The 114,789-nt window shown below is 61.9% G+C and carries 107 protein-coding genes and 2 tRNA genes (2 of these 109 cut by a window edge); 22 read left to right on the forward strand and 87 right to left on the reverse strand.

Annotation, left to right across the window (positions count from 1 at the left end; genetic code table 11):
• From NITMOv2_RS16665 to NITMOv2_RS16675, 3 genes are all read right to left on the reverse strand, one after another.
• A protein-coding gene (locus NITMOv2_RS16665) for a TorD/DmsD family molecular chaperone (protein WP_053380939.1) crosses the window boundary here: on the reverse strand, positions 1 to 435 show its beginning. It extends 537 nt beyond the left edge of the window; the window shows 435 of its 972 coding nt (coding positions 1-435); it begins with the start codon at positions 433 to 435; the stop codon falls past the left edge of the window.
• A gap of 213 nt (positions 436 to 648) precedes the next feature.
• On the reverse strand, positions 649 to 1,251 hold the full coding sequence (locus NITMOv2_RS16670; protein WP_053380940.1) for a 4Fe-4S dicluster domain-containing protein: 603 nt from the start codon (positions 1,249 to 1,251) through the stop codon (positions 649 to 651).
• Positions 1,252 to 1,266: 15 nt separating this feature from the next.
• Positions 1,267 to 2,265, reverse strand: a complete 999-nt coding sequence (locus tag NITMOv2_RS16675) for a hypothetical protein (RefSeq protein ID WP_053380941.1) — start codon at positions 2,263 to 2,265, stop codon at positions 1,267 to 1,269.
• A gap of 193 nt (positions 2,266 to 2,458) precedes the next feature.
• On the opposite strand from NITMOv2_RS16675, the gene NITMOv2_RS16680 reads away from it, so the two are divergent.
• On the forward strand, positions 2,459 to 3,559 hold the full coding sequence (locus NITMOv2_RS16680; protein WP_083448137.1) for a WD40 repeat domain-containing protein: 1,101 nt from the start codon (positions 2,459 to 2,461) through the stop codon (positions 3,557 to 3,559).
• Positions 3,560 to 3,646: 87 nt separating this feature from the next.
• On the opposite strand, the gene NITMOv2_RS25150 is transcribed toward NITMOv2_RS16680, so the two are convergent.
• The 31 genes from NITMOv2_RS25150 to NITMOv2_RS16820 all read right to left on the reverse strand — a co-directional run bounded on the left by NITMOv2_RS25150 (position 3,647) and on the right by NITMOv2_RS16820 (position 41,682).
• The gene (locus NITMOv2_RS25150; RefSeq protein ID WP_083448138.1) at positions 3,647 to 3,937 is read right to left on the reverse strand and encodes a JAB domain-containing protein; all 291 of its coding nucleotides are present in this window, start codon (positions 3,935 to 3,937) and stop codon (positions 3,647 to 3,649) included.
• Positions 3,938 to 4,224: 287 nt separating this feature from the next.
• Positions 4,225 to 5,673, reverse strand: coding sequence for a sigma-54-dependent transcriptional regulator (locus NITMOv2_RS16685; RefSeq protein ID WP_053380943.1), 1,449 nt, complete (start codon positions 5,671 to 5,673; stop codon positions 4,225 to 4,227).
• Positions 5,670 to 8,849, reverse strand: coding sequence for a PAS domain S-box protein (locus tag NITMOv2_RS16690; protein WP_053380944.1), 3,180 nt, complete (start codon positions 8,847 to 8,849; stop codon positions 5,670 to 5,672). Before NITMOv2_RS16690 ends, NITMOv2_RS16685 begins: the two co-directional genes overlap by 4 nt.
• 57 nt (positions 8,850 to 8,906) lie before the next feature.
• Positions 8,907 to 9,824 (reverse strand): protein translocase subunit SecF, encoded by a 918-nt coding sequence (gene secF, locus NITMOv2_RS16695; RefSeq protein ID WP_053380945.1) that lies wholly within the window; start codon positions 9,822 to 9,824, stop codon positions 8,907 to 8,909.
• A 77-nt stretch (positions 9,825 to 9,901) separates the two neighbouring features.
• Positions 9,902 to 11,545, reverse strand: coding sequence for a protein translocase subunit SecD (secD, locus tag NITMOv2_RS16700; protein WP_053380946.1), 1,644 nt, complete (start codon positions 11,543 to 11,545; stop codon positions 9,902 to 9,904).
• A gap of 27 nt (positions 11,546 to 11,572) precedes the next feature.
• Positions 11,573 to 11,908, reverse strand: coding sequence for a preprotein translocase subunit YajC (yajC, locus tag NITMOv2_RS16705; protein WP_083448139.1), 336 nt, complete (start codon positions 11,906 to 11,908; stop codon positions 11,573 to 11,575).
• 12 nt (positions 11,909 to 11,920) lie between these two features.
• A complete protein-coding gene (gene tgt / locus NITMOv2_RS16710) occupies positions 11,921 to 13,066 on the reverse strand; it encodes a tRNA guanosine(34) transglycosylase Tgt (RefSeq protein ID WP_053380947.1) in 1,146 nt (381 codons plus the stop codon).
• 37 nt (positions 13,067 to 13,103) lie between these two features.
• Positions 13,104 to 14,825, reverse strand: a complete 1,722-nt coding sequence (gene argS, locus NITMOv2_RS16715; RefSeq protein WP_053382134.1) for an arginine--tRNA ligase — start codon at positions 14,823 to 14,825, stop codon at positions 13,104 to 13,106.
• Positions 14,826 to 14,909: 84 nt separating this feature from the next.
• Positions 14,910 to 15,923: a glycosyltransferase family 9 protein gene (locus tag NITMOv2_RS16720; protein WP_053380948.1), complete on the reverse strand. Its 1,014-nt coding sequence runs from the start codon at positions 15,921 to 15,923 to the stop codon at positions 14,910 to 14,912.
• Positions 15,920 to 16,561 carry a molybdenum cofactor guanylyltransferase gene (mobA, locus tag NITMOv2_RS16725; protein WP_083448141.1) on the reverse strand — a complete coding sequence of 214 codons (642 nt, stop codon included), beginning with the start codon at positions 16,559 to 16,561 and terminating at the stop codon, positions 15,920 to 15,922. Before mobA ends, NITMOv2_RS16720 begins: the two co-directional genes overlap by 4 nt.
• A gap of 73 nt (positions 16,562 to 16,634) precedes the next feature.
• Entirely contained in the window at positions 16,635 to 18,395 is a 1,761-nt protein-coding gene (locus tag NITMOv2_RS16730; RefSeq protein WP_238590377.1) for a c-type cytochrome, read from the reverse strand.
• 65 nt (positions 18,396 to 18,460) lie between these two features.
• Complete coding sequence (locus tag NITMOv2_RS16735) at positions 18,461 to 19,498, reverse strand: c-type cytochrome (RefSeq protein WP_053380951.1); 1,038 nt, start codon at positions 19,496 to 19,498, stop codon at positions 18,461 to 18,463.
• Between the two features lie 40 nt (positions 19,499 to 19,538).
• Positions 19,539 to 20,852, reverse strand: coding sequence for a c-type cytochrome (locus NITMOv2_RS16740; protein ID WP_053380952.1), 1,314 nt, complete (start codon positions 20,850 to 20,852; stop codon positions 19,539 to 19,541).
• Positions 20,853 to 20,930: 78 nt separating this feature from the next.
• Entirely contained in the window at positions 20,931 to 22,835 is a 1,905-nt protein-coding gene (locus NITMOv2_RS16745) for a cytochrome ubiquinol oxidase subunit I (protein ID WP_053380953.1), read from the reverse strand.
• A gap of 69 nt (positions 22,836 to 22,904) precedes the next feature.
• Positions 22,905 to 23,027: a hypothetical protein gene (locus NITMOv2_RS24740; RefSeq protein ID WP_274519476.1), complete on the reverse strand. Its 123-nt coding sequence runs from the start codon at positions 23,025 to 23,027 to the stop codon at positions 22,905 to 22,907.
• Between the two features lie 67 nt (positions 23,028 to 23,094).
• Entirely contained in the window at positions 23,095 to 23,217 is a 123-nt protein-coding gene (locus NITMOv2_RS24745) for a hypothetical protein (RefSeq protein ID WP_274519477.1), read from the reverse strand.
• Between the two features lie 175 nt (positions 23,218 to 23,392).
• Positions 23,393 to 24,334 carry a formylglycine-generating enzyme family protein gene (locus NITMOv2_RS16750; protein WP_053380954.1) on the reverse strand — a complete coding sequence of 314 codons (942 nt, stop codon included), beginning with the start codon at positions 24,332 to 24,334 and terminating at the stop codon, positions 23,393 to 23,395.
• Positions 24,335 to 24,342: 8 nt separating this feature from the next.
• On the reverse strand, positions 24,343 to 25,257 hold the full coding sequence (locus NITMOv2_RS16755) for a formylglycine-generating enzyme family protein (protein WP_053380955.1): 915 nt from the start codon (positions 25,255 to 25,257) through the stop codon (positions 24,343 to 24,345).
• A 33-nt stretch (positions 25,258 to 25,290) separates the two neighbouring features.
• Positions 25,291 to 25,665 (reverse strand): hypothetical protein, encoded by a 375-nt coding sequence (locus NITMOv2_RS24055; RefSeq protein WP_053380956.1) that lies wholly within the window; start codon positions 25,663 to 25,665, stop codon positions 25,291 to 25,293.
• Between the two features lie 39 nt (positions 25,666 to 25,704).
• Positions 25,705 to 26,358, reverse strand: a complete 654-nt coding sequence (locus tag NITMOv2_RS16765; RefSeq protein ID WP_053380957.1) for a DUF3047 domain-containing protein — start codon at positions 26,356 to 26,358, stop codon at positions 25,705 to 25,707.
• A 25-nt stretch (positions 26,359 to 26,383) separates the two neighbouring features.
• Complete coding sequence (locus NITMOv2_RS16770; protein WP_238590378.1) at positions 26,384 to 28,258, reverse strand: cytochrome ubiquinol oxidase subunit I; 1,875 nt, start codon at positions 28,256 to 28,258, stop codon at positions 26,384 to 26,386.
• Between the two features lie 4 nt (positions 28,259 to 28,262).
• Entirely contained in the window at positions 28,263 to 29,333 is a 1,071-nt protein-coding gene (locus tag NITMOv2_RS16775; protein WP_053380959.1) for a hypothetical protein, read from the reverse strand.
• A 90-nt stretch (positions 29,334 to 29,423) separates the two neighbouring features.
• Entirely contained in the window at positions 29,424 to 29,918 is a 495-nt protein-coding gene (locus tag NITMOv2_RS16780) for a PCP reductase family protein (protein WP_053380960.1), read from the reverse strand.
• Between the two features lie 6 nt (positions 29,919 to 29,924).
• On the reverse strand, positions 29,925 to 30,638 hold the full coding sequence (locus NITMOv2_RS16785; RefSeq protein ID WP_053380961.1) for a DUF420 domain-containing protein: 714 nt from the start codon (positions 30,636 to 30,638) through the stop codon (positions 29,925 to 29,927).
• Entirely contained in the window at positions 30,639 to 31,616 is a 978-nt protein-coding gene (locus tag NITMOv2_RS16790) for a methyltransferase (RefSeq protein ID WP_187299251.1), read from the reverse strand.
• A gap of 166 nt (positions 31,617 to 31,782) precedes the next feature.
• Positions 31,783 to 32,580: a peptidase associated/transthyretin-like domain-containing protein gene (locus NITMOv2_RS16795; RefSeq protein WP_053380963.1), complete on the reverse strand. Its 798-nt coding sequence runs from the start codon at positions 32,578 to 32,580 to the stop codon at positions 31,783 to 31,785.
• A 221-nt stretch (positions 32,581 to 32,801) separates the two neighbouring features.
• Entirely contained in the window at positions 32,802 to 34,169 is a 1,368-nt protein-coding gene (locus NITMOv2_RS16800) for a HEAT repeat domain-containing protein (protein WP_053380964.1), read from the reverse strand.
• A gap of 7 nt (positions 34,170 to 34,176) precedes the next feature.
• Positions 34,177 to 34,773 carry a LolA family protein gene (locus NITMOv2_RS16805; protein WP_053380965.1) on the reverse strand — a complete coding sequence of 199 codons (597 nt, stop codon included), beginning with the start codon at positions 34,771 to 34,773 and terminating at the stop codon, positions 34,177 to 34,179.
• 43 nt (positions 34,774 to 34,816) lie between these two features.
• Positions 34,817 to 35,755 carry a carboxypeptidase-like regulatory domain-containing protein gene (locus NITMOv2_RS16810; RefSeq protein WP_238590379.1) on the reverse strand — a complete coding sequence of 313 codons (939 nt, stop codon included), beginning with the start codon at positions 35,753 to 35,755 and terminating at the stop codon, positions 34,817 to 34,819.
• A gap of 31 nt (positions 35,756 to 35,786) precedes the next feature.
• Positions 35,787 to 36,698, reverse strand: coding sequence for a carboxypeptidase-like regulatory domain-containing protein (locus tag NITMOv2_RS16815; protein ID WP_238590380.1), 912 nt, complete (start codon positions 36,696 to 36,698; stop codon positions 35,787 to 35,789).
• Positions 36,699 to 36,837: 139 nt separating this feature from the next.
• Positions 36,838 to 41,682, reverse strand: coding sequence for a multicopper oxidase domain-containing protein (locus tag NITMOv2_RS16820; RefSeq protein WP_053380966.1), 4,845 nt, complete (start codon positions 41,680 to 41,682; stop codon positions 36,838 to 36,840).
• 274 nt (positions 41,683 to 41,956) lie between these two features.
• Here NITMOv2_RS16820 and NITMOv2_RS16825 point away from each other — a divergent pair, with 274 nt between their 5' ends.
• Positions 41,957 to 43,771 (forward strand): APC family permease, encoded by a 1,815-nt coding sequence (locus NITMOv2_RS16825; RefSeq protein WP_053380967.1) that lies wholly within the window; start codon positions 41,957 to 41,959, stop codon positions 43,769 to 43,771.
• A gap of 7 nt (positions 43,772 to 43,778) precedes the next feature.
• Entirely contained in the window at positions 43,779 to 44,894 is a 1,116-nt protein-coding gene (locus NITMOv2_RS16830) for a PKD domain-containing protein (RefSeq protein ID WP_053380968.1), read from the forward strand.
• Positions 44,895 to 45,147: 253 nt separating this feature from the next.
• Here the strand turns inward: NITMOv2_RS16830 and NITMOv2_RS16835 are convergent, their stop codons facing one another.
• Together NITMOv2_RS16835 and NITMOv2_RS16840 are read right to left on the reverse strand one after the other, a co-directional pair.
• Positions 45,148 to 46,710 (reverse strand): aKG-HExxH-type peptide beta-hydroxylase, encoded by a 1,563-nt coding sequence (locus NITMOv2_RS16835; RefSeq protein WP_053380969.1) that lies wholly within the window; start codon positions 46,708 to 46,710, stop codon positions 45,148 to 45,150.
• Positions 46,711 to 46,856: 146 nt separating this feature from the next.
• Positions 46,857 to 47,081, reverse strand: a complete 225-nt coding sequence (locus NITMOv2_RS16840; protein WP_053380970.1) for a hypothetical protein — start codon at positions 47,079 to 47,081, stop codon at positions 46,857 to 46,859.
• A 237-nt stretch (positions 47,082 to 47,318) separates the two neighbouring features.
• Here NITMOv2_RS16840 and NITMOv2_RS16845 point away from each other — a divergent pair, with 237 nt between their 5' ends.
• On the forward strand, positions 47,319 to 48,755 hold the full coding sequence (locus tag NITMOv2_RS16845; protein WP_053380971.1) for an Rqc2 family fibronectin-binding protein: 1,437 nt from the start codon (positions 47,319 to 47,321) through the stop codon (positions 48,753 to 48,755).
• An 80-nt stretch (positions 48,756 to 48,835) separates the two neighbouring features.
• Complete coding sequence (locus tag NITMOv2_RS16850; protein WP_053380972.1) at positions 48,836 to 49,339, forward strand: response regulator; 504 nt, start codon at positions 48,836 to 48,838, stop codon at positions 49,337 to 49,339.
• A gap of 51 nt (positions 49,340 to 49,390) precedes the next feature.
• Here the strand turns inward: NITMOv2_RS16850 and NITMOv2_RS16855 are convergent, their stop codons facing one another.
• The 12 genes from NITMOv2_RS16855 to NITMOv2_RS16910 all read right to left on the reverse strand — a co-directional run bounded on the left by NITMOv2_RS16855 (position 49,391) and on the right by NITMOv2_RS16910 (position 59,722).
• Positions 49,391 to 50,074, reverse strand: coding sequence for a 2OG-Fe(II) oxygenase (locus NITMOv2_RS16855; RefSeq protein ID WP_145976393.1), 684 nt, complete (start codon positions 50,072 to 50,074; stop codon positions 49,391 to 49,393).
• A 102-nt stretch (positions 50,075 to 50,176) separates the two neighbouring features.
• Positions 50,177 to 50,509, reverse strand: a complete 333-nt coding sequence (locus tag NITMOv2_RS16860) for an RNA recognition motif domain-containing protein (protein ID WP_053380974.1) — start codon at positions 50,507 to 50,509, stop codon at positions 50,177 to 50,179.
• Positions 50,510 to 50,729: 220 nt separating this feature from the next.
• A complete protein-coding gene (locus NITMOv2_RS16865) occupies positions 50,730 to 51,521 on the reverse strand; it encodes an ABC transporter permease (protein ID WP_187299252.1) in 792 nt (263 codons plus the stop codon).
• Entirely contained in the window at positions 51,518 to 51,925 is a 408-nt protein-coding gene (locus NITMOv2_RS16870; protein WP_053380976.1) for a hypothetical protein, read from the reverse strand. The genes NITMOv2_RS16865 and NITMOv2_RS16870 overlap by 4 nt, the downstream gene beginning before the upstream one ends.
• Positions 51,925 to 52,656: an ABC transporter ATP-binding protein gene (locus NITMOv2_RS16875; RefSeq protein WP_053380977.1), complete on the reverse strand. Its 732-nt coding sequence runs from the start codon at positions 52,654 to 52,656 to the stop codon at positions 51,925 to 51,927. Before NITMOv2_RS16875 ends, NITMOv2_RS16870 begins: the two co-directional genes overlap by 1 nt.
• A 23-nt stretch (positions 52,657 to 52,679) precedes the next feature.
• Entirely contained in the window at positions 52,680 to 53,390 is a 711-nt protein-coding gene (locus NITMOv2_RS16880) for a cytochrome c3 family protein (RefSeq protein WP_053380978.1), read from the reverse strand.
• Complete coding sequence (gene mobB / locus NITMOv2_RS16885) at positions 53,374 to 53,907, reverse strand: molybdopterin-guanine dinucleotide biosynthesis protein B (protein WP_238590381.1); 534 nt, start codon at positions 53,905 to 53,907, stop codon at positions 53,374 to 53,376. The genes NITMOv2_RS16880 and mobB overlap by 17 nt, the downstream gene beginning before the upstream one ends.
• Positions 53,908 to 53,918: 11 nt before the next feature.
• Positions 53,919 to 55,217 (reverse strand): molybdopterin molybdotransferase MoeA, encoded by a 1,299-nt coding sequence (locus tag NITMOv2_RS16890; protein ID WP_053380979.1) that lies wholly within the window; start codon positions 55,215 to 55,217, stop codon positions 53,919 to 53,921.
• Positions 55,218 to 55,230: 13 nt separating this feature from the next.
• Positions 55,231 to 56,190 carry an Mrp/NBP35 family ATP-binding protein gene (locus tag NITMOv2_RS16895; RefSeq protein WP_145976394.1) on the reverse strand — a complete coding sequence of 320 codons (960 nt, stop codon included), beginning with the start codon at positions 56,188 to 56,190 and terminating at the stop codon, positions 55,231 to 55,233.
• Between the two features lie 41 nt (positions 56,191 to 56,231).
• Complete coding sequence (tatC, locus tag NITMOv2_RS16900; protein ID WP_053380980.1) at positions 56,232 to 57,167, reverse strand: twin-arginine translocase subunit TatC; 936 nt, start codon at positions 57,165 to 57,167, stop codon at positions 56,232 to 56,234.
• A gap of 89 nt (positions 57,168 to 57,256) precedes the next feature.
• The gene (locus NITMOv2_RS16905; protein ID WP_053380981.1) at positions 57,257 to 58,771 is read right to left on the reverse strand and encodes a Do family serine endopeptidase; all 1,515 of its coding nucleotides are present in this window, start codon (positions 58,769 to 58,771) and stop codon (positions 57,257 to 57,259) included.
• A 180-nt stretch (positions 58,772 to 58,951) separates the two neighbouring features.
• On the reverse strand, positions 58,952 to 59,722 hold the full coding sequence (locus NITMOv2_RS16910; RefSeq protein ID WP_053380982.1) for a hypothetical protein: 771 nt from the start codon (positions 59,720 to 59,722) through the stop codon (positions 58,952 to 58,954).
• A gap of 208 nt (positions 59,723 to 59,930) precedes the next feature.
• Here NITMOv2_RS16910 and NITMOv2_RS16915 point away from each other — a divergent pair, with 208 nt between their 5' ends.
• A complete protein-coding gene (locus tag NITMOv2_RS16915) occupies positions 59,931 to 60,737 on the forward strand; it encodes a dolichyl-phosphate beta-glucosyltransferase (RefSeq protein WP_202967255.1) in 807 nt (268 codons plus the stop codon).
• Here NITMOv2_RS16915 and NITMOv2_RS16920 read toward each other — a convergent pair.
• Both NITMOv2_RS16920 and NITMOv2_RS16925 read right to left on the reverse strand, forming a co-directional pair.
• Positions 60,674 to 62,236: a hypothetical protein gene (locus tag NITMOv2_RS16920; protein ID WP_053380983.1), complete on the reverse strand. Its 1,563-nt coding sequence runs from the start codon at positions 62,234 to 62,236 to the stop codon at positions 60,674 to 60,676. The genes NITMOv2_RS16915 and NITMOv2_RS16920 overlap by 64 nt on opposite strands.
• Positions 62,233 to 64,020 carry a carbamoyltransferase C-terminal domain-containing protein gene (locus tag NITMOv2_RS16925; RefSeq protein WP_083448145.1) on the reverse strand — a complete coding sequence of 596 codons (1,788 nt, stop codon included), beginning with the start codon at positions 64,018 to 64,020 and terminating at the stop codon, positions 62,233 to 62,235. Before NITMOv2_RS16925 ends, NITMOv2_RS16920 begins: the two co-directional genes overlap by 4 nt.
• Before the next feature lie 60 nt (positions 64,021 to 64,080).
• On the opposite strand from NITMOv2_RS16925, the gene NITMOv2_RS16930 reads away from it, so the two are divergent.
• Positions 64,081 to 65,964: a caspase family protein gene (locus tag NITMOv2_RS16930; protein WP_053380985.1), complete on the forward strand. Its 1,884-nt coding sequence runs from the start codon at positions 64,081 to 64,083 to the stop codon at positions 65,962 to 65,964.
• Positions 65,965 to 66,076: 112 nt separating this feature from the next.
• Here the strand turns inward: NITMOv2_RS16930 and NITMOv2_RS16935 are convergent, their stop codons facing one another.
• The 17 genes from NITMOv2_RS16935 to xerD form a co-directional block, all read right to left on the reverse strand.
• On the reverse strand, positions 66,077 to 66,526 hold the full coding sequence (locus tag NITMOv2_RS16935; protein WP_053380986.1) for a c-type cytochrome: 450 nt from the start codon (positions 66,524 to 66,526) through the stop codon (positions 66,077 to 66,079).
• A gap of 382 nt (positions 66,527 to 66,908) precedes the next feature.
• Positions 66,909 to 67,826: a helix-turn-helix domain-containing protein gene (locus NITMOv2_RS16940; protein WP_053380987.1), complete on the reverse strand. Its 918-nt coding sequence runs from the start codon at positions 67,824 to 67,826 to the stop codon at positions 66,909 to 66,911.
• A gap of 7 nt (positions 67,827 to 67,833) precedes the next feature.
• Positions 67,834 to 68,538, reverse strand: coding sequence for a tetratricopeptide repeat protein (locus tag NITMOv2_RS16945; RefSeq protein WP_053380988.1), 705 nt, complete (start codon positions 68,536 to 68,538; stop codon positions 67,834 to 67,836).
• Positions 68,535 to 69,449, reverse strand: coding sequence for a PfkB family carbohydrate kinase (locus tag NITMOv2_RS16950; protein ID WP_053380989.1), 915 nt, complete (start codon positions 69,447 to 69,449; stop codon positions 68,535 to 68,537). Before NITMOv2_RS16950 ends, NITMOv2_RS16945 begins: the two co-directional genes overlap by 4 nt.
• A 2-nt stretch (positions 69,450 to 69,451) precedes the next feature.
• Positions 69,452 to 70,351 carry an S-methyl-5'-thioadenosine phosphorylase gene (gene mtnP, locus NITMOv2_RS16955; RefSeq protein ID WP_053380990.1) on the reverse strand — a complete coding sequence of 300 codons (900 nt, stop codon included), beginning with the start codon at positions 70,349 to 70,351 and terminating at the stop codon, positions 69,452 to 69,454.
• Positions 70,348 to 71,367, reverse strand: a complete 1,020-nt coding sequence (gene miaA, locus NITMOv2_RS16960; protein ID WP_053380991.1) for a tRNA (adenosine(37)-N6)-dimethylallyltransferase MiaA — start codon at positions 71,365 to 71,367, stop codon at positions 70,348 to 70,350. Before miaA ends, mtnP begins: the two co-directional genes overlap by 4 nt.
• Before the next feature lie 14 nt (positions 71,368 to 71,381).
• Positions 71,382 to 73,163 carry a DNA mismatch repair endonuclease MutL gene (gene mutL / locus NITMOv2_RS16965; RefSeq protein ID WP_053380992.1) on the reverse strand — a complete coding sequence of 594 codons (1,782 nt, stop codon included), beginning with the start codon at positions 73,161 to 73,163 and terminating at the stop codon, positions 71,382 to 71,384.
• A gap of 65 nt (positions 73,164 to 73,228) precedes the next feature.
• Complete coding sequence (gene ybgF / locus NITMOv2_RS16970) at positions 73,229 to 73,999, reverse strand: tol-pal system protein YbgF (protein ID WP_145976395.1); 771 nt, start codon at positions 73,997 to 73,999, stop codon at positions 73,229 to 73,231.
• Positions 74,000 to 74,004: 5 nt separating this feature from the next.
• Positions 74,005 to 75,570 carry a tol-pal system protein YbgF gene (gene ybgF, locus NITMOv2_RS16975; RefSeq protein ID WP_053380994.1) on the reverse strand — a complete coding sequence of 522 codons (1,566 nt, stop codon included), beginning with the start codon at positions 75,568 to 75,570 and terminating at the stop codon, positions 74,005 to 74,007.
• Between the two features lie 46 nt (positions 75,571 to 75,616).
• Positions 75,617 to 76,357: a peptidoglycan-associated lipoprotein Pal gene (gene pal, locus NITMOv2_RS16980; RefSeq protein WP_053380995.1), complete on the reverse strand. Its 741-nt coding sequence runs from the start codon at positions 76,355 to 76,357 to the stop codon at positions 75,617 to 75,619.
• A gap of 76 nt (positions 76,358 to 76,433) precedes the next feature.
• On the reverse strand, positions 76,434 to 77,762 hold the full coding sequence (gene tolB / locus NITMOv2_RS16985; RefSeq protein ID WP_053380996.1) for a Tol-Pal system beta propeller repeat protein TolB: 1,329 nt from the start codon (positions 77,760 to 77,762) through the stop codon (positions 76,434 to 76,436).
• A 2-nt stretch (positions 77,763 to 77,764) separates the two neighbouring features.
• Positions 77,765 to 78,817, reverse strand: a complete 1,053-nt coding sequence (locus NITMOv2_RS16990) for an energy transducer TonB (protein ID WP_053380997.1) — start codon at positions 78,815 to 78,817, stop codon at positions 77,765 to 77,767.
• Positions 78,818 to 78,830: 13 nt separating this feature from the next.
• Positions 78,831 to 79,274: a biopolymer transporter ExbD gene (locus NITMOv2_RS16995; RefSeq protein WP_053380998.1), complete on the reverse strand. Its 444-nt coding sequence runs from the start codon at positions 79,272 to 79,274 to the stop codon at positions 78,831 to 78,833.
• The gene (locus tag NITMOv2_RS24750; protein WP_274519478.1) at positions 79,271 to 79,948 is read right to left on the reverse strand and encodes a MotA/TolQ/ExbB proton channel family protein; all 678 of its coding nucleotides are present in this window, start codon (positions 79,946 to 79,948) and stop codon (positions 79,271 to 79,273) included. The genes NITMOv2_RS16995 and NITMOv2_RS24750 overlap by 4 nt, the downstream gene beginning before the upstream one ends.
• Before the next feature lie 340 nt (positions 79,949 to 80,288).
• Positions 80,289 to 80,366 (reverse strand) — tRNA-Asp (locus NITMOv2_RS17005).
• Between the two features lie 121 nt (positions 80,367 to 80,487).
• A tRNA-Val gene (locus NITMOv2_RS17010) sits at positions 80,488 to 80,563 on the reverse strand.
• 81 nt (positions 80,564 to 80,644) lie between these two features.
• A complete protein-coding gene (gene xerD / locus NITMOv2_RS17015; protein ID WP_083448147.1) occupies positions 80,645 to 81,616 on the reverse strand; it encodes a site-specific tyrosine recombinase XerD in 972 nt (323 codons plus the stop codon).
• 169 nt (positions 81,617 to 81,785) lie between these two features.
• On the opposite strand from xerD, the gene NITMOv2_RS17020 reads away from it, so the two are divergent.
• The 5 genes from NITMOv2_RS17020 to NITMOv2_RS17040 all read left to right on the forward strand — a co-directional run bounded on the left by NITMOv2_RS17020 (position 81,786) and on the right by NITMOv2_RS17040 (position 86,429).
• Positions 81,786 to 83,741, forward strand: a complete 1,956-nt coding sequence (locus tag NITMOv2_RS17020; RefSeq protein ID WP_053381000.1) for a penicillin-binding protein activator — start codon at positions 81,786 to 81,788, stop codon at positions 83,739 to 83,741.
• 10 nt (positions 83,742 to 83,751) lie between these two features.
• A complete protein-coding gene (locus NITMOv2_RS17025; RefSeq protein ID WP_053381001.1) occupies positions 83,752 to 84,492 on the forward strand; it encodes a site-2 protease family protein in 741 nt (246 codons plus the stop codon).
• Positions 84,489 to 85,481: a tryptophan--tRNA ligase gene (gene trpS, locus NITMOv2_RS17030; RefSeq protein WP_053381002.1), complete on the forward strand. Its 993-nt coding sequence runs from the start codon at positions 84,489 to 84,491 to the stop codon at positions 85,479 to 85,481. Before NITMOv2_RS17025 ends, trpS begins: the two co-directional genes overlap by 4 nt.
• 136 nt (positions 85,482 to 85,617) lie before the next feature.
• Positions 85,618 to 86,043, forward strand: a complete 426-nt coding sequence (locus NITMOv2_RS17035; RefSeq protein WP_053381003.1) for a PEGA domain-containing protein — start codon at positions 85,618 to 85,620, stop codon at positions 86,041 to 86,043.
• A 74-nt stretch (positions 86,044 to 86,117) separates the two neighbouring features.
• Positions 86,118 to 86,429 carry a hypothetical protein gene (locus NITMOv2_RS17040; protein ID WP_145976396.1) on the forward strand — a complete coding sequence of 104 codons (312 nt, stop codon included), beginning with the start codon at positions 86,118 to 86,120 and terminating at the stop codon, positions 86,427 to 86,429.
• 2 nt (positions 86,430 to 86,431) lie between these two features.
• Here NITMOv2_RS17040 and NITMOv2_RS17045 read toward each other — a convergent pair whose 3' ends face one another.
• From NITMOv2_RS17045 to NITMOv2_RS17055, 3 genes are read right to left on the reverse strand one after another with little or no spacing between them, the layout of a single operon-like run.
• Positions 86,432 to 86,941: a bifunctional nuclease family protein gene (locus NITMOv2_RS17045; protein WP_053381005.1), complete on the reverse strand. Its 510-nt coding sequence runs from the start codon at positions 86,939 to 86,941 to the stop codon at positions 86,432 to 86,434.
• 31 nt (positions 86,942 to 86,972) lie between these two features.
• Positions 86,973 to 87,614, reverse strand: a complete 642-nt coding sequence (locus NITMOv2_RS17050) for an MBL fold metallo-hydrolase (protein WP_053381006.1) — start codon at positions 87,612 to 87,614, stop codon at positions 86,973 to 86,975.
• 27 nt (positions 87,615 to 87,641) lie between these two features.
• Positions 87,642 to 88,286, reverse strand: a complete 645-nt coding sequence (locus NITMOv2_RS17055; protein ID WP_145976397.1) for a hypothetical protein — start codon at positions 88,284 to 88,286, stop codon at positions 87,642 to 87,644.
• A gap of 90 nt (positions 88,287 to 88,376) precedes the next feature.
• Here NITMOv2_RS17055 and NITMOv2_RS17060 point away from each other — a divergent pair, with 90 nt between their 5' ends.
• From NITMOv2_RS17060 to NITMOv2_RS17085, 7 genes are all read left to right on the forward strand, one after another.
• Positions 88,377 to 89,135, forward strand: coding sequence for a hypothetical protein (locus tag NITMOv2_RS17060; protein ID WP_145976398.1), 759 nt, complete (start codon positions 88,377 to 88,379; stop codon positions 89,133 to 89,135).
• Positions 89,135 to 90,037 (forward strand): formylglycine-generating enzyme family protein, encoded by a 903-nt coding sequence (locus tag NITMOv2_RS17065; protein ID WP_053381009.1) that lies wholly within the window; start codon positions 89,135 to 89,137, stop codon positions 90,035 to 90,037. Before NITMOv2_RS17060 ends, NITMOv2_RS17065 begins: the two co-directional genes overlap by 1 nt.
• A 54-nt stretch (positions 90,038 to 90,091) precedes the next feature.
• Positions 90,092 to 91,645 (forward strand): AAA family ATPase, encoded by a 1,554-nt coding sequence (locus tag NITMOv2_RS17070; protein WP_053381010.1) that lies wholly within the window; start codon positions 90,092 to 90,094, stop codon positions 91,643 to 91,645.
• A 4-nt stretch (positions 91,646 to 91,649) separates the two neighbouring features.
• Entirely contained in the window at positions 91,650 to 92,318 is a 669-nt protein-coding gene (locus tag NITMOv2_RS17075; protein ID WP_053381011.1) for an NlpC/P60 family protein, read from the forward strand.
• A 128-nt stretch (positions 92,319 to 92,446) separates the two neighbouring features.
• Positions 92,447 to 92,608, forward strand: a complete 162-nt coding sequence (locus NITMOv2_RS24060; RefSeq protein WP_187299253.1) for a hypothetical protein — start codon at positions 92,447 to 92,449, stop codon at positions 92,606 to 92,608.
• Between the two features lie 63 nt (positions 92,609 to 92,671).
• Entirely contained in the window at positions 92,672 to 93,085 is a 414-nt protein-coding gene (locus NITMOv2_RS17080; protein WP_053381012.1) for a hypothetical protein, read from the forward strand.
• Positions 93,086 to 93,211: 126 nt separating this feature from the next.
• Positions 93,212 to 93,637: a hypothetical protein gene (locus NITMOv2_RS17085; protein WP_053381013.1), complete on the forward strand. Its 426-nt coding sequence runs from the start codon at positions 93,212 to 93,214 to the stop codon at positions 93,635 to 93,637.
• 91 nt (positions 93,638 to 93,728) lie between these two features.
• Here NITMOv2_RS17085 and NITMOv2_RS17090 read toward each other — a convergent pair whose 3' ends face one another.
• The 16 genes from NITMOv2_RS17090 to gltB form a co-directional block, all read right to left on the reverse strand.
• On the reverse strand, positions 93,729 to 94,046 hold the full coding sequence (locus NITMOv2_RS17090) for a hypothetical protein (RefSeq protein WP_053381014.1): 318 nt from the start codon (positions 94,044 to 94,046) through the stop codon (positions 93,729 to 93,731).
• Positions 94,047 to 94,222: 176 nt separating this feature from the next.
• A complete protein-coding gene (locus NITMOv2_RS17095) occupies positions 94,223 to 95,938 on the reverse strand; it encodes a GGDEF domain-containing response regulator (protein ID WP_053381015.1) in 1,716 nt (571 codons plus the stop codon).
• Between the two features lie 182 nt (positions 95,939 to 96,120).
• Positions 96,121 to 96,999 carry a substrate-binding domain-containing protein gene (locus NITMOv2_RS17100; protein WP_053381016.1) on the reverse strand — a complete coding sequence of 293 codons (879 nt, stop codon included), beginning with the start codon at positions 96,997 to 96,999 and terminating at the stop codon, positions 96,121 to 96,123.
• Positions 97,000 to 97,082: 83 nt separating this feature from the next.
• Positions 97,083 to 97,376: a hypothetical protein gene (locus NITMOv2_RS17105; RefSeq protein ID WP_145976399.1), complete on the reverse strand. Its 294-nt coding sequence runs from the start codon at positions 97,374 to 97,376 to the stop codon at positions 97,083 to 97,085.
• Positions 97,377 to 97,398: 22 nt separating this feature from the next.
• A complete protein-coding gene (locus NITMOv2_RS17110; RefSeq protein ID WP_053381018.1) occupies positions 97,399 to 97,839 on the reverse strand; it encodes a DUF5069 domain-containing protein in 441 nt (146 codons plus the stop codon).
• Positions 97,840 to 97,851: 12 nt separating this feature from the next.
• On the reverse strand, positions 97,852 to 98,247 hold the full coding sequence (vapC, locus tag NITMOv2_RS17115; protein WP_053381019.1) for a type II toxin-antitoxin system VapC family toxin: 396 nt from the start codon (positions 98,245 to 98,247) through the stop codon (positions 97,852 to 97,854).
• A complete protein-coding gene (locus tag NITMOv2_RS17120; RefSeq protein ID WP_053381020.1) occupies positions 98,244 to 98,453 on the reverse strand; it encodes a type II toxin-antitoxin system VapB family antitoxin in 210 nt (69 codons plus the stop codon). Before NITMOv2_RS17120 ends, vapC begins: the two co-directional genes overlap by 4 nt.
• A gap of 48 nt (positions 98,454 to 98,501) precedes the next feature.
• Positions 98,502 to 99,296, reverse strand: a complete 795-nt coding sequence (locus tag NITMOv2_RS17125) for a DUF72 domain-containing protein (protein ID WP_053381021.1) — start codon at positions 99,294 to 99,296, stop codon at positions 98,502 to 98,504.
• A gap of 134 nt (positions 99,297 to 99,430) precedes the next feature.
• Positions 99,431 to 99,775, reverse strand: coding sequence for a HepT-like ribonuclease domain-containing protein (locus NITMOv2_RS17130; RefSeq protein WP_053381022.1), 345 nt, complete (start codon positions 99,773 to 99,775; stop codon positions 99,431 to 99,433).
• On the reverse strand, positions 99,756 to 100,073 hold the full coding sequence (locus NITMOv2_RS17135; protein WP_053381023.1) for a nucleotidyltransferase family protein: 318 nt from the start codon (positions 100,071 to 100,073) through the stop codon (positions 99,756 to 99,758). The genes NITMOv2_RS17130 and NITMOv2_RS17135 overlap by 20 nt, the downstream gene beginning before the upstream one ends.
• Positions 100,074 to 100,254: 181 nt before the next feature.
• Positions 100,255 to 101,697 carry an argonaute/piwi family protein gene (locus tag NITMOv2_RS17140; protein WP_145976400.1) on the reverse strand — a complete coding sequence of 481 codons (1,443 nt, stop codon included), beginning with the start codon at positions 101,695 to 101,697 and terminating at the stop codon, positions 100,255 to 100,257.
• Positions 101,694 to 103,070 (reverse strand): DUF4365 domain-containing protein, encoded by a 1,377-nt coding sequence (locus NITMOv2_RS17145; protein WP_053381025.1) that lies wholly within the window; start codon positions 103,068 to 103,070, stop codon positions 101,694 to 101,696. The genes NITMOv2_RS17140 and NITMOv2_RS17145 overlap by 4 nt, the downstream gene beginning before the upstream one ends.
• Before the next feature lie 380 nt (positions 103,071 to 103,450).
• A complete protein-coding gene (locus tag NITMOv2_RS17150) occupies positions 103,451 to 103,684 on the reverse strand; it encodes a hypothetical protein (RefSeq protein WP_053381026.1) in 234 nt (77 codons plus the stop codon).
• 82 nt (positions 103,685 to 103,766) lie between these two features.
• The gene (locus NITMOv2_RS17155; protein ID WP_053381027.1) at positions 103,767 to 104,012 is read right to left on the reverse strand and encodes a DUF433 domain-containing protein; all 246 of its coding nucleotides are present in this window, start codon (positions 104,010 to 104,012) and stop codon (positions 103,767 to 103,769) included.
• A gap of 14 nt (positions 104,013 to 104,026) precedes the next feature.
• On the reverse strand, positions 104,027 to 105,463 hold the full coding sequence (locus NITMOv2_RS17160) for a glutamate synthase subunit beta (protein ID WP_053381028.1): 1,437 nt from the start codon (positions 105,461 to 105,463) through the stop codon (positions 104,027 to 104,029).
• Positions 105,463 to 109,980, reverse strand: coding sequence for a glutamate synthase large subunit (gene gltB / locus NITMOv2_RS17165; RefSeq protein ID WP_053382139.1), 4,518 nt, complete (start codon positions 109,978 to 109,980; stop codon positions 105,463 to 105,465). The genes NITMOv2_RS17160 and gltB overlap by 1 nt, the downstream gene beginning before the upstream one ends.
• 266 nt (positions 109,981 to 110,246) lie before the next feature.
• Here gltB and NITMOv2_RS17170 point away from each other — a divergent pair, with 266 nt between their 5' ends.
• The 3 genes from NITMOv2_RS17170 to NITMOv2_RS17180 all read left to right on the forward strand — a co-directional run bounded on the left by NITMOv2_RS17170 (position 110,247) and on the right by NITMOv2_RS17180 (position 114,096).
• Complete coding sequence (locus NITMOv2_RS17170) at positions 110,247 to 111,215, forward strand: polyprenyl synthetase family protein (RefSeq protein ID WP_187299254.1); 969 nt, start codon at positions 110,247 to 110,249, stop codon at positions 111,213 to 111,215.
• A gap of 97 nt (positions 111,216 to 111,312) precedes the next feature.
• The gene (locus NITMOv2_RS17175) at positions 111,313 to 112,635 is read left to right on the forward strand and encodes a DUF1015 domain-containing protein (RefSeq protein WP_053381030.1); all 1,323 of its coding nucleotides are present in this window, start codon (positions 111,313 to 111,315) and stop codon (positions 112,633 to 112,635) included.
• A 75-nt stretch (positions 112,636 to 112,710) separates the two neighbouring features.
• Positions 112,711 to 114,096, forward strand: coding sequence for a sigma-54-dependent transcriptional regulator (locus NITMOv2_RS17180; RefSeq protein WP_053381031.1), 1,386 nt, complete (start codon positions 112,711 to 112,713; stop codon positions 114,094 to 114,096).
• Between the two features lie 72 nt (positions 114,097 to 114,168).
• Here NITMOv2_RS17180 and NITMOv2_RS17185 read toward each other — a convergent pair whose 3' ends face one another.
• Positions 114,169 to 114,789, reverse strand: the 3' portion of a protein-coding gene (locus NITMOv2_RS17185) for a nucleotidyltransferase family protein (RefSeq protein ID WP_083448150.1). It continues 120 nt past the right edge of the window; 621 of the gene's 741 nt are visible here — the last part of the coding sequence; its start codon lies off the right edge, out of view; it ends in the stop codon at positions 114,169 to 114,171.

A 114,789-nucleotide genomic window follows, 5' to 3' on the forward strand; every position in this document is an offset into this window, starting at 1 on the left:
GACGTGGTCGTTGCCGAACAGCGTCTCATAGGGCGGACAGTCGAGGGTGATCACGTTGCTGAACACCCGGCGATGCTCCGCCTGCAAATCGGAGAGTTGCCAGTTCACGCACTCCGAGGCGACCAGCTTCTCCACATGCTCCAACTGCTTTTTCAGCGACGCGATCTTTTGCTTGGCCCGATCTCCGCCTTGACCGTCGAGCGCGGCCTGCAGGGCGTCGAGCGCGGCCCGGCCGTCTTCTACGAACTCTCCGCATTGCAAGTAATCGAGAAATTCTTCATCTTCCGGATACAGCAAGCTCCAAGAAATGAGCAGATAGAGCTTGCTGCGATTGAGGGCCCGTTCAACGGCAGGGGAATCTTTGATGGTTGGAGGATTCGGAATGACGGCGGTAGCGGAGGAAGTTGCGCTCTGCACCGACTGTTTACTCGTCATAACAATGATCTCCTGGATGTCGCGCTCAACCCAGGCCCACACTCATACACATCCCGCGCAGCGCACATTTCTGACCGCGGGCTTGCGTATGATAGGTAAAGGTCCAGGGGATGTCAAGCGCGAACTGGTAAAGGGTTCGCGGTACGTCAACTTGCTGATTTTCCGTTCCAAACATTGTGGATTGGTGCATTTCGGCCAGCTACTGATCCGATACTATTTCATGTCCGTGCCGACAAGCTGCCTTGCGGGTGTCACGCGAATCGCCACGTGATCATTCACGGTGGCGCAGACCGACTCGCAGATGCCGCATCCGACACAGAGTTCCGAAGTCACGGCGAGCCGCAGGGAATCAAAATCCATCGCCAGCGCGTGCATAGGGCACTTCGAGACGCAGGCATGACACCCCTGCCCCGCCGTGCACAGTCGCTGCGCGATCCGCGCGATCCCCATACGCACGTCGGCGCGGCGCTCCACCGGCATCAACGCATCGGTGGCGCAAGCGGCGATGCAGGGCAGATCCTCGCATAAGAGGCAGGGCGACTGATCCGCAAACAACACCGGCGTACCGTCGGTGGCGTGCGCGACAATCGCCCCGGGCGGGCAGGCGTCGATGCAGTCGCTGCACTTCGTGCACCGCTCGAGGAACAGCGCTTCATCCGCGGCGCCCGGCGGGCGCAGCCAATCCGTGCGGGGCGGCGGCGGTGCGACGTCCGGCTTCGCATCCCGCTGCTTCGCAAATTCCTGCGCCGCCTTCGCGACGGAGAGGACGGAGTCCTTCAGAAAATCACGACGCCCGTATGAAGGATTGCTCGCCACCGCGTCTCCTTCGATCTACATCACCCCATCAGCTCGCAATTTATAGACTTCCACGCACCGGTCGCAGGCGCCGAACTCAATATCCCAGCCGGGATGATTTTCCCGGATAAAGTCGAGCACGTAGGGCTCTACTTTATTCGCCATGTCCTCGACCCACGAGTAGGTCGGGAACCGGCAGAGCGGGCACGGGAAGCCCGGCATCAACATGATCTTGTTTTCGGTCTCCGGCAGCTCGCCGCCCTCTACGTCGACCGCGCGGTCCATCACGCGCAACGTGTCGGTCGCCATTTCGATCAGCTCCGAGTGCGTGAAGTAGGACGTCTGCCACAGGCCCTCGAACACCGACTTCAACTGCGGCGGCGGAATCTTGCGATACCACGACCGGAATTCCTTGAAGCGGTCTTCCTTGCTCAGCATCGGCTCCTTGCCCGCCGCCACGAGCCGGCTGTCCACGCTCAGGCTCCAGAGCACGCGATAGCGCTGGAGGATCAGGGTTTCTTCGCCGGGATTCTGCCCGACCTTCGTATCCGGGTCATAGCCAAAAACAGGATCGATCATGTCCGAGATGTGCATGAGCTCGTGACGGCAATAGCGGGTGAGCGCCGGATCGTAGAACCGGCGGGGAATCAGCTTGATGCCGACGCCCTTCATGCCTTTCTCTTCGAACTCCCGCGCCAATTCCTTTTCCACCGAGCCCCACTTGCGCAGGATGTCGACACCCTCCTGGTCTTCCTTCAGCACCCCTTTCACCAGCACGATCCCCACCTTCTCCTTGAGGATCGGATATTCGTTGAAGGAGTCACGGATGATGTCCGAAAACCCCCAGGTGCCGAAGAGGTACTGATACAACTTTTTGAATTCGCCTTCCCGGTCTTCGAGAATGAACTTCTCGTAGATCGGATCGGCGTACTCATGAAACTCCTTATAATAGGTGGGATCGCCTTCCCGCTCCGTCTTTTCGACGAAGGAGTCGATCACTTCCTGAAGCAATGCCGGCTGAAACCTGATTTCCATGTGGCGCCTCGGTCGGTTGAACGATGAACGATTGGAGCGATCTGCGGAGCGCCAAGCCGCTCTCCGGGCCGGCTTGACTTGGGCTCGGACCATCTCTTACGATCCCGGAGCAGCGAATTATACTGAGCGCCAACGCGGATTTGCAAACCGCGGCGCGGACTTTTCCGACCATCAGTCCTGAGGGAAAGAGACTATGCCTGAACACACGATGACTCCGCCGATGCCCGGTGCCATTCCGGGCGCTCAACCCGGCACGGCACCCGCACCACCTATCGATTTTCTGGAGTATTGGAAGACCGATTGCCGGGAAGTGAAGACCTTCCGCGGTCATTCGCACGGCATCTGGGCCGTCGCCTTCTCGCCCGATGGATCGACGCTCGCCAGCGGCGGCGCGGAACGGCTCGTCCGGATGTGGGACATCGAAACCGGCCGTCTGCTGCGGTCGCTGCGCGGCCATACCAACGACATCCGCGCCATCGTCTTCACACCCGACGGCCAAACGATGGCGACCGGCAGCGAGGACCGGACCATCCGCCTCTGGAATCCCAAGACCGGCGAGCCGACGAAGCTGTTGTTCACCCGCTACGATCACAACGTCTGCAGCTTGTCTCTCTCGCCGGACGGCCTCATGCTGGCGCGCGGCAGCCACAACAAAGACATCAAGATTTGGGAGGTCACCACCGGCACGGAGCTCATGACCCTGCTCGGCAAGGACCAGTACGATCACCACTGGTCCGTCTGCGTCGCTTTCTCGCCGGACGGCATTCACCTCGCGAGCGGCACCGACATCGGGAAGATCAAGATCTGGGAAGTGCTTCCGAGCGGCGAGGAAAAAGTGCTGCACGACGGACACTGGCGGCGGGACCAGGAAGACTCCACCGAGACCCGCGGCTACTTCGTCGAAGACGACGGCGGATTCCAAAAGCCGATGGATTACTGGATCGGCGCCATGACTTTCACGCCGGACGGCAAGACGCTGATCACCGGCAGCCGCGACAACACCATCAAATTGTTCGAGATGCCGACCGTCGTGGAGAAGAAAACCTTGACCGGCCATGCCGGCTGGGTCCGAGCCTTCGCCATCTCCCCGGACGGCAAGGTCCTCGTCAGCGGCAGCGACGATCAGACGATCAAGTTCTGGGATTTGGCCACGGGCCGCAACTTCCGGACGCTCAAAGGCCACTCAGGTGGGGTACGTTCGATCGCCTTCTCCCCCGACGGCAAACGCCTCGCCAGCGGCTCCTGGGACCGCACGATCAAGCTGTGGGAAGGTGGGGTGAAGAGTGAGGAGTAATAGTAGTGGAGCGTCAGTCGGCATGCGAGCCGGCTGACGCAATCTTAATCGCCTACTTATCCTGTCCCATCGTTGTTCCTGATCAATCTACCTTGGAGCTACTATCAGATGATCGAGCACCTGTATGCCAATGGGCTGACAGGCGGCGATCAAATCCCTTGTCAACAACCGATCTGATTCGCTGGGTTCCGTCACACCAGATGGATGATTGTGCGCCGCAGTTAACGCTGTAGCATTGGCTTGCAAGGGCATGAGAGATAATAGTCCGGAAGGTGGCCGCAGTCTAGCGAAACGAAAACTGGGGGGCAATGGGTAGGCGTGTAAGGTCGTCCCCAAGAAGGCTCGCTCGCCGGGATGAGACATAGACCGGCTCTTCATTTAGCATCGGCCTGCAATTACCCTTTCTTTTACCTCCTTTTCAGGGTATTACCCCTTTTCCGCCATGTCGCGCCCGGCCCCCGGCCAAGACACTCGACTTGGCCTGTTTGTTGGAGGCCCCGAAGGATCCTCCGCACCATGTCGCGACTGACGCAGGGCCGGCGACGACGCGAAGGATACCGCTTTTTCGAGCAGGAATCACCAGCCCGGCTCGTAGCAGTCTGGTACGAGGCAAACCTGAATGGAGATATCAGGAAGGAAGGGCGAGATGGGCGGGAACCATGAGTCTACTCCGCCGCCTCTTCCCCCTCATCCCGCGCCGACGGGATGCCGTAGCGTTTGCACTTTTCCCAGAGGGCTTTGCGGGAAAGGCCGAGAATTTTCGAGGCGGTGGTGCGGTTGCCCTCTACCCGCTCCAAGACCGACACGATGTAGTCCTTCTCGAACCCTTCGCGGGCGGTGGAGAGGGAGGTGAGCGGGGCGTCTTTCTTTTTGCTGCCGGCCGTCAGCCCTTCGCTGCAGAAGCCGCAGGAGTCTTGCGGCGGTCCGCCGAGATAGGGGCAGGTCTGAAAGCCGCACAGATCCTGCGGCTGGACGGCTTCCCGTTCGCGGCCTAGCGCCACCGCCCGCTCGATCATGTTTTCCAGCTCGCGGACGTTGCCCGGATAAGAATAGCGGAGGAGCAGCTCGCGGGCCGGTTGCGAAAAGCCTTTCAAGTGCTTGTGCAGCTTGCCGGCGCAGCTTTGGAGCACGTGCTCGGCGATGACCATGATGTCTTCCTGCCGCTCGCGCAGCGGCGGGATGACGATCTGCACGACGTTCAGGCGATAAAACAGATCTTCTCGGAAGCGGCCCGCCGCCACTTCTTTCCGCAGATCCTTTTGCGTGGCGCAGACCAGCCGCACATCGACTTCGATGGTCTGGTTGCTCCCGACCCGTTCGAACTTCCGCTCTTGTAAGACGCGCAACAGTTTCACCTGGACGATCGGCGAGATCTCCCCGATTTCGTCCAAAAAGAGCGTGCCGCGGTTGGCCATTTCGAATCGGCCGCGGCGCTGGCGCAATGCGCCGGTGAAGGCGCCTTTTTCGTGGCCGAAGAGCTCGGCCTCCAGTAAGGTTTCCGGCAGGGCCGCGCAACTGACTTTGATGAGCGGATAGTCGCGCCTGGGGCTGTTCTGGTGCACGGCATTCGCCGCCAGCTCTTTCCCGGTCCCGCTCTCGCCGAGGATCAGGACGGTGGAATCCGTCGCCGCGACCAATTTGATCTTGTCGAGCACGGCGCGCATGCGCGTGTTGGCGCCCAGGATGCCGCCGAAGCTGAATTTGTCTTCCAGCGCCTCCTTCAGGTCTTGATTCTCCTTCCGGAGCGTGACGACCGTGCCGGCGCGCTCGACGATCAGGAGCAATTCGTCCATTTGAAACGGCTTGGTGATGTAGTCGAAGGCGCCGAGCTTCATGGCGCCCACGGCCGTTTCCACCGATCCATGCGCGGTGATGACGACCACTTCGGCCTGCGGATGGTGGTCTTTCGTGGCCTTCAGCACGGTCAACCCGTCGGCGCCGGGCAGCCGGAGGTCGGTGATGACCAGGTCGAAGGCCCGCTTGCCGACCAGCTCGACGCCTTCCGTCCCGGTCGCCGCCGCGTGGACGTCGTGTCCGACGGCCTCCAGCGCGTCCGCCATGGAGAGGCGCATCAACGGCTCGTCGTCCACGATCAGAATCTTGAGCGCCGTCATGACACCTTCTCCGCGGGCTGCCGTTCGCGCGACACGGGGAGGCACAGGGTAAAGACCGTCCCTTTCCCGACCTCACTGTCCACCAGGATCTTCCCGCCGTGCCGCTCGACGATGCCCAGGCTCACGGACAGCCCCAACCCCGTCCCTTCTCCTTCGCTCTTGGTCGTGAAAAACGGATCGAAGATTTTCGGCAACACGGACGGAGGAATGCCGTAGCCGGTGTCGCGGATCGTCACGAGGCAAATCCCTTCCTCCACCGAGGTCTGAATGGACAAGACCCCGCCGCCCTTCATCGCCTGCACGGCGTTCAGAATCAAATTCATCAGCACCTGTTCGATCATGTGCCGGTCGATCATCAGCGGCGGCAGCGACGTTCCCAAGCTCGTTTCCAGAACGATCCGATTGGGGGCGAGCAGGTGACGGGTGAGCACCAATACCCGCTCGATCACCTGGTTGATGTCGCTGTGCGAAAACTCCGGCTGGTGTTGCTGCGAGAAATCCAGCAACTGCCGGACGATCTTCTGCACGCGCCGCAGCCCGTCTTCCATCGAGGCCAGATACTCCTCCCGCCTCGCCGGCGACACCGTCCCCTTGCCGAGGTTGTAGAGGCAGTTGAGGATCCCCCCCAGGGGATTGTTGATCTCGTGGGCCACTCCGGCGGCCAGCTTCCCGACCGACGCGAGCTTCTCGGAATTGCGGATCTGCTGTTCCAGCTTCTTGGTCTCGGTCATGTCCCGCGCGATGCCGAGCACGCCCAGAATCTCACCATCGACGCCGTGGAGGGGCGACACGCTGACCATCGCCGTCCTCGCTTCGCCGGTGCGCGTCACCACTTCCACCTCGTACACCTGCTTGGCGCCGATATCGAGGGTGCTCTTGAGGCGCCGGCCTCGATGGCGTTTGGAGAGCAGCGACAGATAGGGCCGGCCGATAAGATCGTCCTTGCGGTAGCCCCAGGCTTCGATCTTGCCGTTCACATAGGTGAAGTTCTGCTCGACGTCCAGCGTGTAGATCACGTCGTTGGCGTTTTCCAGCAGATTTTCGAGATACTGCTTGGTCTGCTCGATCTCACGGGTCCGCTCGCGGACTTTGATCTCCAATTCCTCCCGATAGGATTGTAACTGCCGCTCCAGCCGCTTGCGATCGGTGATGTCCCGCAGCTGCACCATGATCAGCGCCAGGTCGTCGCCGCCGACGCGGATCAGGTCCATTTCCACCGGCAACTCGACGCCGGCCGCATTCCGCACCGCGACTTCCTGGGTCGGAACCTGCCGCTGGCCGCCCGCCAGTTCCTTGAGCAAGCCCCGCAGGTCGTCGGCGAAGCCGGGCAGGATGACGTCGAAAATACTGTGCCCGACCACGTCCGATTCGGAATACCCGAGCGCCTGTTCTTCGCGTTTATTGACCGCGACGATCGTGCCGGCGGGCTCCACCATGAAGACGGAGTCCGCGACGAGGTCGAACAGAGCCTTGTAGCGGGCCTGAGACGCCACCAATTGCTGCGTCCGTTCGGACACCGCCAGCTCCAGCTTGGTGGTGTATTGCTGCAGCTGCTGTTCCAATCGATGGCGTTCCGTCACGTCACGCACGAACGCCCGCGTATGCACCAGCCCGCCGCTTTCCTGATCGAAGAGGGCCGTGGCGTGGATCTCGACGTCGATGCGGCGTCCGTCCTTGGCCAAAAAGACGGTTTCGACGGTGTTGCGGCCCTTGGACATCAGCCGCTCCAAATAGCCCAGCACCTCCGCCGCCCGGTCGTTCGGCACCAGGTCCCAGAGGCGCATCGCCAGCATCTCGTCGCGGCTATAGCCCAGTTTCTCCAGCCCGGTTTGATTCACGTGGACGAACCGACCCGACCGGTCCAGTTGATAGATCATCTCGGGCGAGTTCTCGATCAAATCGCGGTATTTTTCCTCGAGCGCCCGCACTTCGCTCATCCGTTGCTCGATCTGGCCGAACGATTGCTTCAGATTGGCGGCCATCTGGTTGAACGCCAAGGCCAGGTGCTCGATTTCGTCCCCGGTCTTGATGGACAGCCGCTGATCCAGCCGCCCGCCGCCGATGTCCAGCACCCCGTCGTGCAGCGCCTTGATCGGCCGCACAATGCGGCGCGCGACGAGCAGTCCCGTGCCGGTGAGCACCGCCATCACGCCGAGGCCGTAGAACGCCACCTTGCCCACCAGCCGGCTCAAGGCGGCATAGGTCTCTTCGGGATCCTGCCGGACCACCGTAATCCAATGCTTGCCGCCCATGCTGCCGGGAGCCAGAGGTTCGCTGAAGCGGACCGGCGCAAAGCCGATCAAGGCGCCGCGGCTGCCGTGGGTATCGTCCCCCACACTGGCCCACCCCGACTTGTCGCGGGTGATGGTGCTCACGAAGTCCGGCGTCACCACATGTTCTTCAGTCGAGAGAATCGGACAGATCAACGGGGTGCCGTCGCTGCTGAACAGCATGGCATGTCCGGAGGAGCCGATTTCCACCTCGGAGATGGAGTGGAAGAGCGTGTCCCGCCTCAACAGAATCGTGACGGTGCCGATCACCGCGCGCTGCGTGTCGTCGAGAATCGGCGCCGCGACGATGAGGACGTGGGTGCCGAAAGCCGGATCGAAGGCCACGTCGCTCACATAGACCCGCGGCTGTGCGGCCTTGACCACCGCCGCCCACCAGGGCGTCTTGCCGTAGTAGTACTCGACTTGAGGGATCGAACTGACGACCAGCGCGCCCCGTGCGTCGGTGACCAGGATGCCGACGTAGTCCGACTTCCGGATGTCGTGCCACCGAATGAGATAGTTCGTCACGATCCGGTTGATGAACAGCGGAAATTCGCTGCGGCGATCGCGCTCGCGCCAGCGCCGCTGCCAATCTTTGATGATCTCGTCGATGGAGCGCTCGTCCTTGCCTTCGTACGTGCGGTTGGACTCGGTGACGGCGGTCCGCAAGAACGGCGTCGTGGCGAGCTGTTGCGCCTCGTTGATGCCGCGCGTGACGTGCATCTCGATGCGGCGGGAGGCTTCGACGGCGACTTCCCTGAAATTCGCGCCCGTGGTCTCGCGCAGCGCGCGGCGTTCTTCCAGGTAGGTGATCAGCAGCAACAGGCCGAGCGGAACAAGACCGACCATCACGATGGCCGTGATGATCTTACGCTGGAGACTCTGAGACCGACTCCAGAATCGCATGGAGATGTCCCGAGCAGGATTCGGCGTGCCCGGCTCGACCCCTATTTCACCATCCGGTCATGCCCGCTTCAACAGCCGGCCGGGCGAGCCGGGCCACATCAACAACAGCGGGCTCGCCACGAACACCGAGGAATAGGTCCCGAAAATCACGCCCCACAACAGCGCCAGGGAAAAGTCGTGCAAGACTTCGCCGCCGGCGAGCGTCAAGGGAACGAGCACCAGCACGACGGTCAAGCTGGTGACGATGGTGCGGCTGAGCACCTGATTGACGGCGTTGTTGATCGTCGCTTCCTCGGTGTCGCGCCGCCGCAGGCGGAGATTCTCGCGGATCCGGTCGAACACGACCACCGTGTCGGTGAGCGAGTAGCCCGCCAGCGTCAAGAGCGCGGTCACGACCAGCAGGGTGATCTCCTTGTCCAGCACATAGAAGGCACCGAGAACCGCCAGGACGTCATGGAACGTCGCCAGCGCCGCCGCGACGCCGAACCGCAGCTCGAAGCGGGCGGCGATATAGAGGATGATGCCGGCGAAGGAAATGACGATCGCGATGAGCGCGTCTTCCTGGAGCTTCTTCCCAATGGTCGGCCCGATCTCCGTGGTCGAGTCCACGACGAAGCGGTTGTTGGGAAATTCTTTCGCGAAGACCGCCATGACCCGCTCGGCGGTCTTTTCTTCGATCGTCGTCGAGGCCTTCACGCGGATGAGAAGCTTGTTGTCCTGTCCGAATTCCTGGAGCTCGGCATTGCTCAACCCGTTCGCCTCCAGCGCCTTGCGTGCCTCGTCAATCCGGACCGGTTGCTCGAACTTGAGTTGCACCGCCGTCCCGCCGGCGAAATCGATGCCCAGATTCGCCGCCCCGCGCGCGATCTGCACGAGCGCGAGGAGCCCCAGCACGACCATGACGCCGGAAAAGGCGAATGAAATCTTGCGCTTGCCCATGAAGTCGATGTTGGTTTTTCCCAGGATCTCAAGCATGCAGGCTCCCCTTGAACAGGTTGAGGCTAAGGATGAGGTTGAGGCCTACTCGACCTCGACCTGAACCGTAGCTTTCTTTAAATGCTCAACGTCTCCACTTTCGGCCGCTGGTTCAGCAGATCGAAAATCACTTTCGTGCCGACCAGCGCGGTAAATAGATTGATCGCGATGCCGAGACAGAGCGTGACGGCGAAACCCTTGATGGGACCGGTCCCGAACAGGAACAGCGCCACACCGGTGATCAGGGTCGTCACGTGGGAGTCGACGATCGTGAGCAGCGCCTTGTTGTAGCCCCCATCCACCGCCAACCGCACCGCCTTGCCCTGCCGCAACTCTTCCCGGATGCGCTCGAAGATCAGCACGTTCGAATCCACGCCCATGCCGATCGTGAGGACAATGCCCGCGATGCCTGGCAACGTCAGCGTCGCGTTCAAGGCGGATAGCGCGCCGAGCAGGCAGACGAGATTGAGCAGCAACGCGAAGTCCGCGATCGCGCCGGACAGGCGGTAATAGACGACCATGAAGATCACGACCATCGCGCCGGCGATCAGCGTGGCCTGCACGCCCTTGTCGATCGAGTCCTGTCCCAAGGACGGGCCGACGGTCAGGTCTTGAATGATCTTGAGCGGCGCCGGCAGGGCCCCCGCCCGCAGAACGATGGCGAGGTCGTTCGCCTCTTGCGTCGTGAAGGTGCCGGTGATCTGCGCCCGCCCCCCCGAGATCCGCTCCTGAATGACGGGCGCCGAATAGATCGTGTTGTCGAGGACGACCGCCATCCGCTTTTTGACGTTCTCGCCGGTGATCCGCTCGAACTCACGGCCGCCTTTCCCGTCGAACGTGATCGACACATACGGATCATTGAACTGGCCGATCGAGACACGGGCGTCGCTCAGCACGTCGCCGGTGAGCATCACGCGCTTCTTCACGAGGAACGGGATGCGAAATTCCCGCCCGGTGTCCTTGTCGACCACCCGCTCAAACAGGATCTGACTGCCTTCCGGCACTTTGCTCTCGAACTGCTTGAGCACCTCGGCTTCTTGTTCCTTCGGCACGCGCGCCGGGAAGTCCATCTTCATGTGGTTGTCTTCATCCAGCATCTTGAACTCGAGCAGGGCCGTTTCCTTGATCAAGTCCTTGGCCCGCTTCGGCTCTTTCACGCCGGGCAGCTGCACCACGATCTGCTTGAGCCCCTGCCGCTGCACCAGCGGCTCCGCCACGCCGAATTGGTCGATGCGGTTGCGAATGGTCTCCAGCGCCTGGTTGATGGCGGAATCCTTGATGCGCTTGATCTCGGTATCCCGCAGCTCCCACACCAGGCTGTTGGCGGAGCCGGCCGCCTCCACGTCAAAAAACGTGGGGTAGTCGTCGAGCAGCTTCTGAATCGGTGGCTTCAGATCCGCGTTGGCGAATTGGATGGTGATCTGATGCGATCCGGTTCGCTTGACGGACTCGACGGGGATTTTTTTATCCACCAGCAGGTCCTGTAGACTGGTCACGGCCCGATCCACGGCGATTTCCACCGCGCGGTCTTCATCGACCTCCATCACCATGTGAATGCCGCCCTGCAGGTCCAACCCGAGCGTGATGCCCTTGTCCGGAAGCACCTTGCGCGCCCAGTCCGGCAGCGCCTGATAGAGCGGCTTGTACGACGGGAGAAAAAACACCACCGAAAGCACCACGACGAACGCCAGCAGCGCGAACCGACCACCCACTTTTTTCATCCTGCATCCACCCCTTCTCTAGACGGCTTAGTCCTTCTCATCTTCATCGCTGCGGAGTTTGGCGATGTGATCTTTTTGAATCTTGATTTTGGTGTTGTCGGCGATCTGGAGTGTCACGGTTGTTTTGCCGAGATTCGTCACGGTCCCCCAGATGCCCGACGCGGTGACGACCTTGTCGCCCTTTTTCAGCTGGTCCAGCATCGCCTTCTGCTGTTTCTGCCGCTTCTGCTGCGGGAGAATCAGCAAAAAGTAAAAGATGACGAAAATCAGGACGAACGGGATCAGAGACAGCAAGCCGCTGCTCCCAGATCCGCCCCCACCCGTCCCCTGCGCCCACGCTATCGATGCCATCAGTGCCGTCATGCGCCGACTCCTCTACTCAGTGCCCGCTCGCTGATCATGCTCGTCCGCCTCTTCTCCCGCCATCCGCATCCGGTGGAATTCGTCGCGGAATTCAGCGAAAGTCCCCTGCTCGATGGCCCCCCGGACCCGCTGCATGAGGTCGGCGAAAAACCAGAGGTTATGCATGGTATTCAGCCGCGATCCCAGCATCTCCTTCACGTTGTACAGATGGTGCAGATAGGCCCGCGAAAAGCGCTTGCATACGGGGCAGGCGCACGCCGCGTCGATGGGCCGCTCGTCCCGGCGGTACTGCGCCTGCTTGATGACGATCCGGCCGGCGGCCGTGAAGAGGGAGCCGGTCCGGCCATGGCGCGACGGCACCACACAGTCGAACAGATCGATCCCCCGCGCCACCCCCTCGATGAGATCCTCCGGCAGCCCGACACCCATGAGATAGCGGGGTTTGTCGTCCGGCAATTCCGGTACGGTCACCTCCAACATGCGAGCCATGTCGGTCTTGCTTTCACCAACCGAGAGCCCGCCGACCGCGTACCCTTCAAATCCCATGGCGACCAATTGGCGCGCCGACATCACGCGGAGATCCGGCTCCAGCCCGCCCTGCACGATGCCGAACAGCGCTTGATCCGTCCGTCTCCGGCTCGCCTGGCACCGGTCGGCCCACAGCGTCGTCCTCCGTACGCCCTCGTGAACCGCCGCACGGTCCGCCGGCAACGCGACGCACTCGTCGAACGCCATGATGATGTCCGCCCCCAGCGCCTCTTGGATTTCAATCGCGGTCTCCGGCGAAATGAAATGAGAAGATCCGTCGATGTGCGACTGGAAAGTGACGCCTTCGTCGCTCACGGTGCGCAGCTTCGCCAGGCTGAAAATTTGAAAGCCTCCGCTGTCGGTCAGAATGGCGCCGGGCCAGCCGGTGAAGGTGTGCAGCCCGCCGAATTCGGCGACGACCTTGTGGCCGGGACGCAGGGACAGGTGATAGGCGTTGTTCAACATGAGCCGGAACCCGAGCGCGTGCAGGTCGTCCGGTTCCAGGCCCTTCACCGGTCCCAGCGACCCGACGGGCATAAAGGCGGGCGTCTCGATGACGGCGCGGACGGTGCTCAACCGGCCCAGCCGAGCCTTGGTCTGCCGATCGCGCTGCCGAAGCTGATACTGCATCTGATTCCCGCTGCTCTCCTCGGTACCACCCACGCGGCTACATTTTCTCCGGCGCGGAGATGCCCAGGACGGCCAATCCGTTTCGCAAGACCTGTTGCACACTTCGCATCAGAACCAGCCGGGCGGCGGTCTGCTTCGGCGACAACTCTTCGGTAGAAGCCTCGTCGCTCTCCTGATCCACCGCCGGCGGCATGATGCGGTGCTTGTTGTAGAACGTGTGCAGCAGCGCGGCCAATTGCTGCAGATAGTACGTCAGGCGATGGGGTTCGAAGGCCAGCGCGGCGGCTTGAAGCACCTCCGGATAGGAGGACAGTTTCCGGATCAACCCCAGTTCGTCCGGATCCGTCAGCACGGACAGATCGGTGTCCGCGGCAGGCGGACAGGCGATGCCCCGGGCGGCGGCCACCCGCCAGAGGCTGGCGATTCGGGCATGGGCATATTGCACGTAGTACACGGGATTGTCGGCCGACTGTTGCTTGGCCAGATCGAGATCGAATTCGAGATGCGTCGTGGAATCCCGCATGAGGAAATAAAACTTGGCCGCATCCGCGCCGACCTCGTCGATCACTTCCCGCATGGTGATGAATTCGCCGGTTCGCTTGGACATTTTGACTTCGACGCCGCCGCGCAGCAGCTTGACCAATTGCACCAAGACGACGCGCAGCTTGTCTTTCGGATGCCCGTAGGCCTGCATGACCGCCTGCATACGCGGGATGTACCCGTGATGGTCCGCCCCCCACACGTCGATCAGCAGATCGTATCCGCGCTGCAGCTTGTCCCGGTGATACGCAATGTCGGAGGCCAGATAGGTGCACTCGCCGTCCTGTTTGCGGACGACGCGGTCTTTTTCATCACCGAATTGGGAGGACCGGAACCACAGGGCGCCGTCCTCTTCGAACAAGAATTGGCGCCGTTTCAGATCGTCAAACGATTGCTCGATGGCGCCCGCTTCAATCAGCGAGGCCTCGCTGAACCAGGAGTCGAATTCCATCCCGAACGAGGCCAGATCGTGTTTGATCACGCTCAGTAGCTCCCGGTAGGCCAACTCACGGCAGCGCGCCTCCGCGTCGGCCATCGGCAGGGCGGCCAGGCGATCCCCTTCCGCGGCGCGAATGCGTTCCGCCACGTCGGTGATATACCCGCCGTGATAGCCGTCCTCCGGAAACGGCACGGGCCGGCCGAGCAGTTCCCGATAGCGGGCGTAGACGGACGCCCCCAGCAGCTTCATCTGTCGCCCGGCGTCGTTGATGTAGTATTCGCTGACGGCGTCGTATCCGATGGCTTTGAGCATGTTGGCCAACGCTTGGCCGACCGCCGCGCCGCGCCCGTGCCCCACGTGCAGCGGACCGGTCGGATTGGCGCTCACATATTCCACCAGCACCCGCTTCCCCAAACCGATATCCGCGCCTCCATATGCCGCCCCTTGCCGTTCGATGTCCCGGAGGACTTCCATCCACAAAGCGGGTTTGACCGTCATGTTCAGAAAACCGGGCCGCGCGATCTCGACCCGTTCGAACAACTCCTCGCGGGCCGGCAGATTGTCGATAATGATTTGCGCAATATCGTAGGGGGCGCGTTGTTCAGAGGCCGCCAACGCCATCGCGACAGTGGTGGCCAGATCTCCCCATTCCGGCCGCTTGGGGGCGTCTAGGGTCACGGTGGGCCACGATTCCATGCGGAGCTGCCCCCTGTCTTTGGCGGCGGACAGAGCGTCGCGAAGGGCGCTCGCTACTTTCTCTTGCACGATACCTTGGGCCACCGGGAACACCTAAGTCCTTAGAGTAACTGGGGAAAAGCAACTTGGCACTGTAACATACGGTCCGGTGAGTAACAAGGTGAGGAGCTAAGATTTTGTTACCGAACGGTAGCGGCCGAGTAGCGCGGAACAAGTGACCCCGATGGTGTTTGCAGAGACCGAGAGGCATGGCTTCGCAGAACATCTGCACACCTGCTCCCATGTCCGACAAGAGCACGGCGCTCCGGTAATCGCAGACACATGCGCCCCTAAGGGCGCCCATTGCGCCGGATCAGTGGGGCCGAAGATCGCCACCGTGGGAATCCCCAGAGCAGCCGCCAGATGGGTCAAGCCTGAGTCATGGCCCACAAAGAGGCGGGCCCCGGCCAGTACCCCCGCGATGGTCGAAAGGCTCTGTCCTTGTATCACCGGAAGGCGAGCCGAGAGGCGAGCTACCAGTCGAAGTACTGTGGCCTGATCGGCCGGACCGCCGACGATCACCGGCAGGCATCCCTGTTCCGAGAGTCTTTCGATGACGAGAGCCATCGTATCCGACGCCACACACTTATGGCTGCTCCCGCTTCCGGGATGGCAGACGATGTAGCGCTGACCTCTTTCGAGCCCCCTCTGCTGGAGATACGTGAACGCCGCCTCTTGGATCGCCCTGGGAAGGATCAACTGAAACGGCGACTTGGGATCGGCTCCGTTTTCGCCTAAGACTTCCAGGAACCGTCGGCTCTGGTGCACTCCCGAGTGGGGAGTCGCCGCTCCGATCGAAATCCGCTCGACACCGCACTCCCGCAACGTGGCCTGCAAGGCCCCCTCTGCATCTCTCAACCACGCCACGACATGCACACAGTTGCCCAGCAGTTCGCGCAGAGGCGCAGTCACCTGATCGGGACCGGCCAACAGAGAAGCGAGATCGTCTGAATCGATGTTCCGACACCCGTCGACCACGCCGCAAGCGTGGAGCAAGCCGCCGATATCCGCTCGAGCCAGCAGCACGAGCTGATGGTCGCTGTAACGGGTACGCAGAGAGCTGATGGCCGGAAGCGACAGCAGCAGGTCGCCGAGGGCGCCCGGATGGATGATCAACACCGCGCGAGAATGGTCGGACTTCACGGCACCAGCGGAAGACGTGCGGCCTCGGCCCGGGCGGCTTCCAGGTCGGCGGGAGTGTTCACGTTTCGGAAGGACTGAGACTCCGGATCGAGATGCGCCCATTCGGATGCATCCACGATCGTCGTCCTCAGGGAGGGCTCCAAAACCATGTCTTGTATCTTGAGACGGCCGGCCCGCGCCATACGTTCGAGGCATGGCAGCGCGTTTTTGCCGTAGAGGGCATGCATGGGTTGAAGGCGGCCGGCCACTCGGCCCATCACGACATCGGCCTGAGGATCGCGGGTGAGAAACCATCGAATCAGCTCAGGCTTGAGAAACGGCATATCGCACGCCACGACGAAGACGCGCCCATGGGAGGCCATTCGTAAGCCGGTATAGAGACCGCCCAAACTGCCGCACTGTGCAATGAGATCCTGGTAGACCGGACAACCCCGGCCCTCCAAGGGAAGGCTGTCCTGCGCGGTGATAATCAAGACTTCTGAAAACTGCTCCCTCATGGCGACCACACATCGATCCAATAATGCAGCCCCTCCGACCGTGAGGAACCGTTTATCTTCTCCCATCCGGCGGCTCTTGCCTCCGGCCAGGACCACTCCTGTGACATCCGAGCTGCGATGAATCGAGCGTACTGTCATCATCGTCACAAAACACGAAGGGGGTGGGTTTCCCCACCCCCTTCACCGTTGTTACGTTCCTGGCAACGAAAAAGGGTTACAGGGTCTTCCCTTTTCTCTTGTTGGCGCGGCGGGTCAACACCCACGCTTCCAGGATGACGATACCGCCCGCGATCACGAACGGATAGATGTACGTCTCACGCGGGATCGGCGGCTCCAGGAACGTGTAGTAGAAGGCCGACACGGCCATCTTGCGTCCCGCATCACCGTTGTGTCCGTCCCAGGCGAAGAACACCGTCGGGATATATTGTCCCATCTCGAAGAAGGTGTCCTCGTCATAATCGTGATCCTTCTTGTTGCCAAGGGGGCGTTGAATCATGACGTACCAGCGACCGTTCTTCCACTCGGCCTTGAGGACTTTGAGGAATTCCTCGTAGTTGTCACGCTCTTCGAAGTCCTTGTCCCACCCGGTTCCCTTGAAGGCCCGGATCGAACCGTCCGCTTCCCACTTCACGATATCGACCGGGAACTGTTCATTGGTGCCGAACAGATACCGCGGCTTGATCGGAGCGGGCAGTTCCTTCCACTTCACCGGCGTCTCGATGGCGATCGCGTCATTGTAGACGGCGTAGTTGTTCTGCTTCGCCGCAATCGAGCCTTCCTCGCCGGTCTTCGGATCCTGTTCCTTGATGTCGATGTTCACCTCGGTCGGAGCCCAGGGCAGCTTCCCTTCGGCCACGCTCTTGGTCCGGTCGTCCCACTCCAAGAGATACACCACGGAGGTCTCATTGTAGAGCGCCCGCACCCAGATATCGTCGATGCGGTTCACGAAGTTCCGCGGCTTGTGCGTGATCTGTCCGCCCATCGCCACATACCGACGCGGCGCCTTCTGCCACATCTCATTTTCCATATCGGCGGAAATTTCTCCCTCCACCGCCCTGGCCGGAACGACGAAGTTGATCTTTGGCTTGTCGGTCAGCGGATCGATCGGAAGCGGATTGCCGTCCGCGTCACGCTCGCACAGCGAGTTCACAAAGTTCGCGATGTCCCACCGCTCGTCCACCGTCGTGCTATCCGCAAACGACGGCATGGGTGTTCCATTCACGCCGGTCGAGAAGGTCCGGAAGATGTTCTTCACGTTGTACGGATCCTGCCGGCTGCCGCGGAAGTTCCAGCACTTGTGCCAGTCGGCCGGTTGGATCGAAAAGCCCCAGTCGTCCTTCAAATTGAAGGCGTTGCCGTCTCCGCGACCCTCCACACCGTGACATTCGATGCATTTCTTTTCAACGATCAGTTCGGACCCGCGCTTTTTGCTCTCTTCCGTGGCCGGCTTCGGCTTGAGATCGGCCATTTGCAACACTGTCTGGGTTTCGGACTGCTTGTCCGTGAATTTTCGATCCTTGACCAACTGGGTCGTCACGAACGCCAGGACCTGGAGCCGCTGCTCTTCCGTCAAAATACCTTCCCACGACGGCATGGCCGATCCGGGCAATCCGTGGGTGACCGTTTCAAAGAGGTCGTTCTGACCGGGAATCGGCTTTCTGGCGTCGAACAGCGGAAGCTCACCGCTGGCCGTATGGCGAATCTTGAACGTCCCCTGATTGAAGTTGCGGGGACGCGGCCAGAGCCGGTCGGCGCCGGGGCCGTCGCCCGCTCCATCCACACCATGGCACCACACACATTTGGTGAAGTAGACGCGCTTGCCGGCCTCAATCATATCCGCCGGGGGTTCGGGGGCCAATTCTCCCTGTTTGAACCCTTCCGGCAACGCATCAGCATAGGCCACCACTCCGGCGCTGCCCGAAATCAGGACGATTCCGAAGGCCGAAGCAAGGAGCCACCCTGCTTTACTACCCATCGACTGATTCATCATGTTTGTCCTCATCTCGTAAGTCAGATTAAGCCGTCTGCCTGGTAGACGATTTAGTCCCAGGTCCTGGGGTAATAGCCCGTGTGCCAATATTCGAACAGAATGACCTTCCAGATTTCATCGACGGTCAAGTGCTGTTCCCACGGCGGCATCACGGAAGCCCAGGGGAACCCTTCGTTGGGCAGCCCAATTCCGCCCTTAGCCACGCGCCAGAAGATGAATGTTTCCTGGAGCTGCGCGATCGTCCCCGGGTCGGTGAAGTTGGCCGGGATGGGATTGAACGCGAACGCATGGAGTCCGCGTCCATTCAAATTGTCTCCATGGCAGAAGTGACAGTTCTGAAAGAAAATCTCACCGCCTTCGCGCACATACTTGAGGTACCCTTGGGCATTCGGGTCCCAGGGATTGGCATTCGGCTTCATGAGACGCCCCATGCCCTGCTCCACGATATTGGCGTTCGTGTATTCCTGATCGTACTTACCCTCAGGATTGACGCGATATGGGTTCTGCGAGGTCTGCAGGACGTAGGTCTTGCCATGGACCTTGGTGCTGGCCGGCGGAGCGGGGTGGACCGTCCGCAACTCGATCGGCTCTTCCGACTTGGGCTTCATCGCGTTGTAGGAAAACCCGCCGATGAGCACCGGCAACAGAATCAAGTACGCGTACCGCAATACCTTATTCATCCCGGTCTGCGCATCCAACACGTTCAAGATGGGCTGTTTGAACTTTTTCCAATCCTCTTCGTTTGCGGACACCCACATAAAAACAGCAACGAGCGACACGGTGCCGTACATGGCCCGTACGCTGAAGGGGATGGGAGGATACACTCGGAACTTGAGGTACAAAAGGATGAAGGCCCAGAAGGCGATCCCTTGGAAGAACCGCGGGATGCCCATTCCCATGGAGTTCAGGAGGTAGCTCAGTCCTGTGAAGCCAGCCACAAAGAGGGTCAGCTCAAAGAGCATCTGCATCGGCATGTACCCTTCGACCAAGCGCACGGTGTTCGACGGGACGACGTCGAAGATCATCCCGACCAATAGGAGCAGTCCCACCACTCCTATCAGCGCGCCGACGGACATCAATGCTTTCATGGGTGCACTCCCTTTAGTCTAAAAATGATTCACAGCTCGTTTAAGAAATCTTCGGTGGCTCCTTGCCCTCGTAGGTCTGAGAGAGATAGTCCACGATCTTCTTGAGCGCTCCGGCGCTCAGCTTTTGTCCGAAGACTTTGGGCATCGTGTTGTCCGGGAAGGGCTTCACCACGTAGGCGCTTGGAGCCACGATGGATTCCATGATGTATTCAGGAGTGGATTTCGCCGTCCCCTTGTATTCCTTGTCCTTGAGCCTGGTCGGGGCATTGGTCCCTTCCACCAACTTGGGGCCGATGGTGCCCGTGGCACCAGGGATTCCAGGAATCGTGTGGCAGGACACACACTGCGCCTTTGCGAAAATCTGATCAACCGGCTCAGACCCGTCCGCCAGCAGCGCGCTGGCCGGCCCGGCGGGCTTATCTTCCTGCTGCTTCGGGCGGTCAGCCTCGGGGATGAACTTCTCGTATGACTTGACGATTTCTTCGAATGACGGTGCCTCGCGTCCTTCGCGGACATACAGCCAGGTGTCCACGGCGGCCAACTCCGGCAAGCTCAAGGAGATCGGCGGCTTGTGAATCGCCGGCATCGGGCTTTCCTTGTCGTTGGTGCCCTTCACACCATAGCCAGCCACCACGTAGCAGCTCGGACAGGCATGCGATTCGGCGATATACTCCTGGCCGTTCTCAGCGGTTCCGGCACCAGGGAAGGCTTCCTTCTGCGCAAATTCACGGGCCTGGGGCTTCCCCTTACTATACTTCGGATCTTCGAGGCGTTCTTTGCCCGCGCGCTCGGGAAGACCCAATAGGTTGGGGGCGCGCTCACCGAGCATCCCTTGGTGAAACGCATGGCAAAGCGGGCACTGGCCCTTCCCGATGGCCCCCTGTTCCTTATTCTTTCCGATCCCTCCGAAAATAATCTTCTCACCCTCGTCCGCCAGCTGCTGCGGAGTCATGGAGCTGAAGTCCAACTTCTCTTCTTTCGGCGGGAACCCACCTTCCACCTGAGGCAACCAGTTTCCGTACCCGGACAATGCGGCGGCAACGAAAAACATGAATCCGCCGATCTTCAGCAGCGCGGCGAGGTTCGTGAAGTAAATGCCCATCATGAAGGCGAGCGCCGTCACCATGGCCAACGAGACCGGCAGCAACCGCGACTCTCCGTAGAAGTTCACCTTGTAGTTCGCAATGGCCATGAACAACATCAGCGCGGCGATCATTCCGATAAACGTTTTGAAGGTTGCGCGCTTCTTGGCAGCCGGGTCACTGATGGAGACCTGAAAATAAATCATCAGGCCCACCAGCAATGCCAATGCCGGCCACCCTAAGTCGATAGCTTGACTGATCAGATCAACCACGGTTTTAACCTCCTGCGGTTAGAGGGAACGGACGGCGTGCGACTCACGCCGCCCGTTCCCTCACCATTTCTCTGTAAATTAGTGGCTGCCGGCTGGTTGTGGCGCAGCTCCCGGCGCACCCGCTTTCGCTTCGACCGGCACTTTCTTCATACCCAGGCTGCCGAGCCAGAAGACGAACAGGATGCTGATCCAGAAGAACAGCACGTTGAACGAAATCATGTTCGCCGCAAAGCCGACGGTGTGCGTGTAGGCCCAGGGCGAGTTGTCCCGCATGATCTCGTTGACGTGCCAGAACAACCGGACGGATGAGCGGATGTAGCCCATCAGACCCATCATCCAGGTAAAGGCCGTGGCCAACATGATCAACGCATATTGCGATCGAGCGGAGATCTTGCCCCACTCGATAGGACCCATTTGCTTGGCGCCCTTCATCATCGCGCTGTTCAACGCGAACATGAAGAACAGACAGGAGAGCGTGGTTGCCACCTGAGGGACGGACAGTCCGACCCGCACGTTGGCCGGGATGTAGTAGCCGTAGATCGCGAGCCAGATGATGTTCACATAGGCGAAGAAGAAGAAACATCCCATGAAGATGTTCCCGAACTTCGACCAGGACACCGTGGAGACTTTATTGCCCCGCATGTACCAGACGAAGCTCAGCACCGTGGTGGTGATGATGACGTTGATGCCGCCGTTCTTGGCCGACATGACGCCGTAGTTGCCGAGTACCGGATGCTGCTGGCCGCCCATCGCCTTCAACTCCGCCGGAGTCATGACCATCGTATGGGGCGTGATGAAGACGAGGAACCCGCAACAGAGGAGAAACACGAGATACTTGATGTAGCGCTGATACTTTTCGGCGCCGCGCATGCGGCCCAACGCTTGCCACAGGTAATAGTTGGTGCTGAGGAACAGGATGCCGATCATGGTGGCCTGGATGATGAAGAGCCAAGCCAGCAGACCGCCCATCAGCGTGATGCCCATCTGCTGCCGGTAGGCATAGACCTCGCGCATCAGCCAGTATCCGGCGAAGGGCAAGGGGATCAAGAACGCCACGCCGATGGCCATCGCGATGTAGCCCATCCAGTCGTAGTGGGCGCGATCTTCGTCCGTCTTGGACGCGAGGAACTTGTACGCCGCGTACGCCGCGACGACGCCGCCGCCGAACGCCATATTGCCGAGGATCCGGTGTACGTTCAGCGGATTCCACAGCGCGGTGTGCAGGACGTGCCAGATGTTCCCGAGGAACCGGCCCTGCTCATCGACGCCGGCCGGGGACATCATGAACCCGATCCAGCTGTTCGCCAGGAACATGAGGACGGTTCCGATGACGTTCAAAATGACGGACATGCTCAAGTGAATCCACTTGAGGAAGCCCTCCTTCATCTTGTCCCACCCATAGTAGTAGATGTAGAGCGTGCCGCTCTCCGCCACAAACATCAACGCATAGATGTGCATGACGGGGCGGAAGATGCTGGAGAGATACCCGAAGAAGGCCGGATAGAGAGTCAGGAAGGTGAAGATGAGAATACCGCCGAGGATGGCCGTCAGCGAATAGGCCGTCAAGCTGATCTTGATGAAGTCGTAGGCCAACTGATCGTACCGTTTGGCGAGGGCCTTGTCCTTCGTCACCACCCCCATGAACTCGATGATCATGCAGAAGATCGGCACCGCCAGCACGAAGCTCCCATAGTAGAGATGCTGCTGGTTGGCGAACCAGAGGAGCACGCGGCTTTCGAAGTTGTAGCGCGGATAGTCTTTGGGACCGTCCGTCGTCTTGGGAGCCGGCGCACCGGAGACGATGCCTTCGGTCTTGTAATAGACGTCCCGACTCTTCTCGACCTTCGCCTCTTCCTTCTTCGCGCCAGCCTCTTCACCGGCGGCCGGTGACGGCATCGACATGACGAGAGGAAGCAGGAGGAGGCCGACCATCGCGCCGAGCGCCATGATCGACATCAGCTTCTTACGGGTTAGCAGACCCATAGCAAACCTCCTTGATCCATTCCGAAAAAAATGATCACCCAAAAAGTTGCATGCCAATGCGCGCTGCCCTTACTTCCTGAACAGGTACCAATAATCCAGGCCCTGCATGTCCATCAGGAAGTGGTCGACCATCGTAAAGTAGGCGACGCAGATCACCGCGGAGATGACGATGTACAAGATAGTCTGGCCCATTGCTTGTTGCCTCCTTCAAATCAAGCGTGCAGAACCGGTGAATTGATCAAGCTTGAGGGACACGAGATCAACAGGGGCACTGAATGCCGGCAAACCAATAAAAGAACCACAGACTCACGGCGCAGGTGATATAGAAAATCATCTTGCCGATCTTGATCTTCAACTCACTGTCCGCTGTTGCCGTTGCCATCGTGCCTCCCCTTTTCTAGTGCAAAAAATGGATTGAAATCAGTGAAATCCTTGACACGTTCAAAAACCCTGTGTTATTGAAAATTCCTCACCAAGGCGTGAAAACGTAGGAAAAACCATGACGAAAAACTCAAAATTGTTCGACATTATAGTTTTGGCAGGTATGGTTGTCAACATCATTTTGGCCGTGTTTCTGATCCTCTACTACTTTGATTTCCTGTAGGTTTCCCCTCTCCCTGGGCGATCTTCTCCGACTCGATTTTGGACCCTGACGCGCAGCGAAACCCGATCGTCTCGTCGCGGAAATCAGGGACCATCTTGCTGCGGCTGGTGATCCGCACGTCGCCGCCACTGGTGGTATACCCGCCTCCCCGCAGCACGCGGTAAACCCCGTGTTCCGGGCTGGGCGGATTCCGGTCGGGCGACTCGCGGTAATAGGACTCTGCGTACCAGTCTTCGACCCATTCCATCACGTTGCCCGCGCCATCCATGACTCCGTAGGGGCTGACATCGAGCTTAAACGTGCCCACCGGCGCGGTCGCGTCATACCCGTCGTTCATACGTGCCCAATTCGCTCCGTTTGGCTGCTCGGTGTTGCCCCATGGCCAGAGCCGGCCGTCGCTGCCGCGCATCGCCTTCTCCCATTCCGCTTCCGTGGGAAGGCGCTTCCCTTTCCAGCGGCAATACTCCTGCGCGTCATCCCATGACACGTAGACGACCGGTTGGTTGGGTCCGCGCATTTTGCCCACGTTCTTCGCATAGCGGGACGGCGGGCCGGCCTTGCGGTGCCCCGTCGCCGCGGCGAATTGCGCGTATTGATGATTGGTCACTTCGTAGCGATCTATTGCGAACGCGTCCAAAAAAATTTCACGCGGCGGGCGCTCGTCAAAACCCCCCTGATCGGTCCCGCGAATGAACGGACCGGCCGGGATCGCAACCATGTCTTCGCTCACGGGCGTGTCGCTTGCGGCGGAGTCCGACGAGATCGGCTCGATCGGCTCAGACGGCGGGTCCTCAAACGGCGTGCTGGTCGTCCCTCGCAAAATGCCCATGACGGGCAAGGCGGCAAAGGCGAGGACCGCGAGAAGGAAGGCGACCTTGAGCTTGGTTTCCAGCATGGCGAGAACTAGCCGGCGGACGCGCCTCCCGGCTCCGGATCAGCGGCGCACCGGATACCTATCGTAATGTCGGTTCTCCAGTATTTCGCGGCGAAGCGTTTCGAGAGCCGCGCGTTCTGCTGGGTTTCTCTCCACGAGCCGCCGCGCACCACCTTCAGCTGTCCGTCGTCCGGCCCCTTCGGATCCCGGAAAACGGCTTTCTTGTAGATGTTCTCGTCGTACGAATCTTCCACCCACTCGGCGACGTTGCCGGTCATGTCGTAAACTCCGTACGGGCTGCGGCCTGCTTCAAACGATCCTGGAGGAGCCAGGTATTTGTAACCGTCTTCCGCGCCGTCCACATTGGCGGCCCCGGTGACGAACTTATCGCCCCAGGGATAACGACGTTTGCCTTCGCCGCGCCCCGCCTTTTCCCATTCCGCTTCCGTCGGCAGACGCTTGCCGGCCCACTTGCAATAGGCCTTGGCATCTTCCCAGGACACGCTCATCGCGACCAACTCCGGCTTCAAGACTTTGGACTGATCGTCCTCGAAGACCTCGATCTTCGGCATCGGGCGCTTCGTCATCTTGGCAAACCGCGCATACTCGTCCTGGCTGACCTCCTTGAGGTCGATGAAATAGGCTTTCAAAAACACCTGATGTTCCGGCGCCTCGTCGGGATCGCCGTCATTGCTGCCCATCGTGAACGGCCCGGCCGGAATGTGGACCATTTCCCGGCCTTCATCGCCGACCTTCGTTTTATACATCGAATAGTCTTGCGGCACGACCTTGCTCGCGACCGGCTGCGCTTCGGATTTGATGCTCATCGCCAACTCGCGCATCTGCTTGGCTTTGTACGATTCGTACACCAATCCGACGATCATCAAAATGAACGACGCAAAGACGAACACGATGGATCCGATCAGGACGCTTCTGTTCTCCATAGGACTCCGTTTCGCTTCGCCCGTACCGACCGGTCAGGCGACCGGTGGGGTTCCGCCGGCGGACGCCTCGTGAGAATCCGCTTCGGCCTTGCGGGCCGCCCGCAGATCGAGCAGCATGGAGATTTGCACGCCGAGGAAGCCGCCCATCGCCGCGCCGGCTCCAGCGCCGACCGAAATCCGCTCCTCCCCGGCCACGAGCCAGGCCAATCCGCCGCCGAGCACGGTGCCGATCAAAATACTGATCAGAAACCGACGGCCGCCGAGAAACCCCACGACAGCTCCCATCAGAAGGCCGATCCCGATCGCCAGCGGCATCATGCCGCCCCCCATGATCAGACCGATCAGCGTGCCGACCGTGCCCATGACCGCGATGCCGAACACCATGTCGATCGCTTTTCGGACTGGCATCGCTTGTGCCGGTGACGTCGTCATTGTCATGACTGCCCGTTACTTGGCCGAAGTCGCCACCAACGGACCGAAGTCGATGTCCACACCGGGGGCCGCGATGATGGAAATCCCCCACGCTTTGGCCGCTGGCTCATGTTGATGGATTCGCTTGAAATCGTCGTACACGTTCACCCGTTCTTCAAACCACTGGCCCACATCCCTGGTCCCGCTCTGCACGACGATTTCGGATCCGCTGAACATGCCGCCTTCGGTGAGCGTCCCTTCCGGCTTGGTTGCGCTCCACACGTACTTCGTAAAGACGGGAATAAAGAGCAGATCCGTATCGAGCGACGCATAGACGGCGGCAATGGGTTCGGCGCCGGACGTGGCCTTGTTCAATCGCCACCGCCAAGTCAGCACCGGATAGGCCTTGGGATCCCAATCGATCTTCTTTTTCTTAATCCGTTGGCCGGCGTCTTTCGCGGACAAGAAATGGGCGCCGTTCTCGGATTGCACCTTGTAGGCCTCGCGGCCCTTGGATTGGCTTCGCTGGCTTTCGTGATCCCAATTCGACGGAAAGCCGTCGGCCTCCTTGGCCTGAAAATCCTCCAGGACGAGCATGGAGCTCTGAGCGTCGGCCGATGGCTCGAACACATCGGCGCAGATGAGTACACCGAACGACACACACACACCCACGACGGCACGGCGCAGCATATGGTCGATCCTCCACATTATTATTTTACGCTTCTTGGGAAGGGGCGGGCGCGAGAGACGGGGCTTTCTCGTCCAGGGACTCTTCTCCCATCACGGGCTGTTGCCCGCGTTGACACGTCCAAAACAGCGCCAGCACCGCGCCCCAAAACACGATCATGTTCAGGGTCACCATCTTGGCGGCGAATTCCAGGTCCGGCGTAAAGGCCCAGGGCGACACATCGGCCATCAATTCGCTCACGTGCCACGAGAGGCGCCCTGAAGAACGGATGTATCCCATCAGTCCCATGACCCAGGTAAAGGCGGCCGCCAAGCCGAATAGGCCGACCATGCCGCGCACGGAAATCTTCCCCCAGTGAATGGGACCGTGAACGATCGCGCCCTTCAACATCGCCCGGTTGATGAGCACGCCGGCGACGATGACCGTGAGTGTCGCAAACGCCTGCGGTGACGAGAGACCCACCCGGATGTTGGCCGGCAGATAAAAACCATAGACCGACAACCATATGACATGCAGCAATCCGATCGTATACAGCGTCCCGATTGCAATATTCCCCGTTTTCACCCATGACACGGTCATCGTGCGATTGGCCCGGCGGTAGTAGAGGAAACTCAGCGCGGTCAGGAGGATCATGACGTTCACGGCCCCGTTCTTCGACGACATGACGCCGTAGTTGCCGACCACCGGGTGCTGCGCGCCGCCCATCGCTTTCACCTCGCCGGGCGACATCAGAACGGTATGCGGCGTGAGCCAGATGAACAGCGCCAACGTCAACGCGCCGAGTACGAACTGATAGTAGAGCTGATATCGCTCACCCCCCTTGATCCGCGCCATGCTTTGCCAGAGATAATAGTTGACGCCGAGAAACAGGGCTCCGATGAGCAAGGCCTGCACAACAAAGAGCCACGTCAGCAGCCCACCCATCATCGTCACGCCCATACTCTGGCTGAACGAATACACGGACCGCATCAACCAGTAGCCGGCGATCGGCATGGGAAGCAGCGCGCACACGGTCACGAACAAGAAGATGTAGCCCACCCAGTCGAAATAGGCCCGCTCTTCGTCGGTTTTCGCGGTGAAGAACCGGTAGCAGGCATACGCCAGGACGACTGCGCCGCCCGACATGATGTCGGCAAGGAAACGATGGACGTTGAGCGGGTTCCACAAGGCGCTGTGGAGGAGATGCCAACTGTTCCCCAGGAAACGCCCCTGCTCGTCGACACCGGCCGGCGACATCATGAAGGCCGCCCAGGCATTCGCCAACAGCAAGAGGGCCGTGCCGAAGACATTGGTCAGGATACCGATGGCGGCATGGATCCATTTCAAGCCGGGCTCCGCCATCCGGTTCCAACTGTAGTAGTAGACGATCAACAGGAGCGATTCTCCGACGAAGACGACCGCGTAGGCCGGCATGAAGGACTTGAACGTCCCGCCCATGTATTGCATGAAGCTGGGATAGAGATAGAGGAACATCGCCAGCATCAGACTGCCGACGACCGCCGTGACGGAGAGCGCGAGAAGGGCGACCTTGGCCAAATCCCTTGCCAACCCATCGTAACGAAGCGACAGGGCGGGTTTCCTCGTGACCAGACCGAGAAACTCCAGCAGCGCGCAGAACAACGGCAAGGCGAGAACGAAGCCACCGAAGTACGTGTGCTGCTGCGTCACGAACCAGACCAGCAAACGGCTGTCGAAGGAGCCGATCCGCGAATAGACGGTCTCATGCGGCGCGGGTGCGGCCGGCCCCCGGGGCGTCCCTTGAGTGCCGAAGTAGACGTCGGTCCCGTCGCTCGCGAAGGAGGCGGTTGGACCCGTCCAACCGAACAAGCACCATGACAGCAGCAACCCGCTGACCAGCCCCATCCCCATGAAGGCCCGACTACGTCGCCAACTTCGCGGCATGGTGTTACCTCTTCGATCCGCTTTTCCCGAGCGCCATGTCACCGGCTGGCGCGGCGGATGACGCGCCCGTCTTGCCGAGAATGCCCATCACAAAGGGACAGCGCAACATCCCGCTCGACAGTTGGGGGCGTTCCAGATCCTCGACCCGCCGCCGAGAGCCGAGGTAATAGCCGTACAAGCCCATCAGCGCCGTCACCATGGCCCCCGCGGCGGCGGCCGATTCGACGGGAATCGACGCCTGTCCGAGCATAAAAATCAGGAATCCCATCACGACCAAATAGTACGTCGAGGCGAAGGCCATGCCCGGCCACCACCAATACTTGAACAGCTCCGACGGTGCGGTGCGCCGTACACTCTGCATCCACGACTGATCCGGGTACAGCCCGGCAAAATAGGCCGCGAGGGCGAGGGCGCCTCCGACCACCGTGACACTCAGTAGCTGGGCAAGCGCCGAGACCTGCGCCGTGCCGGCCAATACTCCCGACAATGGCATGAGGCCGCCCAGCACCGCACCGGCCGCAGCCCAGGACACAAAGGACCGTGTCGGGTCCTGTACCATTTCGCGCAAGGCCTTGCCGTCAGGGAACGTGAGAAACGGCCGCCCCATCAACGCCAACTTTCGCACGTGGCCGATTTCAAACGCGTCGCGCGCGACGGCGGTGCTCGAAATGATGATGGCCATCATGGCCGGACCGTCCGGATGCTGCAGGTAGTTGTAGCCGATCAGCCAGAGCAAGGCCAGTACCAGCAACGCGAGCTGGACGCCGTAGACGGCGCCGATCCAACCGGCCAGCCACCCGAACATTCGACCACCGTCTTCACCGAGCATGGCCGACCAGCCCGATTCACGGCCCACCCGATAGGCCGCAAGGGCTGTTGTCATCCCTACAAGGCCGCTCACGGCTAACAGGATGACCGGCTCCGACAGCGGCAGGAAATATTTGGCAACTCGATACAGGCCGAATGCGACCAGTCCGGGCACCAACATCACGATGCGCTTCCGTTTGCGCACCGAGTCTTCCGTGACGGCCAAGCTGAGACTTGGCAGCACGCGTAACGCCATGCGATGCAGCATCACAACTCCAGTGATGAGTGATGGGTGATGCGTGATGCGTCGAAACGAGCTTGTGCGCTTCTTGGCTGATCACTCATCACCGATCACCCATCACTTCTTCGAACCGCCGATCCCGAAATACTTCGCCTTCACTTCTTCCATGAGGGCCACCGTGACCCTGGACGCTCCGCGCTCCGCCGCGGTGCGTTCCAGTTCGATCCGCGCCATGGCCCGCACCGGTGCGGGCACGTTCGCCAAGCGCCGTTCGGCTTCGCCATCCCATTGAATCCGTTCCCCGGTGCGGGGACGCAGCAACGTGTCATAGCTGACGACTCGTTCGCCCCGGGCGCGGACGTCCTGTTCCACCTCGTCGCGGAACAGCGGTGCGAAGTACGGCGGCAGGCGCTCCAACCGATGGAGCGCCTCATCGGTCCACATCAGACGATCGACGAAGCTTCCCGCCTGCCCGGCCTGGAGATCGACCCCGACTTTGAACCCACAGCCCCGGCATTCCGAACGGACGAACCATTGCGGCGAGCCGTCTTCATACGCCCGCTCTTCGATGCCTTCGGTATGCATCCAGCGCCCGCAGCCGCAGGTCAGCATGGGCGTTCATCCGATCTTTCCGGGATATAAAATGTACAGCATCGTGTACGTGAAGGTGCCGGTCACAAACAAGATGCAGTAGATGATCATCGTAAACGTGCCCAAGACACGATGCCGCCGTGCGCCGCTGGGCCACAGGCGCTGAATGGTCGTTTCAATGCCAAGGACAAAAGCGACGAGGATCAAAAAACCCACGTACACTTCCAGCTTGCGCATCGAAAACCCGGCTGTGGCGCCTCGCAGAGCAAAGGCCAGTAACGCCAGCACGGTAGTGGCTCCCAGAATCGCCCCGATCCGTTTCCAAGTGGTGACCAGAGGCGCCTCGTTCAATTGTCGACGATCTCCCACGAATATCTGCGTGCGGAACCCGAGAATAATCATGTAGATCGCCATGACCAGGCCGATGATCACCAGAATGATGTGCACAACGAGGACCGGAATGAACACATGGTCATAGAGCTCCTGGGATCCGCCGAACCCTTCCTTGCCTTCCACTGCCAGTACGCCGAGCTGCCGAAACAGATAGTAGGCGACGAAGAAGGCCAGCATTGCGATCATGCCGCAGAACATCAGCCAATGGTGAGCGTCGGCTTGCCGCTTCCGCGCCTGTACCCACCCGATGATGAAGAGCCCCGTAAAGAGCGTGGCCATCAGCTGGCTCAAATCGGCGCCGATCGTGGCATGTGTCCCTAGAAAGCCCGGATCTTTCAACCACTCCATCTATTTCACACCTTGCACCACGGCGGTGCGTTCCAGCTCCGTGATTGATGCAAATCCGGCTCGCCTCATCCACTCCATCGCATCGCCGGTCTTGTAGCATCCACCCTGTTGGGTATTGACGAGGATATGGACCGCGAAGGCCGTGGTCCAAGCCGGCCCCGTCCCGGTCTCATCCAGAAACCGGTCTTTGATCACCAGCCGCCCGCCCGGCACGAGATGATCGAAGACTTTCCGGACCAACGCTTCATTCGTCTCGAACGTCTGATAATGCAGGATGTCCGACATCAATACCAGATCGTACGGCCCGCTGAGCCCGTCCGTATTGAAGTCGCCGGGATGCAACGCAATCCGCGATTCCAGCCCGGCCTCCTTCACCGTTTTTTCCGTGAGCCTCAGAGTAGCGGGCAGATCGAAAATGGTTGCGGTCAACTCCGGGTAGGTCTGACAGAACGCGATGGAATTGGTCCCCGCCCCGCCCCCGAGATCCAGCATTCGAAGAGGTCCGCTGAGTTGCAGCCGCTGGGCAAAATCCGGGCCGCTCTGCTTGCCGATCCGGTGCAGGACGGCCAAGACATTGGCCCCCAGCTCCGGATCCGTTTCGAAAACATGACGATCCACCGACCGCCGGCCGGTTCTGATCGTCTGCTCCAATTTCCCCCAGTTGTCCCATTCGGCGTCATGCAGCAACAGGAGATGCCCGATGTACTGCGATGAGTGCCGGACGAGGTGGGCGGCGGCCGTGGCGGAATTGGCATAGCGGTCGCCTTCTCTGTGCAAGAGCCGCAGCGCGACCAGCGCGTTCAACAGGAGCGTCAAGGCAGAGGGATCGGCCCCGATGCGGGCGGCGATGTCATCCGCCGGCTTCGCCTTTCCGTCGAGAGCCGAAAAGACATCGAGCTTGACGGCGGTGAGAAGAATCTTCGTTTCCCAGTAATAGCCGAGCTGGAAGACTTCCGCGAGCGAGAGTTCCCGTGACACGCCCATCCCCTTAGGAGCCGGATCCGTTGAAATTTTGGCATCTTACCGAGTTCGGAAACGGAAAGGCAAGGCAACGAGCGGGCGGATGGAGCGCCGAAAACACGAAGGGCAGCGGCATGAAACCCGCTGCCCTTCGTTATCAGCTCGTCGCTGAACGTGAATGCGCTTACTTGATCTCGGCCTTCAGATTGGCCGTTCCACCATCCGTCACGTCCACATCGAATTCGAACTTCTTACCTTTGCCGACGAAGGGATGCCAGACCACCACTTTGTGCTTACCGGCCGGCACGTCCTTGATCTCAAAGGAGCCGTCTTCCTTCACCACCGCATAGTGCGGATTCATCACCGGGAGGAAGAAGGACTGCATGAACTCGTGCTGGTCGCACTGCAGGCGGTAATAGCCGTCCTTCTCGGCGCCGCCGCGGAAGGTCACCGGCTTTTCCAACTTGTCGCCCTTCTTGGCCAGACCGATGTTGAACCCGGTCGCCGAGGTGGAGCCCTTTACCGTGAAGCTATGGGGATTGTGCAGCACCCCTTCCTTCGACTTGGGATCATCGGGATCGGCGTCGTGGTTCTCGACCTTGAACGGCCGAGTGTTGACCACGATCCCGGCAAACGGCAGAAACTCACAGAATTCGGCGGTCACTTCCGTTCCCTTATAACCGTCGATGAAACCCTTGTCTTCCACATCATAGACCGCCACGACGGCGTTCTTTAGGCCTCCGTCTTTCCCCACTTCGATTGTCGGCATATAACGCTTGTCGCCGTCCACGAGAGCCTTGTTGGGGTTCTTCGGACAGAACTTGGGGTTCGGGAACTTGGCGAAGGAAAACTCCTTCTTCTCCGACTTTCCTGGATAGGTCACCTTCCCGGCGATGGCCCCGCCGGCGTTCGCGGCGAGAGGCGCCGCCACCAGTGCCACAGCGGCCGCACCGAACATGATGGATAACGCACCCTTCTTCATGTGACTGCCTCCTTTGATGAACGAAATACTGATGTGATGATCGTTTCCAAGATCCGCGACGACCGCACAGTCAGGCAGAGAGACATAGAGGAAATCTCCGGCCTTCAAACACTCGATCTCAACACCAAGACGGCGAGGCCTAGACTTGGACCGAGTATGTATATAAAAATCTACTCCATACTGTCAATCTGAAACAAGAGACCTCGGGTCTTTTCGAGCGGTTATTTCTTCTGCTGTAGGATATGGAGCAGCGCACCGCCAGCCGTGGTCCGCACGGCGTCGTTCTGGTCGTGTAGGGCCTCCTTCACCAAAGGGAGGATGGACCGCGTCCCGACATGGCCGAGAGATCGAACGGCGACGATTTTTGGGCCGGGGAGCGGATCGGCGAGCAGACTCTCAAGCAGCGAGATGGCGCCGTCACGATTCGCGGCGGTGGCCTTGCCGAGGGCGTGGGCCGCGGCGGCGCGGGCGCCCGTATCATTTTGTTGGGCCAGATGCCTCAGTGTCGACGCGACGGTCTCAAAAGGCTGTCCGAGCTGGAGGAGCGCCGCAGCGGCGGCAGCCCGGACGGAAAAGGCGCCGTCTTTCAGGCTTGCCGTCAGCGCCGGCACGGATTCGACCGCACCCATGTCGGCAAGGCTCGCCGCAGCGGACTCTCGGACGGCGGGAATGGGATCGTGCAGCAACTCCTCGATCTTCCTGCGCAGCTCTTTTCTTCCCAGATGCCCGAGCCCTCTCGCCGCCGCGCCGCGTACGGACGGCTGTTTATACGAGAGGAGCTCCGCCATAACCGGAACCCCCCGCTGATCGTTCAGCTCGGCGATGAGGCGGATCGCTTCGGCGCGGTCCTCGGGGTTGGGCGCGTCGGCCGCCTGCCGCAACTGATCCCATGCCTCCTTGCGGCCTAAACGGATGAGCGAGGCGTAAGCGGCAAGCCGCACCGCGTTCAGCTCGTCCTTCGTAGCCGCTTCAATGAGGGGCACCACCCCAGGATCTCCACTCCGCCCCAATACTTTCACCGCACGAGCCTTAACCAGCCCCGCTTGGTCCTCCAGCGCGGTGCGGAGCTTCGAGGATTTGCGGCCGGCCTCGGACCGTCCCAGCCCCTCCACCGCCAGTACGCGTACCGGACCCGACCCATCACTCAATCCGTCTTCGAAGAACGGCACGACCTCGTCCGACTCCACTTCCTTCAGCGCCGTATAGGCGGCGCCGCGCATCTGCTCGCGCATGTCTTTCACCATCACGAGAATGAATCCCAGCGCCACTTCGCGCAGCAACGGCACGTCGTCCTGCTTCAGCGCCGCCTCCAGCTTGTCATACTCGCCGAGTGCGTCCTTGGGATTGCCGAGCCGCAGCAGTGTCCGCACTTTCAACCGTCGCAGGTCCGGCGCGGCGGCGGTCGCCTGATCGAGCTTGCCGATTTCCTCGATGGCTTTCTGGTAGTCCTTCTTGTCATAGAGCCGCTGGATTTCCTTAGGGACCGCGGGACCGGCCGCGACCAGCGGACCCGGGACAGATGTGAGCATCATGCTCGATACGAGGGCGAGGGCGACCGCTCCGTACCGTATTCGGCGAACGAGGTTCATGCGAGCATCATCCTTCGTGGCGTGGGCCGGTGGTGCTGATCCGTTTTCGATACCCCGGCGGCGGCTCGAAATAGGAGTCCGGCTGGGGAGAGACCCGAAACCGTTCGTACTCGACCGACCAGTCGCGATCGCGGCTGACGAGCTTCAAGACCACGCCCGTATCCTGATCCACCCATTCGTAGAACCGCTCCATCCGTCCGTGGCGGTCCGTCTGGACCTCGAAGAGCTGCGCCGGACGGCCGACGGCGGTCGCCTCGCCGACCAGCGTCCTGTTTCGTTCGCCGGGCAGCACCGGACGAACGGGCAAGGCATCGTCCGGATCCAACGGCGTGACCAGCAGCTCTTTCTGTTGAGCCAAGACATACCACGTTTCGGACTGATCCGGCCGAATGATTTCAATGGCGGCATAGCCGCGCTCGGTGCGCAGCGCGTACTTGTACTCCAGACGCAGACGGTCTCCCTTGGCGAAGACCTGCGCCTGAAATCGCTTCCCGTTGACCTGCTTGATCAGCGTCCCGGAAAACTCCGCGATTGCGGGGCGCGCAATATCGCCGGAAGCGGGCGCCGACACCGCCGATAGGCCGAGCAACGGCGCAAGGAACAAGCAGAATCTTGTCCTCTTCGCCGCCCGGCGCCGTATGACCGAATTACTGTTGATGCTCAACCAGCGGGTAGATGTCGATGGAGTAGCCCAGCGACTCGGGGCCGAACCGGGGATTGTCCATGACCTTGTAGGCCGACCGATTGCCCTTCGGAGCCGGCAGCGAAAGATGCTCCACCAGTTTGCCGCCCGGCTGAATCGTGACCATCTTCGTCGTCCCGGGTCCCGTCTGCGGATGCCACACCACCATCTGATAGGTGCCGGGAGGGATCTGATCGATCGAAAATCTTCCGTTCGCGTCGGTCAAGGCATAGTAGGGATTGTTCACTGCCATCGCCCAGCTCTCCATATAGGCGTGGAAGCCGCACTGCATGTAGAACGTCCGCCGGCCCTTGTTGAGGTAAATCGGGCCGACCAGGGATTTGCCCGGCGCGTGGTTGTGCGTCGCATGGAGATCACCGCGATGGTGTTCGTGGTTCATGACCAGCGGCGTATTGAACAGCACGCGGGCGCCGGCTTCGAGCGACGTTTCATACCCCTGGATGTCGTGCATGACGGGATCCATATTGACGACTTCCACGGCATGGCCGTTCCGCACGATGGTCATGAAGGGCTGGAACTGGCAGTCGCGCGCTTCGATCAGCGGCACGGACGTCTCAAACGGCTTGCCCGCTTCGACGCCTTCGAGGAGGACGATGGCGTCCTTGAGTCCGCCTTGCGGGCTCACCACGAAGTCGCGCAGCAGGCGCCACCCGCGGCCGTTGGAAATGCGCCCGCAATAGGCCGGGTCGGGAAACGTAATCAGGTTGAAGCCCTTCGGCTCGGGGACCGGACCGTCCAGCACGACGGTGCCTTCCAGGCTCCCTCCATGCGGCACATCCATGACTTCGTACGCCGAGGCGGGCGTGAGGGAACACAGCACGGCGAAGACTATAGCGGCCACACAAGCCAATCGAGACGCGCGTCGCCATTCATAGAGAAACACGGAGCCTCCTCTTGTTCGGTGTTGCGAGAGGTTACGGCACCTGCACTTCCAAGGTCGGCCGGATGTCGATCGGTTTGCCGAGCGCCTGCAAGCCGAAATGCGGATTTTCCGCGATTTCGTGGGCGCTACGTCGGCCCTTGGGGGCCTCGAACAGAAAATCCGCCCGGACGGTGCCGTTGGGCGGCACTGTGATCTTTTTTTCCAGCACCGTTCCGACCCCGGGATGCCAGACGTTCAGGGTATAGTCGCCGGGCGGCACGTCGGTGAGGGAAAACCGCCCATCGCTCCCGGTCACGTGATAGTAGGGATTCTCGACCGCCAATCCCCAGCTTTCCATGTAGGCGTGGAATCCGCACTGCATGACGAAGAACTTCCGTCCTTTGGTCATGTGAATCGTTTCCTTCACCGGCACACCGGCCAGGTGCTCGTGGCTGTCGGCGCCGACGTTCCGTTTGTGATGCGGGTTCATGGGCAGCGGCGTGTTGAACAACACGCGCGGGCCGAGATGGGACGTCTCGTAGGCTTGGATGTCATGCATGACGGGATCCATGTTCATGACGACCACTTCGTCATGATTGCGCACGACGGTGGCGAAGGGCAAAAAACGGCAATCCCGCGCTTCGACGGTCTGGGGCTCGAAGTTGAACGGCTTTCCTTTGCCGATATCAGACAAGAACACGACGGCATCTTTGAGCCCGCCGTCGTCGGATACCTCGAACTCTTTCAAAATCCGCCAGCCGGTGCCGGTCGAAATCCGACCGCAATAGACCGGGTCGGGGAACGTGATCAGATTGAATCCTTTCGGAATCGGCTTGCCCTCGGACATCGTGACCGTTCCGGTGATCGTCCCGCCGTCCGTCACCTGAATTTCTTCGTAGGCCGAGACCGTTGCGATCGGGCCGGCGAACAGCATGCCGGCGAGCAGACAGATACATCCTTTCATCCAACTCCTCCCCGCGATGACAGTGAAGCGCGCACGAGAGAACGTTGTGTCATCGTACCAAACCGCCGCGCCAAAGAAAAAGGGGGAAGCCGACGGCTTCCCCCTTCGTCCTTACTTCAACTTCGCCGCGTCGCGGCGGTTACTTCGCGGCGACAGGAATGACGTGCGCCGGCTGTTCCATCGACGCGCTCTTCATTCCGGCGCCGGCGCCGGAGAGCGGCAGCAGCCGCTGATCCCCGGCCGGCAACACGCGCAGATACCCCCACTGTCCGGACTGCGAGTACGGCAACCGCTGGTTGCTGTACACATAGTCGCCCGGCAGTCGATAGGGCCCGCCCGCCGACGGAATGAAGGCATCCAGCGTCTCGGAACCGGAGTACTCGACCACGCTGATGTGGTCGGCCCCGCGCATGAAGGGCTCGATCGGCCACTCATGCTTCTCCACGCTGAACATGCCGTTCTGCTCGTTGCTCGCCCCGATCACGTGGATGCGCACGGGATCGCCCGCGTGCGACTCGATGATCGGCGTCGCCGGATCTTCGGGCTTGTCCGCCTTGCACGGCTGGAACACCTTGCCGAGCGAGCAGCCCTGTTCTTCGCGATACTTATACGGCTCCGACCGGTAGTTGACCCCGGTCAAGCCCGCGACGTTCTGCACATACGGCATGAAGCTGGTGCCGATGATGTTGTCCTCGTCCTGGAAGAACAAGGCCACGTCGCGATAGTTCGGCCGGTTCTCGTTGCCCGGCACCGAGTGATCGATGATCACGTCGGCCGCCCAGGCGTTCTTGTTCGACAGGTCCGCGCCGGTCTTCGGATCACGATACTTCGAGCCCTTCGGACCGACGACGATGGCGCCGAACAAGCCGTTGCGAGGATTGGTCATCACATTGCCCCAATCCCAGACCAGCGAGGTCGTCTCGCCGTTGAACGGATCCGCGTAGTAGGTGTAGGTCCGTTCCGCGCCCGGGGCGATCGTCTGATCGCCGGGGTTGTTGCCGACATTGGCGCCCAGCGAGTCCTTCGGATCGAAGGCCAACCCGATCGCCGAGAAGGACGCCTTGCTGGCCTTCATCTTGTTCTTCAGGTTCACCTTGACACAGTCGCCGACGTTCACGCGGAGGGTGAGCGGCATCGGCTGCGCCCCGCCGGAAACCTTCGCCACGTCCTCTTCGAGGGCGTAGATCTTGGCCTCCGGGTTGGTGATCTGGATCTTCCGCTCGAAGTCGACCTCGATGGTCTCGGGCGCCTTCGGGTTGAACTTCATGGACGGATAATCCAGCGCCACCACGTTGAAGCTCTTCACGGGCGCGTCGGCCGGGCAGACCGGCAACGCCTTCGGGATCTCGCCCTTGTTGGAGAACCCGGCTGGCAGCTTCTTCAGATCCGGCTGTTCCTTGTCATAGACGCGGATGATGCCCCAGCCGCCCTCCGAGAACTTGGAGGACCGGCCGTTGAAGTGGATGTAGTCGCCCGCTTGATGGCGGCTGCCGCCCGCTTCCGGCACCACGAGGTCATAGCGCTCCGCAATGCCGATGTGGATCGAATTCTTGCGGTTCGCATCCGACGCATACCGCTCCGTCCAGAACGTATGGCCGGAGAGCGTCCAGACCATCGATTCGTTCATGAGCGTGTGCAGGAGACGGAACACCATCGTGTCCCCTACGTACGCCCGCAATGTCGGCGTATACGGATCTCCATGGATCTGACTGTTGAAGACCTGCGACACGTCCGGATTGGTCGCCAACCGCTGCGCGATGGGACCCGCCCGGAAATTCAAGCCGCTTCCGGTGGTGTGGGTGCCGCCGTTCAGGAACGGCATCGGCGTCATATAGAGCTTCTCGGGCATCATGAACGACACGGTCTTGCCCGCCTCGAGGGCGACTTCGATCGGCTGCCCGGGAGGATTGCCCGCGGTCACGATGTTGACGGTGTGCGGCACGGTGTCGTGCACCTGCACCATCAACTCGCGGAAGCTGTTGTTCACACCATGGCCCACCGGCTCATTCGTATGAATGTCCGCGATGGGGCCGCTGCGGATGAGCTTGCCGGTCTTCGGATCGTGATAGGTCGACCCGACCGGCTCGGCGATGAAGGTCCCGAACCCGCCGTGCGGCCAGGTGGTCGCGCCGAACGCGTGATCGTGCCAGAAGACCGTCCCCACGTCCGCATCCACCCAGAACCGCTGCCGGACGAACTCGACCGTCACGATGTCGTTCGCCGGATGGTCGTTTTTCAAACCCTGCGCCAAGACGATCGTGTTGCCGTTGATCGCCTTGATGCGGGACACTTCGTTGCCCTTCACGTTGTCGGCGCCGACGAGGATGAGCGTGCCGACGTGATACTGCTTCGCATTCTTGACCGAGATGCTGGTCGCGCCCTTCTTGGCCGCGGCCGTCAACACGGTATTCATCGGGGCTGGAAGGCCCTTCTTGTTCTTCTTCTCCAGCATCGTGAACGGCCGGACCGACTGCTCATAGGAGAAGCCGGTGATGACGCCGTCCGAGGCCTGGTTGTCGAACTGCAGGAAATGCCAGTGGGTGTTGATCTTCGACGACTGGAAGTTCGTGTAATCGTCGTCGTCCCACTCGCTGGTCAGCGTCCAGTCGACGCAATCGTAGATGTTGCCGCGGACGACCAACGGATACTTGAGATCGTCGTTGGCGCGGATCGCCGCTTCCTCTTCATGCAAGACATAGATCAAGCCGTTCGGATCGACCACGGGCGGCTCCTTGCCCTGCGCCTTGGCGATCTTGATCGGCAACTTGATGAAATGGACGTTGTAATGTTTGCGGCCTGCGTTCTGCGGGCAGAGACTCCAGTTGCCGTTTTCACCCGGCATGGCTTGATCGACGCTCTCCGACCCATCGGCATTCCGACGGATCATTTCCAGCCAGGGTGCGCCGACGTGGTTCGGCGAGAACATCACCCGCTTCCCGAAGTGCGGCGTCAGGTGCGGCCAGGCCACCTTGCCGGTCAGCGGCTCGAACATGATCGGATGCCGCTTGCCCGGATGGGTGGACTTGTATTTGGGATTGTCGATCGTGCTTTCCTTCTCGCTCATCGCCACGTTGCCGTTCCAGACCCAATCCAGCACCGTCGCGTCGTAGGACACGATCTGGGCCTTTTCGTCGTCCGCGTGCCCGGGCTTGCCTTGCGGCGGCAACTGCATCTCGACCCAATCTTTGACGGTGATCGTAGCCGGGTTGCTCTTCCAGTCGCTCTTGCCTTTGTCGACGATCTTGAACTGCTTGCCGAACCAATCGACCGTCTGGCCGATCAGCTTGTCGGAGGAAATCGGCGCCTTGATGCGACCCTTGCGATCCGGCAGCTCGCGCAGATCCGGCATCACGTCGTTCCGCAGGTCGCCTTGCTGAATCGTGTTGTACACACGCCAGTAGCCCCACATGCCGGCCACATAGTGGTGCGCAACGTGACAGTGGAAGAGGAAGTCGCCGGCCAACTGCTGGCACAAGCCCGAGCCGCACTCGGTCTCCAGATCGAGCGCCTCGGACGGGCCGATCACTTCGACATCCACGCGATCCGTCTTGTGGCGGATCACCGGATACTTCACCGGGCCGTTGACGCTGGTGGCCCAGAGATTCATGTCATCGATGGCCCGCGGGCTGCGCGGCCAGCGGATCGTGCCTCCGTGCGGATGGTGGCTGTGGAAGACTTCGGACCCGCCGTGAACCAGGCGGAACTTCGCAGGGTCGCCGATGTAGGAGCGGGGAATCGTGGGCGACGGATCGCCGAACGTATAGGAACTGTAGCCCATCGACTCGTCCTCGAACCCGAAGTACTCGTGCTGCACGTGCATGTTATTGATGCCGAAGGGTTCGCTGCGATAGTTGATCGCGCGGCCGCCCGGACGATAGGCGTCGGTCAGCGGATCGCGCTGCGGGAGGAAGTCGCCCTTCTTGTTCAGGGGGCGGAACGCCTCGTCGCCGACCTCATGATAGATGAGCACGAATTCCCGGAAGTCCGGCCCCGTGCCGTTCTTGATCATGACCTGCCAGCCGCTGGTGGCCGGGGTCGGATCGCCGCTGCCGAGCGGTTCCCAATAGGAGGAGCCGCGCGGCTCCACGACGAAGGAGCCGAAGAGACCCATGACGGTCAGCTCGCGATCGTTGCTGAACGTATGGAACTGGCGGACGCCTTCCTGTGTGTTGGGATGGATATACCACTCGAATTCCCCGGTCTTATCCTGCGCCACGATGGTATCCGGATTCGTGGTGGTGGCGGCCGCGCCGGTGGCGCTCACCACCATGGCGGAGCCGTGGATGTGGAGGCTCACGTCTTCACCGCCTTCAAGCTTATTGGTCAGCTTGATCTTGACGCAGTCGCCCTGGTTACCGCGGATGGTCAAGGGCTGGATCCACTGGGCCTGCACTCCGGGGATGACCGCGCCCGGATCGAAGCCTTCCTTATCGCGGGCCTCTCTGTTCTTCGTCTCTTCCGCGCGCACCTTGTCGAGATTCTCGTCCAGCACGTACATGTAGCCGGGATAGAAGTCGAGCCACTGGTTCAACGTGATCTCTACGTTGATCGCGGAGACGTTGTACTGCTTGACAGGCGCGGTGGCGGGACACTTCCCGCCGCCGGTGATCGCCACCGGCTCGACGCGCGGGTCGGACACGAGCAACATGTCCTGGCCGCCCGCGCCGTACTGGTGCATCATGGACTGGGTGTTGAACATACCGGTGTTGACGCCCTGCACCTGCGGATCATGCTGCATGTGATCCATGATGCGCTGGTGCTGCTGCTCGACCATCGCGGCGCGGTCGCTCTTGCCCGACAGCGCATCTTCGACGATCGTCTGGCCCTTGAGCTGCTCCGCCCAGGCGGGAAGCTGATGATTCATCGCCATGTGTTGCGGCGGCGAATTCTCGGCGGATGCCAGCGGGGCCCAAAGCAGGGCCGCGGCTGCCATCACGCCGAGCATGCGGGTGGGAACACAAACCCGTGGTTTGTGAGAAAACATGGACCGGCCTCCTTGGTGTGATGAATGAAACGAGACTACATGAAGTCGATACGATGTCCTCAGCTAGGGATGATCCGGCACGGAGGCGCGCACATCGCGCCCCTGCAAGGAGTGGGAAAGATACTCAAGTCGCCCGGCTCTGTCAACCCCCGGTTCACCCCGCCGACCGACCGATCGGCACTGCGCCCCCAACCGGCTCTCTGAGGCTTTCGGCCTAGGAGCGAGGGCCGGGATACCGTTCGCTCGCTTCCCTCGTTTGTGAGATAATCCGGCCATGGTTCTGAAGCGCTGGTTGGTCGGCGATCCCCTGAAGACTGCGCAAGCCGTTCACGAACGACTCTCCAAGACACTGGCCCTCGCGATCTTCTCCTCCAACGCCATTTCTTCGGTCGCCTATGCGACGGAAGAAATCCTCCTGGTCCTGATTCTGGCCGGGACGGCGGCCGTCGCCTGGTCGATTCCCGTCAGCCTCGCCATCCTGTTCTTAGTCGCGGTGCTGACCGTGTCCTACCGCCAGATCATCTATGAATATCCCGAAGGCGGGGGCGCCTACATCGTCGCCAGAACCAACCTCGGCGAAGTCCCGGCGCTGATCGCCGCAGCGGCCCTCATGATCGATTACGTATTGACCGTGGCGGTGAGCGTCGCGGCGGGGATCGCGGCCATTACCTCCGCCGTGCCCGTGCTCTTCCAGCACCGGGAGGCGCTCGGCTTGATCGCCATTGTCTTCATCGTGGTCATGAACCTCCGCGGCGTGCGGGAATCGGGAAAGTTTTTCGCCATTCCCACCTATTTCGCGATCGGCGCTCTCGGTTTGATGGTCGCCATCGGCACGGTGCGCTCGCTGACCGGCTCAAACGCCGCACCGGCGCTCCCGCCCGGCGACAGGCAATTGGAGGGTCTCACCCTCTTTCTCGTGCTGCGCTCCTTCGCGGCCGGGTGCTCGGCGGTCACCGGAATGGAAGTCATCTCCAACGGCGTGAAGGCCTTCCGGCGGCCGGAATCGCACAATGCCGCGGTCACCATGGTGTGGATGTCGGCGATCCTCGCCACGCTCTTCATGGGCATCAGTTGGATGGCCTACCACTACGGCGTCCTGCCCAAAGAAGACGAAACCGTCGTCTCGCAGCTCGCCCGCCTGACGTTCGGCACGGGGACGATTTATTACATGGTGCAGATCGGCACGATGCTGCTCCTGATATTGGCGGCCAACAGCGCGTTTGCCGGATTTCCTCAACTCTCGTCGATCCTGGCCCGCGACGGATTCATGCCGCACCAGATGGCCAGCTTCGGCGACCGCCTCGTCTTTTCGAACGGCATTTTGATCCTCGGCTTCTTCGCCTGCCTGCTCCTGGTCATTTTCCGCGGGGACACGCACGCCCTGATCCCGCTGTATGCCATCGGCGTATTCGTCTCGTTCACGCTCTCGCAAGCCGGCATGGTCTTGCGATGGCTGCGCAAGAAAGGCGCCCACTGGCGGACGAAGCTGGCCATCAATGGAGTGGGCGCGGTCACCACCGGCATCGCGACCGTGATCATCGCGAGCACCAAGTTCATGCAAGGCGCGTGGATCGTGTTCGTGCTCGTCGCGCTGCTGATCATGATGTTCCGCAACATTCGTTCCCACTATCGCGCCGTCGCCGAACAGATCTCGTTGTCGCGCGACGCCCGCCCGCCCCGGCCCCGCCGGAACATCGTGATCATCCCGATCGGCGGCGTGAACCGCGCCGTGGTGCGGGCCGTCGATTACGCCAGAAGCCGGGGCGGCGACGTGCGGGCCGTGCTGGTCGACGTGGACAAGGAAGAAACCGCCTTGGTCGAAATCAAATGGGCCCAGTGGGGCTGCGGCGTGCCGTTGATCGTGCTGCCCTCGCCTTACCGCTCGATCTTGGGCGCCCTCCTCCACTACATCGAAGAACACTTGGAGAAAGACCCGGAGTGCTGGATCACCGTCGTCGTGCCGGAGATTTTGCCGGCCCGGTGGTGGCAGAATATCCTCCACAACCAGCGCGCGCTGCTCTTGAAGGCCGCGCTCCTCTTCAAAGACCGGGTCGTCCTCACCGATGTGCCGTTCCACCTGACGAGGTGAAGCCGCAATGAAAAATTTAAAATTCAAAATTCAACATATCGGCACTTGTTGCATTTTTCATTTTGCATTTGTCATTCTGCTGCCGGTCGGCCCCGCCCTCGCCTTCAAGATCGTCAATCCCGCCGGCGGCGCTGCGCTGAAATCCGGCCAGACCGTGACCGCGAAAGTCGACCTCGGATCGGACAGCGGCGTCGTAAAGGTCCGATACTATTGGTACCCTGAGTCCGCCGATGTCCTGGTCCAGCAGGACGAATCCGAAACCTCGGCCATGCCCCGGCAAGATCGCTTGGCGGATGAGCGCTATTGGCAGCGCGACAGCATCACCGGCGCGCCGGTGGTGGCGCTCGCCGCCTTGTCGTCCGGCTCGGATCAGACTCCGCCGTTCGGCGGGCCGCTCACGGTCCCCAAAGAGGCCATCGGCCCCACGCGTTTGCTGGCCGTGGCCGAAATTTCACGCGGGCGTTTGGGGACCCGGACGGTGTTCGACGAGGTGATCGTCAAGGTCGAGCCGGAGGCGGCACTCGAATCGATCGACTTCGAAGCGGAGAAGCCGTTGCAACTCGGGCGGGCGGGGCAGTCGTCGGCCTTCGGGCACGTCGATTCGATGGGCAAAATCTTTGAGCTGCCGGTCGTGGGCGAATTCGCCGACGGTGTCGCGAGACCGCTCAGCTCGCCGGCGAGCGGCACCACTTATCAGTCATCGGACCCCAACGTCATCAAGGTGCTTGCGGGCGGCATGCTGCAAATCGTCGGAAACGGCAAGACGGTCCTCACGGTCACGAACCGCGGCAAACAAGCCCAGTTGGACGTCGACGTGAACGTCAACGATGAGCCGAACGAGCCGCCGATCGCCGACGCGGGCCCGAGCAAGACGGTGAAAGCCGGATCAAAAGTGAAACTCAGCGGCCTCAAAAGCCGCGACCCCGAAGGCGAGGCTCTCTACTACAGTTGGAGCCAAGTCCGCGGCAGCAAAGTGCCGCTGTTGGATGTAAACAACGCGGAGGCGTCGTTCTTAGCCCCCACAGTATCGGAGCCGAGGACTTACCGATTCAAGCTACGCGTGACGGATAAGAAAGGGGCGGATTCGCTACCGGCGTTCGTGGATGTGACGGTCGAGCCCTAGAGACCGCAAAGCGTGATGCGAGAAGCGTATCTTGTACATTCGAAAGCGAGATACGAACGGCGCTTCACGAGCGACGTCGCCTCCCATAGCTATGGCCTTGCCTGAGAAAGGGTGTGTCTCGGCGCGCCACGCAGCTCTTTGAGCACAGCCTTCATGCGAACTGCGCCAACTCCAACCTTTGCATGCTTTTGTCTCACCTTCTTCGTTTTCATGGCTTGATGATAGCGAGAATCAGAGGGAAGCACAAATGCGACTACGCCTTGGTCAGCCGCATCGGACCATAGGTCTGACGAGCTTGGCGAAGATCCTTCACGTGCCGCCGAAGTGACACACCGAGCTTTGATCGCGCCACTTCCTTTTCATACAGTGCGATACGTTGATGCACCTTCTCAATTTCTTCCGATAATTGCCTCACCAGCCGCCTTCCCGAGCCGGTGAGCCAGCCGAGGTGATGGTCGGCGTAGTGCAAGTCCTGGATTGAATACCGCACCGACTCCACTTCTTCCAGACAACGGAATCTGGCGCGCTGCAGATCGCGCGCCGTCAGTCCCGCCTTCTTCCAGCGCGCGGCGCCGCCACGGCCCGATGCCCAGGACGAGAGGCGCTCGAACAACATCGCGCCGATCGTGAAGGTGAACGTCGCGTGGAGAATCCCGCGCAGCGGGCGGAGGCTTCGCCGCCACGGCGAGTAGAAAATCTGCTGATTGTGGTCGCCGTGGTACATGACGTATTTGCGAAGCAGCAGGTTCAAGTGGTGATGGCTGTTTTCATGGACGAGATCGTCGATCAGATCGAGGTTGTCCCGGTCGAAACAGTTGATGAACGAGAGCCCCGGCCGGTGCCGGTAGCTGAAACTCACGACGCCCTTCGCCTGGAGCGGAATAATGCGGTCTGTCAGCAGCGCCAGCACCGCGTGGCCCTCGGGCCAAGCCTGCCGGACGGTCTGCCAAGCGCGGGCGATCCGTTCGACCCGCTGCCGATCGGTGGGCTTGACCGCCCGGGGCACGCGATCTTTCCCATAGACGAGCGCCGGCCCGACGGTGACCGGACCGGCGGCGGTGTGCATCGCGACGACCGGTGCCCGACAGGGCCACTGCCACTCTCCCTGCTCCGGCCCCGCTATCCACACCGGCGAGACGGTGTTCCCGATTTTCACCGAGATGCCTGCCGGCTCCACCAGAAAATCGGCTCTCCCGGCCGATCGGCTCAATGCCTTTCGTACATCGCCGGGGGCTTCGCACCAGGCGCCCGCAATGCCGGTTGAGATGGTTCCGGCAGCTTCCGCCCGTTCGAAATTGTCCTTCAAGTTCCCCGGCACGACCCATCGCGCGGCTTTCTGGCGGCACCACTTCACCGGCAGAGCCGGATCGAACCACAACGACTCCTGAGTCAGTTCCTGCGCCAGCCGGCTGCTCAACTCGGTCAGGCGCTTTTCAAGCCCTCCGGCCTGCGGGCGGCTGGACGGGAAGAGATCGTCCAGGTACCCGTGTTCGAAAAACTTTTCCTCGCATTCGTCAAACAGTTGAGCCGCAAAATCGGCCCGATCCTGTTCAGTCTTCCACTGTTGGAGGATGTCGAGGAGATACACCAGGTCGTTGAAGGTCTCGATCCATCCGACCACTTTCCAATTGGAATAGGTCTCCGGCTTGATCGCCGCGCTCAGGACATCGAAAAACCCGATCGGAAGGTCGAGCTGGTGAGCCAGATCGGCGTGGTCCGCATGAACTTCACGACACAGATCCTTCAACAGCCGGCGCATCGACAGGCGGAATTCATCCCTCAACTGTGCAAGCGATTGGCGATCGAGAAGCGGCATGCTGAAAGATCCCCGGATGTAACGGCGCTTCTTGGACTCTAACGTAGGAGGGAGGAGGCTGCAAGGTACGCACGGTAGTAGAAACCCGAGGCGGGGAAGCAGAGCGAGAGGCCTGGCGCCGGCCCGCTCTGAAACTCATTCAGCCGCTAGGCCGCCTTCGCCGGCCGCGGCCACGTCGCGAAGACTTGTCCCGCGTGCACAGCGTCCAGCGCACCGGCGCGCTGGCCCGTCCGATGGCGCTGGATCAACGGATCGACGATGTTGCCGCAGGCAATGCAGCGCCAACCGCGCATCCACATCGGCAGATAACTTTCCTGAAGATCGATCAGGTCGTCGGCCACCATGAGCCCGTTGCATCTCGTGCATGTCATGGAAATCCTCCTGGCGGGCAGCGATTTTTCCGTATGCCCACGATTGACCATCCATAACTTAAGCAATGCGGATGCCAGGCACAGGATCCTCTCCCTTGCGTGTTTTCTTGGCGAATCGTAGAGTGGCGGGCAAGCGAATCGCCCCGGTGACAAAAAATGTGACCGGATCGACCGCAGGTAACTGAACGCGAGTAGGCGCCATCCTGCAATCGGTCCCCTTCTATCTTGAGCGCACCCATGGCGTTGACGGCCGTTGAGATCGAGGACGTTCTGAGAGAAATCGCTCCGGCCATCGAGGGAGGATGGATCCAGAAGGTGCATCAACCGGCTCCGTTGGTCTTGGTGCTGGAAATCCGCACCCGAGGCCGCACGCACCGCCTCCTTATTTCCTGTCAGCCGGAAACCGCCCGCCTCCATCTGGTGAGCCGGGCGCCGGCCAATCCCCCTGAGCCGCCGGCCTTCTGCCGGTTCCTCAGAGCCCATATGCAAGGCGCCCGCATCGACGCCGTTCGGCAGCAGCCGCAGGATCGGGTGGTGGAATTCCAGCTGACGGCGCAGGCCGGCGCTCGGCGGCTGATCTGCGAGCTGACGGGCAAGACGGCCAATGTGCTGCTGCTGGACTCCGGCGGATTGATCCTTCGAGACCTTCACCATCACCGGGATCTTGTCGGCAAGCCCTACACGCTGCCCCAGAGGGGAACCCCTCCTCTACGTGAACCGCATGCAGCACGATTGACTCGTTCCGCCGGCGGACCATTCCCCCTTTCGGCGGCGATTGAAGCCCATTATCACAACAAGGAAGCGATACTGGCCGATCAGGCGGCAAGGGAAGGCCGGCGGCGGACGCTACGGCAAACGCTGAAGAAGGAGCAGCGGCGGCTCGAAGCCTGGCGGGAGGATTTGGCGAAAGCCGGTCAGTATCAAGACTACGCCCGTTATGGGGAATTGCTGAAAGCGAACTTGGGGATCGTCAAGAAAGGCATGGATCGCATTGTCCTGGTGGACTACTACGATGAGACCCTCCCCGAGATCACCGTCCCGTTGGACAGCGCCAAATCGGCGCAGGCCAACATGGATGAGTATTTTCGCAAACATCGAAAATATGTGGCAGCCGACCGGGAGCTGAAACCCAGGATCGAACAGGGTGAACGCCGCGTCATGGAGATGCGCCGGGAGCTGGCATCCATCGACGAGGGAACCTGGACGCCGCCGTCTCCGCCGGCCCTCTCGCCGCAGAAGATCACCGGGGACCGATCACCTCGGCAGGAGGAGCCGGCTCGCGGCCCGTTCCGGCGGTTCGTCTCGGCGGACGGCCTGCCGATCTTCGTGGGTCGCAACGCGCGGGAGAATGACGAGCTGACGTTCGGCCTGGCGAAGAGCGACGATCTGTGGCTCCATGCCCGCGGCACGCCCGGCTCGCACGTCGTCGTCCGGTTGGAAAAGGGGCGCGAGGCGCCGTCTGAGACGTTGCGCGATGCCGCCACGCTCGCCCTGCTCTACAGCGATCTCAAAAAGAGCGGCAAGGGCGACGTGATCTATACCAGACGGAAATGGGTCAAGAAGGCGAAGGGCCACGCCCCGGGCGCCGTGACCGTGACCCAGGAGAAATCACTCTATGTGGCGCTGGACAAGACCAGGCTCGAGGCCTTGAAGAGGCGGTCGCGGCCGGAATAGCGCCCGCCGGCAGCGGCGGAGCCGTGCCGGAAAGAGGGTTTCACTCGCCAGCCCGCAACGATCGGCACTATCATAGCGCTATGCAGCCTGCGCAGCCGCCGCAGAAATCCGGCCTGCCGGTCGTTCTGGTCGTCGACGACGAACCGGCGATCGTGAATCTATGCGGAGCGGTGTTAGGCCAGGCGGGATTCCATGTGCTGAAGGCGACGGGAAGCCCGGAAGCTCTCAAGATCTGCGCGCAACATGACGGCTCCATCGACCTGCTGCTGACCGATTTGGTGCTGCCTCCGCCCGATTTTCAACTCGCGTCCGCCGACAATCAGTTTCCGCACGTCCATGGCCATGAGCTGGCGGCGCGCGCCGCCATGACGCGCCAGGGGCTGCGGGTCGCGCTGATGTCGGGAAACCCGGATCACGAGCTGGCCGCGCATGGGATTCAACGGAGCACGCTGCCCTTCATCAAGAAACCGTTCGCCAACAGTGAATTGGTCGCCTTCGTCCGCAGCGTGCTGACTAAGCCCGGCCCGGTCCTGCGCAAGTCCGAGCCGGGGAACGACACCTCTGAAGTCGACTGGTTTGACTGATACTCAGCAGGCTGGGTTCTGAAGGCTTACCCTCGGCCTCAGCCTAAGCCTTCAGAGCGCCTCTCCGTGCTCCGTCATGAACCAACCAGCGATGGACAGCCGTCGGTGCGGGCCCGCTGTCGGGTCCACCCGGCACACGCGATGGAACCGCGGGACCGTAAACATGACCAGCGACCCTGGCCGCGGCTCGATGCAGTGCGTGGGGATCAGATCGGGTTTCTCCGACGTATGGCCGGGCCGCTTCGCATAGATGATCAACTCGCCGCCCCAATCGGATCGCCACTCCTCATGAAAATAGGTGACGAGGGCGATGCGCCGGAGCGGGGCCTGCCGCCCCGCCATCGGATGGCCCTGATCGGTGTCGTCGTGCGTGAGGAGGCAATCTCCCGCCCGATAGGAATAATAGCTGAACCCCAGGTGGCGGCCGGTGATGTTCGGAAACGATTCGATGTAGTCCTGGATACAGGGCAGTTGGAGCCGCGACAGAAAGCGCTGCCCCTGCGCGGGGCCGATTTCCGCTTTGGCCCAGTCGCCGGAGTCCGGAAAGTCGTCCCGCACGTTCGGCAAGCTGGACAGGCTCTTCCACTGCGCCTGATTCATCGCCTCCCGAAAAAACCGGCGTTCCTCCGTCGACCAGAAGTTCTCCACCACTAACACCGGATTGCGGTGAAAGGAAAAGGACGGCAACTCCGACAGCTGGGTCGTCGAGAGCGCCACACCGGTTGCATCACTCACATTCACCTCCTATGACTGAAGGACGGCGAATCTCTCTTTCTCAAAGCAGAGGGGCTGCCGTCTTGCGACGGCAGCCCCTCCTCTACGAAACAGCCTGTGGAATTACCAGCGATCGCGCTTGCCGCCCGCACCGCTGCGGCCGCCGCCGAATCCGCCGCGTCCACCGCCGCCGCCGCCTGCGCGGGGCTCCTGCGGACGGGCTTCATTGACCGTGAGGGTGCGTCCGCCCATTTCGGCGCCGTTGAGCGCCGTGATGGCGGCTTGGGCTTCGGAGTCCGAGGACATTTCCACGAATCCGAACCCGCGTGACTGTCCGGTGAACTTGTCCGTGATGATCCGCGCCGACGCGACGCCGCCGTGTTGCGCGAACAAATCGCTCAGCTGCTGCTCGGTCGCCGAATAGGGCAACCCACCGACATAAATCTTCGAACCCATCGGGGTTCCTCCTTTAAATGGTGACATTGTCTTGAACACGAGGAACGGGGGAAGGAGCGGGCCGAAGACGCGATCGATGCAGCGACTTAGGTCTGACTTCCGACGAGATTCCCGGACAAGGCAACATCGATGTTGCGGGCCTGCACTGTTGAGACCTTCACCGCGAGGCCCGTGCGATGAAGTAGGTGTACCCTAGCATAGGGGCCGGACGAATACAACTTTACTCCCCCACTCGAACGAGCAGTCCTTGCTCTTTGCAATAGGCGAACGTGCGGTAAAACCATGCGATCGCCCCGACCAAGAGCAGGATATTCAAGCCGCCCGCCCACGCCAGATGAGACAATGGGGGAGCCCCCGAGGTGAGCACCGCCCGCATGCCTTCGAAGATATGCGCCGCCGGGTTCGCGAGGGCGACGGGCCTGAGCCACGCCGGCAGGACCTCCAGGGGATAAAAAACGCAGGAGATCGGCTGGAACAGGAACACCATGCTCCACGCCAGCACTTCCGCCTCTTGCCCGAACCGCATGATGAGGGAGGTGGTGAAGACTCCGATAATCCAGCCGGTGATCACCAGATTAATCACAAAGGGGGCGAGCCACAGTCCCACGACAAAGATATTGTACGAATAAAAGAGCAGCGCGCAACCCGCCATGACGATCGACACGACCGTGACCTTCATGATGCTCATCGCCATGGTCGCGGCCAGAAACTCGCTCGGCTTGAGCGGGCTCGCGAACAGATTCATCAAGTTGCGCGCCCAGAGCTCTTCGAGGAAGGAAATCGTGATCCCCTGTTGCGACCGAAAGAGCATGTCCCACAGGATCAGCGCCCCGAGGAAAAACGTGACGAATCCGGGCACTTGGCTCTGATACCGCGCGAGATAGAGGGTAATGAAGCCCCAGATCACAAGATCGAGAAAGGGCCAGTAGAAGATCTCCATAATCCGCGGCAAGCTGCGCCGGTAGAGATACAGATGCCGGGCGATCAGCGCGACGATGCGATGCGGCTTCATCCGCACCCCCCATGGTCGTGCTCATGGCTGCACCCGCCGCATCCGAGATGGGCTCCCAGCAGTTCATCCTTGAGGCGGCGGATGCCGTCGACCATGTGTGATCCGACCCGTTGCCCGTCCGGCGCCGGACGCAATCCCAAGCCGAGCAGCACGACCGGCATACCGGCCAGCCCGATTCCGAACGAGAGCGCCGGCTGCCCTCCACTCCTCCACCACAGAAGGACGAGGATCAGACCCAGCGGCAGCACGCCGACCGCCAGACTGTTCCACACCACACGCCAGCCACACGTGCGGCGGCCCAGGCCGATCAGGCCGATCGCCAGCCAAAAGAAGCCCCACGCGGCGCTGAGCGCCAGCCCTCCGATGAAAAATCCCGCCCCGAAATCGATCAACGTCCGCGCCATCACCGCGAATCCCGCGCCAGCTTCAAAAACACTTCCTCCAAATCCGCCTTCCCGAACCGCGCAGCAATTTCCTGCGCCGTCCCCTCCGCCACAATCCGCCCGCGCTGGAGAAAAATGATCCGATCCGACATTTCCTCCATCTCCCGCATGTTGTGCGAGGTATAGAGGATGCTCAAGCCCGAGGACCGCCGCTCCTCCTTCAACAACGCCCGGATCTTGTGCGCGATGTCGGGATCAAGACTGGCGGTCGGTTCGTCCAGAAACAGAATCTTCGGTTCGGTCAGAAAGGCCTTCGCCAGCGTGAGCCGGGTCATCTGGCCGGACGACAATTTCCTGGTGATCTTGTCGCGAAAATCCTCCATCTCCAGTTTCTTCACGATGTCGTGGACCCGCCTCGCGATGTTCGAGAGACCGTAGAGCCGCGCGACCACCCAGAGATTCTCTTCGACCGTGAGGGATTGCGGCATGGAGATGTACGTGGAGGAAAAATTGACCTGCTGGAGGATGGTCTCCCGATGGGTCGCCAGATCCAGCCCGAACATGCAAATCGAGCCGCCGCTGGGCGTTACCAGGCCGAGCAGCATTTGGATGGTCGTGGTTTTTCCGGCTCCGTTCGGCCCCAGCAGCCCCAGGATTTCACCCGGCTTGACCTCGAACGAGACCCCATCGACCGCCGTGAAGTCGCCGAACCGTTTCGTCAACTGGGACACGTGGAGGACGGGAGTTGCCATCGGTCAATTGAATCGGCCGCCGGTTAATTGAACAACAAACTGTCGCTGATCTTTTCCGGGATGTGGCAGGTCTCGCATGTGCGGCTGAGAACCTTGCCCCGGTGCTCGGTTTTCCCGTCGTGGCAGCGGAAACAATCGTTCAAGGCCCGCGTGCGCAAAGACGAGCCCTCGGGATAACCGGGATACCAGGGTTGTTCGTCCGCCGACACGTGCCCGCGCGGGATCACGATCGGATAGCCCTTGATCGGCGCATCGTGCACGACGCCCGCATGGCAGGTGGTGCAGCCCTCGCCTCGACCGCGCGCGCTGAACGCCTCCATGTGCGCGCGATGGCTCATGATCAATCCGACGTCTTTCACCGGCGGCGGCAAATCGCGCGGCGCCACTTCCGAGACGCGGTAAATATGCCGGTGGCAACTCAGGCACACCTCCGAATCCACCGCCGCGTTCAAATTATGCGGCTCGGGCGGCGTCCCGAACAGATAGACCGCCACATCTTTCGTACCTTTGATCGCCTTGTCCTCAATCCATCCTTCGATCGTCGGCCGGACATGACAGCTGACGCACGTCACGTCCTTGTGCGAAGACTTGACCCAGCTTTCATAGGAAGGGGCGATCGTGTGGCAACTCGCGCAGAACTTCGGATGGTTGGTGAGAGGAATCGCCATCCCGCTCAGGGCCACGGCCCCGGTCACGAGGCCCAGCGCGAGCGTGGCCTTAGGCTTCCAGTTCATGCTCCCGGCGTCTGAGGGGGAACCGCGCGATCAGCAGCGCAGCCACGCCGGCCGCGTCGTCCAAATGCAGCACCGGGACGGAAAGGTCGATCGGCTTGTCGGACACGACCGCCAGCAAGCCGTCCGGCGAAAAGGCGATCTCGCCGACTTGCTCGCGCACCACGATGATCTTGGGATAGCCTTCGCTCTTCCATCCTTCCGCGATGATGAGATCGTACGAGGCGTCCAGGAAGCGATCGCGGACTTCCTCCACCTTCAGCTGCTCGGAGACGTCCGCGAACATCGCCAGACTGCCTTTGGAGACCACCACGACGCTGCTCGCTCCGGCCCGCTTGTGCCGCCAGCTGTCCTTTCCTTCCGTGTCGAGATCGAACCCGTGGCCGGCATGTTTCACCGTCGCGACGCGGTAGCCGGCTTTGACCAGCTCCGGGATGACCCGTTCGATCAGCGTCGTCTTGCCGCTGTTCGACCGGCCGACAAAGGAGACAATGGGTATGGGCATCAGGTTACTGGCCATTGACTCCTTTTCTAACAACAGGACAGCCGATGTCCCCCCGAGTGGGCATGCTCGCTCTTGGCCAGCCACGCGTCGCCGCTCAACAACTGGACGGTCACGGCATCGCCGGGATTCAGCCGTTCGACCTCCACCGGCACGTCGATCAGACAATTCGCCTTCACCATGGAGGTCAGGATCCCGGAACCTTGGTCTCCTGTCGTCCGGACCTTGAAGACGCCCTCTTCTCTGGTGAGAATGCCGCGCAGGAAATGCCGCCGGTCGGTGCGCTTGGAAAATTTTTCCTGGAACACGGCCTCGACGACCGGACGGCCGTAGCTGCGATGGCCGCTCATCTTGAGCATGGCCGGCCGCACCAACTGCTCGAACGTCACCATCGAGGACACGGGGTTGCCCGGCAGGCCGAACGCCAGCTTGCCTTGAATCTTGCCGAAGGCCAGCGGCTGGCCCGGGCGGATGGCGAGCTTCCAGAAGTTCATTTCCGCGCCCAGATCACGAAAGACCGCCTTCGTAAAATCGTAATCTCCCATGGACACGCCGCCGGACAGCACCAGGATATCCGCGTTCAAACCATGTGAGATTTTTTCTTTCAACGCCGCCGGCGTATCGCGCGCAATGCCGAGCAACAGCGGGATCCCGCCGGCTTCCTGCACGGCCGCCGCGATGCCGTAGCTGTTCGAATTGATGATTTTCTCTTCACTGAACCGCTCGTCCAGATCGGCCAGTTCATCGCCGGTCGAGAGGATCGCGACGCGCGGGCGCTGATAGACGAACACGAAGGACTTGGCCAGAATCGCCAACATCCCCGCCTCGCCGGGACGAATCCTCGTGCCCTTGGCGATGATGCAGTCGCCCTTCTTCACGTCTTCGCCCTGCGGCCGGATGTTGGCGCCGCGGGGCTCCGCTTTGAAGACGCGGACGGAGTCAGGGGTATGCTCGGTATCTTCGACCTTGAGCACTGTATCGGCCCCGCGAGGGACCGGCGCGCCGGTCATGATGCGGATCGCCTGGCCAGGACCAACCGCCTTGGACGGCATCTTGCCGGCCGGCACATCTTCAATGACGGACAGGGTCACCGGTTTCTGAATCGCGTGCTCCTGCTTGATATCCTCCCATCGGACGGCGAACCCGTCCATGGCCGAATTGTCCCAGGGCGGATTGTCACGTTCCGCGACGATGTCTTCACCCAGGACGCGACCCAACGCATCCAGGATGGAAATCTTTTCCAGCCCGAGCACCGGCGTCGCATCGAGCACGACCTTCTGAGCGTCGTGGAGCTGGGTCAATCCTGTCATCGCATCGGCGGCTTTCACCGGCTGGCTCCTCTCAATGCTGATGCTGCGGGCGGGGCCCCACCTTCAGCAGCGATCCGCTTTTCTTGCAAAACGCTTCCACCTGGTTCGCGATCTGATGATAGGCCTCGGCCGTCGGTGTATCGGAATAGAACATGGCGAAGGGCTCGCCGGCATCGGATTGAGTCACCACGTCGGGGTCGAGCGGAATGCGGCCGAGGAACGGCACGCCCATGTCATGGGCCGAGGCTTCGCCGCCGCCCTTTCGAAAGACTTCGATATGCTGATGGCAGTGCGGGCACTCGAGGCCGCTCATGTTTTCGACGATGCCGATGATCGGCACCTCGCTGTCTTTACAGAACGTGACCGATTTGCGGGAATCGAGCAGGGCCACTTCCTGCGGCGTCGTGACGATCACCGCGCCGCTGACGTTGCCGAGGAGGTCGATGGTGGTGACCGACTCGTTGCCGGTCCCGGGAGGCAGATCGATGAGCAGGAAGTTCAGATCCTGCCATTCGACCCCGCCCAGCAGCTGATTGATGAATTCATATTTGTAGGCGTCCCGCCAGATGATCGGATCGTCCGGGTTCTGGAGCAGGAACGACATGGAGGCGATTTTGAGGTTGTAGGCTTGAAACGGAATGATGCCGCCGGATGTGCTGATTTTGAGCTTCTGCCCTTCGGCGCCGACCATCTTCGGAATGTTCGGCCCGTGAATGTCCATGTCGCAAATGCCGACATGCCAACCCTTGAGCGCCAAGCTCACGGCGAGATTCGTGGTCATCGTACTCTTCCCCACGCCGCCCTTGTTGCTCATGACGAGCACCTTGTATTCGATGCGCTCCATCCGCTTGGCGACGAGCCACCGGCTGTGCCCTTCCTTATCCTTCTGGCAGCGTTCGTTCTCGTCGCAGATCGCGCAAGCCCACATGTAGGTGCAGGCATCGCTCCCGCCGCCGTTCCCCCCGCTGATGACGTTCAATTCGCGTCCCATGTGTGTATCGCCCTTCGTTCTCGGTGAACCGTCACTCGCCGCTACCGCCGGCGCCCGCCCGTCGGTACCCCGACGTAGTCGTCGTCCTGCGTGTTCGGCATCGACATGCCCGACGCGCCTCCCGCCCCCGCCACGGCGACGGCCGGCACCAGCGGCTCACCGGACGGCGCGCGCTTCTTCTTATTGAAGACGCCGGCGCTGACAATCCCGACTTCGTAAAACACATACATCGGCAGCGCCATCAGACATTGGTTGAACGGATCGGGCGTCGGAGTCAGGATGGCCGCGACGATGAACGAGCCGAGCAAGGCCCACTTCCGATAGCGCCGCAGGAACGGCGCGTCCACCCATCCGAGCTTCGCCATCAACGTGATGGCGAGCGGCACTTCAAAGATCAATCCGAAGACGAGGAGGAACCAGAGCGCAAAGCCGACATATTGCGCGATGGAGAGTTGCGGGATAAACCCCGCGCTGACGCCGTACGAGATCAAAAAGTTCAGGGCGAAGGGCAGCACGAAAAAAAAGGAGAAGGACACGCCGGCGTAAAAGGCCACCGTGCTCAGCGCGGCGAACGGACCGACGAACCGCCGCTCCTGCGCGTGCAGCCCCGGCACCACGAATTGCCAGGCTTCAAATAGAATGTACGGCGTCGAGAGGACGAGGGCGAACAGTCCCGCCACCTTCACGTTCTGCCACAGCGCTTCGGCCGGGGCGAGAAAGACGAACGGCACGGCCGGCAGGTCCGTCGGCTCCCAGGACAGGGTGCTCGGCACGAACATATTCTGGAGCGGAATCCGCAGCCATTTCACCAAGGCGTCCGCATAGAAGAACGTCGCCACAAACACGATCGCCGTGACGATGACGGCTCGGGTGAGCCGGACCTGGAGCTCCACCAGGTGCTCCATGACCGGCATTTTCTTGTCTTCCAGCGGCTTGAAGACGGCATCCTGCAGCCACCGGTTGAAATCGTTCAGCACGCAACCTCAAAATTTGGCGATTTGGTGATTGAGTGATTCGGCGAAGTGAATGCGACCTTCACCAAATCACCGAATCGTACCTACTTTTCTTACTTCGGGTTGATCGCCACGAACAGGCTGTTGCCTTGCCGGTTGACGAGCAACACGGCCAACTCGTCTTTCTTGATTTTGCTCGCGGCCTTTTGATAGTCGTCCATGGTTTTCACCGGCTCGCGATTCACTTCCTGAATCACGTCGCCGCGCTGCAACCCGGCCGCCTCCGCCTGCCCGCCCGGCTCGACCGATGTGATGACGACGCCGGTGGTCTTCGCCGGGATGTTCAACTGGCTCATCAAGGCGTTGTCCAAAGTCTGCACCCGGAGCGACGCCAGCACATTGTCCGGCGGCTTGATCATGTCGCCGGGTTCCTTCGGCGGCGCCGGCTCCCTCCGCGCCAGCATCTCGTCGGACGGCCGTTCGGCCACTTTCACGGCGATCGTCTGCTCCTTGCCGTCCCGCAAGACTTTGACTTGGGCATCCTTGCCCACCATCGTCCGGGCGACGAGGTTCCGCAACTGGCTGACGCTCTGCACCTCTTTGCCGTTGAAGGCGACCACCACGTCTCCGCGCTTGATGCCCGCCGCATGCGACGGCCCGTTTTCATTCACGTCGCTGATGAGCACGCCTTTCCGCTGTTCCGGCAGTTTGAACGACTTGGCGAGCGCGGGGGTGATTTCCTGGATCGCCACACCCATCCAGCCGCGCACGACCTTGCCGGTCTTCTGGAGGCTGTCGACGATGTCGAGGGCGATGCTGCTCGGAATCGCGAAGCCGATGCCCTCGGAGCCGCCGGTGCGCGAGAAGATGGCGGTATTGATGCCGATCAGCTCGCCGTTCATGTTGACCAGCGCGCCGCCCGAGTTGCCCGGATTGATGGCCGCGTCGGTCTGGATGAAATCTTCGTAGTCCGCGATGCCGACGTTGCCGCGCCCCAACGCGCTGATGATGCCGAGCGTCACCGTCGAGCTCAGGCCGAACGGGCTGCCGACCGCCAACACGAGATCGCCCACCTGCAGTTTTTCATATTCCGCCCATTTGAGCGACGGCAGATCCTTCGTGTCGATTTTGATCACCGCCAGGTCCGTCTTGGGATCGGTCCCGATCACCTTGGCCGGGAACTCCCGCCGATCGCTCAGGGTCACGGTAATCTGGGTGGCCCCTTCGACGACATGGTTGTTGGTCACGATATATCCGCTCGGATCGAGAATGACGCCCGAGCCGGCGCTTTGATCCGGCCGGCCATGGGGACCGGGAGGACCGGGAGGCATCGGCGGCGGTGTCGGCAATTCTCCGCCCGGCTCCTCGCCGGGAGGACCGCCGCCCGGAGGACCGAAGGGGCCGGGAGGCAAGCCGCGCCGGCGGCTTCCTTCGCCTCCGCCGGTGACCGCGATATTGACCACCGCGGGGGTGACTTTCTTCACGATCTCGGAAAATCCCTGCGCGACGAGGGTCGGAGGCACGGTCGCGGAGGCCAGCGATCTGCCGTCCACTCCGATAAAGATCGACGCCGAGAGCATGAGCGCGCCGCCAATCAGGGCGGCCGTGTGATGACTCCGATTAACCATGACTGGATTCCTCCACGAAAAAGTTGTTCCCATCACGCAGGCGAGACCGCCCCTCCACCCTTCATCCGGCCACCTCCATCGTGAAACAACCGCACAGGCCGGTGGAACGGTGTATCTTACACTAATCTTTCCACGAGCTTCAAAGAGGAAAAGTCCCGTCCGGGCAGCGGGACCGGCGGGCTAGCTGTTGCGTCTCGCCGCAGATCCCTCCTCCAGTTGATCCGTCCAGGCATGCTGCAGGCTCGTCGTCAGCCGCCGCGCGGCCTGATTGAAGGACACGACGCGCAGGGTATTCGGCGCACCCTCGTAGGTGGGCGGCCAGTACCGCCGCGCCGGCTCCTGCGGTCTCAGCCACACCACCGGATACCATTGGTTGATGTCGGGAACGGTGGGCCGATCCAACGTCGCCCAGCCGCGTCCGTCCGCCCGCATGAGCACTTTGCCGTCTTTCACGTCCAGCAGCGCGAATTCCAGCAACGACCAGTTGTCCCGCCGGAAGCCGGGCACCATGTGAGTCGTCCATCCTACAAACACCGACATGGGATATTCTTGCTCCGTGCTCGATAAGACCACGACGGCCAAATAGTCCAGCCCGTGCTTCTTCGCGAGATCGGCGAGCTGCGCCCGGTTTCCGTCCAGCGGCCTGATCCCGTCCGCCGGGATGACGTCCGTAATGGTCACCGGCAGCACCTGGCTGATTTCCTGCTTCAGTTCTTCCCCCAATTTCATCATGGCTTCGTCCGGGAGATTCGGCGCCGCATCCGGCGCCGACGTATCGGAGATCAGCACGAGCCCGGCCCGCAGACGCGGCTCCGACGTCAGCAGCGACGGATCGCTCGGCTGGTCGGCAGGGACATAATCGGCGATGCGGCTCGGCGGAACGGCAGAGGCACAGGCCCAGAATACAAGCGACGCGCACAGAAGCGAGAGACCTTTCGCCAGCTGCAGCATGCGGCACCTCCCGGGTGAGGGTCGGGCATTCGGCCGCCCTAATTTCGGCCGATCCTGTTGGGTTATACGTTCGCTCCCGTCCGTAGGATCTGTCAAGCCGTCCACGTCACGGGATCGCGCGACGGCTCTGCCTCCCGGAGGAACCGCTTGCAATTACCTGACCATGCCTGTACTGTTAGCCCGTTTTCACACCGAGGGGAGGTTGCGGGTGAGGAGCGAGGGTGCTTCTGTCTCCCTTGAATTGTCCGTTATCATCCCCGCTTACAACGAAGCGGCCCGCCTTCTCCCGCACCTTCGCTCCGTCGTCGATTATCTGAGCCGGCACTATCGCCGCTTCGAAGTCATCGTCGTCGATGACGGCAGTCTCGATGACACGGCCGCCCTCGTCCACGGGTTCACCCGGCAGGCGCCCGGCGTCCGATTGATCCGATTGCCGATCTGCAGCGGGAAAGGCGCCGCGGTCCGCCACGGCATGCAAGCGGCCCGCGGGCGCCGGCGACTGTTTACGGATGCGGACGGCGCCACCCCCATCGATGAACTGGCCCGCCTCGAACAGGCCTTGCGCTCCGGCGCCCAGATCGCGATCGGCTCCCGCAGCCTGGCTTCGCGCCGATCGGACTTCACTGTCCGCGCCCGCTGGCATCGCAGCCTGCTCGGCGGCTGCTTCAACGCGGTGGTCCGGCTCGGCGGCATCGGCGGGATCGCCGACACGCAATGCGGCTTCAAATTATTTGAGCGGTCCGTCGCCGAGGATCTGTTCGGGGTATCCTGTATCAACGGCTATGGGTTCGACTTGGAGCTTTTGTATATCGCCCAGCGCCGCGGGTACCGTATTGCGGAAGTGCCGGTCAATTGGGCGGATCAGCCGGGATCGAAAGTGCGGCTGGTACGGGATGGATTCGGCACGTTGCGGGAGCTCGTGACCATCCATCGCAACGCGGCCAAGGGCTGTTATTCCGATGCGCCGGTGGCCCGCCGGCTCTCCCCCCTGGCCTCCTCCGCCGTCCTCGAATAGATCGCCCCGTCCAGCCGCCGCGCGTCATGCATATAAATGACGACTTTCGTATCTTCGTAGGCTTTCCGCCAACCAGGGAGTGCGCCGAGGATCTGCGCCAGCAAGGTGTCCCGCTTCAGCAGGGCCCAATCGACGCCGTACTTGTCTAAAATCGACAAACGCGGCGGATCCGTCTCCCGCACCTCGACGTAGTCTTTGAAGATCCATCGGTCGCCGATGCGCCAGGCCGGCATCCGGCCGTCGATGAAGATCTTCTCCTGAGGAAGCCACCAGAGCAGAAAGCCGCCATATTGGTAATCATGCAACAGTCGGTCGCCGAGTTGATGGCGGTGCTCCCTGATCCACTCTACCGCTTCGATGGGATAGGACGTCTGCCGGAACGCGGCGGCCGGCGTCACGCCGAACCGCCACACATGCTGAATATGGTCCGGTCCGATATAGAGCAGGACCAGCCCCAGCGCGAGGGTGCCCGCGCGCGGCCACCGGGTGGAGGACACCGCGTTGACAAACGGCAGTGCCGCAAATCGCCGGAGGGCCTCATGCAACAGATCGGCGGCCAGCGGCACGGAGACGATGAGGAAGAGCGGAATATTCCGCAAGTGCCGACCGGCCAACACAAGAAACACCGCGAGGACACCCCATTGAACCGGCTCCACTCGCCGATACCAGAGCATCATCGCCAACGCGAGCCCCGCCACATAGCCGACAAACAGCCTGCCCGCGAGCGTCTCGAGGGACACGGGATGCCATTCCCGGAGCGTCTGGATCATGAAGGAATCGGAGAGCGAGTCGAAGATTTCTTTGTGCAGGTTCCATCCGTAGGGATTCACCAACGTCACGATCGCACCGGTGCCCGTCGCCAGCAGAAGGCGCCATAATGTCGACGGGTCCACCACGCCCGTTCTGTGTGCAAGATCCGGCGCCATCAGCCGAACGAGCCATGAGAGGGCGATGACCAGCGCGAGATAGAACAGCCCCGCGGTGAATCCTCCGTGAAGATTGGCCCACACCAGGAAGAGGAAAGGAATCCACCGGACGAGTCGGACTTCACCGGCCCGCACCCGATGCCACCCCCACATCAGGAGGGCCAGCCCCAGCAACGTCACCATTTGCGTACGCGCGCCGAGAAAGGGCAGCGCCGCCCAGAGCGAGAGGGCGCAGGCGGATAATTGCACCGGCGCGTTCGCCTCGCTGGACCGGACCGCCATGAGCCAGGCGGCGGCCGTGACGGCGCTGAAAAACAGCATGGCCGCGAGCGGGCCCCCGGCTTGGTAGAGCAGCCCGATGAGCAGGTCGGTCAGCCAGGCATGCTCCACCCACGGCCAGTCCGGCATGGTATGCGAATAGGGATCGAGCGCCGGCAGGCGCCCTCCCTGGGAAAGGAGATCCAACCCGGCGCGCAGGTGCCAGCCGAAGTCCGGTTCCGTCAGCGGCTGCAGCACGAGGTTCGCAACGACCAGCGCGAGTAATGCCGTGAAGGCGGTCTGCTCGCGCGTCACGCTTCGCCTCTCACATTGTCGGGCCGTTCGACCAGCAGATTGCCGAGCGCCAGCCACTCCACGTCCGTGCGCAGAAAACAGGCGACGGCATCCTGCGGCGTACACACGATCGGCTCTTGCACGTTGAACGACGTATTGAGCAGCACCGGCAGACCGGTCTCGCGGGCGAAGGCTTCGAGCAGGCGCCGAAACAAGGGATTCGATTCCCGATCCACGGTCTGCACCCGCGCCGATCCGTCCACATGCACGACGGCGGGAATGAGGCCTTTCGCTTCCGGCTTCACGGGAGCGGTGAACAGCATGAACGGCGACGGAGCCGGCAGGTCGAAATACTTCGCCGCCGCCTCTTCGAGCACCGAGGGAGCGAACGGGCGGAAGAGCTCCCGCTGCTTGACCTTGGCGTTGATGACGGCGCGAATATCCTCCCGGCGGGGATCGGCCAACAGACTCCGATGGCCCAAGGCCCGCGGGCCCCATTCCATCCGGCCTTGAAACCAGAAGACCAGCCTGCCGCGAGCAAGCTCTCCGGCGATTTTTTCGCACAGATCGCCGTCGGACAGCCGTTGCCCGCGCAACCCGGCCGCGGCGAGCGCCCTCCGACAGTCTTCTTCCGTGAATGCCGGCCCCCAATAGGCGGCGCGCATGACGGACCGGTCCCTGAGCGCTCCGCGCCGAGCGCTGTGCCAGAGCGCCGCCCCCAGGGCGGCGCCCGAGTCGCCGGCCGCCGGCGGCACATAGACCTCTTGAAAGCCCGCCTCCCGCCGCAGCCGGCTGTTCGCCACGCAGTTGTAGGCGACGCCTCCCGCCAGGCACAGCGCATCGGCCCTTGTCGCCTCCTGAAGATAGCGGGCCAGATGCAGCAGGACTTCTTCCAGCAGGCCTTGCACACTGGCGGCGATGTCGCGATGGCGGGGCGTGATCTCATCACCGGATCGGCGGTGCGGACCCAGCAAATCGATCAAGCGGGGAGAAAACACGCCGACGCGGGCCAGATGAAAGTCCAACAGCCGCACGTTGAGTGTAAAGTCGCCGTCCGATTGGGAGCGAAGCACGTGCGTACGGAGCAGGTCGACGTAGCGGGGTTCTCCATAGGCCGCCAAGCCCATCACGATATATTCGTCCTGATCGGGCGTGAAGCCGAGATAGGCCGTCATGGCGGCGTAAAACTGCCCGAGCGAATGGGGCAGCGGTGTGCGTTTCAATACCCGGATCGTGGAGCCGTCGGCCGATCCCAGCAAGGTCGAGTGGGATTCGGACGCGCCGTCGACTACGAGCACCGCCGCCCGTTCGAACGGCGACACCAAGAAACTGCTGGCCGCATGGCACATATGGTGATCGAGAAACACCGGGCGGACCGACTCCGTGCCGTCGATGCGCCGGCTCAGCCTGCGCCGCAGGAGCGCCAATTCGGCCCATTCCTGCGAGAGCCGCTCGGCCGATCGCCGGCCTTTCACCCGGAACAACTGCGGCGACCGGACCATCGCCGACAGAGCCAGGCCGGCGCGCCGCCCGATTTGCCAATACTTCCAGGGAACGGCGACGGCCTCCACGTCGCGCAGGCTGATTCCCCGTTCGCCGAGACAGTACCGGATCGCGTGGATCGGGAGTCCGGACGCATGTTTGATCCTGACGAACCGTTCCTCCTCCGCCGCCGCCACGATGCGGCCGTCCTCGACCAAGGCCGCCGCTGCATCGCGCATGTTGGAGAGCCCGAGGACCAGCATGGACCGGGAGAATAATGGAGCCGGGGTCCGGGAGCAAGCGCCGCCGGCACCCCGTTGCATTCCCGCGGCGTTTCCGGTACGGTGGCGCACGCTCGAACCGATTCAAGGTCATTGACCAGCGTGACCCCCTCCAACACCACTGCAAACAAACGTTGGCGCGCTCCGCTCGCGCTGGTCGCCGGTTTGACCGGCCTCATCCTGGTCGGATGCGCCAGCCGTTTAGAATTCCCGCCGATGGGCGAGCCGCTGCCGCTCACGGCCAAGCTGGAGATTCCGGCGTCCATTAAGACCCTGTCGGCCGACTACACCGACTCCTGCGGACATCTGATGCAGATCCCGATCGGCTCCCGCCTCGAAGAGGCGCTGGTCGAAGGCGCTTTCCGAACATTTAAGAAGGTGGTTTACGAAGGCGGGGGAACAAAGGATGCCACCCCGGATCTCCTGGTACGGGTAGACCTCGTCAACTGGTCGTTCAGTATCGACAAAGAATACTTGTACGATCGGGCGCCGGCCAAGCTGCAGCTCCATGCAATGGCGCGGGTCTACAACGACAAGGGAGAGCTGCTCCGCGAAACGGAGATCAAGACCGCGCGGCAGGAGCGGGTGCGCCTCGAACCGGTCCAGAAAAACTGCGACTACATCATCGATCCCTTCATTCAAGACAGCGTCGTGGATTTCGCCTCCAAGGTCGCCATGGACGCTCGCCTTGCGTCTGGCGCGCAGACCGCCCCGATAGCGGCGCGTGCGGCGACGCCTCCGACCGCCAAGACCTTGGTCCCGGTGACGCCGGGACCCGCCGCCTCCCCGTCCGCCCCAACGCCGGCCTCCTCGACTTCCTCCAGCCTGCGCTTCAAAGCGATGGTGCTGGACGAAAACAGCAACTTGATTTTGGAAGGCGGCGAGCGGGTGCGGGTGCGGGTGGACGTGGTCAATACGGGCGCGACCGCGATTCAGAACGCCTCGGCCTCGCTGACCGGGACCCAGTCGGTCGTCGGGCAGTTCCCGTCGGCCACCTTGTCGATCCCGCCGATTCAGCCTGGGGAAACCAAGTCGCTGGAATTCGTTGCCACCCTGCCGCCGACCGTCCAGTCACAGAAGGCCGAGCTGCATGTCGCGGTGACGGAAGGCGGAGGAGCGGCCGCGCCCTCTCAGACGCTGGCCTTGACCATCCAGCCGACCGGTATTCAATCGGACGATGTCGACCAGATTCCCGCGCCGGTCGCCCATTTTCGCCGTCCGCACACCTACCTGCTGTCGATCGGCATCGGCTCGTATCGCGACACGCAACTCCTTCCGCGGAAGTATGCATCGCTCGATGCCGAGATGGTGGCCAACTACTTCCAGTCCCTGGGCGGCGTGCCCGCATCCAACGTGCGACTGCTTCAGGATTGGAAAGCGTTGCGGCCCGATATCGATGAAGCCCTGCTCGATTGGCTCCCGCCGCGCATGAACAAGGACGCGGTCGTGATCGTGTATTTCGCCGGCCAGGCGATCGTGACGCCGACGGGCGAGGTACTGCTCGTGCCCTACGAGGGAAGCCCCTCTTCCACCACGCGGCTCTATCCCCTCAAGGATCTGGAATCGGCGCTGGCGCGGTTGAAAGCCAAGCAGACCATCTTATTGTTCGACGGCATGGTCTCCCGCCTGCACAGCGACCCCAAAGCCAAATCCGTGGCGCCCCGCTGGGAGACGGGCGGCGCGACCGTGCGGGTCATCGGGGGAGAGGGGTACGCCAAAGGCATCGAGGACGACAAACACCGACACGGGCTGTTCACGTATTATCTCTTGCGGGGATTGCGCGGCGACGCCGACACCAATCGTGACGGCGAGGTGACACTGGGCGAGCTTGCGGCATACGTCAGCCAAAAAGTTTCCTGGGCCTCCAAGACACACTTCAACTCCGACCAGCACCCCCACGTCTGGCCCGTCCTGAAATCGGGCGACAAATCCTCTTCCCTTGTGTTGACCAAGCTCGCGGCGATTACCGGCTCTGAAACTCCCTGAGTTCTTTTCTCCCAGGCGTCGTTCTTCCGACTTCAACGGTATTGGAGGCAATAAAAAAGGGTGGGGAGTCGCCTCCCCACCCCTGCTGCCGAACGCGGTCTTGCGCCCGCGATTACTCGTCGCCCTTGCAGAAGCTCCGCTCGTAGTTGATGATCGTCCAGGCTTCCTCTTCGGTGATGGCGGCCGGGATCAACGACACCATGCCGGTGCCGGGGCTGCCGTTCTTGATCACCCAGAAGAGCTCGCCGTCTTTCCGCTTCTTGTGGAATTTGCAGTTGGTGAAGTTGCGGGGGCTCGGATTCAGGATTGCGCCGGCCGGTCCATCGCCCTTCCCCTCCTTGCCGTGGCAATTAAAGCAGGTGCCCTTGCCCTCGAACAGCGCCTTCCCCTTGGCGATGTTTTCCGGCGTCGCGGCGACCGGGTTCTTCATGGCCTTGGCCTCCGCCATCTGATCCGCCGGTACGCGGGGCTTCAACGGATCCTTTTCTTCCGCTCCGACGACCGTGGCCGACATCAACATCAGCGCTGCACTGATTCCCAGGAACTTGGACAGATACCCCATCACACTTCCTCCTTTGTGTTGGAACCCACCGCACATGAATCGGCCGAAGGCCGCTGGCTTATGAACTCGAATCGCAAAAGTGCCGGTAAAACGGACGGACTATAGCAACGCCTTTTCGCCGTTGTCAACAGACCGGCATTGTGATGTTAACCATCCGATGCAGGCCTGCTTCAGAGAAGATCAAAGCTTATGCCAAACGTGGATGGCGCAGGGCGGCAGCATTGTGAAGGACTTACAGTTCCGCGCGAGCCGTCTCATCCTTGCGTCTCTCCAACCGTGACGCCTTTGCGCCCCAATCCTTCCGCTCCGCCTCAACCTGGATGCTTGAGCATGCCGTCGAAATTGAAATGGAGAAGGGGAAAGAGGCGATCGAGATGGGTCGCTACCGCTTCAGCACGATGTCGCGCGCGACCTTGCCGCTGGGGCCGAAAGGCTTCTGGGGTTTGCCGTTGAGCTCCGCTTTGACGCCGCCCGCGTTGCCGAGCGTCAGAATGAACTGCTCCTGCCCTTTCCAATGCGCTTTCTCGCCCGGCCGGAGCAGCGCCTCTTGTGGGCTGCCGTTATCGATCTGCACGACCACCCAACTGAGCTCGGTCGCTTCGAGGTCGAGCACCAATTGCCCGTCACCGGACGACCCGGTCCCTTCGAGAGAAATTCCTCCCAACGGACCGTCGGAGCCGGGCGAAGCGGTGGACACCTCTGCCTCCGGCTTGGACGCGGGGACAGCCGGAGCGGTCGCTTCCGCCTGGCGCGGACTGTCAGCGGCAGGCTTGGAAGAAGAAGCGACCGCGTCGCTCGGTTTCACCCCGCCGGCCGCTGGCGCCGCTTCCTGGTGGGCCGCCCCCTCGGGCGACTCTTTCGCCACCGGTGCGCTGCGTTTCACCGGAGGAAGATCGGGCGCGCTGCGCTTGAGCACGGACGACTGTTCGCGGCTGAGGAGGAAGATCAGCGTGAGCACGGCGATGCCGATGGCGACCGCCACGGCTTTGCGATTGGCCTGGCGCTTGCGCTCTTCTTCGGCCTGGCGGACGCGCAGACGTTCCCGCTCGTCCTGCTTTTCGTAAAAGGCCCCCGCCGACTGTATGAACCGATGGATGGCGTCTTCCTCGTCCAATCCCAGCGAGCGCGCATAGGATCGGACGAAGCCGCGGGCAAAGACCTGGTCCGGCAGCTTGGCGAAATTGCCGTCTTCCAGCGCCTTGACGAAATCGGAGCGGATGCGGGTCTTGGATGCGACCTCGTCCACCGTCAGGCCCTTCGTCTCGCGCACTTGCCTGAAAAATTCGCCGACGGATTCCATCGATCTCCTACTGCTTCAATCTCAAGAGCAACTCGGCGGCCTGCGTGCCGTATTCTCCGCCCTTGTCCATGGTCGTGACTTTCGTCAGCGCCTCGCGCGCCCTCGCATTGTACCCCATCTTATAGTAGATGCGGCCCAACTCCAGATGCGTCATGGCCGGCGGCACGCTGGGCGGATTCACCGTCACCGCGTCCTCCAGCACTTCCATCGACGCCTGCAGATCGCCTTGATGGGCCAACGCCCGTCCGAGATGGAACCGCGCCAGGTCCGGCGTCGGATACAGCGGATTGGCCAGCGCATGGCGGTACGCCTTGATGGCCTCGTCCCAGCGGTTCTGGCTGGCGAGAATCTGTCCCAGATAGGTGTGCGCCTCCGAATAGGCTTCGTCGATCGCGATCGCCTCACGGAACTGTTCTTCGGCCTGGGCCAGTTTTCCTTGCAACGCATAGATGTGGCCCAAGGCGTACCGGGCGTCCTTGTTGCGCGGATTGAGCTGAACGGACTTCTGAAAGGACACGAAGGCCTTCTGGCGATCGGCCGTGAGGGTCGCGATCCCTTCCTGATAATAGCCGTTCGACTTTTGAACGGCCTCTTCGCTGGTGGCGCACCCGGCGAGCAGAGCCGTCAGCAGAAGGCCCGCCTGGAACGCCAAGGACAGACGGACGGCGGCGGGCACAGCCCAGGATGTCGCGAAGCCGGCTGAAGGGGTCACTGAATGTCCTCGAAATGGGTGAGGCGCTTGAACTCTCGATACCGATCTTGGATCTCTTTGTAATCCAGGATGCGCAATCGGTCAAGACTAAAGGCTTCTACGGTAAACGACGCCATCACGCTGCCGAAGATGATCGCCTGTTTCATCGCCGCCGGCGAGCGATTGCCCGTCGCCGCCAGATAGCCGAGAAAACCGCCGGCGAAGGTGTCGCCCGCTCCGGTGGGATCGCGGACGTCTTCGAGCGGAAAGGCCGGCGCGCCGAAGATCTGTTGGTCGTTGAACATCAAGACGCCGTATTCGCCGCGCTTGATGATGAGATGTTTGGGGCCGCGCGAGAGCACCAGCTTCGCGACCTTGACGAGATTCGAATCCTGCCCCAGGGCCCGCGCTTCCCCGTCGTTGATGATGAGGATGTCGACTTTTTCCAGCACCCTCCACAGCGCATCCCGCTTGCCGTTGATCCAGAAGTTCATGGTGTCGCAGGCGACGAGACCGGGCCGTTGCACTTTCTGCAGCACGTCCAATTGCAGCTCGGGATCGATATTGCCGAGAAACAACACCTCCGGCGAGCGATAGGCCTCGGGAATCTTCGGCCGGAACGTTTCGAAGACATTCAGCTTCGTATCGAGCGTGTGGGCCTCGTTCAGCTGGTGCGTGTATTCGCCTTTCCATCTGAATGTCGCGCCGGGCCGCCGTTCCAAACCGGTGAGGTCGATGCCGCGGCTTTTCAAGAAGGCCACATGCTGCGCCGGGAAGTCTTCGCCGACCACGGCGATCAGCGCGACGGTCGTGAAGAAGCTGGCCGACGTGGAAAAATAGGTGGCCGAGCCGCCGAGAATCTCCGTCCCTTCGCCGAAGGGGGTTTTCACCGTATCGAGGGCGACCGAGCCGACGACCAGAAGTTTGCCCATGCTTACTGCGCTCCTTTCTGCGCCGCGATGACACGCCGGGTGAGCAGAGCCAGCTTCCTTCTGGTTGCCGGCGGCACACTCTTCGGCGCCGTGACGATGGCGTTGGTCAGTGCGGAGTGACAGCCGCAGGCCGGCAGCGCCGCCACCGCCGGCGCCACCGCGGCCAACAGCCGCTTCGCCAGCGCGACGTTGCGATGGAGCGTCGCCAGAATGGCCTCCACCGTCACCGCGTCTTCGGTCTCATGCCAGCAATCGTAGTCGGTGACCAGGGCCATCGTCGCGTAACACACTTCGGCTTCGCGCGCGAGCTTCGCTTCCGGCATATTCGTCATGCCGATCACATCCACGCCCCACTGCCGATAAAGCCGCGACTCCGCTTTGGTCGAAAACTGCGGGCCTTCCATGCACAGGTACGTCCCGCCGCGATGGAGCGGCGCGCCGAGTCGCCCGGCGGCGGACTGCAGCGTCTGCGAGAGCGCCGCGCAAATCGGCTCGCCGAAGGCCACGTGGGCCACCATGCCGCCTTCAAAATAAGTGGACGGCCGCCGCTTCGTCAGATCGATGAATTGATCGGGAAAGACCACGTCGCCGGGCTTGATCGATTCCTTCATGCTGCCGACCGCGCTCACGGAGATGACGCGCGAAACGCCCAGCGACTTCAGCGCATAGATGTTGGCGCGGTAATTGATTTCGCTCGGATTCAGTCGATGGCCGCGCCCATGGCGCGAAAGGAACGCGATCCCGACTCCTTCCAACGTTCCTAGGACGACCGTGTCCGAAGGCTGCCCGAAAGGCGTCCGCACGCGCACCTCGCGTACGTCCTTCAATCCTTCAATATCGTAGAGCCCGCTGCCTCCGATGACGCCCACCGATGCCCGTGCCGCAGTTCGCGTTCGCCTCATACCGATTCTCCCACCCGAGCCTGTTGTTGCAGAACGGCATTCTCCGGCCGTCCCGCGAGCGCACCCAAGAACCGCTCGATCCGTTCCACCACCCGATCTACCGTGTGTTCGAGCGGCTCGGTCTCCTCCGTCGCGATCCATTCGATGCCGAGCTCTTTCCGGAACCAGGTCAGCTGCCGCTTGGCAAAACGTCTGGTATCGCGCTTGAACCGCCGCACCATTTCGTCATAGTCGTACTCGCCGGCGACGTACGCCGCGACCTGGCGATAGCCCAATCCTTTCATCGAGCCCAGCCCGCGCCCGTAGCCGCGGGTCAACAGCGCGCGCGTCTCTTCTACCATTCCGTGCGCCAACTGCCAATCGATGCGGTCTTCGATCCGCCGATACAGCTCTTCTTTGGGACGCCGCAATCCGAGGAGGAGCGCGGCGAACGGCCGGTCCTGAAAGGCATGTTCTCGGTGCAGAGCCGAGAGCGGGAGCCCGGACAACCGGTGCACTTCCAGCGCCCGCAGGATCTTCGCTTCATCGTTGGGATGCAGGCGCGCCGCGGTGTCGGGGTCGACGCGGACCAGCTCGGCGTACAAACGATCGCGGCCCTGCTCGCGGCTGAGCCTCGCCAACTCGGCCCGTATCTCGGGGTCCGACTGCGGCGCCGGACACAAGCCGCGCACCAGCGTGCGAATGTAGAGACCGGTCCCCCCGACGATCAAGGGCAAACGGCCGGCCTCATAGAGCCGATCGATCTCGCTCAAGGCCGCCTGCCGGTACCGTCCGGCGTTGAACGGCTGATCGGGATCGGCCAGATCGATGAGCCGGTGGGCGATCCCTTGGCGCTCTTCTTCGGTCGGTTTGTCCGTACCGATGTCCATGCCGCGATAGACCTGCCGCGAATCCGCCGCGAGCACCTCCGTCCCCAGGCGCTTGGCAACCTGCACCGCCACGCGGCTCTTCCCCACGGCCGTGGGTCCCAGCAGGACGATCACCGGTCGATGGTGCCGGATGGAATGTATCGACATGGTTCCGTACCAGACTACCAGCCGGCCCGGCCGAACATTTTTTCCAGATCCTCGGTGCTCAACCTAAACGAAGTCCGCCGTCCATGCGGACAGGTGGTGACGGACCCGGCGGCGATCCAATCTTCTATCAGCGCCTTGATCTCCGGCAAGTTCATCGATCGACCGGATCGCACGGCACCGTGACAAGCCACGGACGCCAGCACCGGCCGCACGCGATCCTCCAAGCTGGAGGCCCGCTCCCACTGATTCAAATCATCCAGCAGATCCGGGATCAACCGGCCGGGATCGAGTGTTCCGATGCCGACCGGCACAGCCCGTAGGAGAACAGCCGACGCCCCGAACGGTTCCAGTTCGAGTCCGAGTCGTCCGAGATCATCGCGATACCGTTCGAGCAGCGCGGCCTCCGGCTGGGACAACTCGATCGGTTCGGGAATGAGCAAGGGCTGCGATTGAATCCCCCGTTCGCTCCACCGGCGGACAAGCCGTTCGAACAGGACTCGTTCATGGGCCGTATGTTGGTCGATCACGGCCAGGTCGCCTCCAATTTGGGCGACAAGAAACGTCCTATTCAGTTGCCCCAGAGGAAGCACGTCCTGCGAGGGAGCGGTGACGTACGGCTCCGCGGCTTCGCTCACAAAGGCGAGTTGCGGGGCCTCCTCTGCGCGAGCCTCCGTGGAGCCCTGTTGCACAGGGCCGCCGTCGATGGTTGAAGCGGCCGGTTGAAAGGGCCGGCTGCTCGGAGCTGCCGCGCCGGCGCCGCCGAACCCCGCACCGGGCGGACGCGAGACGTTGTCCGGTCCTCCCAGCGCTTGGCGGACCGCTCGCCGGACCAGTTCATGGATCCGCTCGTTTTCGGAGAACCGCACTTCCCGCTTGGTGGGATGGACGTTCACGTCGACCCGATCGGCATCGACGTCCAAGAACAGCACAAACAACGGTTGGTGGCCCTTGGGCAAGAACGATCCGTACCCTTCCGCGATCGCATGGAAGACCCCGGTGTGGCGCACGGGCCGCCGGTTCACAAAGAGCTCTTGCGGCGTGCGGGACGATGTGGCATGAACCGGATCGATCGCCCACCCGGAGAGCTTGGCCGTGGGCATTGCGGCCTCCACGGCGACGCTGTGCCCCAGGAATGTGCGGGGAAAGAGCTGCCCGATGCGATCCCGGTCCGAAATCGCGGCCGGACAATGGAGCACCTCCTGACCGTTGTGGGTCAGACGGAAATGGACCGTCGACCAAGCCAGCGCCGCTTGTTGCATCACCCGGCTGATGTGGGAAAACTCCGTCGGCACCGACTTGAGGAACTTTTTCCGGGCCGGTTGGTTGTAAAACAGATCCGCGACCTCGATGCTGGTGCCCCGCACCGGCGGCGCATCGGACAACGTGCCGATCTTGCCCGCGTGCACCTCGAACTGCGTGCCGACTCCGGTCGAACCGGTCGCCGTGGCGACGCGCACCCGTGAGACGGACGCGATGCTGGGCAGGGCTTCACCGCGGAAGCCCATCGTGCGGATGGACCAGAGATCCCGATCGGATCGCAGCTTGCTCGTCGCATGCCGCTCGAACGCCAGCGGCGCGTCTTCCCGGCTCATGCCCTCGCCGTCGTCGGCGACGCGGATGAGGCGCAACCCTCCGTCTTGGACGTCGACCGTGACGGAGCGCGCGCCGGCGTCGAGACTGTTCTCCACGAGCTCTTTTACGACCGCGGCCGGCCGTTCGACGACTTCTCCCGCCGCGATGCGGCTGACCACATCGCCCGGCAACAGGTGGATCTTCGCGCGCCCGCCGGTCGTCACGGCTGGAACTCCTCAGAAGCGATGGAAGCGGAAGGAGGAAGGGCGTCGCCAGGCGACGGGGATCCTCACCGGATCTCGGCCAGCTTGTTCTTGGCCAGCTTGGATTCGTCGGACGTCGGAAACTCTTCGAGCACCCGCTTCAGGTTCTTTCGCGACTTCACAAGGTCGCCGGTTTCGGCCGCGGCCAATCCCAACTTATAGAGGGCCGCCGGCACCTTTTCATTGCCCGGGTATTCCGCCACCAGATACTCGAACGCCTGGATGGCGCGGACGTAATCTTTGAGATTGTAATAGGACTCGCCCAGCCAATACTGCGCATTGGGCGCCAAGGAGGTGCCGGGAAAATCCTTGATGAACCGCTGAAAGCCGGAGACCGCCAACTCGTACTTGCCGTTCAGGTAATCGTTATAGGCTAAGTTGAAGGCCGAAGTCGGCGTGATACCCGGTACGCCGGGGACGATGGTACCGGCCTCGGGCGGCTGCGCCGGTTTCGCCGGCTTGGCGGGCCGCGGCTCCGGCGGCGCGGCGTCGAGCTTGGCGGACGGTTGTCCCGCCGACTCTTCCAGCTTGACCAGGCGGCTTTCAATTTTCTGCAGGCGCGCCGACAGCTCCTCGAACCGGGCTTTGCCGGACTCCGCATCTTTGACCCGCTCGACCGATTCCAATCGCCGCAACACCGCGTCCACACGCTGATGGTCCTGGTCCTGCGAACGCGAGACGGTGGACAGTTGATCGCGGAGCTCCACGAAGTCGGCGTGCTTGGCGCAGCCGGTGAGGAGGAGCAGCGGAGCGAGCGCCCCGATCGTCATCACAGCAGAAGCACGCGAAACATCCATGCCGGTCACCGACCCTCCTTGAGCTGCGCAAGCTTATCCGAGGCCTTCCCCGCCTCGGGGCTCTTGGGATAGAGCGTCACCACCTGTTTGAACGCCGACGACGCCCGTTTCTTGTCCTTCAACGCGAGATAGGCATACCCCTTCTTCAGGAGCGCCGCGGGGACTTTCTCGCTCCCCGGATAATCCAGTTCGACCTTGTCGTACGCGTCGATCGCTTTCTTGAAGTCTTTCTTCCCATAATAGGATTCGCCCAACCAATAGCGCGCATTCGGCGCCAAGTCGGAGTTCGGGAATTCGGCCAGGAAGGCCGAGAATCCGTGCCGGGCTCCGTCCAAATCCCCGTCTCGGAACAGGGCGAGCACGCGCTCATAGCGGGCCCGGTCCGGCGCTTCGCCGGCCGGCTCGGCCGGCGCCGCTTCTTTGGGCGCTGCGATGGCGGCGACAGCGGCCGGCTGGCTCCCCCCCTCATCCTGGGACGCCGCCGCTCCGTTCGGCTCCTGCGCCGGGGCTTCCACATGGGCCGGCTCGTGGCTCGGCGCCGGCGCGGCGCGCTGGGCCTGTTTGCTCGGCGGCGACGGCCGCTGCTGCATCTTGTGCGTGACGTGCTCCAGCGATTTGGCCAGCGCTTCGACGCGCCGGTCCTGCTCGTCGAGCCGGGACGCGACCTTTTGGCCGAGCCCCTCCACCCGGCGATCCTGCTCGTCGAAGCGCGACGCGACTTTCTGTCCGAGGCCTTCGAGGCGATGGTCCTGCTCGTCCAAACGGGCGGTCACCTTCTGCCCCACCGCCTCCAAGGCCTTGGCCACCGACGCGACGCTCTTGCTCACGTCGCCGGCATGGCCGGCGGCCGCCTTGGCGTCGGCGTCGATTCTCGCCGCCAGCGTTTTCGACATCTGCTCCTCTTGCCCGACACGCTCGTTCAGTCCGTTCAAGGCCTCCTTGAAGCCCGTCAGCGCCTGATTGAACTGGGTAAACTTTTGCGAGACCTGCTCCAGCCGATGCTGGTTCTCCACCAAGCCTTTTTGCTGCTCGTCGAGCTTGCCGTCCACCCGCTTCGCCAGCGCTTCGTTCGTGCGCTGCACCGCCTCGATCACATCTTTCTTCAACGCCGCCATGGCCGCCTCCATGGCTTTGGTGATCTCGTCGATCCGCGCGGCGACTCTGGCGTCCTGATTGTCGAGGCTTTTTTGCACCCAGGCGTAGCGCGTCGTGCTGTCGGCCTCCATCTTGGCCGCCAATTGCTCGAGTTTCTTGGTCTGCTGCTCCAATTGCGCCGACCGGTGCTTCAAGTCTTCCTGCTTTGCTTGCAGCTCCTGCGCCTGGTGTTGAGCCCGCTCGAGTTCGCCGCGGATTCGCGGGATTTCCTGACTCTTTAATTCTTCCAGCTCTTGACGCTGTTGGGCTCCGCGCTGCGCCAGTTCGTCGCTGGACTGCTTGATCCGTTGTTGGAGCGCCTTCTCAGACTGTTTGAGATCCGCCTGCTGCGCGACGCAGCCGGAGAGCAGCGCCGCCATGACGACGATCAGGCCCCCCGCCGCGACGCCTGTCCATGGCCGGCGCAGAGTAGACATCCTCATTCGAATCCGTTCGTCCATCTTAGTGCCTTATTGCTTGCCCTTACTTGCCTGTCTTGAGGACGAGGTGGCCGCGCCGGTTCTGCGCATAACACGCTTCCGCGTGTTCTTTGCAGAACGGCCGTTCCTTGCCGTAGGACACGACCGAGAGCCGGTTCGCCCCCACGCCCAATTCCACCAGATAGTTCCGCACGGCTTTCGCGCGCTTTTCGCCCAGCACGAGGTTATAGGCGGAGGTGCCGCGCTCATCGCAATGGCCCTCGATCTTCAATTGCGCGGTCGGGTTCGCCTTGATCCACTCGGCGTTGCGCGACAAGGCCTGGCGGCCTTCTTCGGATATCGCGAAGCTGTCATACGCGAAGAAGACATCGCGCAGGCCGGCCGTGGCGGACGCCATCTGCTCGGCCCGGATCTCTTCCATCTGCCGCCCGGCGGCGCCCGGATCGGCCTTCGCCATCAGCGTCCCGCCGCTCCCGGCCCCCACCCGTTCTTCGGACGGACTCTTGTCCAGCCCGCGCAGCCCGCCGCCAGCGACGTCGCGATTGGAGAGCGAGGTGTCGGGGAAATTGGGGCTCACGCCCGCCTCTCTGCCCTCGCTGCCGCTCGCATTCATCCCGTCCGGCGCCGTCGGCACGGCGCCGGGAGCGGCCCTCTTGGCCAGTCCCTGCTGCGACGATTGGGCGTCTCCTCCGGATTGCACGCTCTTTTTCGAGCAGCCCGGGACGCCGATCAGCGTCAGTCCTACGATCAACGGCACACAGACGATCGTGCGCATTCTCTTCATGTGGTGACTCCTCCTCTCAAATTGTCCCCTCTTCCATACAGGGGAGCACAGCTTCGTTCAATGGCCGGCTTGCGAGCTACAAGGCCGGCGACCAGGCCGGCGCGCTGTTATGCGTGCCGGTAAAGGTGATGCGCTCGAGATCCTTGCCGTCCGCGTTGATCATGTAAATCTGGCTCTTGCCGTCCGCCGTGGAGCTGAAGACGAGGTGCCGCCCGTCGGGCGACCAGGACGGCGAATCGTCGACCCCCGCTCCCGTCGTGAGCTGCACGCGTTTTTGGCCGTCCGGCGTGATCAGGCACAACTTATATTCTTTCTTGGGCGTGCGGCAGACGTAGGCGATCCAGTTGCCGCGCGGCGACCAGGCCGGCGCCGCATTGTAGTCTCCCTCGAACGTCAGGCGGCGGACGTTGGAGCCGTCGGCGCTCATCAAAAAGACCTGCGGGCCCCCGCTGCGGTCCGACGTAAATGCAAGTTCGCGGCCAGAGGGAGACCAGGTGGGAGAGAGATCCCCGGCGGCATTGGTCGTGAGCCGCTGGAGCGCCTTGGTTCTGGTGTCCAGACGATACAGCTCGGAATTGCCTTCGTGGCTGGAGGCGAAGGCCAGGAAATTGCCGTCGGGCGACAGGGCCGGCGTGATATTCAGTCCACCGAGCGAGACGATCGTCCAGCGCTTGCCCGTCGCCAACTCGATCATGTCGATGTCCTGCGTATTGCGGTTCCGATAGGCGGTGAAGACGAGAAACCGCCGATCCGGCGACCACCGCGGCATGAGATTCAAAAAACCGTCCGCGGTCAACTGCCGCGCATCGTAGCCGTCGTAATCCATCACGAACAGCTCGCGCGCCGATCCCTGCTCGGAGACATAGGCGACTTTGGTGCGCGCGATGCCCGGTTCGCCCGTATAGCGAAACACCAGCTCATCGGCGAACCGGTGGGCCATGAGCCGGACGACGGAGGACGACCCGACGTACCGCTTGCCGCCGACCACTTCGTCGCTGCCGGCATCGTACACGTACCCGTCCATGTTGATGTCCGCTTCCTTGTCCTTGTCCCCGTTTTTCATGCCGGCTTTGCCCCAGACGATGACGGAGACCCCTTGCTCGGCCGCCTGCTTGAACGAGGGATCGGGACCGCTGCCCAAGTTGCTCACTTTGATGCCGACGCTCGGCAGGTCCACGAGCGAAAACACCAGCGACCGGCGGACGTCCGCCTTCAACACTTCTTCGATGCGGCCTCCGAGCCAGTCCGGTCCGCCGCTGTTCTGAATCCCGGCCACGCCGAGCGGGATCTTTTGAAAGTCCGGCCGCGTGGCTTCGAGAAAGACGTCCGTCGCGCCCGATTCCACGATGGCGATCAAGCCGGCGGTCAGACCCAGCGCGGCGAAGAAGACGGTGCGGATGGTCATGTCTATCCCTGCTGTTCTCCCACCATAAAGGTGAAGTGGGCGTCGAAATAGGATTCCGTCAGGTCGGCCGGAAAAGCCGGGAGGGGAATCGCCGTCACGACGGCCCGCTTCCCGGCCAGGTCATAGTACTCATTCCCCGACGACTGCTCAATGGCGACGCCCGAGACCGTGCCGTTGCGATGCAACCGGAACTTCACGACGACCACATACGTCTGCCCGCTCACATCGACCGGCGGCGCAGACCAGAAGCTGCTGATCCGCTGGCGCACGCGCGCCAGATAGGCGTTGGATCCCGCCGCCATCCCCGGAACTTTCAAGGTAGTCTCGACCGCTTTGACGCTCGGCGCCTTCGCCTCCGTTGCGGGAGTCGGCTTCGGGGCCGCCTCGGCGTGCAGCGGCGCGGGCTTGGGCAAATCGAGCTTTTTGATCTTCTTGAATTCCTCGTCCAGCTCCTTGGTCAGGTCTTCGGCCAACGACGGGCGCGGCTTGAGCTCCGGCGCGGCGGACGGCCGCTCTTTCGTATCCGGCACGACCGGCACATCGGGCAATTTCAGCTGGGCCTTTTTCGGCTTCTCCGTCGGGCTGAAGTCGCCGAACTTGGGCGCATCCGGCGGCAGTTCCACCCCCTTCATAACGTCGCGCAGAACATCGTTCGAACTCTTGACCGGCGGAACCGGGGCCAACAATGGCGTCGCGGCTGATTTTGGGATCAGCGCTGGAGCGGGAGCAGGGGCGGGGGCGGTCTTCACCGGCGCGGGTGGGGCCGGAATCGGCGCGGCTTTCGCCGGAGCGGGCTTGGGGGCTTCGACGGGCTTCGGGACGATTTTCGGCGGCTCCGCCGCCTTGACCGGCGGCGTCGGCAGGCTCGCGAGATTGATTTCGATGGAGGCCAGGGGACGTTCGCCGTGCTGCGGCAAGCGCACCAAGAAGACCGCAATCAGAAGGCCGACGTGCAGCGCGAGCGAGAGCGCGGTCGCCTGTCCGAGACGGCGGGAGGCGTTCGCGGGCCATTCGCCGTCGAACCATCCGTCGGCCGGTGTCGATGCCTGGACCATGCCCCCGCGCTCCTTACTTCTTCTTCGGTCCGGCCGTCGCGTCGCTGAGCCGTTCGGGTCCTGCGGGATCGGTGACCATCCCCAGCTTTTCGATGCCCGCCTTCTTGACGCCGTCCATCACCTGCACCACCACGCCGTACGGCACGTCGCGATCGGCGCGCAGATAGAGCGAGACATCCGCATGCTCGTCCTTCAGCAGGCGGAGCTTCCGCTCCAGTTGGACGAGACTGATTTGATCCTTGTCGAGGTACAGCCGCTGATCCCTTTCGATCGTGAGCACCGCGCGGATTTCGGGCTTGATCGTGTTGGACGCCGAGGTGGGCAATTTGACATCCATGCCACGATAGAGCATCGGCGCGGTGACCATGAAGATGACCAGCAGCACGAGCACCACATCGACCAGCGGGATCACATTGATCTCCGCCAAGAACCGACGCTGCCGGCTTTCGAGAATCATCCCTTCACTCCTACGGGCACCGGCTTGGCTTTGGCGGGAAGCATCGCGAGGAGCTCGACCGTTACGGAATCCATGCGAAAGGCCGTGCGGCGGATGCGGGTCAAGAAATAATTGTAGGCGATCACCGCCGGAATCGCCGCGAACAAGCCGGCGGCCGTCGCGATCAGCGCTTCCGACACGCCCGGCGCGACGGCGGCGATACTGGCCGTACCCTGCGCGCCGATCTCCCGGAAGGAATCGATGATGCCCATCACGGTGCCGAGCAGTCCGACGAACGGCGCGATGTTGCCCGTCGTCGCCAGAAACGGCAGAAACGCTTCGAGTCGGGCGATCTGCCCTTGCGCGATATGCGAGGCCGTGCGCTCGACCACGTGGCGATCGAACGGCGGCTCCTCTCCCCCATCGTGCAACTGGCGGCTGTCCCGTCCCACACGGCCGACGACGCCGTGAAAGATCTTGGCGCAGGGGCTGCCCGCCGTGCGGTGCGCATGCCGCGAGACTTCATCGATATCCTTCGACTTGGACAACACCGCCATGAAGCGGGCGTCTTCGGCGTCGGCGGCCCGGAAGACGGCCCACTTGTACAGAATGATCGCCCACGACACGACGGAAAAACAGAACAGCAGGAGCAGAACCACCTTAGACACGACGCCGAGTGAACCGAGAAGTCCCATGGGACCGGCCTGAAACATACGAGTCTAGGTTCTCCCCTCCGCTATGTAAGGTGAAATGGAGTGTACCAAACGCTGAGGAAACTGGCGGGGCTACATCCCCCCTTGGAACCCCTCGGCCGCGTGTTCACTCCCCGCGACCGGCACACCTGAACAGAAGAAATGGCGGGGCCGACGGGATTTGAACCGCGCTCCCTCGCCGGTTCGGCCCTGAAACTTGCCTCACCGGCTCTTACGGAGGGGGCCAGCCCCCTCGTACGCTCCCCACGAAGGGGGCGCGCCCCCTTCGAAGCCCCCGGTCGCGGGTTCAACCCCAGCGACTCAATGACGACACCTGAGGAAATGGCGGGGCCGACGGGATTTGAACCCGCGACCTCCAGATTGACAATCTGGCGTCCTAACCAGGCTGAACGACGGCCCCTCAAAACGCTACGTATGGCGGAAGATTGGAACGACAAGACGATATATCGCGGTCGGCCAAGTCCTCGAGTCAGTGCTTGTTCGATGCTGTAGTCCTTCTCCCTGTGCTGCGCCGACGATCCTGGTAGGCGGAACAGGGATCGAACCTGTGACCTCTGCCTTGTAAGGGCAGCGCTCTCCCAACTGAGCTATCCGCCCGATTTTCTTAGTAAGCTGGGCGGACATTACCAAGTCCCTCCGACCTTGTCAACCGGTTCTCGCACTCTTCTTGCAAACATTTTACTTACGCATCTTGCGAAGCCTCCCCATACCCTGCGGTCGTTGAACCGACCGGCCGCGAGTCTGCCGGGGGAAATACCGACGATGGACCTCTTTGAGGCGGCTGCGCTCGACGTGCATGTAAATTTGCGTCGTCGCGATGTCCGCATGGCCCAGCATGGCCTGCACCGCGCGCAGGTCGGCGCCGCCCTCCAGCAGATGCGTCGCGAACGAATGGCGCAACATGTGCGGTGAAATCGGTTTCGTGATGCCGGCGCGCTTCGCCCGCTGCCGAAGAATTTTCCACACGGCCTGTCTCGTCAACCCGCCGCCTCGTCGCGACACGAACAGCGCGCGCGCGGACCGGCCTTTGAGCAGCGCCGGCCGCATCCGCTCGATGTAGTCGCGCACCCGCTCCCTGGCCTGATCCCCCATCGGCACGATTCTCGTCTTCGCGCCCTTGCCGACCACCCGCACACAGCCGGCGTCGAGATCCACCTGCGTGAACTGCAGCCCCGCGAGCTCCGACACGCGGAGGCCGGATGCATACAGCAACTCCAGCATCGCGCGGTCGCGGTGACCTTCCGCCGTTTGCCCGGCGGGCTCATCCAGCAGCGCGGCGACTTCGTTCTTCGTCAGCGTCTTCGGGAGCCGCAGGCCCCGCCGCGCGGTCGAGAGGTCGCGCAACGGATCGGCGTCGGCGAGCGTTTCCCGCGAGAGAAAGCGAAACCATCCCCGCAAGGCCGACACCATCCGGGCGACGGAGGCAGGGGCCAATCGCTGCCGGTGGAGCTCGGACAGAAATCCTACGACGACGGGCGGTGGAACCGGCCCGTTCATCGGCCGGCGTTGCAGCGAGAGGTACCGTTGAAATTTCTCCAAATCGCGGCGGTAGGACTCCAGCGTATTCGTCGCGAGCCCGCCCTCGACGCGCAGCTCGCTCAGATAGCGTTCGACCAACGGATCCAGAAACGACGGCTCCGGCTGCGTCATCACCTTTTATTACCGGCAGATGGAGTTGGCGAAACCCGGCGGCACTATAGCCGACTCGCCGGGTGAAGACAACGAAACGGCGCCCGGTTCTCCTTGACACCCCGCACCCTTTCCGATACTAGTCACTGGTTGCGCGACCAGCCGTCGCCGCCCAAACGCCATGTCTCCCATGCAACATGACCCGCGTCGCAGTGGAATCGGCCGGCGCCTGATCGGCCGGCTCTGCCTTGCCCTGGCCCTGTCGGCCGGGATCGGCGCGCCGGTCTTCATCGACGCGGCGCCGCCCGTCAAAGCCGTGGCGGACCCGCCGGTGCTGGGCCAGGCGAAATTGCTAATCGAAAAAGGCGATCCGGAATCCGCCGCCGCGATGCTGCGCCGATTCTTGACGACCGCCCCCCGCCCCGAACATCAGGACGACGCCTATTTGCTGCTCGGCGCCGCCCTCTACGGCATGAAGGATTATCCGGAAGCGCTCAAACCGCTGAACCAACTCCAGACCGAGTTCCCCGATTCCGACTTGGCGGACCGCGGCAAGCTGATGCTGGCGCGTACGCATGCGGCCATGGGCAACGTGGATCTCGCCCTCCCGCTGCTCGCGCAGGTCCGCACCATGGCGCAGGACGACGACACCAAACGCGAAGCGCTGGCGCTCACCGCCGATTTTCTGGCGCTCAAAAAGGATTACGTCCGCGCGATCCAAATTCTCCTCGAAGGCACGGCCGGAAGCCCGGACGACCTGGCGGCCGAGACGAACGAGCAGATCCGGCAGTTCATCGCCGAGAAACTCGACAAGAAAGCGCTGATGCGCATTCGCGACAACTATCCGCGGACCTATCCGGGAGACCTGGCCGCCATCCGGCTGATCGACTATTACACCGCGCGCGGCGAAGACCACCTGGCCGAGCGGGAGATCCGGCATTTCCTCGCCGCCTTCCCCGCCCATCCCTACGCCGCCAAGGCGACCGAATCGCTGGCGCTGTTGCGGACGAAACTGCAAGCCAACCAGTTTTTCATCGCGACGGTGCTGCCGCTGTCGGGCCGCCTCGCGCCCTTCGCCAACGACGTGCTGGAAGGCGTGCAGCTCGCGCTGGAACGGGCGCGCGAGCAGCCGGGCACGCCGTCGATCGGACTGATCATCAAAGATACGGAAGCGGACCGGGCCGGCTTCCTGGAAGAGCTGTCGACCCTGCTGACCGAGGATCGCCCGCTGGCCGTCATCGGGCCGATGCTGTCGAAGAACCTGCCGGCGATGGCGGAAATGGCCCAGAAGACCCACATACCGTTGATCACGCCCGCGGCCACCCTGCCGAACGTCCGCCGGCTCGGCAGCTATCTGTTCAGCACGTCGCTGACGTACACTTTGCAGGCCAAGCGCATCGCCGCCTACGCGCTGCAAGAAGGGTATCGCCGCTTCTGCATCCTGCATCCCGACACGGTGTACGGCCGCGAGCTGGCGCGGATCTTTGCGCAGGAAGTCAGGCAGCACGAAGGCGAAGTGATCGCGGTCGAATCCTTCAAAGAAGGCGAAACGGATTTCAGCCCGCAGATCAAGCGATTGAAGACGGAGGATCTGAAGAAATACGGCCTGGCGGTCCCGGTCGATCCCTCCCGGCCGCCCGGCAAACCGGTCGCCAAAAATGAAAAGCGGCTGCTCTACACACCGGGGTTCGATGCGATCTTCATCCCCAGCCGTTCGTATGACATCGGCCTCATCGCCGCGCAGCTCGCGTTCCATGACATGAAGGTGCCCATGCTCGGCACCAATGGATGGAACTCGCAGGACTTCGCCCGCACCGCCGACCGTACGGTGGACGGCGCCGTGTTCGTGGACGGCTTCTTTCTGGAGAGCCACAATCCGGCCGTGCAGGAATTTGTCCAGCGGTATCACAAGCGGTTTCAAACCACCCCCTCCCTGTTCACGATGCAGGGCTACGACGCGGCGCGCGTGGTGATCGAAGCCGTCCGCCGGGGCGCGACGACGGGTGAGGCCGTGCAAGAATATCTGGCGACGCAGCACGACCTGCCGACGCTCGCCGGGCCGGCGGCCTTCGGAGTCGACGGCACGTTGCAGCGCCCGCTCTTTCTCCTGCAAGTGAAACAGGGTAAATTCGTCCAGTTGGATTGATTGAACGGCGATGGACCATCTCGGACAGATCCTGCACACGACGTCGTCCATGGGCCTTCCGCTGCTCTTTGCAATGGTGCTGCATGAATATGCGCATGGCTGGGCGGCGGCGCGCTGCGGCGACCCGACGGCCAAGCTCCAGGGACGGCTGACGCTGAACCCGCTCGCGCACATCGATCCCTTCGGCACGATCGTCCTGCCGCTGATGTGCCTGCTGCTGCCCGGCAGTTTCCTCTTGGGCTGGGCGAAACCGGTGCCGATCGACCCGCGGAACATGCGCCGGCCCCGGCGCGACACGGCCTTGGTCGCCGCCGCCGGCCCCGGCATGAATCTCTTGCTCGCCGTCGCCAGCGCGCTCGTGCTCGTGCTGCTGCTGTCCATCGATCCCGGTCTCACCATCCGGCCGGCGGCGGAGGGAGCCGCGGAGCCGCGATCGATATCGGGCATGATCCTGCTGCCGATCGCCGTCATGGCGTTCTATTCGGTGCTGATCAACGTGTTCCTGGCGCTGTTCAATTTGATTCCGATTCCGCCGTTGGACGGCGGCCGCATCCTGACCTCTCTGCTGCCGAGAACCCCCGCGCTGGCCCTCGCGCGGCTGGAACCCTACGGCATGCTCATCCTGGTCGGCCTGATCGTCTTCGACAAAGAATTGCGGGTGATCCACACGATGACCAGTACCTTTGCCTCCGGACTCTCTGGTACCATCCTTTCCACTGCCCTTGGCCTCGGCTCAGGAATCACCGAATGACGGCGGCACGCAAACGGGTTCTCAGCGGCATGCAGCCCAGCGGGCTCATGCACCTCGGCAACTATTTGGGGGCGCTCGAAAATTGGAAGGTTCTTCAAGAAAGCTACGACTGCTACTTCTTCGTGGCCGACTGGCACGCGTTGTCGACCAACTATGCCGACACCAGCCACATCCGCGAGTTCGTCCGCGAAATGCTCATCGATTGGCTCGCGGCCGGCATCGACCCGCAGCGCGCGACCGTCTTCGTCCAGTCCCGGATCCCCGAGCATGCCGTCCTTCACCTGCTGTTCTCGATGATGACGCCCATCTCATGGCTGGAGCGCAATCCGACGTATAAGGAAAAGCAGGAGGAGATCAAGGAAAAGGATCTGGGCACCTACGGGTTCCTCGGCTATCCCGTTCTACAAGCGGCCGACATCCTGCTGTACAAGCCCGACTTCGTGCCGGTGGGCAAGGACCAGCTGCCGCATCTCGAATTGACGCGGGAGCTGGCCCGCCGGTTCAACGATCTCTACAAGACGCCGGTCTTCCCCGAGCCGAAAGAGCATTTGACGAAGTTCCCCAAGGTCGTCGGGACCGACGGCCGGAAAATGAGCAAGAGCTACCACAACACGATCAACCTCTCGGACCCCGAACCAGTCGTCCGTCAAAAGCTCAAAACGATGGTGACCGACCCGGCCCGCGTGCGCCGCACCGATCCCGGCAATCCCGAACTCTGCCCGGTGTACGACTTCCATAAAATCTTCTCGCCGCTGCCGGTCATCGAAGAGGTGGATCAGGGCTGCCGGACGGCCGGCATCGGCTGCATCGACTGCAAGAAGCTGGTGGCCGATCGGATCGTCGAACGGATGACCCCCATCTGGGACGCCCGCGCCAAGCTCGTCCAACATCCCTCGCAACTCGATGACATCGTCCAAGCCGGCAGCCGGCAAGCCTCGGCCGTCGCCCACGCGACGTTGCGCGAAGCCACGGAGGCGATGAAAATTTAGCGCGGCATCTTCCCTACACCCTGAGCCCTGCCGAAGGGCTCCGCCTGACATTGCAAAATTCCATAAACCGCTAGGACAACCGGGCACAGAGTGGAACAATGCGGGCTAGCATTGGGCCAGCGAGGGAGGCGCAGGCATGGGATCGACACTCGTTCAACGCCGATTGAGCAGCGCACTCGCCATCATGACATTCGCCGTCCTCCTGACCGGCTGCGGCACCTGGTGGCACGGCGATCATCAGTCGGTCACGATCTTCACCACGCCGCCCGACGCCGCCGTCGTCGTCGATGAACGCGTCCACCTGCTCGCGCCGGGCACCGTCTCGCTCAACCGCAAAGGCAATCACCATGCCGTCGCCACCAAAGACGGCTACGAATCAGCCGTCATGACCCTCTCCCGCACCTGGTCCTGGTGGCTCCTCGGCGACGTCTTCGGCTGTTTGATCGTCTTCTCGCCCTTCTGCATCATGCACGACATCGACGAAGGCGGCTACTACACCTTCGACGACACGATCTACATCACGCTGGATCGGAAATCGGCCGCGTGGGCTCCCGTCAAATAACACCGCTTCTCTCTTCCCATCGAGATTGTGCTATCGTGCGGCAGCGGCCGAGACGTCTTCACAAGGAGCAGGACATGATCAGACCAGCATGGAGCCGTGGCATGGCGTTGGCGAGCGCCGCGCTCGCGCTGCCGCTTGCGGCGGCCGCGGCCGATCCGCCGTGCGACAAGTTTCCGGCCGCCAAACAGGCCCGCTGCGCGGCGATTTGGAAGGAGTTGAATCAGGAGGACGGGCCGGCCATCGCGCAGTTCGGGTTGGATCAGCAGAAGCGCCGCGACGAAGGCAAGATCAACGCGCAGCAGCACTTGAGCGAGAACATGACCTTCATCAAGCAATCCACCGAGAAACGCCTCGAGCGCCTGAAGGCCCGCATGGCCGCGGAGTAGCGTTACAGCTCGGCTCCTTTGCCTTTCTCCGGCAGTTTGGCCGCCGAGTCGAACAGGTCGCGCGCCACCACGATCGGCGCTTTGAAATGGATTGCGAGCGCGATCGAGTCGGATGATCGGCTGTCGAACGTCTTCACTTGGTCCTTCACCGCCACCGTCAGCGCGCCATAATAGGTCCCGTCCTTTCTCGTAATGACGGTCTGCAGCACTTTTCCGCCATACGCGTCCAGAATGGTCCGCATCAAATCGTGCGACAGCGGACGGGCCAGCCGCTCGCCGCTCAAGGCGCTTTGGATCGACAGGGCCACGGTCATGTCGACGAAGATCGGCAGCGTCTTGTCTTCAGCCTGGAGCAGCACGACCGGGCCATGGTCCGACATGCGGACTTTCACGTCGGAGACGGTGACTTGATTGGGCGCCGGAGGGGGAGGCTGTTGGCTGAGCGAAAGACGGGATGAGAGGAGCACCGAGAGGATCACCACACCGAGCATCAACCGGCCGACATGAGTCATAAGGACCTCCGTCACTGCTGCTGGTGAGACGTTACGAAGCCCGCACGAACTGGTTCGACTCCTTCTCTAGTCCGATTTCGGTTTCCGGTCCATGCCCGGTCACGACGGCCGTCGCCTCGTCCAAAGTGTACAACCGCTCGCGGATGGATTGTTCGATCGCGTCGAAATCGCCGCCCCACAGATCGGTGCGCCCGATACTGCCGCGAAAGAGCGTGTCGCCGGCCAGCACCAACTTGTCGTCCGGCAGATGAAAGCTCACGGAGCCGGGAGTATGTCCCGGCGTATGCAGCGCGATGAGCGAGACCTGCCCGATCCGCAGCTTCTCCTCGTCCGTGAGCCAATATTCCGGCAAGGGCACCGGCGCAGAAGGGACGCCGAAGAGCCGGCATTGCACATCGACATTCTTCCACAGCTCCAGATCGTCCCGGTGCAGGCAGATCACCGCGCCGGTGGCCTTCTTGATGTCCCCGGCGGCGAGAAAATGGTCGAAGTGGGCATGGGTGTGGAGGATATGGGTGACGGTGAGGCCGAGCTGCGCGCATTCATGCAGAATGCGTTCGGGCGCGCCGCCCGGGTCCACCACGACGGCCTGCTTGGTGACGGCGTCCCCGAGAATCGTGCAATTGCAGCCGAGCGGAGGAACCGCAAACGTCTTACGGATCACCGGAGTCATATACCGGCATGCTACCGTCCTGGCCGCTCAGGGCGCAAGCAGGGGGCTTTCCTCCGGCTGCTCGCGCACGGTCCAGATCACCTCCGTATCGTAGAGGCTCCAATCTGTGCCGGCGCGGCGAAACCAGACGAGAAACCCGGCCCCGGTTCCGTCCGGTCGCTGGTTCTCGACATAGACCAGCGCCTGATCGTTCCGCAGCGTCCGACCGACGCACGAGAAGGCGAGGCGGTCCAGCACGGGCAACGCCTGAATGGACCTCGCCGGCCGGTCCTGTACCGGCAGCGCGCCTCGCACTTCCGGCTCCTCGATTGTATCGCCCGATACGAAGCGATACCGGACGCCGAATCGGAAGCGGGCTTCCAGTCGGGCCGGTTCCTGGTTCACCGCCACGAAATCGCGGATCAGGTCAGACGGCAGGGAGCCGCCGAAGAAATCCTGGTCCCGAAACAGCGCCATGGTCGGCGGACCGTCCTGGTTCGGGAACAGATGCGGCACCGTCATCCGCTCGAGGACGACCAGGCGGGTTTCCGAGGTCAGGAATTTTCGGGTGACCACCTGATCGTAGAACCCATAATCCTCGACAGGAATGTTGGGCGGGTTCTCTGCAGCGCTCGCGCAGAGGGCGGCCAGCACGACTATCGACAGCGAGCCGAGCATCACAGGAACGCGCATGCGACGAGCATAGCGGCCGATTGAGCGGAGCGTCAATTCATGCAAATCCGCCATGGACAAGTCACGCCGAAGCATGGATAATCGCGCAGCATGTTGAGACACCTCCTCCCGTCCTCTCCATTCGCTCCCATTGTCCGGTATTGCTGGGCTGGGCTCGGAGCCTTGTCCTGCTGCGTTCTGCTGACCAGCTGCAAGCCCGACGATTCGCCGTTCCGGGCCGAAAACGACGCGCTGAAAAAACAGGTCGCGAAGCAGGAGTCGCTGCTCAGTTCTTTGCAAGACGGGAACAAGGTGATGCAGCAGCAAATCGACCTCCTGAATCAGGAGCTCCGCGACGCGAAGAAAGCCACCGAGGCGGCCAAATCCGAGACACAACAACTCACCGAGCTGTTGGAGGCGCAGCTCGCGCAGACGAAGCGCATGAGCGCCGAAGCGCAGCGCACGGCCGCAGCTCAGGCGGCGCAGAGCCTCAAGATCGAGGACAAGGGGGCCCAGGCCGACCAGTTTCCGCGGCCTCTCCCCGCCGTCGCAAAAGTCGTCGAAGAAGCGCTGGCGCGGAACGGCTATCAGGTGAAAGTCAGCCTGAGAACGGATCAGAAGGCGGTCTACGTGACCGAGCGTAAAGTCTCGAACCCCGCCTCCCTGGAGGTGGCCGGCTTTCGCAACCAATATCTGATCGCCCTGCAGGCGTTGCCCGGCAACGTCACGAAGCTGAGCGTCAAGGCGGAATTCGAGAAGATCGCGCAAGGCGGCCGCATCCTGAGCGTCAGCGCCGAAGAAACGGCGGAGATCGAGCGGCGGCTCATCGGCGAGATCAGCAAAGCGCTCGAAGCACCGAGCAAGACCTGATGTCCTCCCCGGTTTGCCGCGTCCTCTTCTCGCTCCTGCTCTGTGGGATCGGCGCCGCTCCGGCCTGGCCGGCCGGTCCGAAACCGTCTCAGGAGCTGGCCCGCCACCTCGCGTCCATCGCCGCGCTGGCGCAATCGTCCCCCCGCGTCATGATTCCAGCCGGCGACTTTTTACTCGGCAGCAAACGGGTGGACGACGACCCCTACGGCCATTGGACCCAGTTCGACGACACGGAGCTGCCGCAGAACCGCGTCTGGCTCGACGCCTATGAGATGGACCGGGACGAAGTCAGCCTCGGGGAATATCTCGCCTTCCTCCAGCAGCGGAAGGAGCATCCGCCGGAGGAGCTGCAGAAGCTGATCTGGCACGTCATCACGATCCATTCCGTGTCCGACCGGACGCTGACCCGTTGGCCGGCGCTCTACGTCACGTGGCACGAAGCCAAGGCGTTCTGCGCCTCGCGGGGAACGCGTTTGCCTACCGAGGCGGAATGGGAAAAGGCCGCGCGCGGCACCGAGGGCGCCCTCTTTCCCTGGGGCGACGCGCCGCCGGACAAGCAACGCGCCATGTTCGGCCAGCACCACGTGCACGAAATCCCGATCCTGGCGGCCGTCGATTCGTTGACGGCCGGGCAAAGCCCGTTCGGATTGCGGCACATGGCGGGCAACGTCGCCGAATGGGTGCAGGATTGGTTCGGCTTCGACTATTACGCCTACATGCCGGAACGAAATCCGCCCGGCCCGAACAGCGGGCGCTACAAGAGCCTGCGTGGCGGCTCCTGGAAGAGCAAACCCATCATGCTCCGCACGGCCACCCGTAGCGGCGCGCCGCCGGACCAGCGCTCGGCGACGATCGGGTTTCGCTGCGCCAAGTCCGCCGCCCCGGCGGCTGCAACTCCGTAACATTCGCCCCTTTTCTTGGTGCGCCGCGGGGCCCCATGCTAGCATGCATCGGTAATGGCGCTCTCCACGAGTGTGCATGACCTCCGCACGCTGATCCGGTCGTCCCACCCGCTCATCGTCATCGAGACGGTGGAGGAAGAGCGCGTCCTGTCGCTGCTCCAATCCGTCGCCGCTCAAGAGCGCATGCCGTTGTTCGAGTGGTCGATCACCAGAGGCCTCACCCGGGCCGACGAAGGGCCGGCCGTCAACAAGCTCACCGCGACGCCGCTGGCGCTCCTCCAGCACCTGCAGGGGCTCACGGTCGAAGGCATTTTTTGGCTGAAGGATTTGGGACCCCATTTGGAGGATGCGCCGGTCGCCCGGCAGTTGCGGGAAGTGAGCCAGCACTTCGGCCGCTCCCGCGCGACCTGCGTGCTGACCGGCCATCCGCTGACGCTCCCGCTGCATCTTGAAAAAATCGCCGTGCGCCTGGACCTGCGGCTGCCCGACCGAGCCGAGCTGGACGCCATGCTCCAGAGCGTGCTCCGGTCGCTCGCCACGAGAACGGTTCCACGCCGTCCGCGCTCCACGACGCTCGCCCCGAGCATGGTCGAGAGCGGACCGGCCGGCGGAGCCGGTCCTTCGGCCGAGGAACGCGAGGCCGTCGTGCGCGCCTTGCAAGGCTTGACGCTCCATCAAGCGCGTCAAGTCATCACCCAATGCATCGTGGAAGACGGCACCCTGACCCCGGACGACATCCACAAGATCCTGGGCCGCAAGGTGCAAGCGATCAAGGACGGCGGGCTGCTGGAATATTATCCGCTCGAAGACAATCGCTTCGAGCTCGGCGGCTTCGCCAACCTGAAATCCTGGCTCGCGCGCGCCAAGGTCGGCTTTTCGCCGGAAGCGAAGGCGCTGAACCTCGCTCCGCCGCGCGGCATCATGCTTGTCGGGGTGCCGGGTTGCGGCAAATCCTTGGCCGCCAAGGCCATCGCCCGCGAGTGGCGGCTCCCGCTCCTGAAGCTCGACGCCGGGCGGCTCTTCGACAAGTTCATCGGAGAGTCGGAAAAGAACTTCCGCAAGGCGATCGAGACGGCCGAATCGCTCTCCCCCATCGTTCTGTGGATCGACGAAATCGAAAAGGCCATGGCCGCCGGCGGCGGTACCGGCGAGGCGGACGCCGGCTTGAGCCGCCGGCTCTTCGGCGCCTTGTTGACCTGGCTTCAGGAAAAGAAGCAGGAAGTGTTCGTCGTCGCGACGGCCAACAACCTCTCGACGCTGCCCCCCGAGCTGCTCAGAAAGGGCCGCTTCGATGAAATCTTCTTCGTCGATCTGCCCGACGAGGAGGAACGGCGGGCGATCTGGACCATCCATCTGCGGCTCCGGAAGCAGGACCCCGCCCGGTTCGATCTCGTGAAGATCGTGAGCGCCAGCGACGGGTTCAGCGGCTCCGAAATCGAGCAGGCGGTCGTCGCCGCCCTGTACCGGGCTCTCCATGACAAGACGCCGTTGACGACGGATTTGGTGATTCAGGAACTGACGCACACCGTGCCGCTCTCCGTAACGCGGCATGAGGACATCGACCACCTGCGGACCCTGGCTCAGGGCCGGTTCGTGAACGTCCGGTGAAGCCATGAGGCTCCTCTTCATCCTGGCCATGGTGGCCATTGTGACGCTCGTCGGCTGTACCACGTCGCCGTCCCAACGGGTCCCTCCGCCGGGACCCGCACTCCGCTCCTGCTGCCGGTCCGTCGAAGCCACCCCGAGCCGGACCGCCGTCGTGCGAACCGCCACGAGGCTGGTCGGAGCGAGAACCATCGAGAGCAAGGGCCGGCGCATCGCCTACGATTGTGCCGGCGTGACGCGCGCCATCTATTTGGAACACGGCATCGACCTCTATGAAAGCGGATCGGCCGATCCGAAAGCCAACGGCGTCCGGCTGATTTATGCCCACGTGCGCCAACATGGTCGGCTCCACCAAGGTCCGGTCGTCCATCCGGGCGATCTGGTCTTCTTCGACAATACGTGGGACTTCAACGGCGACGGCCAACTCAACGATCCGCTGACGCATGTGGGGGTGGTGGAGCGGGTGGAGCGCGACGGCACCGTGGTCTTCATCAGCCGCGTCGCCGACGCCGTCGAACGCTATCGGATGAATCTGGCGCTGCCGCACGTCCATAAGACGGCGGACGGCCGGGTGCTGAACGACTACATGCGGCGCAAACAGCCGACCGATCCGGAGGAGATGGGCCACCTCACCGGAGAGCTGTTCGCGTTTTTCGGAACTAGACTGAGGTCCTAGCAAGAGAGGTCCGGCGCCTCGCCGACGGACGCGCGCTTGGTTCTCGGTGATCTTCCATACCTCTTCGTCTTCATTCCGGACGGGACGTCCGGCGCAGCGCACCGAGGACAGCACCCAAGGAGGGGGCCATGGGACAGACCGCCGCTTATTGCAGTGATTGCTACAACAAATCCGCCCGCACGGACGATGCCGCCGTCAAGGCGGCGGAGAGTGAGGGCAAGGTGCCGATGACCAAACAGGGCACGTGCAGCAAGTGCAACAAGGCCGCGACGGTGGTGTATTACGAGTGACCGTCGCCGGTCCGCGGACGATGGAGTGGCGCGGCAGCTCACGGAGGCAGTAGACTGGTCCTCATGAAGCGATCCGTCTTGCTGCGTGGGGTCGCCGCGAGTCTGGCGATCGCCGCCTGTATACCGGCCGCTCGTCCGGCGTTCGGCGACGCGGCGGTCGTGCAACACCGGGACGGCACTACCGGCACGATTACTCGCTTGGACGACCATATCGGCATCTATGCCGACGCGCACGGCAACACCAACCCGCTGGCCATCCCGGATGGAATGGCCGGGCACAGCGATCCTCACGGCAGCATGCCGCCGCCAACCGTCACACCCTTCGGGACACCGGCGCCACCCAACCGCCTCACACCGGCGCCGCTGCTTCCGTTCAATCCGAATCGACCGCTGATGCCGCCGCCGGCTCTCGCTCCGCCCGCCGCGGCTCCGCCGTCCGGGCTCGGAGCATTCGGGAGCGGCGGCGCGCCGCGATAGGGACGACGTTTTCTCATCCCCCTACAGGCACGACCACGAGATGCCGATACGGAACTATGACGGCACAAGAGGACCTGCTGGTTATCCCAGGCCACCATTTTTGAAATGACCTGCTAGAATTGACCTATGGCGATTTCAAGACTTCGCACACAACGAACGAGCCCGCTGAGAGAGACGCTGGCCAATGTGCGGCAAGGTCTGCTGGGCCTGCACAAGGCGTTGATCGTCGCAGAACAACTCACGTTTGAACGGATCTATGGGCGGGTCGACTCGACCGGACAACTGCTCCAACTGGTGATGAACGATCCCTGGTTCACCTGGCTGCATCCTCTGTCGAACATGGTCGTCAGGATCGACGAGTTGTTGGACAGCGACGAAGACGTCACCGTCGAAGATGTGGCGGTGTTGCTGACCGAAATCCGGGCGTTGATCCGCCCGTCTGAAACAGGGGATGGCTTCGAGCGGAGTTACTACGAGGCGCTCCAGCGCGCCCCCGATGTCGTCATGGCGCACTGCGAGATGAAGAAACTGCTGACTTTGCCAGCGGTGTAGAGACGCCCTCCACGTTCATCGTTCGCTCCGGCAATACGCCGGCGGCGGCCCATAGCGGGCCGGCCGCCGGTTTGCGTTCATACCCGGGGGCTCAGTCGTTGCCCTGTTTGCCGCGCGCCTTGTCGCGGCCGTGCTTGCCGTGTTCCCCGGCCGCCTCGTCGGCGCGATCCAGTCCCCGCTTTTTCCCCTCTCCTTTTCCCCGGCCTTTCATTTTCCCTTTGCCCTTTTTGCTCTTTCCCTCATCTTTCGTTTCTTTCTGCTCCGGCGCTTTCGGCGCGTCGGACGGCGGCGCCGGAGCGGGAGCCGACGCTTCAGGGACGGGAGCGGGAGCAGGCGGCTCCTGGGCCCATACACTGGAAAAGGCCAATAAGACCGCCGCAGCAGTCGCGGCTGACACCGGCTTCATCATGCAATCCTCCTGGTTGGTGTGAGTGGGAAACCGCCGTCCCGGGCGCGGAGCCGTCGAGGCAGCCCGGCTCTCGGCGGCCTGGACCAAGGGCTTTTACACTGGTGGAGCCGTCAACGCAAGACGACAAAAAGATTGGCGGAGGAAGGATCGGGACCGCACAGACCCGTCATCGTCGATTACCACCGGCGGCCGGAGGAGAGCAGCGCGAAGGCCTCATCCTCGGATAGCGGCTTCGCGAAGAAGTAGCCCTGCCCGTACTCACACCCGAGCGACCGCAGGATCGAGCGATGCTCGGCCGTCTCCACTCCTTCGGCGATGACCTCGCGGCCGAGTTGATGCGCCAGCATGACGATCGTTTTCACGATCGCCAGCGCATCGTCGTCCACGCCCAGTCGCTTCACGAACGACTGATCGATCTTCAGGAACTTGATCGGCAATTGCTGCAGGTGGCTCAGCGAGGAATAGCCGGTGCCGAAGTCGTCCAGGCAGGCTTCGATCTGTTCGGCCCGCAGCAGCTTGAGCACCTCGGTCACTGCGTCCGGGTTGTGCATCATGTCGGACTCGGTGATTTCGATTTTGAGACTGGCGGGATCGGTGCCGGTGTCCGACAAGACCGTCTTGATGAAAAGTGCGAGATCCGGCTGCGCAAACTGGTGGACCGAGCAGTTGATGCTCATGGTGAGGGGGCGCAGGTACGGAAACTTTCCGTGCCAGATGTTCAACCGCCGGCAGGCTTCGCGGAAAATCCACTCGCCGATGACGTTGACCAGCCCCAGCTCCGCCGCCATGGCGAGGAATCCGCCCGGCCCCATGACGCCGTATTCGGGATGCCGCCAGCGGAGCAAGGCTTCGAACCCCGCGACCGCACCGCTCTCGAGCGCGACGATAGGCTGATAATCGAGTTGAAACTCGTTGCGCGCGACCGCCTGCCGAAGATCGGCCTCCAGCCGCAGGCGCGCCATAGCGTGCTCATGCATGGCCTTGTCGAAGATCACGAACCCGGCCCGCCCCAGCGCCTTCGCTTGGTGCATCGCCGTCATGGCATCGCGCAGCACCGCTTCACTGGACTGGTAGCCGGTATGGGAGGAGGCGATACCCATGCTGACCGTCAGAAACACTTGGCGCCCTTCGAGCGTGAACGGCGTGGAGAACTCGCGTTGCAGCCGCTCGGCGACGCGGGTGGCGTTGGCGGGGGCTTTCAGATCGTCCAGCAGAAACGCGAACTCATCCCCTTCGATGCGGGCCACCGTATCGGCGGAGCGCACGCGCCGGAGAAGCCGCTGGCTGACTTCGATGAGCAAGCGATCAGCCGCCGACGGCCCCAAGCTGTCGTGAATAACGCGGAAGCCGTCGAGGTTCATGTAGAGCACGGCGAAGGAATGGGCCGTCTGCCGCCGGCTCTGCAAGAAGACGCGCTCCAACCGGTCGAGGAACAGGGCGCGGTTCGGCAGGCCCGTGAGGGAATCGTGGAAGGTCTCCAGAAACAGCCGCTGCTCGGCCTGGCGCTTTTCTTCCACCAGCCGTTTTCGTTCCAATGCCTGGCTCACCGCATGTCCCAGCCGCGCCAGGCGATCTTTTAGCAGATAATCGGCGGCACCCGCCTTCATGCACTCTACGGCCATGTCCTCGCCGATACAGCCGGATACAATGATGAAGGGCAGATCGAGCCCTCGTTCCCGAAGCAACTGCAACGCCTCGCGGGCCGTGAACTGCGGCATGGAATAATCCGACAGGATGAAGTCGGGCGGCTGTTCTAGTTCCTGGAGGTAGGCGGCTTTGGTATCGACCCGCCGATAGTGGGGATCGAACCCCGCCTCCCGAAGCGTTTCGATCATCAACTCCGCGTCGGGGGGAGAATCTTCGAGCAGGAGGAGGTTCAGTTTCGTCGGCATCGTCGTTCGGGGGTTACCGCAATAGGCTGACCCTTCCCTTCTTCATCCTCGAACGAGACGGTGTGATGGTTACTGCCGAAGTATAGGACGCAGGTCCCGGCAGGCCAACTAAATGTTAAGAATCCGACAGGGAAGGATGGCTGCGATGAGAAGCGGGTGCGGCGGCGACGGGACGGACCGGATCAGGACTCCTGTTTTTCTTCGGAACCGGCCGGCTTGTCGGTCAAGTGCGTGGGCGGTGGGGTCCATTCGACCGATGCAGCCGTATAAGGAACAAAGACCGGCTGCAGAATTTTTTGGCCATCCGGCGAGATTGCAAATTTGATGAAGGCGTCGGTCAACGGATCCGGCTGAGGTGCACTGAGTATCAGCACCGGCCGGCGCAATTTGTAGGCTCCGCTCTTGACGGTGGGCTGTCCCGGTTCCACCTTATCGACGGTCAGGATGCGGATGGGGATGCCGTCTTCCTGAGCTTTGAGGGCGGCGGCTAAGGACAGATAGCTGATCGCGCGGTCTCGACCCGACACGGCGCGCAGAGCCTTTTCGTCCGTCCGGACCGCTTTGCCGGAGGCCTGAAAACGCCCTCCGATGCCCAACGACGCTTCCAACCCGGCATGAACGTTGTCCTCGGGCGCTCGAGGCAGCACTTCCACCGGCTGATCGCCGCCGTCGAGATCAGACCACCTTGTGATCTTACCGGTGAACAAATCCTGCACCTGCTCCGTCGTGACTTCACTCACCGGATTGGCGAAATTGACGATGACCGCAATGCCTTCCCATGCAATCGGCGTGGCTTTGAGCGCCGGATCCGGCCGATCCGTCACCGCCGCCTGAGCCTCGCCGGCCTTTACCAACTCCACCGCCTTCACCGTGCGGTCCCACCGGAAGTCGATCGCAGTGCCGGGATGCGCCTTTTCAAACGCCCGCCCGAGGTCCTGCATCACCGGTAGCTCCGGACCATATCCGGCTACGACAATGCGGCCGGTCAAACCGGCGACGGACGGGGCGGCGGCCAGGAGCACGAAGAGCACGGAAGCAGACAGAGCTTGGAGTCGTCCCATACGGCACCTCATGAGAACAGTGTACTCGATGCAGCGCATGTTTGCTTAGAGCCCCAGGAACGGTAGAAGGATTCGACGGGCGGCTACGCAATCTGGCTGCAAGGCCAGCTAAAGACACGCAGGGAGGGTTTTTCCCAGCCGGGATGGTGCGCATGTTCGTCGTACCAAGCTTTGACGGCCGCGGCGACGCGATCGCGCGCCGGGTCATCGAGCGCCGCTAGAATCACGGAATTGGTGCCGGGATAGAACGAGAGGCCTTCTGCCGGGCCGGTCTCGCCATACCCCACCGTCTCGTTCACTTCCGTAAAGGCATGGACCTGGCAGCGGTGGAGCATCTCATGCACCCGCTCCCTCAATGACGAGCGAAAGATCAGCATCACCATCTGCATCGCACGACCTTTAAGGCTGAAGCCGTCCTTCGTCTAACTCAATCACATCCGCCCAAGTCGTCACCACGGGCAGAGCACTGACCGGCACGCCGCGCTTCGTCGCAATCTCTTGCAGCCGCCCCCGAAACCGCTGCCGCGCGGCATCGTCTTTCGGCTCAGACTTCAGCAGATTGCGCGAAAAGAGGCGGATCTCCGCGTCAGTCACCGGCTTCCCGTTGGCTTTCACCCAGGCCAGCAACTCTTCATCCGTCCCGCCGGCTAGCACCCGCTGCTCGAAAACCTGCGCGTCAATCCCCAGAAACTCGATGAGATACTTATCGAAGCCGGTCGTGATGTAGTTGTAGTCCTGAATGTGGCCCGCATGGCGCAGCCTGATCTTGTCGATGAACCGCCCGAGATGCGCGATGCCGCCGAGGAGGGCTTTGGGACTGCGGGGATACGGTTGATCCATGAGTCATGTCCTCTACGGGTGCACCACATTCAGACCAAGGACTTCTTCAAACGCATCGTAGTCACGATCGTTGTGAAGCAAAGCATAGCCTTCGGCAAGACAAAATGTTGCGATAAGACAGTCGATCGTTCTGCGAACCGTCCACCCAGCAACACGAAGCCGGCGGTAGTTGGCCGCTGCTTCGATCGCCAGTTCCACTGTTCCGGTTTCAAAAATCTCAAGCCGCAGAAGCTCCTCTTGAACCATCCGGAACATGCTGTTTGTGGTAACACCCTGTAACGCTTCACACAGGATCAAGTCGGTGAGGCCGAATCGTTCCTTCGTCAGCCGAGATTCAAGCCAGTCGACCTGAGCACTGCGCGTTCCACGGAAGTAATCCACCCACACCGTGGTATCGACAATGATCACGAGGCGGCCCGAATCCGGCTTTCACGCGTCACATTGAGGTCGCCCTCCCACTCGATTTTCCCGCGCAAGCGCCGAATGCCTTCTTGGCCTTTGACCTTGATAAGTAGGCGAAGCCCCTGCTCAACGACCGCCTTCTTCGTCGAGAGGCCTGTCGCCTTCATCGCCTCTCGCATAAGGTTGTTGTCGATCACTATGTTGGTCGGCATAAGATCCTCCAGCTGTGTGTATAGCCACGATGATAATACACACCAAGACTAGGATGCGCAAGAACATGAGTCAGCAAGGTGGAAGGTCTTGAGATCAGCGGCGTAGCGGGCTGCACCGAGTAATTCGTTGAGCCTGCCCGCATTGGCCGGCGCGTGGCCGTCGGCGTCGTTGTTGAAGTAGGCGTACGTATCGACGCCCTGCCGCGCCAGCCCCTCGATGAACCGCGCTTCTTCCATAAGCTCGTCGTCTCGATAACAAGGCGCTTCGCGCGGCGCGCGGCCGTGGTACCGCAGATAGGCAAAGTCCGCCGTCACGACGTTATGGCGCGGCCGGCTGGCGCTGTCGGCGATGCAGAGCGCGGCGTGATAGTTCCTCAGCAGGCGATAGGTGTCCTCGGCGAACCACGAGACATGGCGAAACTCGAAGGCGAGGCGGACGGACTGCGACATGCGCTTCGTCAGTTCGAGGAACGCTTCAAGGCGGCTCAAGTTCTGCCCAAACGACGGCGGGAGTTGAAGGAGAATCGGGCCTAACCGCTGCCCAAGAATGCAGGCGCCTTGGACAAAGCTGCGCCAGGATTCTTCCACCTGTCCAAGCCGGCCCATATGCGTGATGATCCGATTCGCCTTGAGGGCAAAGAGAAAATGCGGCGGGACGAGACCAGCCCAGCGGCGATACGTGGCGTCTGAGGGGACGTGGTAGTAGGAGTAATTGACTTCGGTGGTGGCAAACCGCTCGGCGTAGAAGCTCAGGCGTTGCTTGTCCGGAAGATTGTCAGGATAAAACCGCCCCTTCCAACTTCCGTAGACCCATCCCGACGTGCCGATGAAGACGCGCGCCATGCGTCATTGTACAGCGCGATAGGAGGTCAGTATCAGCGGGCCGTTCCGTCGCCTAGAAAAGACTCCCGGTACGCTTTCTTGCTCTACAGCAGGTGAGAAGCCTGGTGTGCCGCGTCCTTCTCAAAACCCTATGGTTAGGCCTGTTGTGAATCAATGATCCGCTGGATGCTACGTTTCAGTCCTGGAACTTTCTCGTACACCACGTCCCATACAAGCTGATAATCCACCCCAAAGTAACCGTGGATCAGGCGGTCGCGCATCTGAGCAATCGGACGCCACTCAACCTCGGGATGCGACGCCCGGAACTCCTCGGGCAAGTTCTTCACAGCTTCGCCGATAATCTCCAAGCTGCGCACGAACGCACGCCGCAACGTCTCATCCGCTGCGAAACGCTCATAGGTTAGCGTCTGACTTTGATCGAGGAGGTACTCGACTTCCACGAGAATATGCCGCAGATAGTCACGCGGCTCGAAGGACATCCGTGGCCTCGGCCAAAATGTGCGGCCCAATAAAAGGTGAGAGTGCTTCGGTGGTGACCACTTCAACGCGGTGCTCCAACGTGTCTTCGAGCAGATCCGCCAGCGCCATGAAGCGATCGAACGTCTTCTCTGCCGGAGCGAATTCGACAAGCACATCGACATCGCTGTCCGGGCGAGCCTCGTTGCGAAGCACGGATCCGAAGAGCGCCAGCCGACGAACACCGAGGCGCCGAATCTCGGGCTCAACGGTTTGTAGCCGCCGGATCGCCTCGTCACGGGTGAGGGAAGGCTTGCTCATGTGGAGAACATACACGAAACATCCGACTGATGCGAGGCGGAAGACCTACCTTTCCGGCAAACCAGCAGCCGTCTCGCCCGGAAGCGATCAGTGGTTCCTGGAAGCGATCAATGGTTCCTGGAACCTTTATATGTCTTGAAACGATTCGCAAAAGAAGGTCGGTGAACTGCCTAAAGAGCATTCACATATAAAAAGCATAACGTTTTTGGATGGGGCTACTCTCCGATGTGTACTTGAGGATGCTTCCAACCTGGCGCGCTGCCTGAATCGTTATGGGGAGAGAGCTATCAAATTGGGTGTTATTCCAATTCATTTTTGTCAGCGCCAGTATTTCCCGAGCCAGTTGCCTTGGTGACTCTTCTGTAGCCACCGACTCGATTTGCAAACCGCGAGGAACGTAAAGGCCTGGATACATTTCAAAGAATGGCACGCTGCCCCGCGTGTATAAAAGAGAGAGGCGGTCGTCTATCTGGAGAAACGTTCCCCGCAGAGGCGGATATGTCCCATTTCTAAACAGTCTCACTTCAGAATCTCTAATAACCAGTAGGTCACGAGTATGTATCTTGAGTCCCTGAAGGCCCTCCTCGCACCCCATCGTCTCCTCTACTGAGAACCCCGATGTTTTGTGAATAACGACGCGGGCAGGCAAATGGTGATGTTCCTTTTCATACTGCCCGAGCGCATTGACTACTAAAGCTTTCATATCAGCTTTTGAAAGATGTGGTTCTAAGTCGCTGTCCGACTTTACCGCCTCGCCTCCACGCAGGATCATGCCTTCTCCGCGCTCATTAAAGACCTGCGCCACACTTGTATGGATTCGGACCTTGTCAATCGAGCGAAAGAAACTGATGCCAATGTAGCAGGACTCTAAATCAGATGTTCTTCGAAGTAGGCGCCAAGGAGTGCCTCCAGCCTTGTAATATAAAGCCGTGTGGAAGTTCCAAGCCCTAGTTGCGGCATCCTGTACCCCGCGAGGTTTAACTCTCGCCGCTACTTGCTTTGCGGGGACACCGTATGTAGGTGGCCTCACGTACTGTATCGGAATTTTCAGTTGGAGGCTTTCTGCCTTTACCAAGTCGTGTAAATCGTATGCGATCGAATCTTTTGAGGCCTTTGCCCAGCGCGAAAAAGGGACAGGTCTCTCAGTCTCTCTGCTTGCATCGACCTTCGCCAGCAACTCATTGGGAGGCGCGCATATGATCACGTCTACATTGGTCTCGGAATCAAGGTATTGACACTCATCTATGAAAAGTTTGGCGGCAGTCTTTATGGTCTCAGCGCTAGAGGGATTAGATAGGGCTAGCTCCATTTTGCGAGAGTCGATGATGCGTTGGCACCTTTCTTCCGTGGCCCAGTCACACGCAAACACGCCAAAACCAGGAAACGCGGGCCGGAATTTCTCCTTCTTGCTTGGCCTTGCTGCCACTCCAGCGCGCGCAGCCGTCATCCATTCATTCACTCTTCGTACAGTAGCGGCGGTCCCTACGAATCCCACATTTATTATTTTTGCAGTTGTGGGCTGATTAAATCCAACAGGACCATAGTCTCTTATGCCAAAACGTATATCTATGTGAGTACCGGTTCCGAATTCTAAGTCCGGTTCCGGAAGCACTTCGACATTCATAATAGGCTCATTTGGGAATCGTCTATAAGGTCCGCGCCTAAAATCTCTTTTTCTTCATCGTCTGCATGTGACAGCCAATCACTGTCAACTATTCCATCGGGGCACTGATATTCAAGCGCCGGACCAAAAGCTAGTAAATCGCTCCCACCCTGGAAGAGGTCTGAGTAACTGAGGAAGTGCGCCCAAAATTTGATGTTGTTACTCACAGCTTGATGTTTCTCGAATCTCTTAATGCCAGACAGGTATTCTTCACGTAGGGCATATTCCTTTTGTCCATCAACAGTAAAATGATAGGTGGGTTCCACCACGAGGTGCCAGTTCTGCCCGAGCTTCAAGAACCTCGAAATAAAACCCGTGTGGCGGTAGCAAAGAACTCTTGATGGGTCTGTTTTAGCATAGAGTGTTTGAACTACTGTCCGCTCAACCGACCGTGCCCCCCACTTTATTTTCCGCTCGATCGATTCACGCCCCGCCCTAAAGTAATAGAGTGATTTCTGGCGGTTAATCTTAAATCTTCGAAGGCCTCTCACTCTGAGGAAGCTGGTCAAGGAGTAGTTCAAAAGCCGGACAAAGTCATTCCGACTATCGGAAGAATCGGAGTCCGAGAGCGTTGATGTACTAATAGTTTCCACAGCCTTTTGCGTTAGCAGCTGCCGCCAAGCCTCTCCGTTCAGTGACAAAAAGCTAGTCACCATTCCATCTTTCAAAAACCACTCCCTTCCTATGTCGAGCCCCAAGGCTTCGGCCTTATCCCTGACACTACTTTCGATTTTGAACCGAGTTTTTGCTCGAAATATAGTTTGCGGGTAACGAATAAGCGGCAGTGCATTGCTATGCAAGACTTCGGATTTAGGCGGCTGATCCAGGCTTATTCCTGAGCTATGCGGGACTGCCAGTCTTTGAAGGGCATGAGAAGCACTTTCATCAAAGCGATGCAGGGACTTCTTGAAGTAGATCGTCCTAGTTTTTTTCGCCTCCAAACTCGAAAAGTAGTCTTTGACGGATATCCAATAGGCCTCACTGGAGGCTGGCCTCGAAACAACAAGTATTACAGGCTGATTACCGGCCAGCCAGTGCTTTAAATCAGAAAGATCGACCTTGAAAACAAAACCTGTCGCGTCCTCGTGTGCCCAGGGTTTGTCAGTACCCTTACTCTGTACTTGAATTATGAAGTTGGTTCCCGTTCTCTTACCGCCTTCGCTTTCACGGCAAAGCTCAATATAGCCATCTATTCCGATATCTGAGTGACTGTTCGTCGGACTCCACAAATGCCCCATCCGGGCTACTATCGTGGCAATTAGATTGATCGCATTTTGACCGATGAAGCTAGCTGGATGGGCTACCTTGTCTGGAATATCGTTAGGGTTCTGCATAGAAAGTAAGCGTCCCAAAGCTAGGGAAGAAAACGGGGAAGAAAACGGGGACAGGCTACTTTCTAAAGGGGAAGTTGTCAATGAAGCGACTGCCTGAGGCTAATTAGGATGGAGTCGTGAGCCTGCGGTTGGGAAGGCGGTGCTTCGTTGATCGCGTCTGGATTTTCGAGATTCGCGAAGGTGAGGTGCGAAACCGGAGACGGTAACGGGACAGGCCACCAGCGGCCGGAACCAGTCCCTACTTGGCTGACTGCTTGGCGGATTTCCGGAGAGAAGGTTCTTATCGATCCCCGCCGCCATCTTGCGCCCTTCGGCGATGGCCCAGACGATGAGCGAGACGCGGATCTTGCACTTCGATCCGAACCGCCAAGGCTGCTTCTTCAAGTCGGCAGAGGAATTTCGATGAAGCCCACTGTTTGAGCCCGCTCTAACGCTTCTTCAATCGCTGGCAGCAAGGCAACCACTGTGCGTACTTGGTTGGTCGGGATCACCATGACCGCAAGTTTTCGTCCTGAAAGGTTCTGCTGGTAACGAAGCTGTTGGTCTGCCGTGATGAATACGTCGAATTGTTCCTCGGCCCGCTTCAGCAGTTCTCGTTCTTGATCCCCGCCCATCCCATATCTTGGACGGTACGAATCGAAAGCTGGCCGAGCCGTGATTTGACGATGTGAGGGACCGATTCGTCGAGAAGGATCTTCAAGCCGACTTTGCGAGCTTTAAGAGGGTGGCTTTGGAAAATTCAAGGACCTGAATCGCCTGTTGACGAGTCACCGTGGGAAAGTTCTGCAGAAACTCATCGAGCGAAAGGCCCGCTTCCAGATTAGTCAGCAACGCCTCAACAGGAACCCGGGTCCCCTTGAATACTGGGGCGCCGCTTACGATGTCTGGGTCGATCGTCACTGGCAGGAATTTGAGTTCCTTCTCGTCGATGACCAGGTTCATAAGACTAGCCTTCTTTACGAGACTGACTTCCTTGCCGACTTGCCCGCCTGTAGATACTTATCGATCCCCGCCGCCATCTTGCGCCCTTCGGCGATCGCCCAGACGATGAGCGAGGCGCCGCGTTTGGTGTCGCCGCCGGCGAAGATGCCGTCGAGGTTGGTCATGAAGTTGTCGTCCACGGCGACCGCGCCGCGCTGGTCGTACTTGACGCCGAGGCTGTCGAGCAGGCCGTTCTTCACCGGACCGGTGAAGCCCATGGCGAGCAAGACTAAGTCCACGTCCATTTCGAACTCGGTATTCGGCATCGCGGTGAACTTGCCGTTTTCGAACTTGACGCGGTTCGCGTGGAGCTTGGTCACATGGCCGTTGTGGCCGGTGAATTTCGTCGTCGAGATGCTCCATTGCCGGTCGCAGCCTTCTTCGTGCGCGTGCGACGTACGCAGCTGCATCGGCCAGAGGGGCCAGGGTGTCGAGCCGGCCCGCTGGGGCGGCGGTTCGGGCAGCAGCTCGAATTGGTGCGCTTCCAGGCAGCCTTGCCGATGGGCGGTGCCGAGGCAGTCGGAGCCCGTGTCGCCGCCGCCGATGATCACGACGCGCTTGCCCTTCGCCGTGATCGGCTCGTCGGTCACGGAAATGCCGGCCGTCCGCTTGTTCTGCTGCGTGAGATATTCCATCGCCAGATGGACGCCCTTGAGCTCGCGGCCGGGGATGGGCAGCTCGCGCGCCTGCTCGGCGCCGAGCGTCAATCCGACCGCGTCGAACTGGGACCGCAGCTGCTCCGCAGTGATGTCTTTGCCGACCGTCACGCCGGTGCGGAATTCGACGCCTTCGGCCTTCATCTGCTCCAACCGCCGGTCGATGACCCACTTTTCCATCTTGAAGTCCGGGATGCCGTAGCGGAGCAAGCCGCCGATGCGGTCGGCTTTCTCGAAGAGCGTCACACTGTGGCCGGCGCGGGCGAGCTGCTGCGCCGCGGCCATTCCGGCCGGGCCGGAGCCGACGATCGCCACCGTCTTGCCCGTTTTCCTGACCGGCAGAACCGGCTCGACCAAGCCTTCATTGAAGCCCCGATCGATGATGTTCCACTCGATGATGCGGATCGACACCGGATCTTCGTTGATGCCGAGCACGCAGGCGCCTTCGCAAGGCGCCGGGCACAAGCGGCCGGTGAATTCCGGGAAGTTGTTCGTCGTATGCAGCGCCTTGAGCGCGTCCTTCCACCGGCCGCGGTAGACGAGGTCGTTCCATTCAGGAATGAGATTCACCACCGGACAGCCGGTGGAGCCCTGGCAGAACGGCACCCCGCAATCCATGCAGCGCGCGCCCTGGATCTTGAGCTTGTCCTCGGAGATCGGCTCGTACATCTCCTTCCAGTCGAGCACCCGCAGCTCGACCGGCTTGCGCTTCGGACCCTCACGGGCATATTTCATGAAACCCTTCGGGTCTCCCATCAGTGCACCGCGCTCGCCTTCCGTTTCCGCTCTTCCAACACGCGCTTGTAATCGACCGGCATGACTTTGAAGAACTTCGGCAGCATGCCGTCCCATGCGTCGAGGACGCGTTTGGCGTTCCGGCTGCCGGTATGCATGAAGTGCGCGGTGATCATCTCGTGCAGCAGCTTCTTGTCGTCGTTGGTCGTGACCTTTTCCAATTCCACCATGCCGAGGTTGCACCGCGACTGGAATTTGTCCATCTCGTCCAACACGAAGGCGACCCCGCCCGACATGCCGGCGGCGAAGTTCCGGCCCGTCCGGCCCAACACCACGACGACGCCGCCCGTCATGTATTCGCAGCCGTGGTCGCCCGTGCCCTCCACGACCGCCCGGACGCCGCTGTTGCGCACGGCGAACCGCTCGCCGGCCATGCCGTAGAAATAGGCCTCGCCTTGCGTCGCCCCGTAGAGGGACGTGTTGCCGATGAGGATCGTCTCTTCCGGCGTGAAGAGGACGTTCTTCGGCGGGTAGACGATGATCTTCCCGCCCGAGAGACCCTTGCCGAGATAGTCGTTGGACTCGCCTTCCAGCGTGAGCGTGATGCCGCGCGAGAGGAAGGCGCCGAACGACTGCCCGGCCGAGCCGGTGAACTTGATCGAGATCGTGTCGGGCGGCAAGCCCTCCAAGCCGTATTTCTTGGCGACCCGGCTGGACAGCATCGTGCCGACGGTCCGATTCACGTTGCGGATCGGCAAGTCCAGTGTCACCTTCTGGCCCGTTTCCAGCGCCGGCTTGCACAGTTCGATCAATTGATTATCGAGCACGCAGTCGAGCCCGTGATCCTGCTTCTGCACGCAGTAGCGCGGGATCTCGGGCGACACATCGGGCGCCTTCAGCAAGGGCGTGAGGTCGAGGCCCTTGGCTTTCCAATGGTCGATCGCCTGCTGGACTTTCAGTTTGTCGACGCGGCCGATCATTTCATTGACGGTCCGGAAGCCCAGCTTGGCCATGATCTGCCGCAGCTCTTCCCCCACGAAGAAGAAGTAATTGACGATGTGCTCTGGCTGCCCGGCGAATTTCTTCCGTAAGGTCGGGTCCTGGGTCGCGATGCCGACCGGGCAGGTATTCAGGTGGCACTTGCGCATCATGATGCAGCCTTCGACGATCAACGGCGCCGTCGCGAAGCCGTACTCTTCCGCGCCGAGCAGCGCCGCAATGGCGACGTCGCGGCCGGTTTTCAGCTGGCCGTCGGTCTCGACGCGAATGCGCCCGCGCAAGTCGTTCAACACCAGCGTCTGATGCGTTTCGGCCAAACCCAGTTCCCACGGCACGCCGGCGTACTTGATGGACGAGAGCGGCGAGGCGCCGGTGCCGCCCGAGTCGCCGCTGATCAACACCTTGTCCGCATGCGCCTTCGCGACACCGGCTGCGACGGTGCCCACGCCGACTTCGGATACGAGCTTGACCGAGACGGCCGCGTCTGGATTGGAATTCTTGAGATCGAAAATGAGCTGGGCCAAGTCTTCGATGGAATAAATATCGTGGTGCGGCGGCGGCGAAATCAATTGCACGCCCGGCGTGGAATAGCGGAGGCGCGCGATGTTGTCGTCCACCTTGTGACCGGGCAATTGGCCGCCTTCGCCCGGCTTGGCCCCCTGCGCCATCTTGATCTGCAGTTCCTTGGCATTGACGAGATAGTGCGACGTGACGCCGAATCGGGCCGAGGCCACCTGCTTGATGTAGCTGTTCTTGCTGTCGCCGTTGGGCAGCGGCTTGAAGCGCTCCGGATCTTCGCCGCCTTCGCCGGTGTTGCTCTTCGCGCCGAGCCGGTTCATCGCGATCGCGAGCGTCTCGTGCGCTTCCTTGCTGATCGAGCCGAACGACATCGCGCCGGTCGTGAAGCGCTTCACGATCTCCTTGGCCGGTTCCACCTCGTCCAACGGAATCGGCTCCGGCTGGAACTTGAAATCGAGCAGGCCGCGTAAATTCGATCGCCGCTTGCTCTCGTCGTTCACCAGCTGCGAGAACTCGGCAAAGGTCTTCGGGTCGTTGGATTTGGTCGCATGCTGCAGCTTATAGATGGTGTCGGGATTCCAGTTGTGGTGCTCGCCCTGGATCCGGTAATGGATCTCCCCGCCGAAGTCGAGCTGCCGGATCGGCGCCGGCTCATAGGCCATCCGATGGCGTTTCAGCGTCTCTTCGCCGAGCTCACGGATGCCGATCCCTTCCACGCGCGACGGCGTGCCGGTGAAATAGCGATTGATCAGCTCATGGTTGAGCCCGATCGCCTCGAAGATCTGCGCGCCGCAGTAGGACTGGACGGTGGAGATGCCCATCTTGGAGAAGATCTTCAGCAGGCCCTTGTTGATGGCCTTGATGAACTTGCCTTCGGCCGTCTGCGCGTCCAACCCCTCCGGCAAGTAGCCGTCCCGCTCCATGTCGATGAGCGACTCGAAGACGAGATAGGGATTGACCGTGCCGGCCCCGTAGCCGATGAGACAGGCAAAGTGATGCACGTCGCGCGGCTCACCGGTTTCGACGGTGAGGCCGACTTCGGTCCTGGTGCATTCCCTGACCAGATGATGATGGACGGCCGCGACGCCGAGCAGGCTCGGGATCGGCGCCCATTCTTCGTTCACGCCGCGGTCGCTCAGGATCAGGAATTTGTATCCCTCCTTGATGGCCTGCGACGCCTGGCGGCAGAGGTCATCGACGGCCGCGCCAAGTCCCTCCGGCCCCTCCGCTACGCGGAACAGCATCTTGAGCGTCTTGCTCTTGAAGTGCGGGTCGGCGATCTCGCGGATCTTCTGCAAGTCGGCGTTGGTCAGAATCGGCTGCTTTACCCGGATACGCCGGCAGGACTCCGGATGTTCGTCCATCAAATTGGGCTTCGGCCCGATGCTCGTCGTGAGCGACATGACCAGCTCTTCGCGGATCGGATCGATCGGCGGATTGGTCACCTGCGCGAAGAGCTGCTTGAAATACTTGTAGAGTAATTGCGGCCGCTCCGACAGCACGGCGAGCGGCGTGTCGGTGCCCATAGACGAGACGGCTTCCTGCCCCTCGACCACCATCGGCGTGATGACCATCTTCAATTCTTCGACGGTGTAGCCGAACGCCTGCTGGCGCTGGCGGATCGTCGGATGATCCGGCTGCGGCACGTTGATCGGCTCGGGCAATTCGTCGAGCGAGATGCGGTATTGCGTGACCCACGACCGGTAGGGCTTGCGGCTGACGATTTCGGCTTTCACCTCTTCGTCGTCGATGATGCGCCCTTGGACCGTATCGACGAGGAACATCCGGCCCGGCATCAAGCGCCCCTTCTGCCGGATTTTCTGGACGTCCATCGGCAGCACGCCGGCTTCCGAGGCCAGCACGACCACACCGTCGGTCGAGACTTGGTAGCGGCACGGCCTGAGACCGTTCCGATCCAACGTCGCGCCGATCAACTTGCCGTCGGTGAAGCAGACCGCCGCCGGGCCGTCCCACGGTTCCTGCATGGCGGCGTGGTATTCGTAGAACCCGCGGCGGTCGAGATCCATTTGCGGATTCGCGACCCACGGTTCGGGAATCAGCATCATCATCGCATGGGGCAGCGACCGCCCGCCCATCGTGAGGAACTCGACCGCGTTGTCCAAACAGGCCGAGTCGCTCTGCTGCTCATAGACGATGGGATAGAGCTTCGCGAGATCCTTGCCGAAAAGATCTGAATTGAGCCGTCCCTGGCGGGCGCGCATCCAATTGACGTTGCCTTTCAGCGTGTTGATCTCGCCGTTGTGGCAGATATAGCGATAGGGATGCGCGAGCGGCCAAGTCGGGAACGTATTGGTGCTGAACCGTGAATGAACGAGGGCGAGCGCGCTGGCGAGCGTCGCGTCGTTGAGATCCTGATAGTAGGCCGCCATCTGATGCGGCAGCAGCAAGCCCTTGTAGACGATCGTGCCGGCCGAGAGGCTCGGAATATAAAAGTATTCCCGTCCATGGATGGCCGACTCCCGCACGGCGTTTTCGACGCGCTTGCGGACGACGTAGAGCTTGCGCTCGAATTGTCCTTCGTTCAGCACGTCCCGGGCGATGAAGATCTGCCGCATGAAGGGCTCGGTGCGCCGCGCCACCTCGCCGATGGCGTCGCTCTTCACCGGCACGTCGCGCCACCCGAGCAGCCGGGCGCCCTCTTCGCGCACGATGGAAGCGAACAGCTGTTCGCACTGCTGTCGCGCATCCGCTTGCGGCGGCAGAAAGACCATCCCGACGCCGTACTCGCCGGCATTCGGCAGCGACACGCCCACGTCGGCAGCCGCGCGCTTCAGGAAGTCGTGGGGCACCTGGAGCAGAATGCCCGCGCCGTCGCCGGTGCAGGGGTCGCAGCCCTGCGCGCCGCGGTGCGTGAGGTTTTCGAGAATTTGCAGGCCCTGGCGGACGATCGCATGCGAACGCTGGCCTTTGATATTCACCACAAAGCCGACGCCGCACGAGTCTTTTTCCTGCTGCGGATCGTACAAGCCTTGTTTTGGGGGCAGTCCGGGTATCGACATCATGCGCAACTCATAGTCTCATGTGACGAAACAGGTCGGAACTTCGCGGTCAGAAGCCACTCGTGTGAAGAGGCAAGCACGCGATAATCGGGTGTTTTTCTTCGGGGGCTCCCGTTGCTGTTCGGTGCCCCGCACAATACTGGAAGGGCTTCGAATCTGTCAAGGTTCGCGGTGAGTTATGAGGCCGGTTTGCTTGACATTGTTTACTGGACTGCCCTACCATCCGCCGCATGTCCAACGGACCGATTACTTCGACGATCCATACGATGGCGGACGTCTGGGAGGCGTACCGCGACGAGTTGGACGGGGTTGAGCGTCAGATCCGGGAAAATCTCGATTCCAGCGTCACTCTGGTCAATACCGTCGCCGCTCATATTTTGAGCAGCGGCGGCAAGCGTGTCCGTCCCCTGCTGCTCCTGCTCTCGGCCCGCCTCTGCGGCTATGGGGGCCGCGACCATCATCAGCTCGGCAGCCTGATCGAATTCATCCACACCGCGACGCTCCTGCACGACGATGTCGTGGACGAGGCGGACATCCGCCGGGGGCGCCGGACGGCCCGCAAAGTCTGGGGCAATCAAATCAGTATCCTGGTGGGCGACTACCTCTACTCCAAAGCGATGGCCCAAGTCGTGGAGTTCCGCAGCCAGGGTATCAACGAAGTCCTGGCCGAAGCCTGCACCAAGATGGCGGAAGGCGAAGTGCTCCAACTCTATTACAACGGCAACCCCGCGATGCCGGAAGCGGATTACGTCAAGATCGTGGAGCATAAGACCGCGGGCCTCATCGCGGCGGCCTGCCGGATGGGCGGCATCATCGCCGAGGCGGCGGAAGACAAGCAGGAGGCCCTCTTTCGGTTCGGTCAATACCTGGGCATCGCGTTCCAGGTGGCGGACGACACCCTCGACTACACGGCCAACGGCGAACGGCTCGGCAAAACGCTGGGCCAGGACCTCCGTCAAGGCAAGGCGACGCTGCCGCTCCTGCACCTTCTGCAGCACTGTTCGGAACCCGACCGCCGGATGATCACCGATCGGATGGAAACCCGCACGCTGAGCGAAGCCGACTTGGATCGCATCCTGTCGCTGATGGCGGAGTTCGGTTCCATCATCTATGCCATGGACCGGGCGCGGACCTATATCGCGGCGGCCCAGCACGAACTTGAGCTCTTTGAGGACAGCACCGCGCGACGCGCGCTGGCCGTGGCCGCCGATTACATGATCACCCGCGACCGGTAGCCGGTCTCCGTTCCAGCCCGTCGGGAGGGACGGGGGCCATCATCTCCAGCCGGATACATCGTCAAACATCATCACCCATACGGCAAGGAACCGATTCATGTCACAGATCATCCCGTTTCGCGGCACCCTCTACGATCCATCCGTCGTCGGCGACATCGCGCAGGTTGCGGCGCCGCCCTATGACATCATCGACGCCGCCGGCCAACGCGCGCTGCATGACCGGCATCCGCAGAACATCATCCGGTTGGAGTTGGGCCTGGATCAGGCGGGCGACAGCCCGGCCCACAACCGCTACACCCGCGCCGCCGCGACGTTGAAAGACTGGCTCAAGACCGGCGCGCTCAAACGGGACGCGCAGCCGGCCGTCTATTACCACACGATCGAATACCGCGTTCCCTCATCGGACCCGCAGGCGCCCCGCAAGGTCCTGCGCGGTTTCCTCGCGACGACGAAACTGGAGTCGCTCGACTCGGGGCATATTTATCCGCACGAGAACACGCGCGCCGCGGCCAAGACCGATCGCCTCAATCTGCTGCAGGCCTGCAAGGCCAACTTCAGCCCCATCTGGCTCCTGTATTCCGATCCACAGAACGCCGTCCTGAGCGCGCTTGAAACGGCGGTGAAGGGCCAGCCGGCCCGCATCGATTTCACCGACGACAGCGGCTGCCGCCAGCAGCTCTGGACGGTGAGCGAGCCGGCCGTCCTGAAGCAGGTGGTGGAGGCGCTGCAGAGCAAGCCGCTGTTCATCGCCGACGGGCACCATCGCTATGAGACGGCGTTGAACTACCAGCGCATCAGGCGGGAACAGGCCGGCCAGCCGGCCGGGCTGCACCCTTACGATGCCGTGTTGATGATGCTGGCCCCGCTGGAAGACCCGGGCCTCACCGTCCTGCCGACGCACCGCGTGATCACCACGGCGCTGCCGCCCTACGCGCAGGTCAAGACGCTGCTCGGCGAGACGTTCGACGTCCAGGAGTTCCCCTTTACCGCGGCCGATCGCACCGCAGCCAGAACGTCCTTCATCACCGCGCTCCGGACCCAGGGGCGGACGGTGCCGACGTTCGGCCTCGCCCTCGCCGGAGCGGACCGCTACGTCACGTTGGCGCTGAAACCGGCGTATCGCCCCTCGGCGCAGGCCTCGCCGCGCGCGCGATTGGATGTGTCCCTGTTGCAGCAGCTCGTCGTGGCGAAGCTGTGCCCCACGCAGGAGGCGCAGGAGGCGATCCTCTACACGAAGGACGATCACGAAGCCCTGGATTGGGCGGCACAGGGCAAGGGCACGGGCGCGCTGTTATTGAACGCCACGAAGGTCAGCGAAGTGCAAGCCGTGGCGACGGCGGGCGAGCGCATGCCCCACAAGTCCACCTACTTCTATCCCAAGCCCCTCACCGGCCTGGTCATCAACGTCATGGAGGAATAACGGCGCTCGCGCGGGCTCCGGGAGCCCCTCGTCCACTCCCTTGCCCTATATCGCTCATGCGGGTTCCGCAGTGCTATGGAAGCGAAGATCCTCATCGTCGACGACAACGCGGACATCGTCACCATGCTGGAAGATCGCCTGCGGGCATCGGGTTACCGGACCGTGGTCGCGCGCGACGGGCAACAGGCGCTCGAACAGGTCGAGCTGGAATCCCCCCACCTCGTTCTCCTCGATCTCGATCTGCCCAAGCTCTCGGGTCTGGACGTGCTGAACCGCCTCGGGCAGATGAGGCAGGCCGAGCATCTTCCGGTCATCGTGATGACCGCCTACGGATCGGTGGATGCGGCGGTCGCCGCCATGAAGGAAGGCGCCTATGATTTTCTGACCAAACCGCTGGACAAGGACCATTTGTGCATCGTCATCCGCAAAGCGCTGGAGCGGACCTCGCTGCTGCGCCACGTCGACTGCCTGCGATCGGAAGTCGCCGGCCGCTATGCGGCCATCGTGGGCGGCAGCGCGGCCATCAAGACCGTCATCGAATCGGCGCAGCGGGCCGCCAAGTCGGACGCCGGCGTGCTGTTGCTCGGCGAAAGCGGCACCGGCAAGGAGCTCTTCGCGCGCTCCATCCATGGATGGAGCCAGCGGCGCGCGATGCCGCTGATCGTCATCAACTGCGTCGCCCTGACGGAGACGCTGCTGGAGAACGAATTGTTCGGGCATGAACGGGGCGCGTTCACCGGAGCCGACCGACAGCACAAGGGCAAGCTGGAAATGGCGGACGGCGGCACGGTCTTTCTGGACGAGATCGGAGACATGTCGCTGCCCCTGCAGGCGAAGCTGCTGAGGGTGTTACAGGATCGGGAATTCCACCGGGTGGGCGGCACCAAAACCGTGTCGGTCAACATCCGCGTCATCGCCGCGACGAACAAGGATCTGCGCCAAGCCGTCAAGGCCGGGCAATTCCGCGAGGATCTCTATTTTCGGCTAAACATCATCACCCTCACGCTGCCGCCTCTGCGCGAGCGCGCCGGCGATATCGTGCCGCTGGCACAGTTTTTCCTCGACCGGCATTCCAAAGACGCCAAGCGGCCCGGCATGGCGCTCAGCGCGGCAGCGCTGGACGCCCTCACCCGCTACAGTTGGCCCGGGAACATCCGGGAGTTGGACAACGTCATTGCGCGGGCCGTCGTCTTAAGTCCCAGCGAAACGATCGAACCGGAATTGCTGGCGCTGCTTCCGGAAGAGTCCAGCCGCGGGAGCGACGGCGACGGGCGCCTGCCGTATCTCAATCTGCCGTACCACGAATCGATGGACGCCCACAGCCGGCACATCATCGCCCGAGCCCTCGAGCGAGCCGATGGCAGCCAAACCAAAGCCGCCGAGTTTCTGCAACTCCAGCGCACCTATCTCGCCCGCTTGATCAAGCGACAACGCGGTAGAGAGGAGGGGGTAAGGGGGTAACGGGGTACCGGGGTATCCCGCTAGCCCATTATCCCGTTACCCCGCTATCCCGCTACCCCGTTACCCCATCAGTTACTCCGCGAGGCGCCGGTCATCCAATCTGATCAATCCCGCCCGCGCGTCCTGCTCCGCCTGACTGTACCGCTCGGGCGTCCCCACATCCGACCAATAGCCGTGCAGATCGTAGCCGAGCACCGGCTCTCCCCGTGCGATGGCGGCGACATAGGGATCGATGATCGACGATTCGACGCCCGGCTTGACGTCGCGCAACAGGCGCGGATTCAGGATATGCACGCCCGCGAACATGCGCGGTTGTGTCGGACCGGGGTCGCTCAGGCCGCGGCCGGTAATCCGGACGATCCGATTGCCCGCCGCCACTTCGACCAATCCCCAGCGGGCCGCCTCCCGATCCTCCCGCAACACCAGCGTGGCGGCCGCCTTCCGCTCCCGGTGAAAGGCGCACAGGGCGGTCAAATCCAGCTCAAACAGGGTGTCGCCGTTCAGCACGAGCACCGGGTCGCCGGAGAAATAGGGCTCGGCCTGCTTGATCCCGCCGCCCGTGCCCAAGATCACCGGTTCCTGCGAATAGATGATCCGCAAGCCGAACTTCGACCCGGTGCCCAGCGCCTGCTCGATCATCGGCCCAAGATGATGCAGATTGATCACGACATCGTGGAAGCCGTGCCGTCTCAG

The sequence above is a fragment of the Nitrospira moscoviensis genome (assembly GCF_001273775.1).
Lineage (GTDB): Bacteria > Nitrospirota > Nitrospiria > Nitrospirales > Nitrospiraceae > Nitrospira_D > Nitrospira_D moscoviensis.

Coding starts and splice junctions, on each gene's coding strand:
- NITMOv2_RS16950 (WP_053380989.1), bottom strand. CDS start 69,449: ATGGGCAAACTTCTGGTCGTCGGCTCGGTCGCCCTCGATACGGTGAAA.
- NITMOv2_RS17100 (WP_053381016.1), bottom strand. CDS start 96,999: ATGGGACGACTCCAAGCTCTGTCTGCTTCCGTGCTCTTCGTGCTCCTG.
- NITMOv2_RS17170 (WP_187299254.1), top strand. CDS start 110,247: ATGGCGGACGTCTGGGAGGCGTACCGCGACGAGTTGGACGGGGTTGAG.
- NITMOv2_RS24055 (WP_053380956.1), bottom strand. CDS start 25,665: ATGCCAGTCCGAAAAGCGATCGACATGGTGTTCGGCATCGCGGTCATG.
- NITMOv2_RS17075 (WP_053381011.1), top strand. CDS start 91,650: ATGAGGCTCCTCTTCATCCTGGCCATGGTGGCCATTGTGACGCTCGTC.
- NITMOv2_RS17045 (WP_053381005.1), bottom strand. CDS start 86,941: ATGACTCATGTCGGCCGGTTGATGCTCGGTGTGGTGATCCTCTCGGTG.
- NITMOv2_RS24740 (WP_274519476.1), bottom strand. CDS start 23,027: ATGGGCCAGACTATCTTGTACATCGTCATCTCCGCGGTGATCTGCGTC.
- NITMOv2_RS17110 (WP_053381018.1), bottom strand. CDS start 97,839: ATGGATCAACCGTATCCCCGCAGTCCCAAAGCCCTCCTCGGCGGCATC.
- NITMOv2_RS16820 (WP_053380966.1), bottom strand. CDS start 41,682: ATGTTTTCTCACAAACCACGGGTTTGTGTTCCCACCCGCATGCTCGGC.
- tolB (WP_053380996.1), bottom strand. CDS start 77,762: ATGACCATCCGCACCGTCTTCTTCGCCGCGCTGGGTCTGACCGCCGGC.
- gltB (WP_053382139.1), bottom strand. CDS start 109,980: ATGTCGATACCCGGACTGCCCCCAAAACAAGGCTTGTACGATCCGCAG.
- NITMOv2_RS17135 (WP_053381023.1), bottom strand. CDS start 100,073: ATGAGCAAGCCTTCCCTCACCCGTGACGAGGCGATCCGGCGGCTACAA.
- NITMOv2_RS16995 (WP_053380998.1), bottom strand. CDS start 79,274: ATGATTCTCGAAAGCCGGCAGCGTCGGTTCTTGGCGGAGATCAATGTG.
- NITMOv2_RS24750 (WP_274519478.1), bottom strand. CDS start 79,948: ATGGGACTTCTCGGTTCACTCGGCGTCGTGTCTAAGGTGGTTCTGCTC.
- NITMOv2_RS16860 (WP_053380974.1), bottom strand. CDS start 50,509: ATGGGTTCGAAGATTTATGTCGGTGGGTTGCCCTATTCGGCGACCGAG.
- NITMOv2_RS24745 (WP_274519477.1), bottom strand. CDS start 23,217: ATGGCAACGGCAACAGCGGACAGTGAGTTGAAGATCAAGATCGGCAAG.
- yajC (WP_083448139.1), bottom strand. CDS start 11,908: ATGACGGCACTGATGGCATCGATAGCGTGGGCGCAGGGGACGGGTGGG.
- NITMOv2_RS16905 (WP_053380981.1), bottom strand. CDS start 58,771: ATGGTTAATCGGAGTCATCACACGGCCGCCCTGATTGGCGGCGCGCTC.
- mobB (WP_238590381.1), bottom strand. CDS start 53,907: ATGGCCAGTAACCTGATGCCCATACCCATTGTCTCCTTTGTCGGCCGG.
- NITMOv2_RS17130 (WP_053381022.1), bottom strand. CDS start 99,775: ATGTCCTTCGAGCCGCGTGACTATCTGCGGCATATTCTCGTGGAAGTC.
- NITMOv2_RS17040 (WP_145976396.1), top strand. CDS start 86,118: ATGATCAGACCAGCATGGAGCCGTGGCATGGCGTTGGCGAGCGCCGCG.
- NITMOv2_RS16730 (WP_238590377.1), bottom strand. CDS start 18,395: ATGGGTAGTAAAGCAGGGTGGCTCCTTGCTTCGGCCTTCGGAATCGTC.
- NITMOv2_RS17060 (WP_145976398.1), top strand. CDS start 88,377: ATGTTGAGACACCTCCTCCCGTCCTCTCCATTCGCTCCCATTGTCCGG.
- NITMOv2_RS16880 (WP_053380978.1), bottom strand. CDS start 53,390: ATGAACTGGAAGCCTAAGGCCACGCTCGCGCTGGGCCTCGTGACCGGG.
- NITMOv2_RS16685 (WP_053380943.1), bottom strand. CDS start 5,673: ATGACGGCGCTCAAGATTCTGATCGTGGACGACGAGCCGTTGATGCGC.
- ybgF (WP_053380994.1), bottom strand. CDS start 75,570: ATGTCTACTCTGCGCCGGCCATGGACAGGCGTCGCGGCGGGGGGCCTG.
- NITMOv2_RS16935 (WP_053380986.1), bottom strand. CDS start 66,526: ATGGGGTATCTGTCCAAGTTCCTGGGAATCAGTGCAGCGCTGATGTTG.
- NITMOv2_RS17090 (WP_053381014.1), bottom strand. CDS start 94,046: ATGATGAAGCCGGTGTCAGCCGCGACTGCTGCGGCGGTCTTATTGGCC.
- NITMOv2_RS16870 (WP_053380976.1), bottom strand. CDS start 51,925: ATGGCGCGGACGTTGATCGATTTCGGGGCGGGATTTTTCATCGGAGGG.
- NITMOv2_RS16830 (WP_053380968.1), top strand. CDS start 43,779: ATGAAAAATTTAAAATTCAAAATTCAACATATCGGCACTTGTTGCATT.
- NITMOv2_RS16675 (WP_053380941.1), bottom strand. CDS start 2,265: ATGGAAATCAGGTTTCAGCCGGCATTGCTTCAGGAAGTGATCGACTCC.
- NITMOv2_RS16750 (WP_053380954.1), bottom strand. CDS start 24,334: ATGCTGGAAACCAAGCTCAAGGTCGCCTTCCTTCTCGCGGTCCTCGCC.
- pal (WP_053380995.1), bottom strand. CDS start 76,357: ATGAAGAGAATGCGCACGATCGTCTGTGTGCCGTTGATCGTAGGACTG.
- NITMOv2_RS17025 (WP_053381001.1), top strand. CDS start 83,752: ATGGACCATCTCGGACAGATCCTGCACACGACGTCGTCCATGGGCCTT.
- NITMOv2_RS17055 (WP_145976397.1), bottom strand. CDS start 88,286: ATGCGCGTTCCTGTGATGCTCGGCTCGCTGTCGATAGTCGTGCTGGCC.
- NITMOv2_RS16835 (WP_053380969.1), bottom strand. CDS start 46,710: ATGCCGCTTCTCGATCGCCAATCGCTTGCACAGTTGAGGGATGAATTC.
- NITMOv2_RS17180 (WP_053381031.1), top strand. CDS start 112,711: ATGGAAGCGAAGATCCTCATCGTCGACGACAACGCGGACATCGTCACC.
- NITMOv2_RS16690 (WP_053380944.1), bottom strand. CDS start 8,849: ATGCGATTCTGGAGTCGGTCTCAGAGTCTCCAGCGTAAGATCATCACG.
- NITMOv2_RS16800 (WP_053380964.1), bottom strand. CDS start 34,169: ATGAACCTCGTTCGCCGAATACGGTACGGAGCGGTCGCCCTCGCCCTC.
- NITMOv2_RS16845 (WP_053380971.1), top strand. CDS start 47,319: ATGGCGTTGACGGCCGTTGAGATCGAGGACGTTCTGAGAGAAATCGCT.
- NITMOv2_RS16680 (WP_083448137.1), top strand. CDS start 2,459: ATGCCTGAACACACGATGACTCCGCCGATGCCCGGTGCCATTCCGGGC.
- NITMOv2_RS17080 (WP_053381012.1), top strand. CDS start 92,672: ATGAAGCGATCCGTCTTGCTGCGTGGGGTCGCCGCGAGTCTGGCGATC.
- NITMOv2_RS16765 (WP_053380957.1), bottom strand. CDS start 26,358: ATGCTGCGCCGTGCCGTCGTGGGTGTGTGTGTGTCGTTCGGTGTACTC.
- NITMOv2_RS17120 (WP_053381020.1), bottom strand. CDS start 98,453: ATGCCGACCAACATAGTGATCGACAACAACCTTATGCGAGAGGCGATG.
- ybgF (WP_145976395.1), bottom strand. CDS start 73,999: ATGGATGTTTCGCGTGCTTCTGCTGTGATGACGATCGGGGCGCTCGCT.
- mobA (WP_083448141.1), bottom strand. CDS start 16,561: ATGATGACAGTACGCTCGATTCATCGCAGCTCGGATGTCACAGGAGTG.
- NITMOv2_RS16990 (WP_053380997.1), bottom strand. CDS start 78,817: ATGGTCCAGGCATCGACACCGGCCGACGGATGGTTCGACGGCGAATGG.
- NITMOv2_RS17125 (WP_053381021.1), bottom strand. CDS start 99,296: ATGGCGCGCGTCTTCATCGGCACGTCGGGATGGGTCTACGGAAGTTGG.
- NITMOv2_RS17085 (WP_053381013.1), top strand. CDS start 93,212: ATGGCGATTTCAAGACTTCGCACACAACGAACGAGCCCGCTGAGAGAG.
- NITMOv2_RS17150 (WP_053381026.1), bottom strand. CDS start 103,684: ATGGGCGGGGATCAAGAACGAGAACTGCTGAAGCGGGCCGAGGAACAA.
- NITMOv2_RS16895 (WP_145976394.1), bottom strand. CDS start 56,190: ATGGGACGCGAATTGAACGTCATCAGCGGGGGGAACGGCGGCGGGAGC.
- tgt (WP_053380947.1), bottom strand. CDS start 13,066: ATGCAGTATCAGCTTCGGCAGCGCGATCGGCAGACCAAGGCTCGGCTG.
- secD (WP_053380946.1), bottom strand. CDS start 11,545: ATGAAAAAAGTGGGTGGTCGGTTCGCGCTGCTGGCGTTCGTCGTGGTG.
- mtnP (WP_053380990.1), bottom strand. CDS start 70,351: ATGAGGCGAACGCGAACTGCGGCACGGGCATCGGTGGGCGTCATCGGA.
- NITMOv2_RS16795 (WP_053380963.1), bottom strand. CDS start 32,580: ATGAAGAAGGGTGCGTTATCCATCATGTTCGGTGCGGCCGCTGTGGCA.
- NITMOv2_RS16875 (WP_053380977.1), bottom strand. CDS start 52,656: ATGGCAACTCCCGTCCTCCACGTGTCCCAGTTGACGAAACGGTTCGGC.
- NITMOv2_RS17160 (WP_053381028.1), bottom strand. CDS start 105,463: ATGGGAGACCCGAAGGGTTTCATGAAATATGCCCGTGAGGGTCCGAAG.
- NITMOv2_RS17050 (WP_053381006.1), bottom strand. CDS start 87,614: ATGACTCCGGTGATCCGTAAGACGTTTGCGGTTCCTCCGCTCGGCTGC.
- NITMOv2_RS17105 (WP_145976399.1), bottom strand. CDS start 97,376: ATGCTGATCTTTCGCTCGTCATTGAGGGAGCGGGTGCATGAGATGCTC.
- NITMOv2_RS16925 (WP_083448145.1), bottom strand. CDS start 64,020: ATGCAACGGGGTGCCGGCGGCGCTTGCTCCCGGACCCCGGCTCCATTA.
- NITMOv2_RS24060 (WP_187299253.1), top strand. CDS start 92,447: ATGGGACAGACCGCCGCTTATTGCAGTGATTGCTACAACAAATCCGCC.
- NITMOv2_RS16910 (WP_053380982.1), bottom strand. CDS start 59,722: ATGCTGCAGCTGGCGAAAGGTCTCTCGCTTCTGTGCGCGTCGCTTGTA.
- NITMOv2_RS17145 (WP_053381025.1), bottom strand. CDS start 103,070: ATGCAGAACCCTAACGATATTCCAGACAAGGTAGCCCATCCAGCTAGC.
- NITMOv2_RS16785 (WP_053380961.1), bottom strand. CDS start 30,638: ATGGAGTGGTTGAAAGATCCGGGCTTTCTAGGGACACATGCCACGATC.
- secF (WP_053380945.1), bottom strand. CDS start 9,824: ATGCTTGAGATCCTGGGAAAAACCAACATCGACTTCATGGGCAAGCGC.
- NITMOv2_RS16865 (WP_187299252.1), bottom strand. CDS start 51,521: ATGAAGCCGCATCGCATCGTCGCGCTGATCGCCCGGCATCTGTATCTC.
- NITMOv2_RS16745 (WP_053380953.1), bottom strand. CDS start 22,835: ATGGGTCTGCTAACCCGTAAGAAGCTGATGTCGATCATGGCGCTCGGC.
- NITMOv2_RS16850 (WP_053380972.1), top strand. CDS start 48,836: ATGCAGCCTGCGCAGCCGCCGCAGAAATCCGGCCTGCCGGTCGTTCTG.
- miaA (WP_053380991.1), bottom strand. CDS start 71,367: ATGTCGATACATTCCATCCGGCACCATCGACCGGTGATCGTCCTGCTG.
- NITMOv2_RS17020 (WP_053381000.1), top strand. CDS start 81,786: ATGCAACATGACCCGCGTCGCAGTGGAATCGGCCGGCGCCTGATCGGC.
- NITMOv2_RS16735 (WP_053380951.1), bottom strand. CDS start 19,498: ATGAAAGCATTGATGTCCGTCGGCGCGCTGATAGGAGTGGTGGGACTG.
- NITMOv2_RS17155 (WP_053381027.1), bottom strand. CDS start 104,012: ATGAACCTGGTCATCGACGAGAAGGAACTCAAATTCCTGCCAGTGACG.
- NITMOv2_RS16940 (WP_053380987.1), bottom strand. CDS start 67,826: ATGGAATCCGTCGGCGAATTTTTCAGGCAAGTGCGCGAGACGAAGGGC.
- NITMOv2_RS16825 (WP_053380967.1), top strand. CDS start 41,957: ATGGTTCTGAAGCGCTGGTTGGTCGGCGATCCCCTGAAGACTGCGCAA.
- trpS (WP_053381002.1), top strand. CDS start 84,489: ATGACGGCGGCACGCAAACGGGTTCTCAGCGGCATGCAGCCCAGCGGG.
- NITMOv2_RS17070 (WP_053381010.1), top strand. CDS start 90,092: ATGGCGCTCTCCACGAGTGTGCATGACCTCCGCACGCTGATCCGGTCG.
- NITMOv2_RS16840 (WP_053380970.1), bottom strand. CDS start 47,081: ATGACATGCACGAGATGCAACGGGCTCATGGTGGCCGACGACCTGATC.
- NITMOv2_RS17065 (WP_053381009.1), top strand. CDS start 89,135: ATGTCCTCCCCGGTTTGCCGCGTCCTCTTCTCGCTCCTGCTCTGTGGG.
- NITMOv2_RS16780 (WP_053380960.1), bottom strand. CDS start 29,918: ATGCTGACCTGCGGCTGCGGGCGCTGGATGCATACCGAAGGCATCGAA.
- NITMOv2_RS17035 (WP_053381003.1), top strand. CDS start 85,618: ATGGGATCGACACTCGTTCAACGCCGATTGAGCAGCGCACTCGCCATC.
- xerD (WP_083448147.1), bottom strand. CDS start 81,616: ATGACGCAGCCGGAGCCGTCGTTTCTGGATCCGTTGGTCGAACGCTAT.
- NITMOv2_RS17175 (WP_053381030.1), top strand. CDS start 111,313: ATGTCACAGATCATCCCGTTTCGCGGCACCCTCTACGATCCATCCGTC.
- NITMOv2_RS17095 (WP_053381015.1), bottom strand. CDS start 95,938: ATGCCGACGAAACTGAACCTCCTCCTGCTCGAAGATTCTCCCCCCGAC.
- NITMOv2_RS16770 (WP_238590378.1), bottom strand. CDS start 28,258: ATGCCGCGAAGTTGGCGACGTAGTCGGGCCTTCATGGGGATGGGGCTG.
- NITMOv2_RS17140 (WP_145976400.1), bottom strand. CDS start 101,697: ATGAATGTCGAAGTGCTTCCGGAACCGGACTTAGAATTCGGAACCGGT.
- NITMOv2_RS16815 (WP_238590380.1), bottom strand. CDS start 36,698: ATGAAAGGATGTATCTGTCTGCTCGCCGGCATGCTGTTCGCCGGCCCG.
- NITMOv2_RS16755 (WP_053380955.1), bottom strand. CDS start 25,257: ATGGAGAACAGAAGCGTCCTGATCGGATCCATCGTGTTCGTCTTTGCG.
- NITMOv2_RS25150 (WP_083448138.1), bottom strand. CDS start 3,937: ATGAAGAGCCGGTCTATGTCTCATCCCGGCGAGCGAGCCTTCTTGGGG.
- NITMOv2_RS16775 (WP_053380959.1), bottom strand. CDS start 29,333: ATGCTGCATCGCATGGCGTTACGCGTGCTGCCAAGTCTCAGCTTGGCC.